At 64.6% G+C, this 90,675-nt stretch carries 75 protein-coding genes, 1 tRNA gene and 3 pseudogenes; 40 read left to right on the forward strand and 39 right to left on the reverse strand.

The genetic code is table 11. The features are described 5' to 3' along the window. Positions 1-139: 139 nt before the first annotated feature. The 5 genes from F1609_RS28165 to F1609_RS28185 all read right to left on the reverse strand — a co-directional run bounded on the left by F1609_RS28165 (position 140) and on the right by F1609_RS28185 (position 4,715). A complete protein-coding gene (locus F1609_RS28165; RefSeq protein ID WP_167080288.1) occupies positions 140-460 on the reverse strand; it encodes a DUF2288 domain-containing protein in 321 nt (106 codons plus the stop codon). 47 nt (positions 461-507) lie between these two features. Next, entirely contained in the window at positions 508-1,191 is a 684-nt protein-coding gene (locus F1609_RS28170) for an RES family NAD+ phosphorylase (protein WP_167080290.1), read from the reverse strand. Position 1,192: 1 nt separating this feature from the next. Further along, positions 1,193-1,630 carry an MbcA/ParS/Xre antitoxin family protein gene (locus tag F1609_RS28175; RefSeq protein ID WP_167080292.1) on the reverse strand — a complete coding sequence of 146 codons (438 nt, stop codon included), beginning with the start codon at positions 1,628-1,630 and terminating at the stop codon, positions 1,193-1,195. Between the two features lie 371 nt (positions 1,631-2,001). Continuing rightward, positions 2,002-3,696 carry a single-stranded-DNA-specific exonuclease RecJ gene (gene recJ / locus F1609_RS28180; protein ID WP_167080294.1) on the reverse strand — a complete coding sequence of 565 codons (1,695 nt, stop codon included), beginning with the start codon at positions 3,694-3,696 and terminating at the stop codon, positions 2,002-2,004. Further along, entirely contained in the window at positions 3,693-4,715 is a 1,023-nt protein-coding gene (locus tag F1609_RS28185) for a hypothetical protein (protein WP_167080297.1), read from the reverse strand. Before F1609_RS28185 ends, recJ begins: the two co-directional genes overlap by 4 nt. 218 nt (positions 4,716-4,933) lie before the next feature. On the opposite strand from F1609_RS28185, the gene F1609_RS28190 reads away from it, so the two are divergent. Beyond that, positions 4,934-5,329, forward strand: coding sequence for a DUF3060 domain-containing protein (locus tag F1609_RS28190; protein ID WP_167080299.1), 396 nt, complete (start codon positions 4,934-4,936; stop codon positions 5,327-5,329). 131 nt (positions 5,330-5,460) lie between these two features. Then, complete coding sequence (locus F1609_RS28195) at positions 5,461-5,847, forward strand: DUF3060 domain-containing protein (protein ID WP_167080301.1); 387 nt, start codon at positions 5,461-5,463, stop codon at positions 5,845-5,847. Between the two features lie 95 nt (positions 5,848-5,942). On the opposite strand, the gene F1609_RS28200 is transcribed toward F1609_RS28195, so the two are convergent. Together F1609_RS28200 and F1609_RS28205 are read right to left on the reverse strand one after the other, a co-directional pair. Further along, positions 5,943-6,719, reverse strand: coding sequence for a ferritin-like domain-containing protein (locus F1609_RS28200; protein ID WP_229422112.1), 777 nt, complete (start codon positions 6,717-6,719; stop codon positions 5,943-5,945). Between the two features lie 26 nt (positions 6,720-6,745). After that, positions 6,746-7,936 (reverse strand): hypothetical protein, encoded by a 1,191-nt coding sequence (locus F1609_RS28205; RefSeq protein ID WP_167080303.1) that lies wholly within the window; start codon positions 7,934-7,936, stop codon positions 6,746-6,748. 168 nt (positions 7,937-8,104) lie between these two features. Between F1609_RS28205 and F1609_RS28210 the strand changes: the two genes are divergently transcribed. Genes F1609_RS28210 through F1609_RS28220 form a run of 3 tightly spaced genes read left to right on the forward strand, consistent with a single transcriptional unit; the run spans position 8,105 to position 10,879 of the window. Beyond that, positions 8,105-9,370 carry a lipoprotein-releasing ABC transporter permease subunit gene (locus F1609_RS28210; protein ID WP_167080305.1) on the forward strand — a complete coding sequence of 422 codons (1,266 nt, stop codon included), beginning with the start codon at positions 8,105-8,107 and terminating at the stop codon, positions 9,368-9,370. After that, on the forward strand, positions 9,363-10,082 hold the full coding sequence (gene lolD / locus F1609_RS28215) for a lipoprotein-releasing ABC transporter ATP-binding protein LolD (protein WP_167080307.1): 720 nt from the start codon (positions 9,363-9,365) through the stop codon (positions 10,080-10,082). The genes F1609_RS28210 and lolD overlap by 8 nt, the downstream gene beginning before the upstream one ends. Positions 10,083-10,084: 2 nt before the next feature. Beyond that, a complete protein-coding gene (locus F1609_RS28220) occupies positions 10,085-10,879 on the forward strand; it encodes a TatD family hydrolase (protein ID WP_167080309.1) in 795 nt (264 codons plus the stop codon). A gap of 7 nt (positions 10,880-10,886) precedes the next feature. Here the strand turns inward: F1609_RS28220 and F1609_RS28225 are convergent, their stop codons facing one another. After that, positions 10,887-11,642, reverse strand: coding sequence for an SDR family NAD(P)-dependent oxidoreductase (locus F1609_RS28225; RefSeq protein ID WP_167080311.1), 756 nt, complete (start codon positions 11,640-11,642; stop codon positions 10,887-10,889). Positions 11,643-11,776: 134 nt separating this feature from the next. Between F1609_RS28225 and F1609_RS28230 the strand changes: the two genes are divergently transcribed. From F1609_RS28230 to F1609_RS28250, 5 genes and pseudogenes are all read left to right on the forward strand, one after another. Further along, the gene (locus F1609_RS28230) at positions 11,777-12,661 is read left to right on the forward strand and encodes an AraC family transcriptional regulator (RefSeq protein ID WP_167080313.1); all 885 of its coding nucleotides are present in this window, start codon (positions 11,777-11,779) and stop codon (positions 12,659-12,661) included. 60 nt (positions 12,662-12,721) lie between these two features. After that, positions 12,722-13,678, forward strand: coding sequence for an alpha/beta hydrolase family protein (locus F1609_RS28235; protein ID WP_167080315.1), 957 nt, complete (start codon positions 12,722-12,724; stop codon positions 13,676-13,678). Positions 13,679-13,744: 66 nt separating this feature from the next. Then, positions 13,745-16,102: a DNA internalization-related competence protein ComEC/Rec2 gene (locus F1609_RS28240; protein WP_167080317.1), complete on the forward strand. Its 2,358-nt coding sequence runs from the start codon at positions 13,745-13,747 to the stop codon at positions 16,100-16,102. Between the two features lie 302 nt (positions 16,103-16,404). Continuing rightward, the gene (locus F1609_RS28245) at positions 16,405-17,070 is read left to right on the forward strand and encodes a hypothetical protein (RefSeq protein ID WP_167080319.1); all 666 of its coding nucleotides are present in this window, start codon (positions 16,405-16,407) and stop codon (positions 17,068-17,070) included. A gap of 122 nt (positions 17,071-17,192) precedes the next feature. Continuing rightward, positions 17,193-17,696 (forward strand): annotated as a pseudogene (locus F1609_RS28250) (transposase); the annotation flags it as partial. 19 nt (positions 17,697-17,715) lie between these two features. Here F1609_RS28250 and F1609_RS28255 read toward each other — a convergent pair. Continuing rightward, the gene (locus F1609_RS28255) at positions 17,716-18,174 is read right to left on the reverse strand and encodes an HAD domain-containing protein (RefSeq protein WP_167080323.1); all 459 of its coding nucleotides are present in this window, start codon (positions 18,172-18,174) and stop codon (positions 17,716-17,718) included. Between the two features lie 129 nt (positions 18,175-18,303). Between F1609_RS28255 and F1609_RS28260 the strand changes: the two genes are divergently transcribed. Further along, entirely contained in the window at positions 18,304-18,810 is a 507-nt protein-coding gene (locus tag F1609_RS28260) for a hypothetical protein (protein WP_167080325.1), read from the forward strand. On the opposite strand, the gene F1609_RS28265 is transcribed toward F1609_RS28260, so the two are convergent. Then, positions 18,788-20,203, reverse strand: a complete 1,416-nt coding sequence (locus tag F1609_RS28265) for an ATP-binding protein (RefSeq protein WP_167080327.1) — start codon at positions 20,201-20,203, stop codon at positions 18,788-18,790. The genes F1609_RS28260 and F1609_RS28265 overlap by 23 nt on opposite strands. An 8-nt stretch (positions 20,204-20,211) precedes the next feature. Further along, positions 20,212-20,898, reverse strand: coding sequence for a response regulator transcription factor (locus F1609_RS28270; RefSeq protein WP_166881048.1), 687 nt, complete (start codon positions 20,896-20,898; stop codon positions 20,212-20,214). A gap of 138 nt (positions 20,899-21,036) precedes the next feature. Between F1609_RS28270 and F1609_RS28275 the strand changes: the two genes are divergently transcribed. The 3 genes from F1609_RS28275 to dcd all read left to right on the forward strand — a co-directional run bounded on the left by F1609_RS28275 (position 21,037) and on the right by dcd (position 23,057). Continuing rightward, entirely contained in the window at positions 21,037-21,504 is a 468-nt protein-coding gene (locus F1609_RS28275) for a Spy/CpxP family protein refolding chaperone (protein WP_167080329.1), read from the forward strand. A 95-nt stretch (positions 21,505-21,599) separates the two neighbouring features. Continuing rightward, positions 21,600-22,406 (forward strand): alpha/beta fold hydrolase, encoded by an 807-nt coding sequence (locus F1609_RS28280; protein ID WP_167080331.1) that lies wholly within the window; start codon positions 21,600-21,602, stop codon positions 22,404-22,406. A gap of 81 nt (positions 22,407-22,487) precedes the next feature. After that, complete coding sequence (gene dcd, locus F1609_RS28285) at positions 22,488-23,057, forward strand: dCTP deaminase (protein WP_167080333.1); 570 nt, start codon at positions 22,488-22,490, stop codon at positions 23,055-23,057. A gap of 94 nt (positions 23,058-23,151) precedes the next feature. Here dcd and F1609_RS28290 read toward each other — a convergent pair whose 3' ends face one another. Then, positions 23,152-25,404, reverse strand: a complete 2,253-nt coding sequence (locus F1609_RS28290; RefSeq protein WP_166885044.1) for an arginine/lysine/ornithine decarboxylase — start codon at positions 25,402-25,404, stop codon at positions 23,152-23,154. Here F1609_RS28290 and F1609_RS28295 point away from each other — a divergent pair. After that, positions 25,403-25,540 carry a hypothetical protein gene (locus tag F1609_RS28295; protein WP_166881041.1) on the forward strand — a complete coding sequence of 46 codons (138 nt, stop codon included), beginning with the start codon at positions 25,403-25,405 and terminating at the stop codon, positions 25,538-25,540. The genes F1609_RS28290 and F1609_RS28295 overlap by 2 nt on opposite strands. 87 nt (positions 25,541-25,627) lie before the next feature. On the opposite strand, the gene F1609_RS28300 is transcribed toward F1609_RS28295, so the two are convergent. Further along, the gene (locus tag F1609_RS28300; RefSeq protein ID WP_167080335.1) at positions 25,628-26,113 is read right to left on the reverse strand and encodes a dihydrofolate reductase; all 486 of its coding nucleotides are present in this window, start codon (positions 26,111-26,113) and stop codon (positions 25,628-25,630) included. Positions 26,114-26,481: 368 nt separating this feature from the next. On the opposite strand from F1609_RS28300, the gene carA (F1609_RS28305) reads away from it, so the two are divergent. The 7 genes from carA (F1609_RS28305) to F1609_RS28335 all read left to right on the forward strand — a co-directional run bounded on the left by carA (F1609_RS28305) (position 26,482) and on the right by F1609_RS28335 (position 41,495). Further along, positions 26,482-27,651: a glutamine-hydrolyzing carbamoyl-phosphate synthase small subunit gene (carA, locus tag F1609_RS28305; RefSeq protein WP_167080337.1), complete on the forward strand. Its 1,170-nt coding sequence runs from the start codon at positions 26,482-26,484 to the stop codon at positions 27,649-27,651. After that, positions 27,644-31,492, forward strand: a complete 3,849-nt coding sequence (gene carB / locus F1609_RS28310; RefSeq protein ID WP_167080339.1) for a carbamoyl-phosphate synthase large subunit — start codon at positions 27,644-27,646, stop codon at positions 31,490-31,492. Before carA (F1609_RS28305) ends, carB (F1609_RS28310) begins: the two co-directional genes overlap by 8 nt. Before the next feature lie 3 nt (positions 31,493-31,495). Next, the gene (locus F1609_RS28315) at positions 31,496-33,241 is read left to right on the forward strand and encodes a methyl-accepting chemotaxis protein (protein ID WP_167080341.1); all 1,746 of its coding nucleotides are present in this window, start codon (positions 31,496-31,498) and stop codon (positions 33,239-33,241) included. Between the two features lie 263 nt (positions 33,242-33,504). Next, on the forward strand, positions 33,505-34,659 hold the full coding sequence (gene carA, locus F1609_RS28320) for a glutamine-hydrolyzing carbamoyl-phosphate synthase small subunit (protein ID WP_167080343.1): 1,155 nt from the start codon (positions 33,505-33,507) through the stop codon (positions 34,657-34,659). After that, positions 34,652-38,473 carry a carbamoyl-phosphate synthase large subunit gene (gene carB, locus F1609_RS28325; protein ID WP_167080345.1) on the forward strand — a complete coding sequence of 1,274 codons (3,822 nt, stop codon included), beginning with the start codon at positions 34,652-34,654 and terminating at the stop codon, positions 38,471-38,473. Before carA (F1609_RS28320) ends, carB (F1609_RS28325) begins: the two co-directional genes overlap by 8 nt. A 75-nt stretch (positions 38,474-38,548) precedes the next feature. Beyond that, positions 38,549-40,288 (forward strand): methyl-accepting chemotaxis protein, encoded by a 1,740-nt coding sequence (locus F1609_RS35285; RefSeq protein ID WP_167080346.1) that lies wholly within the window; start codon positions 38,549-38,551, stop codon positions 40,286-40,288. Positions 40,289-40,553: 265 nt separating this feature from the next. Then, positions 40,554-41,495 carry a hypothetical protein gene (locus F1609_RS28335; RefSeq protein ID WP_167080348.1) on the forward strand — a complete coding sequence of 314 codons (942 nt, stop codon included), beginning with the start codon at positions 40,554-40,556 and terminating at the stop codon, positions 41,493-41,495. Positions 41,496-41,529: 34 nt separating this feature from the next. Here F1609_RS28335 and thyA read toward each other — a convergent pair whose 3' ends face one another. From thyA to wrbA, 9 genes are all read right to left on the reverse strand, one after another. Then, positions 41,530-42,324: a thymidylate synthase gene (gene thyA, locus F1609_RS28340; protein ID WP_167080349.1), complete on the reverse strand. Its 795-nt coding sequence runs from the start codon at positions 42,322-42,324 to the stop codon at positions 41,530-41,532. Between the two features lie 34 nt (positions 42,325-42,358). Further along, a complete protein-coding gene (locus F1609_RS28345; protein WP_167080351.1) occupies positions 42,359-43,447 on the reverse strand; it encodes a threonine aldolase family protein in 1,089 nt (362 codons plus the stop codon). 274 nt (positions 43,448-43,721) lie between these two features. Next, positions 43,722-45,572 (reverse strand): ABC transporter transmembrane domain-containing protein, encoded by a 1,851-nt coding sequence (locus tag F1609_RS28350; protein WP_167080352.1) that lies wholly within the window; start codon positions 45,570-45,572, stop codon positions 43,722-43,724. A gap of 26 nt (positions 45,573-45,598) precedes the next feature. Continuing rightward, positions 45,599-46,666, reverse strand: coding sequence for a lipocalin-like domain-containing protein (locus tag F1609_RS28355; RefSeq protein WP_167080354.1), 1,068 nt, complete (start codon positions 46,664-46,666; stop codon positions 45,599-45,601). A gap of 11 nt (positions 46,667-46,677) precedes the next feature. Then, positions 46,678-49,218 (reverse strand): FtsX-like permease family protein, encoded by a 2,541-nt coding sequence (locus F1609_RS28360; RefSeq protein WP_167080355.1) that lies wholly within the window; start codon positions 49,216-49,218, stop codon positions 46,678-46,680. A 13-nt stretch (positions 49,219-49,231) separates the two neighbouring features. Further along, the gene (locus tag F1609_RS28365; RefSeq protein ID WP_167080357.1) at positions 49,232-49,684 is read right to left on the reverse strand and encodes a DUF4124 domain-containing protein; all 453 of its coding nucleotides are present in this window, start codon (positions 49,682-49,684) and stop codon (positions 49,232-49,234) included. A 12-nt stretch (positions 49,685-49,696) separates the two neighbouring features. Beyond that, on the reverse strand, positions 49,697-51,133 hold the full coding sequence (locus tag F1609_RS28370) for an FAD-binding oxidoreductase (RefSeq protein ID WP_370661683.1): 1,437 nt from the start codon (positions 51,131-51,133) through the stop codon (positions 49,697-49,699). Then, positions 51,130-51,534, reverse strand: a complete 405-nt coding sequence (locus F1609_RS28375; RefSeq protein WP_167080358.1) for a DUF2069 domain-containing protein — start codon at positions 51,532-51,534, stop codon at positions 51,130-51,132. Before F1609_RS28375 ends, F1609_RS28370 begins: the two co-directional genes overlap by 4 nt. Further along, positions 51,535-52,146, reverse strand: a complete 612-nt coding sequence (gene wrbA / locus F1609_RS28380; RefSeq protein ID WP_167080360.1) for an NAD(P)H:quinone oxidoreductase — start codon at positions 52,144-52,146, stop codon at positions 51,535-51,537. A 119-nt stretch (positions 52,147-52,265) separates the two neighbouring features. Between wrbA and F1609_RS28385 the strand changes: the two genes are divergently transcribed. The 3 genes from F1609_RS28385 to F1609_RS28395 all read left to right on the forward strand — a co-directional run bounded on the left by F1609_RS28385 (position 52,266) and on the right by F1609_RS28395 (position 54,462). After that, complete coding sequence (locus F1609_RS28385; RefSeq protein ID WP_167080361.1) at positions 52,266-53,621, forward strand: YihY family inner membrane protein; 1,356 nt, start codon at positions 52,266-52,268, stop codon at positions 53,619-53,621. Positions 53,622-53,837: 216 nt separating this feature from the next. Further along, the gene (locus F1609_RS28390; RefSeq protein WP_167080363.1) at positions 53,838-54,122 is read left to right on the forward strand and encodes a CopG family ribbon-helix-helix protein; all 285 of its coding nucleotides are present in this window, start codon (positions 53,838-53,840) and stop codon (positions 54,120-54,122) included. 37 nt (positions 54,123-54,159) lie between these two features. Next, positions 54,160-54,462, forward strand: coding sequence for a type II toxin-antitoxin system RelE/ParE family toxin (locus F1609_RS28395; RefSeq protein WP_229422114.1), 303 nt, complete (start codon positions 54,160-54,162; stop codon positions 54,460-54,462). 19 nt (positions 54,463-54,481) lie between these two features. Here the strand turns inward: F1609_RS28395 and F1609_RS28400 are convergent, their stop codons facing one another. From F1609_RS28400 to F1609_RS28410, 3 genes are read right to left on the reverse strand one after another with little or no spacing between them, the layout of a single operon-like run. After that, positions 54,482-54,787: an Mpo1-like protein gene (locus F1609_RS28400; RefSeq protein ID WP_167080365.1), complete on the reverse strand. Its 306-nt coding sequence runs from the start codon at positions 54,785-54,787 to the stop codon at positions 54,482-54,484. A gap of 19 nt (positions 54,788-54,806) precedes the next feature. Beyond that, positions 54,807-55,622 carry an alpha/beta fold hydrolase gene (locus F1609_RS28405; RefSeq protein ID WP_167080366.1) on the reverse strand — a complete coding sequence of 272 codons (816 nt, stop codon included), beginning with the start codon at positions 55,620-55,622 and terminating at the stop codon, positions 54,807-54,809. Between the two features lies 1 nt (position 55,623). Then, positions 55,624-56,934 carry an O-acetylhomoserine aminocarboxypropyltransferase gene (locus F1609_RS28410; RefSeq protein WP_167080367.1) on the reverse strand — a complete coding sequence of 437 codons (1,311 nt, stop codon included), beginning with the start codon at positions 56,932-56,934 and terminating at the stop codon, positions 55,624-55,626. 221 nt (positions 56,935-57,155) lie between these two features. Between F1609_RS28410 and F1609_RS28415 the strand changes: the two genes are divergently transcribed. The 4 genes from F1609_RS28415 to F1609_RS28430 are packed head-to-tail and all read left to right on the forward strand — an operon-like array spanning position 57,156 to position 60,427. Then, the gene (locus tag F1609_RS28415) at positions 57,156-57,608 is read left to right on the forward strand and encodes a CBS domain-containing protein (RefSeq protein ID WP_166874557.1); all 453 of its coding nucleotides are present in this window, start codon (positions 57,156-57,158) and stop codon (positions 57,606-57,608) included. 1 nt (position 57,609) lies between these two features. Continuing rightward, on the forward strand, positions 57,610-58,500 hold the full coding sequence (locus F1609_RS28420; RefSeq protein WP_167080369.1) for a PhzF family phenazine biosynthesis protein: 891 nt from the start codon (positions 57,610-57,612) through the stop codon (positions 58,498-58,500). 3 nt (positions 58,501-58,503) lie between these two features. Further along, positions 58,504-59,562, forward strand: a complete 1,059-nt coding sequence (locus F1609_RS28425; protein ID WP_167080370.1) for a TolB family protein — start codon at positions 58,504-58,506, stop codon at positions 59,560-59,562. A gap of 37 nt (positions 59,563-59,599) precedes the next feature. Next, entirely contained in the window at positions 59,600-60,427 is an 828-nt protein-coding gene (locus F1609_RS28430) for a hypothetical protein (RefSeq protein WP_167080372.1), read from the forward strand. Here F1609_RS28430 and F1609_RS28435 read toward each other — a convergent pair. The 3 genes from F1609_RS28435 to F1609_RS28445 all read right to left on the reverse strand — a co-directional run bounded on the left by F1609_RS28435 (position 60,421) and on the right by F1609_RS28445 (position 66,281). Next, a complete protein-coding gene (locus F1609_RS28435) occupies positions 60,421-60,687 on the reverse strand; it encodes a type 1 glutamine amidotransferase family protein (RefSeq protein ID WP_167080373.1) in 267 nt (88 codons plus the stop codon). The two genes, F1609_RS28430 and F1609_RS28435, sit on opposite strands and share 7 nt — an antisense overlap. A 57-nt stretch (positions 60,688-60,744) precedes the next feature. Next, complete coding sequence (locus tag F1609_RS28440; protein ID WP_167080375.1) at positions 60,745-63,846, reverse strand: ligand-binding sensor domain-containing diguanylate cyclase; 3,102 nt, start codon at positions 63,844-63,846, stop codon at positions 60,745-60,747. 173 nt (positions 63,847-64,019) lie between these two features. Beyond that, the gene (locus F1609_RS28445; protein ID WP_167080413.1) at positions 64,020-66,281 is read right to left on the reverse strand and encodes an EAL domain-containing response regulator; all 2,262 of its coding nucleotides are present in this window, start codon (positions 66,279-66,281) and stop codon (positions 64,020-64,022) included. 300 nt (positions 66,282-66,581) lie between these two features. Here F1609_RS28445 and aroC point away from each other — a divergent pair, with 300 nt between their 5' ends. Together aroC and F1609_RS28455 are read left to right on the forward strand one after the other, a co-directional pair. Beyond that, a complete protein-coding gene (gene aroC / locus F1609_RS28450; RefSeq protein WP_167080377.1) occupies positions 66,582-67,676 on the forward strand; it encodes a chorismate synthase in 1,095 nt (364 codons plus the stop codon). A 5-nt stretch (positions 67,677-67,681) separates the two neighbouring features. After that, positions 67,682-68,860, forward strand: coding sequence for an MFS transporter (locus F1609_RS28455; RefSeq protein WP_370661684.1), 1,179 nt, complete (start codon positions 67,682-67,684; stop codon positions 68,858-68,860). A gap of 16 nt (positions 68,861-68,876) precedes the next feature. On the opposite strand, the gene F1609_RS28460 is transcribed toward F1609_RS28455, so the two are convergent. Together F1609_RS28460 and F1609_RS28465 are read right to left on the reverse strand one after the other, a co-directional pair. Then, positions 68,877-70,391 carry an HDOD domain-containing protein gene (locus F1609_RS28460; RefSeq protein WP_229422115.1) on the reverse strand — a complete coding sequence of 505 codons (1,515 nt, stop codon included), beginning with the start codon at positions 70,389-70,391 and terminating at the stop codon, positions 68,877-68,879. Next, a complete protein-coding gene (locus F1609_RS28465; RefSeq protein WP_229422116.1) occupies positions 70,388-72,103 on the reverse strand; it encodes a putative bifunctional diguanylate cyclase/phosphodiesterase in 1,716 nt (571 codons plus the stop codon). Before F1609_RS28465 ends, F1609_RS28460 begins: the two co-directional genes overlap by 4 nt. 344 nt (positions 72,104-72,447) lie before the next feature. Between F1609_RS28465 and F1609_RS28470 the strand changes: the two genes are divergently transcribed. The 4 genes from F1609_RS28470 (at position 72,448) to F1609_RS28485 (ending at position 75,821) form a co-directional block, all read left to right on the forward strand. Continuing rightward, complete coding sequence (locus tag F1609_RS28470; RefSeq protein ID WP_167080379.1) at positions 72,448-74,145, forward strand: isovaleryl-CoA dehydrogenase; 1,698 nt, start codon at positions 72,448-72,450, stop codon at positions 74,143-74,145. Positions 74,146-74,244: 99 nt separating this feature from the next. Then, positions 74,245-74,895, forward strand: coding sequence for a uracil phosphoribosyltransferase (gene upp, locus F1609_RS28475; protein ID WP_167080381.1), 651 nt, complete (start codon positions 74,245-74,247; stop codon positions 74,893-74,895). A gap of 8 nt (positions 74,896-74,903) precedes the next feature. Further along, positions 74,904-75,275: an Hpt domain-containing protein gene (locus F1609_RS28480; RefSeq protein WP_167080383.1), complete on the forward strand. Its 372-nt coding sequence runs from the start codon at positions 74,904-74,906 to the stop codon at positions 75,273-75,275. A gap of 342 nt (positions 75,276-75,617) precedes the next feature. Continuing rightward, positions 75,618-75,821, forward strand: a complete 204-nt coding sequence (locus F1609_RS28485; protein ID WP_010398811.1) for a cold-shock protein — start codon at positions 75,618-75,620, stop codon at positions 75,819-75,821. A 103-nt stretch (positions 75,822-75,924) separates the two neighbouring features. On the opposite strand, the gene F1609_RS28490 is transcribed toward F1609_RS28485, so the two are convergent. Further along, positions 75,925-76,827: a LysR family transcriptional regulator gene (locus tag F1609_RS28490; protein ID WP_167080385.1), complete on the reverse strand. Its 903-nt coding sequence runs from the start codon at positions 76,825-76,827 to the stop codon at positions 75,925-75,927. Between the two features lie 145 nt (positions 76,828-76,972). Between F1609_RS28490 and aceB the strand changes: the two genes are divergently transcribed. Continuing rightward, positions 76,973-78,562, forward strand: a complete 1,590-nt coding sequence (gene aceB / locus F1609_RS28495; protein WP_167080387.1) for a malate synthase A — start codon at positions 76,973-76,975, stop codon at positions 78,560-78,562. 113 nt (positions 78,563-78,675) lie between these two features. On the opposite strand, the gene F1609_RS28500 is transcribed toward aceB, so the two are convergent. From F1609_RS28500 to gloB, 4 genes are all read right to left on the reverse strand, one after another. Further along, positions 78,676-83,109 carry an EAL domain-containing protein gene (locus tag F1609_RS28500; protein ID WP_167080389.1) on the reverse strand — a complete coding sequence of 1,478 codons (4,434 nt, stop codon included), beginning with the start codon at positions 83,107-83,109 and terminating at the stop codon, positions 78,676-78,678. A gap of 4 nt (positions 83,110-83,113) precedes the next feature. Then, positions 83,114-84,274 carry an ABC transporter substrate binding protein gene (locus tag F1609_RS28505; protein ID WP_167080391.1) on the reverse strand — a complete coding sequence of 387 codons (1,161 nt, stop codon included), beginning with the start codon at positions 84,272-84,274 and terminating at the stop codon, positions 83,114-83,116. A 249-nt stretch (positions 84,275-84,523) separates the two neighbouring features. Next, entirely contained in the window at positions 84,524-84,922 is a 399-nt protein-coding gene (locus F1609_RS28510; protein WP_196785504.1) for a T6SS amidase immunity protein Tai4 family protein, read from the reverse strand. Positions 84,923-85,064: 142 nt separating this feature from the next. Beyond that, a complete protein-coding gene (gene gloB / locus F1609_RS28515; RefSeq protein ID WP_167080393.1) occupies positions 85,065-85,865 on the reverse strand; it encodes a hydroxyacylglutathione hydrolase in 801 nt (266 codons plus the stop codon). A gap of 27 nt (positions 85,866-85,892) precedes the next feature. Between gloB and F1609_RS28520 the strand changes: the two genes are divergently transcribed. The 4 genes from F1609_RS28520 (at position 85,893) to F1609_RS28535 (ending at position 88,017) form a co-directional block, all read left to right on the forward strand. After that, the gene (locus F1609_RS28520; RefSeq protein WP_167080395.1) at positions 85,893-86,666 is read left to right on the forward strand and encodes a class I SAM-dependent methyltransferase; all 774 of its coding nucleotides are present in this window, start codon (positions 85,893-85,895) and stop codon (positions 86,664-86,666) included. 26 nt (positions 86,667-86,692) lie between these two features. Beyond that, positions 86,693-87,130 carry a ribonuclease HI gene (gene rnhA / locus F1609_RS28525; protein ID WP_167080397.1) on the forward strand — a complete coding sequence of 146 codons (438 nt, stop codon included), beginning with the start codon at positions 86,693-86,695 and terminating at the stop codon, positions 87,128-87,130. Between the two features lie 70 nt (positions 87,131-87,200). Beyond that, positions 87,201-87,905 (forward strand): DNA polymerase III subunit epsilon, encoded by a 705-nt coding sequence (gene dnaQ / locus F1609_RS28530; protein ID WP_167080399.1) that lies wholly within the window; start codon positions 87,201-87,203, stop codon positions 87,903-87,905. Positions 87,906-87,942: 37 nt separating this feature from the next. Then, a tRNA-Val gene (locus F1609_RS28535) sits at positions 87,943-88,017 on the forward strand. A 160-nt stretch (positions 88,018-88,177) separates the two neighbouring features. On the opposite strand, the gene F1609_RS28540 is transcribed toward F1609_RS28535, so the two are convergent. From F1609_RS28540 to F1609_RS28550, 4 genes and pseudogenes are all read right to left on the reverse strand, one after another. Further along, positions 88,178-89,143 (reverse strand): tyrosine-type recombinase/integrase, encoded by a 966-nt coding sequence (locus tag F1609_RS28540; protein ID WP_229422117.1) that lies wholly within the window; start codon positions 89,141-89,143, stop codon positions 88,178-88,180. Between the two features lie 75 nt (positions 89,144-89,218). Beyond that, positions 89,219-89,392, reverse strand: a pseudogene (locus F1609_RS35440) (Arm DNA-binding domain-containing protein); the annotation flags it as partial. Beyond that, entirely contained in the window at positions 89,350-89,556 is a 207-nt protein-coding gene (gene xisR, locus F1609_RS28545; protein ID WP_167080403.1) for an excisionase family protein, read from the reverse strand. The pseudogene F1609_RS35440 and the gene xisR, both read right to left, overlap by 43 nt. 726 nt (positions 89,557-90,282) lie before the next feature. After that, positions 90,283-90,675 (reverse strand): annotated as a pseudogene (locus F1609_RS28550) (hypothetical protein); the annotation flags it as partial.

Below are 90,675 nucleotides of genomic sequence, written 5' to 3' on the forward strand. Positions count from 1 at the left end.
GGGAAAAGAACCCAATTCACACCCACTTTTGAGGTCTGTAGCCTAGCTACAGACCGAGAAATGGGTGGGAAGTGGGACTTTTCTCCACCCGTTTCGGCCGACGAGCTTCTGCCGCGCAGGCTCCTAGGCGGTCGCCAGCTTAGTGCAGCGCGCCTTTGTCCGGCTGCACCAGAATGAAGGGATGCACCACCGAGGTCCACAGCACGGCATCGGCCTCGGTCCAGGCTTGCGCCTGTTCATCCGAGACTTTGCCGAGCTTGCCGTCGCCCATCCATTGGGCAATGGTGTCCTTGTCGTCGTGCGAGATGCGCACGGCCACGTCGACCAGGTCGAGCTCGGCGCTGACGAATACCACGCTGCCCTGGGCAAAGTGGCGTTGCAGTTCGGCCCACGGCAGGCGCGCGGTTTCGAGGTTGATTTTGGCGCGCAGTTCGGTATCGTTTTCAGGCTTGGTTTTCATGCAAATACTCAATAGTTCAGGTGATATGAAGCGTGCAAGACGATCGTTCAGACGATGTCGATGACGGGTGTGGGCGAACCCGACCAGGTGAGGCGGTAGACTTGCCCCTTGCGCACATTGCCCACCAGCGCAGGCCGGAAGCAGGCCAGGCAGGTGCCGGCGGGGCGCCGCACGCTGGGATAAATCACGCCCATCGACCCACTGTCGAGCAGTTGGGTAGCCAGGGTTTGCGACTCGATGTAACTGGTCGGGTCGAGGTACTTTACAAACGCATCCACGCCGCGAATATCGTGGAACGTGCTGGTAAAATCGGCAATCAGGGCTTGATACGTCACGCTGTCGTCGAAGCGGCCGATTTCCTGGTACTCCACGGTTTTGTGGAAGGTGATCTCGGCCAGGGCGGTTTCCGCCTCGAAAGCGCAGTACCACGCGCCGCGTTCGCCATCGTTGAAGCGGCTGCCTTCCGGACGCGGATAGGTGTAGGCGGCGTTGATGATGCGAAAATTCGGCACACCGAACACCAGTTCGTCGACGCCGATGCCGGGCAGGCTGCCGTACTCGCCGCGCAGGCGTTCGTTGGTGGCGTTGTCGATATCAAACAGGTCGCGCAAGACAGCGCCATTCTCGGCCAGCGGGCCGAGTACGGAGTCTTCCACGTCGGCAAAGCGCGATGGAATCAGGCGGCAGGTATCGAACTGCCGCAAGGTGGTGAGCTTGGGAATGACCGTCAAGTCACAGGCCTCCGCGGCGCGCGTCGAGCAGCTTGCGCACCGTTTGCATCGACAGCAGGCCGCCCGCCAGCATTTGCGACAGCGGCGTGCGGCCGGCGAAGATGGGATTGCTGTTGGGGAGGGTGATCCATTCGTCGGCGAGCTTGTCGCCGTACAGGATATGCAGGGCCTTGTAGATGCCGAGCAGGTAAGAAATGCGGGTGATGCGGTCGACTTCAAGCACGCGGTCGGGGTTCTTTTTCCACTCGTAATAGGTGGAGGATGACATGCCGCCGAGCAGTTCGCGGGCATCTTCGTCGCGCAGCTTCCAGGCGGTCATGAGGGCAAAAAAACCCTTGAGCGCGGACTTCGACAAGCGTTCCCGCTCCGCGCGTGCGTTCAGGTCGATGAGCACCGCCGGCTCGAAGCGACTCTTGGGATAGGCGAAAGCAAGGTTCATAGTGGGCTCCGGTTATGGAGTATTTATACTCTATTTTCATATCGTGTGCAAGCCAATCGCCATCAAAGAATTGCTGAGCCTGCGCAAACAACCGGTTCGGGCCGTTTTGACGGGCCGCGCAACCGGGCGTCGGCCTGATGGCGGGGATGGCGCTCGCGTTCCCAGTATATGATGCTGACTTTATATCAACAATGCGCTCTGGGTCGTTTTTCTTAAATGGATCGATGGAGATAACAGGCGCGCCACAGCAACGTACGGATCTTGAAAAATTGCTCGGCATCGATGTGGCATCGCTTGCCGGGAGCAGGAACGCAGCGCCTAGCGCGGGAGCATGACCCGGCTGTGCTGAGCCGGGCGTGCGGCGCATCGCCTTATGCCGGCTCGGCGTGTTCGACCAGCAGCTGCACCCGGGTCACGCCGTTATACTCGTTGGCGTCGAGCCGGAACGCCACGCGCGCGCGGTCGCCCACCGAGGCGGTGTGGCCGAACCAGATGGCGTCGTAGCGCTGGCCGTTGCGCTCCAGTTGCAGCTTGAGATGGCGTTCCTTCAAGATGCGCTGGCTGACCACGCGGAACTCGTCGCAGAACACCGGCGGCGCAAAGCCCTGGCCCCACACCTGGCCATCCATCAGGCCGATGAATTCGGTGGTGTAGTAAGCGTCTTCCAGCGGGCCGTCGGTTTCGATGATGCGTTCGAGCTGCTGGGTATTGAGCCAGGCGCGCCCGACTTCTTCGAAGGCCTTTGAGAACGCCTCGAAATCGTCGGCGCGGATAGTCAGGCCGGCCGCCATGGCGTGGCCGCCGAATTTGTCGATCAGGCTGGGCGCGCGTTTCGACACCAGGTCGAGCGCGTCGCGCAGGTGAAAGCCGGGAATCGAGCGCCCGGAACCCTTGATCCAGCCTTCCGCGCCGGGCGCAAAGGTGATCGTCGGGCGGAAGAATTTTTCTTTCAGGCGCGAGGCGACGATCCCGATCACGCCCTGGTGCCAGGATTCGTCGAACACGCTGATGGTGTTGCTGTCGGCCGGCTGGTAGTCGTCCAGGTACAGCAGGGCGGTATCTTGCATGTCGGCTTCGATCTCGCGCCGTTTCAGGTTGATTTCGTTGAGCTGCTGGGCGATGGCCCAGGCGCGTCCTTCGTCGTCGGTGACCAGGCACTCGATCCCGAGCGACATGTCTTCCAGGCGGCCGGCGGCATTGAGGCGCGGACCGAGCGCAAAACCGAGGTCGAACGGCGAGGCAGTGCGCGCTTCGCGTCCGGCTACCCGGAACAGCGCGGCCACGCCGGCGTGCATGCGGCCGGCGCGCATGCGCTTCAAACCCTGCGCCACCAAGATGCGGTTGTTCGAGTCGAGCCGCACCACATCGGCCACGGTGCCCAGGGCCACCAGGTCGAGCAGGCTGTCGAGCTTGGGCTGGGTCTGGGCATCGAACACGCCGCGCTTGCGCAGTTCGGCGCGCAGCGCCAGCAGCACGTAGAACACCACGCCCACGCCGGCCAGGTGCTTGCTGGGAAAGCCGCACTCGGGCTGGTTCGGATTGACGATCACGCGCGCCTCGGGCAGGGTGTCGCCCGGCAGGTGATGGTCGGTGACGACCACGTCGATGCCGCGCCGTTTCGCTTCGAGCACGCCGTCGATGCTGGCGATGCCGTTGTCGACCGTGATGATGATGTCCGGCGCCTTTTCGCGCGCGGTCAGTTCGACGATTTCGGGCGTGAGGCCGTAGCCGTACTCGAAGCGGTTGGGCACGATGAAGTCGACCGTGGCGCCCATGGCGCGCAAGCCGCGCAGGGCGACCGCGCAGGCGGTGGCGCCGTCGCAGTCGTAGTCGGCCACGATGGTCATTTTCTTTTGCGCCTTGATGGCGTCGGCCAGGAACACGGCGGCGGCGTCGATGTGGAGCAGGCCGGCGGGCGCCATCAGGCTGCCCAGTTCACTCGATAGTTCGCGCGCATCGGTCAGGCCGCGCGCGGCGTACAGGCGCGCGAGCACCGGGTGCACGCCAGTCTGGCGCAGCATTTCGGAAGTGCGGAAAGAGCAGGGGCGAGTCGTAATACGGGTCATGGCAGCAGTCTGTCTAAAGTCGGGCGGCGCCAGAAGGCGCGTTGCGAAAAGCGGGTGGTGGTCAAGGCGAGATGGCGCGTGCGGTGGCTCAGTAGCAGTTGCACCTGCTTGAGGCGGCCATCGATCAGCGCGGCCAGCGCCGGCGCAAACAGCGTTTGCTCGAGCCGGTGCATGTGCTGCAGCCAGCCGGCCCAGTCGGTGGCCAGGGCCGCTTCGGTCAGCGCGTCGCACAGCACGATCGCGTCGGTGCCCAGCGCATCGACCGGCGTGACTGGCGCCGCTTGCGGGTGCCCGGCCAGCGCCGCCATCCACGGCAGCGCGTCGCTGGTGGCGAGCAGTGAGGTATTCAGGCCGGCGCTGGCCGGGGCGGCGCCCCAGGGCCAGAACGAGTTGATGGCGGCCAGGCCGCGCGCTTCGCGTTCGGTATTGACCGGGTGTTCGAACCACAGCATCTGCACTTCGTTTTGCAGCATGCGGAAGGCGCGCGACGGCGCACCCTTGGGCATCCAGTCGGTCAGGTTCAGGCCGACGGCGGAATCGGGCGTCGATGTCTCCAGCGCGGCCCAGTCGTCGGCGCGCATGAACCAGGTGCCGGCGTCGCCGTACAGGAGCGTCTTGCCCGATTCGTCGAAGTAGGGTTTGGCCAGCTCGAACAGGGCGCGGCTGTGCGCCTCGGTCAGTTGCAGGCGGCGCATGTCGGCGATTAACAGGTGGCTGCGGGCGATCTGGGTGTGCGCGGGGTGGACGATGAACCAGGTGCCGTCCTGCTGCGCCAGGCCGTAGCCGCGCATGACGGCGCCGGCCAGCGCCAGGTTGCCATCGGCCGAGGCGCCCAGCGCTTGCGCCAGCCAGGCTTCGTGGGGCAGGGCGCGGATGTGATCGTCAACCGGCAGTTGCTGGCGCAACGCGCTGCGGCTGATGAGCGTGGCCAGGGCCGGGGCCTGCAATGCGCGGATCAGATCGGGGGCGAGCTCGGGAGGGGGCAGGGCGAACGGCAGGACAAGCGAAATTTGGGTCATCCAGCATTGTAGGACAAATTGGCAAAGCCGAAAATATGCGGGAGCGCGGCGAACGGACCCGTTGCGCCGGAAAACGCGCGCCTGGATGCGTGCGCGGCACGCTGCGCAGGCCGCCGTCTGGCTGCCGCTTTACTGTCGGGCGCGTCAAGCGCGCGCAGGGGGATCCGATCCGATGCTAGAATTTCTTCAATCTTGATTTCTTGACAAGGAGTTCATGTATGCCGATTCAAACGACATTGCGCGGACTGGGCCTGGGCCTTGGCCTTGCGCTGGCGGTAACGACCGGCGCGCTGGCCCAGGACAAAGGCGTCGGCGCGATTTCCGTGCAAAAGGACACGATTGAAGTGAGCGGCAACGGTCATCATCGTACCTTCCCCTGCAACGGGCGCAAGGTGCTGATCAACGGTTCCCAACATGTGCTCACATTTACCGGGGTGTGCTCCAGCGTCGAGATCGCCGGCGCGGAAAACAAGGTGGCGGTGCAAGTGGCCCCGGCCGGTACGCTGCTGGTGTCCGGCGTCGGTCAACAGGTGAACTGGCAGTCGGCCGGCGAGCCGGCTCAGGAAGTTTCCGGTGCTGATCACAAAATCGCCAGGATCGCATTGAAACCCTGAACGACCAGCAGGTCGAGCGGCGATGGGGGCCATGGGGGCCATGCGGCCATCATCGCCCTTGCATAAAACTTGCCAAATTTTTATCCATGAAATAATATTCAGCCACTTATTCTTTTGATAAAAGGGTCGCTATGTCGTTTCGTACACTGTCTACTTTCGGTTTTGCTGTGATTGCCGCTATCGGCGCATGCGGTGCCGCGCTCGCCGATGAGGACACTTCCGGTACCACCTCGTCGGGCAAGGACAAGATTGAAGTCAGCGGCAACGGGCATCAGCGCTCGTTCGCCTGCGATGGCCGCCGCGCCATCATCGAGGGTACCGATAACGTCATCACCTTCACGGGCGTATGCTCGGGGCTGGAAATTTCCGGCACCGGCAACTCGGTCACCATTGCGCTGGTCCCGAAAGCGCCCCTGAGCGTGGAAGGCGTCAACAACAGCGTGCGCTGGCAATCGAGCGCCGAGCCGAGGAAGAACGTCTCGGGCGTGAACAACCGCATCGTGAAGATTCGGCCGTAACCGAACCAGGCCGGCCACCGGCGCCGGCCCCGGCCGCCAGCCGGGAGCGGCAACGCCTGCCGGCCAGCGCCCTCGGCGCGCCGCCACACCCCGGCTTACGGGGGTGGCTCCGATACCGGCGTCATGTCGTCGAGCTCCACATCGCCGTACGTGAGCCCGATCGCTTCTTCATACCAGGTCTGGGTCAGCGCCAGGTGCTCGCGTTCTTCGTTCAGGGCGTAGGTGAAGCGCTCGACCATGTCAGCCAGGCCGTGTTCGTCGGCCAGCGCCACCAGTGTTTCCCAGCCTGCCTTGTCGCTTAGCTCTGCGGTGACGATGGCGTGCAGCGACTGCGCGATGGTGGTGCGCGGGTCGTTCAAGACCTGCACCAGGCCCATCGACTCCACACCCACCAGGTCGGCGCTCGGCGTTTGCGAGGTCGGGTCGCCGCCCAGCGATTCGATGGCGTCGGCCACCATCAGGAAATGGCGCGCCTCGTGGGCCCGGATCTGTTCCAGGTCGTCGATCGTCATGCTGATATCGCCCGTGAGCATGACTTCGCATTTGGTGATCAGCGCGTCGTACAGGCGCGTGCCGGTGCGCTCGAACGCCAGGCGCTCGCCCAGTTTGTCGAGCAGGATCTGCGGCCTGTCGCCCGTGAGCATGGACATGCCGACCGTGAGCGCGCCAGTCAGGGTGCCCGGCAGCGGGACCGAACCGAGTGCGTCGGCATTGGCGATGTAGTCGCTGCGCAGCTCGGCCAGGGCGATGTCGCCGACGCCATCATCGGTGGTGACGCTCGGTTCGAGCTCCTGCATTGCCTTGCTGTCGATCGGCGACATCTGGATGCCGGTGCGGTTCATGCCCATGTGTTCCTGTTGAACTGTACTCATGTCGATTCTCCTGTTACCACATGCGCTCAGGGCGCGTTAACGCCGGCGGCGGCCAGCATGCCTTTGCGATTGAGCTCGGTACCGGGCATCCATACGTAGCCGGCGGCGACCATCTCGCTGGGCGAACCGTCGGCGTTGACCATGGCCCGGTAGCTGAGCGAGAGCGGGCTTTCGAGCGCCCTGGCGACGAAGCGGGCGCCGTCGGTGCGCACGTCGACTTCGTCCATGAGGACCTTGCGCACGAAGTCGCGCTGGCTGCGCAGCGCGAGCGGATTGGCAAAGTCGCTGGTGACGATTTCGGCCGGATCGCGCCGCTCGAACTGCTTGAACGCCTCGCACGCCATGTGGAAATGCCCCAGTTCATAGTCGAGAAAGCGTTCCCAGATCGCGCGCAGGTGGTGATTGGTCTCCTGCTCGACGCAGCTGTAATAGTTGTAGCACTCGGCCGCCTCGTGCAGCAGCCATTGCTCGATCCACGATTCGGCCGGGTCGAGCATGGATTCGTACTGGGTCACGTGCTGTTCTTCGACGGAAGCGATTTCGGCGTACAGCTGGCGCGCCAGCGGGTCCGAGAACAGGGGGCCGATGTTCTGGTAGTAGTCGTGCGTCTGGTATTCGCTGGACACGATGGTCAGCGCGTTGATCTTGCTTAAAAAAGCGGCAGTGCGGGCATTGTACGGCTCGCGCAGCTCGTCTTCGGGCGCGCGATGGTGCTCGGACGTGGGCCGCCCGGGCAGGATGTCGGTGTAGCTTTGCAGGATATTGTTGGCGTCCTTGCCTTCGAGCCGGTCGAGCAGGGCCGCATAGCGGTACAGGTGGTCGAAGTCCTCAAGCAGGCCGAAGCGGTAGACCTGGGCCAGGTACGGGTCGGGCTCGCTCTGGGCGATGGCCGCCGTCACCTCGATGGCCACCTGTTCGTAGGCGACCGTGGTCTCCAGCGGAGAATGGTCGGCCGCGATCAGCCAGTTGACCAGGGTGGCCTGGTGCTGCTCGGTACGGCGCACCTTGGCCAGCGGCAGGCGCAGGTCGCGGTTGAAGCGGGCTGCCAGATGGCCGAAACGCAGCGCTTCGGTCTCGAGCCCGTTGATGAGAATGACCCGGATGCGCGTGAATGCGTCGTCGTCGAGCTTGCTGATCGGTTTTTGCACCATGTCGCGCCAGGTGAACCGCTGCTTGTCGATGTCCGTGCCTTTTGAATCGAAAAGACTGAATGCCATGATTTTCCTCCGTTCTGCGGTACTGAGTTGGAGTGCGCGGCGGGCATCAGGTTCAAGGTTTTTTTGTAAAAACCACAGTGGCAACGCGTGATTCAATTGTGACAACCCTGCCCGGGACGCGCTTTGTGTGGCAAACTGCGCACTTGCAATCAATCACTGCCGGGGCACATGAGCATCATCCACAATTTACCGTACGAATGGCTGGTCGGCCTGCGCTACACGCGCGCCGGCAAGCGTAGTGGCCGCAACAGCTTTATCTCGTTCATTTCCCTCATTTCCGTCTCCGGCATCGCCCTCGGCGTGGCAGCGCTGATTGTGGTGCTGTCGGTGATGAACGGCTTCCAGAAAGAAGTCACCGACCGCATGCTGTCGGTGCTGGCCCACATCGAGGTGTTCGACCCGCGCGGCACCATGCCCAACTGGCAGGCGGCGATGCAGGACGCGCTCAAGAATCCGGCCGTCAAGGGCGCCGCGCCATTCGTCGAAACCCAGGGCATGCTGCTGCGCGACGGCGTGATGCGCCCGGCCGTCATCCGCGGCATTTTGCCGGCCGAGGAACACAAGGTGTCCGATGCGGCGCGCCAGGTGCGCCAGGGCAGCCTGGCGGCGCTGGTTCCCGGCCAGTTCAATATCGTCATGGGTTACGCGCTGGCGCGTTCGCTCGGCATCGGCATCGGCGACAAGGTCACCATGCTGCTGGCGCAGGCCCAGACCACGCCGGCCGGCATGCTGCCGCGCACGCGCACCTTTACGCTGGTCGGGATTTTCGAGGCCGGCCATTACGAATACGACGCCACCTTCGCCTTCGTGCACCTGGAAGACGCGCAGAAGATGGAGCGGCTCGACGCTCCGTCGGGCCTGCGCCTGCGCATCGCCGACATGCACGCCGCGCCGGCCGTGGCGCAGGAACTCAAGGCCAGCATGCCGGGTGCCTTGCGCATCCGCGACTGGTCGGAGCAGAATGCCACCTGGTTCGCCGCCGTGCAGACCGAGAAGAAGATGATGTTCATCGTGCTGACCCTGATCATCGCGGTGGCCGCCTTCAACCTGATCGCCACGCTGGTGATGACGGTGACCGAGAAGCAGGCCGACATTGCCATCTTGCGCACGCTCGGCTCGTCGCCGCGCTCGATCATGAAGATCTTCATGATCCAGGGCGCGCTGGTGGGCCTGCTGGGAACCATGGCCGGGGTCGGCCTGGGCGTGCTGGTGGCGCTCAACATCGACGTCATCGTCCCGTTTATTGAACGTTTATTAGGAGTACAGTTTTTGCCCAAGGATATCTACCTGATCAGCGCCTTGCCGTCCGACCTGCGCTGGCCCGACGTGGCCAAGATCGGCGGCGTGGCCGTGCTGCTGTCGTTTGTCGCCACGCTCTACCCGAGCTACAGCGCCTCGCGCGTGAAACCTGCGGAGGCGCTGCGCTATGAGTGATGTGAACAATAATGCGGTCAACATCGGCGCCACCCCGGTCCTGTCGTGCCGGGGATTGGGCAAGACCTTCACCCAGGGCGCCTACTCGGTGCCGGTGCTGGCCAATGTGGACTTCAGCATCTATCGCGGCGAACGGGTGGCGATCGTGGGCGCCTCCGGTTCGGGCAAGTCGACCCTGCTGCACCTGCTGGGCGGACTCGATACGCCGACCACCGGTTCGGTGACCTTGCTGGGCAAGGACTTCGCCAGTTTGTCGGAATCGGCGCGCGGCGACCTGCGCAACGAGGCGCTCGGCTTCGTGTACCAGTTCCACCATTTGCTGCCGGAGTTTTCGGCGCTCGACAACGTCGCCATGCCGCTCCTGATCCGCCGCGAAAAGCGCGCACTGGCCGTCGACAAGGCGCGCGCCGGGCTCGAAAGAGTGGGTCTGGCCAAGCGCGTGGTGCACGTGCCGGGCGAATTGTCCGGCGGCGAACGCCAGCGCGTGGCCCTGGCGCGCGCGCTGGTCACCCAGCCTGGCTGCGTGCTGGCCGACGAACCGACCGGCAACCTCGATCACGCCACCGCGCAGCAGATTTTTGATCTGATGCTCGAACTGTCCAGGACCCTGGGCACGGCGTTCGTGATCGTCACCCACGATATCGAACTGGCGCGCCGCTGCGACCGCGTGCTGCGCCTGACCGAACACGGACTGCAGCCGGCCGAACTGTGACCATGTGGATCGACACCCACTGCCATCTGGACGCGCACGAATTCGGCGCCGGGTCGCTCGACGTGGCGCGCCGCGCAGGCGAGGGCGGGGTGGGAATGATCGTCATTCCGGCGGTCGAACGCGGCAATTTCGAGGTGGTGCGGCAGATGGCGGCTTCCGCGCCGAACGCCAGCTACGCGCTCGGCATTCATCCGATCTACGTGCCCAAGGCGACCGAAGACGATCTTGTGGCCCTGCGCGCGGCGGTGGAGTTGGCGATGGATGACCCGAATTTTGTCGCCATCGGCGAAATCGGGCTCGATTATTTCATTCCCATGCTGTGCGAGCCGGCCATGCGCGACAAGCAGGAACACTTTTTTCGCGCGCAGTTGCGCATCGCGCGCGACTTTGGGCTGCCGGTGCTGATGCACGTGCGCCGCTCGCAGGACCAGGTGCTCAAGCATGTGCGCCAGGTGCGGCCGGCGGGCGGCATCGCCCATGCGTTCAACGGCAGCTTCCAGCAGGCGCAGGTCTACATTGATCTGGGGTTCAAACTGGGGTTCGGCGGCGCCATGACGTTTACGCGCGCCTTGCAGATCCGGCGCTTGGCCACGACCTTGCCGCTGGAGGCCATCGTACTCGAAACCGATGCGCCCGATATTGCGCCGGCCTGGATACACCCGGGCCGCAACAGCCCGGAGCAGCTGCCGGCCATTGGCGCGGTGCTGGCCGAACTGCGCGGTCTTGAGGTGGACGAGGTGCGCGCGGCCACCTGCGCCAACGCGCTGGCCGCGCTGCCACGCCTGCCGCCGGGGTAGGCGGCCGTCAGATTCCCTGGCCGCCGGAAACTTCGATGCGCTGGGCGTTGACCCAGCGGTTATTCTCCGAGAGCAGGCTGGCGATCATCGGCCCGATGTCGTCCGGCAGACCAACCCGACCCAGCGCCGTCAGCGCCGCGAGGTTCTGGTTGATCTCGGCATTGTCACGCACCGCGCCACCGCCGAAGTCGGTTTCGATCGCGCCCGGCGCCACCGTATTGACGGCGATGCCACGCCCGCCCAACTCCTTCGCCATGTACCGGCTCAAGGTCTCGACGGCCGTCTTCACCGCCGCGTATGCGGCGTAACCCGGATAGGTCATGCGCGTCAGCCCGGACGACAGGTTGACGATGCGCCCGCCGTCGGCGATCAGCGGCAGCAGCGCCTGGGTGAGAAAGAACACGCCCTTGAAGTGCACGTCGACCAGGCGGTCGAACTGCGCTTCGCTGGTCTGTTCGATGAGTGCAAAGTCGCCATGGCCGGCGTTGTTGACCAAATGGTCGAAGCGTTCGCGCTGCCAGGTCTCGCGCAAAGCGCTGCGCAGTTGGTCGGCGAAGGGCGCGAAGGCGCCGATGCTGCCCATATCGAGCTGCAAGGCGACGGCTTTGCGTCCCATCGCCTCGATCTCGGCCACCACCGCGCGCGCTTCGTCCCCGCGCGACTGGTACGTAATGATCACGTCATTGCCGCTGCGGGCAATACTCAAGGCGGTGTTGCGTCCGAGCCCGCGGCTCGCGCCGGTGACGATGGCAATCTTGGTCATGCTGAACTCCTGCTGTGTGGGGGAAGTTCATGATAGGCCTCGGGCGCGCCGCCGGCCTAACCCGAACCTCGCGCTTGTTTGCCTGATCCTCCAAGTAGGGCCGGCGGCGCCGCGCAATCGGGTACGATTGCGCCATGACCGATACCTTGCTCACTCTGGTGCTCCGCTACCTGGACACCCATGCCGATGCCGATGGCCTGGCGCAAACGCCCATTGCGGGGCTGACCACGATCCGGTCTGCCGAACCGACCGGGATCCAGCACGGGATCGCCCGGCCGCTGGTGTGCCTGGTGCTCCAGGGCGCCAAGCAAGTGGCGATCGGCGAGAGCTGCGTCACGTACGCTGCGGGCGACTCGCTGCTCATCACCGCCGACGTGCCGATCATCAGCCAGATCGTCGTGGCGCCGTATACCTCGCTGGTGCTGGACCTGGACCCGGCGGTGCTGTTCGAACTGACAGCGCAGATGAGGACTTTAGCGCAGGGCGAGGGCGCCCGGGCCGAATCGACCGATGCCGAAGTGGCCGATACGGCGCTGCGCTTGATGCGCCTGCTGGAGCGGCCGGCGTCGGTGCCGGTGCTGCATGCGCAGCTGGTGCGGGAACTGCATTACTGGCTGCTGGCCGGGCGTCACGGGGCGGCGATTCGGCGGCTCGGTGGACCGGGCGGGCATGCCCAGCGCGTGGCGCGCGCGGTGACGCTGCTGCGGGCCGAGTATGCGCGGCCGCTGCCGGTGGAGCGCCTGGCCTCGGCGGCCGGGATGAGCGCGTCGTCGTTCCACCATCACTTTCGCGCGGCGACCTCGCTCTCGCCGCTGCAGTTCCAGAAGCATTTGCGGCTGATCGAGGCGCGCCGTCTGATGATGTCCGACGGCGTCTCGGCCAGCAGCGCGGCGTTTGCGGTCGGTTACGAGAGCGTGTCGCAGTTTACGCGCGAATATGGACGCATGTTCGGCTTGCCGCCGATGAAGGATGCGGCCGGGCGCATTCACGCATCCGGGGTAGATGAAGCCGTGCTATGATGGTTTTTCAAACAACGTTGAGATGTGGATATTCCTGCATTGATTCAGAAAGGAGCCGCCATGCCAGCAATCGCGCAATGGAAGTGGAGTACCTGCCTGCTGTTCGCCGTGTGCGTCGGCGCGGCCGCAAGCGAGCAGCCGATCGAACTGCGTACCATGAGCGGCGCCATCGCCGGAACATTGTCGCTCCCGAAGGCGTCCGGACCGGTTCCGGTTGCGCTGATCATTGCAGGTTCCGGCCCGACCGACCGCGACGGCAATGGTCCCGGCATGAAAAATGACAGCCTGCGCCTGCTGGCGCAAGGGCTGGCCGACGCCGGCGTGGCCAGCGTGCGCTTCGACAAGCGTGGCGTCGCCGCCAGCTTGGCGGCGGGTCCCAAAGAGGCTGACCTGCGCTTCGACACCTATATTCATGACGCCACGGCGTGGCTGGCGATGCTCAAGGCAGACAAGCGCTTCTCGCAGGTGAGCGTGGTCGGTCACAGCGAGGGCGCCCTGATCGGCATGCTGGCGGCCAAGGCCGGTGACGCCAGGGCGTATGTGTCGATTGCTGGCGTGGCGCGCGGCGCCGCGACCGTTCTGCGCGAGCAGTTGGCGACGGCCTTGCCGGCGCCGCTGGCCAGGGAGAGCGAGCGGATCCTGGTGGAGCTGGAGGCCGGGCGCGAGACCGCCAAGGTACCGGCCGAACTGGCCATGCTGTACCGGCCCAGTGTGCAGCCCTACATGATTTCCTGGTTCCGGTATGTCCCTGCGACAGCGATCAAGGACCTGAAGATGCCGGTCCTGCTGGTTCAGGGCAGCACCGATGTGCAGGTTCCGGTCAGCGAGGCCGAACTGCTGCACAAGGCAAAAGCGGATGCGCAACTGGTCGTGGTGAAGGGCATGAATCACGTCCTGAAAGAAGCACCGCCAGATAAGGCAAGCCAGACGCCGATGTACACCGATCCCAAGTATCCACTTGCGCCAGCCCTGGTGCCGGCCGTTGCCGGGTTTCTGAACAAGGTCGCCAAAGACTGATCCGCGCCAAGGTCCGGCGCGGGGTGCAATGGCATGCTGGGGGTTTGTCCACGCCTCCGGTGAGCCATGCGCGCTGCCATCCTCGGATTTGCCTGTGGTGCCGCCGTGCTGCAAGTCCAGGCAGCGCTGCCATCGGCGTCGACCATCTTCGCCTTTGCCGTTGTCGCTTTTCTGCTTTGCTTCCTGCGCGGTGTTTTCAGGATGGCCATGGCGGGCGCGTTTGCAGGGTTCTGCTGGGCGGCGCTGCTCGCCCACCTGGCGCTGGCGCCCGAACTGGCAAGGGCGGACGAGGGGCGTGACATCACGGTCGTTGGCACCATCGACAGCCTGCCGCACCGCTTCGGGCAGGGCGTGCGTTTCAATTTCAAGGTCGAACGGGTGCTGGACGAAGCGACCCGGGTGCCGCCACGCGTGTCGCTGTCATGGTATGCCGGCTACCGCGACGCGGTGCAGCCGGTGGCAGATGTGCAGCCCGGCGAGCGCTGGCAACTGCTCGTGCGCCTGCAACGCCCGCACGGTAACGCCAATCCGCACGGCTTCGATTACGAAGCATGGCTGCTGGAGCAGGGCGTGCGCGCCACCGGCTATGTGCGGCCGGCGGGCAAGAACAACAAGCGCCTGTACAGCTTCGTCTTCGGCTTTTCCAACCTGGTCGAGCATTGCCGCGCCACGCTGCGCGAACGCATCCTGCGCGCGCTGCCGGACAAGGAATACGCGGGCGTGATCGTGGCGCTGGTGGTCGGCGACCAGCGCTCGATCGGCCAGGCCGACTGGGATGTCTTCAACCGGACCGGAGTGGGGCATCTGATTTCGATCTCCGGCCTGCACATCACGATGGTGGCCGGACTGTTTGCCTCGCTCGCGTCGTTTCTGTGGCGCCGCTCCTTCTTCACTGGCGCCCAGCTGCCGCTGCGCATGCCGGCCCAGAAGGTCGCCGCGCTGACCTGCGCCGTGGTGGCGCTGGTGTACGTGCTGCTGGCCGGCTTTGGCGTGCCGGCGCAGCGCACCCTGTACATGCTGGCGGTGGTGGCCGCAGCGCTCTGGTTCGGCCGCCTCACGCAGGTGTCGCATGTGCTGTGCATGGCCCTGGGCGTGGTGGTCCTGATCGACCCGTGGGCGATCACCTCGCCCGGCTTCTGGCTCTCGTTCGGCGCGGTGGCGGCCATTTTGTACGCCACCACCGGCCGCACCGCCGTCAGCCAGCCGCGCTGGCTTGGCGCGCTGCTGGCGGGCGCGCACACGCAGTATGTGGTCACGCTGGCGCTGGTGCCCCTGACCATGCTGCTGTTCTCGCAGGTGTCGCTGGTCAGCCCCCTGGCCAATGCGCTGGCGATCCCGGTTGTCAGCTTCATCGTCACGCCGCTTGCGCTGGCCGGCTCCATGCTGCCGGCGCCACTATCTACCTTGCTGCTGGGCGTGGCGCATTACGCCGTGCAGGCGCTGGCCTGGGTACTGACCTGGTGCGCCGGGTCGCGCCTTGCGGTATGGAGCGCGCCGACCCCGGAGCCGTGGCTGTTCGCGTTCGCCGCCATCGGCACCGTGTGGATGCTGGCGCCGCGCGGCTGGCCGCATCGCTGGACCGGCCTGGCCGCATGGCTTCCGCTGCTGACCGCCCAGCCCACCCATCCGCCGCCGGGCGAGGTGAGGGTGACCGCGTTCGATGTAGGGCAGGGTATGGCGCTGCTGATCGAAACCAGCGGGCACCGGCTGCTGTACGATACCGGTCCCGCCTACACGCCGGAGTCGAACGGCGCCAACCGGGTGATCCTGCCGTACCTGAAGGCGCGCGGCATCGGCGTTCTGGATGGCGTGATCGTCAGCCACAGCGACATCGATCACGCCGGCGGCGCGCTCACCCTGCTCGATGCGATTGGCGTGGGCTGGGTGGCGTCGTCGCTGTGGTACGACCATCCGATCGTCAAGGCCGCGCCGCGTCACGTCCGCTGCGCCGGCGGGCAGGAATGGACTTGGGATGGCGTGCGCTTCGAGATGCTGCATCCGGCCATGGCGAGCTACAACGACCCTGGGCCTAAACCGAACGCGCGCGGCTGCGTGCTGCGCGTGACCGCCGGCGACAACGCGATCCTGCTGGCGGGCGACATCGAAGCGGCGCAGGAAGCGCAGCTGGTGGCCGGCTCGGCGCCGCTGCTGCGCGCCGATGTCCTGCTGGCGCCGCACCACGGCAGCGGTACGTCGTCGACCCCGGCCTTCCTGGCGGCGGTGCAGCCACGCCTGGTGCTGTTCCAGGTGGGCTATCGGAACCGCTATCGCCATCCCAAGAGGGAGGTAGTCGAGCGCTACGAAAAGCTGGGAGTCGAGCGCTTGCGCACGGATGAATCAGGGGCGATCACGCTCGATTCAGCGCGGGATTTCATCCCTGAACAATATCGGCTTGAACGTGCACGCTACTGGCACGGGCGCTGATTTGACTGCGCCCGCAGCAGGCGCTGTGCCTCGGACAGCTTGCCAGCGTTAGCGGCCAACATGCTTCCGCCGTCGCGTGACCGCTTCCTGGAAGCCGCCGACCAGGAGGTCGAAAATCCAAGCATGTTACGTCAAAGTTACTTACTCCTACAGTTACGAGCTGGTAAAGTCTCACTCGAAGGCTTAATAGCTTGGTCAGAGGCCTTCGGGGCTGAATGCAGCAACCTTATCCATTAGACGTGTGCCGGTTTCGTCATTTCGCTGTGGTGCTCAGCGCTTGCTAATTCTCCAGGAACCCGAAGATGAGTTTCAAATTTGACCTCATGCTAGTCACTTTCCTCGACTCCAAAACCGACCGATGCCTTTTGCTTGGAGACGTTGGACATGGCAAGAAAAGTCTAACATCGTTGAAAACCACCGCCGTCCGGTTGGAGCTGGATCTAAAGGACTACAAAGTGCTGATTCTTGTCGAAGGACCCAAGAATGGCGAAATACTGCCAAGTGACGAGAAAGATTTCGCCGACTTGAAGAAGCATGGTGCCGACGTAAGAGGGTGTGAAGACAATTTATCCTTGTGCACGTTAAAAGAAATAGAGGCATTTCAGGCGATCAAGTTTGAGTTAGCGAATGGTCCTGAAAGTATTTACAACAAAGCTCACGCTAAAAATAAATACAATCTCGAAAAACGCATCCTAGATGCGAATAAATCGTGGGAAATATTAATTGCAACGGAGAAGCTTAGGTATAAGAAGATAATTTTATGCTGCGGTACAAGTCATCTTCCTGCATTCGTTGGTAATAAATTTGAAAACGAACATCCTATACATCCGGGCCTGATGAACGCACCCAGCCTAAAAGCATCCCTTTGCGCCTTTACGGTTGAAGCATCTAACGACGGCGCTGGCTGGTATCGACCGGAGAAGTTGGAGGCTCCTGGAAGTTTTGCAAAAGTTCGGACCATTGAATAATAGTGAATCAGCGACGTCTTGTTTCACTCATTACTGGTAAAAGCGCACTCAACGGCCCGACCACAACTTGGCGGGCTCCTCGCCGGCGGCTAGAACTTGCAGGCGAGGTTGTGCGTGACATTTGTGCGCGGGAGAACATCGCGCCGGATCAGGTCGTACTGCATTCTGACAACGGAAGCCCGATGAATGGCGCGACTATGCTGGCCACGCTGCAGGCCTTGGGCGTGGTGCCGTCGTTCAGCCGACCGTCCGTCAGCAATGACAACCCGTTCTCGGAGTCGCTGTTCAAGACCTTGAAATACAGGCCGGCCTATCCACGCACGGCGTTCGCGAACTTGCTGGCTGCACGGCAGTGGGTTGGTGGCTTTGTTCATTGGTACAACCATGAGCACCGGCACAGCGCGATCCAGTTCGTGATGCCAGCACAGCGCTATGCCGGCCTGGACGAGGCGTTGCTGCGCAATCGTAACGCGGTATATCAGGCAGCAAGGGCAGCGCATCCAGAACGCTGGAGCGGCGATACGAGGAACTCGTGGCCAGTCACTATCGTTCACCTCAATCCGGAAAAGACCACCAGCAGTGCCGCCAAAGTAGAGGAAGACGTGCTGCTCAAAAAAGCGGCATAACAACTGATTCAGGCGACAACTAGCTTGACATCCACCGACCCCTGTCGCGCAGGTACGATCCGCGCAAGCTTGCTCCGCTCTGGTCATCATCGAGTACAAGCACGCGGCAACCAGGTTGCAAATGATCGCTCGTCCAGTTGTGGATTTCGTCGTAGCGCGACCAACCGCTACGCTTCGGCGTGGTCCACGCCTCGTGCATATTTTTCGCGACAAACTCGAGTTGGCAACGATCGAACACTTCCCGCATCTGATCGCATGTCAGATAGTGGGACCAGGATGAACTGATCACGTACTGCGCAGCGAACTCGCCGTGCAGCGCTGCCAGGTTTCGGCGCGCTTGCGCGCATAGCAGGCCGTCCCACAGTTCCGGCCAGTTGTCCAGATCACCGGATTTAAAGATGATCATCACCTGGTAGCTTGTGAATTCCCGGCTGATCGCCAGTACGTCGTCGACGTCGAGGAAGATTATTGGTTTCATGTACGATCTGATTAATCGGCAGCCAGCGTGTGCCAAACACAGATGGGTGCATTTGCTGTGATCGACCAACATAACACACGAGAACCGGCAACTTGGAAGTCGAATGTTACAACACATGAAAGGGACTCAATGAATACGGTCGATCTGCATGCCGCTATCGTGCCTGGCGAGGGCGCTGCGGGCTTTCAATTGGGAGTGCACCTGACGCAGGCGCGCTCCATCTTTGCGCGCGCGGTCCGTTGGGACAGCGCACACGGCGCCTTGCGCGAGGCTGTTGCGCAATGCGACGGCTGGCTGCAGGCGCCGGCGGCGTCGTACGGCGATCGACAGGGAGCGTCGTTCTATTATCAACGCGGCGCAGTCGAACTGCATTTTAACGACCAGGGCATGCTGGCGACGATTGCACTTTTCAAAGGCTATGCGGGCGCCCTGTTCGGAAAAGTTCGCATTGGCGATGAACTGGCCGCCGTGACCGGGTTTTGCGACGTGATCTTCGACGAAGACGAAGACATGCATTACCCGAAAGACAGCGCCATCACGGGCCTGGCCTTCGGCGCCGAATTCGAACCGCTGGCACGGGCGCCATCGCAGCGCATTTTCGGGATCTACATCTTCAGCCAGCCAGCGGCAGCGTGATCTCGACCCGCAGCCCGCCGCCTTCACGGTTGCTGGCCTTGATGGCGCCGCGATGGGCGTCGACCACACGCTGCGCGATCGCCAGCCCCAGGCCATGCCCGTCAACGTTATTGCTGGTCGCGTTCGAGCGGAAGAATGGCTGGAAGATCGACGCCAGGTCGGCCTGTGCCACGCCCGGCCCGCGGTCGCACACCGACAATTGCACCCGGTCGGCGTCGGCACTGACGCCGATCTCGATCACGCCGCCTTCGCCGCTATGCTTGATGGCGTTGCGGATCACGTTCTCCAGCGCGCTCCATAACAGGTCGGGCGCCCCGCGCACGGTGACAATCGCCTGACCCGACAGCGCAATGCGGCGCCCGCACTGCTCGGCCTCGAAGCGGGCGTCGGCCACGATGTCGTCGACCAGTTCCATGAATGCGATATCCTCGTAGCGCGGCAGCGCGTCCGGCACTTCCAGGCGCGACAAGGCCAGCAACTCTCCCACCAGCTTATCCATGCGCACGCTCTCGCGTTCGATGCGCTCCAGGGACGCGCGGATCTTGTCCGGCTGCTGGTGCGCCAGGCCGATGGCGGCCTGCAAGCGGGCCAGCGGCGAGCGCAGTTCGTGCGAGACGTCGTGCAGCAGGCGGCGCTGGCCGTCCATCAGGGTGCGCAACTGGCCGCTCATGCGGTCGAAATCGCGCCCCAGGTCATTGAGTTCATCGCCGCGCACCCCTTTGACTTCCGCAAAGCGCGGCGACAGGTCGCCGCCGGCGGCCGCTTCGAACGCGCCGCGCAAGGCCCGGATCGGGCGCGAAAAATACCACGCCAGCAGCGCCGCGAACAGCAGGCTGGCCAGCGTCGCGCCGGTCATGGTGATATACGGCAGCAGCTCCCGGTTCGGCGGCGACCGGCGCTGCCCACCCGGACGCGGGCCCGGGCCGAAGCCCTCCGGCGCCATCTGGCGCGGCCCCGCACCACCCGGTCCGCGCTGGTCCAGCCAGCGCACGAATACCAGGAAGCGCTCGCCGTCCGGCGCCGTCAGGGTGCGCACCACGTTCAGGCGAGCCGGATGCGCCAGCATGCGTTCGGCCTGGGCGCGCAGTGCGGGCGTTACGGTCCGTCCCAGCATCTCGCGCCCGTTCGCATCGATGACGAACATGCTGTGGCGCGTGGTGCCGCCCACCAGTTCGCGCAGCGCCGCGCTGCCGCCATGTTTGAGCGTGGCGGCCGCGCTGTCGATCATGAATTCGGCCGCTGGCCCGCTATCGATGCCGGTCGCGCGCGGCGAGTCGCCCGCCGCCTGCGTGCGCGCCTGGTCGCGCAGCCAGAAGACGGTACCCACGCCGATCGTCGCCGCCAGTTGCGCCAGCAGGATCGATAGAAAGAACTTCCAGAACAGGCGGCCCATACCCGGGCCTAGTCGCGAATGAGCTGGTAACCGAGGCGGTACACGGTTTGCAGGCAGGAGCGGCCGTCGGCCAGGGTGCCGAGCTTGTGCCGAAGGCTGCTCAGGTGGACGTCGATATTGCGGTCGAAACGCGCCATCGGCCGTCCCAGGCCTTGTTCGGACAGGTCGTTTTTGCTGACCGGGCGCCCCGCGTTGCGCGCCAGGACTTCGAGCAGGTTGAATTCGGTGCTGGTCAGTTCCAGCGCGGCGCCGTCCCAGCTGGCGCGGCGCTGGGCCGGCTGCATCGACAGCTTGCCGACGTTGATGGTGACGCCGTCGCCATCGCCGCGCGGGGCGTTGGTGCGGCGCAGGATGGCGCGGATGCGCGCAGTCAGTTCGCGCGGGGTGCATGGCTTGGTCACGTAATCGTCCGCGCCCAGTTCCAGGCCGAGAATGCGGTCGGTGTCGTCGCCGCGCCCGGTCAGCATGAGCACCGGCATGTGGCTGCGGGCACGGATGCGGCGCAGCGTCTCGAGGCCATTCATATGCGGCATCATCACGTCGAGCACCGCGATGGCGCTGCTGCCGGACAGCGCCTCGCGCGCGCCGGCCTCGCCGTCATGCGCGCAGCTGACGCGAAATCCTTCCTGCTCCAGGTATTCGCGGAACATACCGACGAGTTCAACGTCGTCATCGATTAAGAGCACTTGGTTCATGCAGCCATCATAGCAAAGCGGGGCGCCACGGTCACCGGCGGGGGCAAGGCCTTTACCCGCTTTTACAAGTCCCTGACACCGTTTTACATATCGTCCTCGCACAATGGACTCCTTCGTAACCCACCGACAGGAACCACCATGAAACACCTTCATCTTCGCGCACTTGCCCTCCTGTTAAGCAGCTCCTGTCTGGGCGCGATTGCCGCACCGGGGGAGGGGCACATGCCGCCTCCGGGTCCGCCGATCGGCGCCCATGGCCCGCACCAGCACGGACCGGGCTTCGCCCACGGCGTCGACCTGAGCGACGCCCAGGAAGACAAGGTCTTCGCCATCATGCATGCACAGGAACCGAAGCGGCGCGAGTACACCCGCGCCTTGCAGGGTGCGCACGAGTCATTGCGCGCCCTGGGCGGCGCCGAGCAGTTCGACGATGCGAAGGCGGCGTCGCTGGCGCAGGCGGCCGGCACGGCGCTGACCGCACTGACCCTGCTGGAGGCGCGCACCGACGCCCAGTTGCGCGCCGTACTCACGCCGGAGCAGCGCAAGCAGTCGCTGGACAATCGTCCACGCCGCGAGCAGCGCCGGGCCGGTCGGCACGCTGATTGACGCCAGCTGGCGCCGGGGCTGCGTGGCCACGCTGACAGTAGGGGTTTCCCTCTAAAGCTGCACGGCAGGCCGGGAAATCGTCTTACAATCGAAAAATGACGACACCGATCCTGCATTTCTCACACGGTAACAGCTTCCCGGCCGGCAGCTACGCCAAGTTCCTCGACCAGCTGCGCATGGACTTCGATATCCGCGCGGTCGACATGTACGGCCACGATCCGGCCTATCCGGTCAGCGACGGCTGGCCCAAGCTGGTCGAGCACCTGATCGCCGCGCTCGAGAGCTACGGCGAGCCGGCGATCCTGGTCGGCCACTCGCTGGGCGGCATGTTGAGCATGATGGCGGCGCGCGAGCGTCCGGACCTGGTGCGCTGCGTGGTCATGCTCGATTCGCCCGTGGTGGCGGGGTGGCGCGCCATGCTGCTGCGGGTGGCGAAGAAGAAGCAGAGCTGGAGCGACTACTTCTCGCCGGCCCGCCTGTCGCGCCGGCGCCGCAATGTGTGGCCGAGCGTGCAGGCGGCCTACGACCATTTCATCTCCAAGCCGGTGTTCGCCAGCTGGGCGCCCGGCGTGCTGCACGACTACCTGGAACACGGTCTGGAGCCGCACCCGGACGGCGTGCAGCTGCGTTTTTCGCGCGAGGTGGAAACCGAAATTTACCGCGGCCTGCCGCACCACCTGGGCAGCTTGATGGACAAAGGCTACCCGGTGCCGATCGGCTTCATCGCCGGCACGGAATCGGTGGAGCTGCGCCAGGCCGGCCTGGACGCCACGCGCAAGCTGGTGGGCGATAATTTTGCCGAGATCCCCGGCGGCCATCTGTTCCCGATGGAGTCGCCCGAGCTGGCGGGGCGCCTGACGCGCGAGATGATCGCCCGCTTGCTGGCGCAGCGCCGGGGATAAGCGCTCGGCCAGGGCCGCAGCCAGGGGATTTTCGCGTAAAATCGCGGGAAATCCCCTATCCTTTCTTCTGGAACGACACGTATGAGCATTAAATCCGATAAATGGATCCGCAAGATGGCGGCCGACACGGGCATGATCGAGCCTTTTGAACCGGGCCAGATCAAGGAGCACGACGGCCAGCGCATCGTTTCGTACGGTACCTCGAGCTACGGCTACGATATCCGCTGCGCCGACGAGTTCAAGCTGTTCACCAATATTAATACCACCATCGTCGACCCGAAGAACTTCGACGAGAACAATTTCGTCGACGTCTCCGGCAAGGGCTTCTGCATCATTCCGCCCAATTCGTTCGCGCTGGCGCGCACCGTGGAGTACTTCCGCATCCCGCGCAACGTGCTTACCATCTGCCTGGGCAAGTCGACCTACGCGCGCTGCGGCATCATCGTCAACGTCACCCCGTTCGAGCCGGAATGGGAAGGCTTCGTGACGCTGGAGTTTTCCAATACCACGCCGCTGCCGGCCAAGATCTACGCCAACGAAGGCGTGGCGCAGGTGCTGTTCTTCGAGTCCGACGAAGTGTGCGAAGTGTCATACAAGGACCGTGGCGGCAAATACCAGGGCCAGGTCGGCGTGACCCTGCCGAAAGCCTGAGCATGGCGTAACAAGCCGCATGCATGAAAAAAGGAACCCGCGGGTTCCTTTTTTGTTACGGACAGGGGGCGCCGGCGCCCCCTGAAGGCGATGCTTACTGGCGCACGCAGTCGACAAAATAACCGCGCTTGCCGTCCACTTCGCGCTTGACCAGGCCGTGCACGTCGGTCTCGAAGCCGGGGAAGCGCTCGTTGAAGTCGCGCGCGAAGCGCAGGTAGTCGACGATGGTCTTGTTGAAACGCTCGCCCGGGATCAGGAGCGGAATGCCCGGCGGGTAAGGCGTCAGCAGAATCGCCGTGATGCGGCCTTCCAGTTCCTCGATCGCGACGCGGTCGATTTCGCGGTGCGCCATCTTGGCAAAGGCGTCGGACGGCTTCATCGCCGGGATCATGTCGGACAAATACATCTCGGTGGTCAGGCGCGCCACGTCGTACGTCTTGTAGAAGTCGTGGATCTGCTGGCACAGGTCGCGCAGGCCCATCGCTTCGTAGCGCGGATTGGCCGCCGCGAACTCCGGCAGGATGCGCCACATCGGCTGGTTCTTGTCGTAGTCGTCCTTGAACTGCTGCAGCGCCGTAACCAGCGTGTTCCAGCGGCCCTTGGTGATCCCGATGGTGAACATGATGAAGAACGAGTACAGCCCGCACTTCTCGATGATCACGCCGTGTTCGGCCAGGTACTTGGTGACGATCGACGCAGGAATGCCGGACTCGCCAAACACGCCGTCGAGCGACAGGCCAGGAGTGACCACGGTGGCCTTGATCGGGTCGAGCATGTTGAAGCCGGGGGCAAGGTTGCCGAAACCGTGCCAGTCGTCTTCGGCGCGGATCATCCAGTCGTCCTGGGTGCCGATGCCTTCTTCCGAGAAGGTGTCCGGGCCCCAGACCTGGAACCACCAGTCGTTGCCGAATTCGGCGTCGACTTTTTTCATGGCGCGGCGGAAGTCGAGCGCTTCGAAGATCGATTCTTCGACCAGCGCGGTGCCGCCCGGCGCTTCCATCATGGCTGCGGCGACGTCGCACGAGGCGATGATCGAATACTGGGGCGAGGTCGAGGTGTGCATCAGGTAGGCCTCGTTGAAGGCATCCTGGTCCAGCTTGACCGTTTCCGACTCGCGCACCAGTACTTGCGAAGCCTGCGACAGGCCCGCGAGCAGCTTGTGGGTCGACTGGGTCGAGAAGATCATCGACTCCTTGGCGCGCGGACGGTCCTTGCCGATCGCGTGCATGTTCTTGTAGAAGTCGTGGAAGGTCGCATGCGGCAGCCACGCTTCGTCGAAGTGCAGGGTGTCGATCTTACCGTCCAACATTTCGCGCAAGGTCTCGACGTTGTACACCACGCCGTCGTAGGTCGACTGGGTGATGGTCAGGATGCGCGGCTTCTTGTTGACGGCCTGGCGCGCGAACGGATTGGCTTCGATCTTGCGGGCGATCGATTCGGGTGTGAATTCTTCCAGCGGAATCGGGCCGATGATGCCGAGGTGGTTCCGGGTCGGCATCAGGAACACCGGAATCGCGCCGCACATGATGATCGAGTGCAGGATCGACTTGTGGCAGTTGCGGTCGACCACGACGATGTCGCCCGGGGCGACGGTCGAGTGCCACACCATCTTGTTCGAGGTCGAGGTGCCGTTGGTGACGAAGTAGCAGTGGTCGGCGTTGAAGATGCGCGCGGCGTTGCGCTCGGACTTGGCGACCGGGCCGGTGTGGTCGAGCAGCTGGCCGAGTTCTTCGACGGCGTTGCAGACGTCGGCGCGCAGCATGTTCTCGCCGAAGAACTGGTGGAACATCTGGCCGATCGGCGACTTGAGAAAAGCCACGCCGCCCGAGTGGCCGGGGCAGTGCCAGGAGTAGGAACCATCGTTGGCATAGTTGACCAGCGCGCGGAAAAACGGCGGCGCCAGGCCGTCCAGATAGGACTTGGCTTCGCGGATGATGTGGCGCGCCACGAATTCGGGCGTGTCCTCGAACATGTGGATGAAGCCGTGCAGTTCGCGCAGGATGTCGTTCGGGATGTGGCGCGAGGTGCGCGTTTCGCCGTAGATGTAGATCGGGATGTCCGAATTCTTGTGGCGGATTTCCTTGACGAAGGCGCGCAGCGCGATCAGGGCCGAATCGGTGTCTTCGATCGATCCGGTGCCGAATTCCTCGTCATCGATCGAGAGCACGAAGGCCGAGGCGCGCGACTGCTGCTGCGCGAACTGCGACAGGTCGCCGTAGCTGGTCACGCCAAGCACCTCCATGCCCTCTTTTTCCATCGCCTCGGCGAGCGCGCGGATACCGAGCCCGGAGGTGTTCTCGGAACGAAAATCCTCGTCGATAATGACGATTGGGAAACGAAATTTCATGGACAGCTCCAAAGCGAAGCGCCGTGAGGATGTCCACGCCTGTGCGGGACGCCGCTCACGGCACCGGTCAAAAAAAGAAGAAGCGGATTTTCGCAGAAATGGCGGCAATCCGGTGAAAAAACTTTTGCTAGATTAACTACAAGCGGGCCGTAGTGTCGCACACTATGGCCGCCATGGTGGCGGCGCCGCGAACGCGTGCGTACCAACGGGCCGCCAGGCCCCCTTAAACCGCTTTTGTATACGTCACGAAGGCGTAGTCGAAGCCGTTGGCATCCGAGCGGTGCGCTTCGCGCGCGCTCTCGGTCCATTCCGCCGGATCGAGTGGCGGGAAGAACGCGTCGCAATCGAAGGTGGCCGCGATCTCGGTGACGATCACGGTCTGCGCCAGCGCCAGGGTCTGCGCGTAAATCTGGGCGCCGCCGATCACGAAGGCCGGCGCAGCGTCCGCCAGCGCAATCGCGTGCGGCACCGACAAGGCGCGTTCGACGCCCTCGCGCTGCCAGTCCATATCGGTGGTGACGACGATATTGCGCCGGTTCGGCAGCGGGCGGCCGATCGAGTCGAAGGTCTTGCGGCCCATGATGATCGGGTGGCCCGTGGTCAGGCGCTTGAAGTGCGCCAGGTCTTCCGGCAGGCGCCAGGGCAGGGTGTTGTCGATGCCGATGCCGCGCGCGGCGTCCATCGCGACGATGAGAGTCAGTGTGCTCATAAAGCTTGAGTATTCCAAACAGATCAGAAGGTCGCCATTATGGTCCAAAACAGCCGATTCGCGCCATGCGGCAGCCCGGTACAGTGTGTCAGCATTGTGAACTCGCCGTTTTGAAAGTAACCAAATGTCACACATCCTCACGGTTGTGTTGCCTGTATATCCTTAATTTCAAAGGGGAAATTGACTAAGTAAAAACTAAGTGTTGGGTTAAAACGTCAAATCATCATTTCTCTGTGGCAACTTCGTTGATTGCTGTATTGTCTTCCAACGCCTGCAATAAGGCAGCTTGTATTAGCGATTTTTCTTGTCGATATCCCAAGAAAGCCTTGCTAGAGCCTGCCGCGCTTGCCTTACGTCTTGGAGAACCGATGAAGCACCCACTCAGTAACAGCAGCAGCGCAGGTCCGCGCGCCACCCTGGCCCTGGCGGACGGCACGCTGTTCGAAGGCCGCGCCATCGGCGCGACCGGCCACACCAGCGGCGAAGTGGTGTTCAACACCGCCATGACCGGCTACCAGGAAGTGCTGACCGATCCGAGCTACACGCGCCAGATCGTCACGCTCACCTATCCGCACATCGGCAATACCGGCATCAACAGCGAAGATGGCGAGTCGGCCCGGGTGCAGGCCGCCGGCCTGATTATCCGCGACCTGCCTTTGCTGGCCTCGAATTTCCGCTCGACCCAAAGCCTGTCCGATTACCTGGTACGGCAGAACGTGGTGGCCATTGCCGATATCGACACCCGCAAGCTCACCCGCAAGCTCACCCGCCTGCTGCGCGAAAAGGGCGCGCAGAACGGCGCCATTGTCGTCGGCGCTGAACCCGGCCAGGCGCTGGCGCTGGCGCGCGCCTTTCCCGGCCTCGATGGCATGGACCTGGCGCGCGTGGTCTCCACAGCGGCGCCATACGAATGGATCGAGGGCCCGTGGCAGCTCGGCGCCGGCTTTCCCGCGCAGAGCGCGCCGCACCTGCACGTAGTCGCCTACGACTACGGCGTGAAAACCAATATCCTGCGCATGCTGGCCGGGCGCGGCTGCCGCATCACGGTGCTGCCGGCGCAAGCGGGCGCGCAGGACGCGCTGGCGCTGAACCCGGACGGCATCTTCCTGTCGAATGGCCCGGGCGACCCGCAAGCCTGCGGCTACGCCATCGAGGCGGCGCGCACCCTGATCGACAGCGGCACGCCGGTGTTCGGGATCTGCCTCGGGCACCAGATCATGGCGCTGGCCTCGGGCGCGCGCACGGTCAAGATGAAATTCGGCCACCGCGGCGCCAATCACCCGGTGCAGGAACTTGCCAGCGGCAAGGTGGCGATCACGTCGCAGAACCATGGCTTCGCGGTCGATGCCGCCACCTTTCCGGCCAATTGCCGGGTTACCCATGTGTCGCTGTTCGACGGCACCCTGCAGGGTTTCGAACGCGTGGACAGGCCGGCCTTCTGCTTCCAGGGCCACCCCGAAGCTTCCCCCGGCCCGCACGACCTGGCCTACCTGTTCGACCGTTTTGTCACCCTGATGGAAAGTAGTAAACATGCCTAAGCGCTCAGATATCCGCAGCATCCTGATTATCGGCGCCGGCCCGATCGTGATCGGCCAGGCCTGCGAGTTCGATTATTCCGGGGCCCAGGCCTGCAAGGCGCTGCGCGAGGAGGGCTACCGGGTCATTCTCGTCAACAGCAACCCGGCCACCATCATGACCGATCCCGAGATGGCCGACGCCACCTACATCGAGCCGATCGCCTGGGAGGTCGTGGCGCGCATCATCGCCAAAGAGCGCCCGGACGCCATCCTGCCGACCATGGGCGGGCAGACCGCGCTCAATTGCGCGCTCGACCTGCACCGCCATGGCGTGCTGGCCGAATTCGGGGTCGAATTGATCGGCGCCACCCCCGAAGCGATCGACAAGGCCGAAGACCGTGCCAAGTTCAAGGCCGCCATGACCAGCATTGGCCTGGCTTCGGCGCGTTCCGGCGTGGCGCACAGCATGGCCGAAGCCTGGGAAGCTCAGGCGGCGCTTGGTTTCCCGGTGGTGATCCGGCCGTCGTTCACCATGGGCGGCAGCGGCGGCGGCATCGCCTGCGACGCCGCGCAGTTCCACACCATCTGCCAGCGTGGGCTGGAACTGTCGCCCACCAACGAACTGCTGATCGAAGAATCGCTGCTCGGGTGGAAGGAGTTCGAGATGGAAGTCGTGCGCGACAAGCTTGATAACTGCATCATCGTCTGCTCCATCGAAAACCTGGACCCGATGGGTGTGCACACGGGCGACTCCATCACGGTGGCGCCCGCGCAGACATTGACCGACAAGGAATACCAGATCATGCGTAACGCCTCGCTGGCGGTGCTGCGCGAAGTGGGCGTGGACACGGGCGGCTCGAACGTGCAGTTCGCGGTCAATCCGCAAGACGGGCGCCTGATCGTCATCGAAATGAATCCGCGAGTCTCGCGCTCGTCGGCCTTGGCCAGCAAGGCGACCGGGTTTCCGATCGCCCGCGTGGCGGCCAAGCTGGCGGTCGGTTTCACCTTGGACGAACTGCGCAACGAGATCACCGGCGGCGCCATGCCGGCCTCGTTCGAGCCGTCGATCGACTACGTGGTCACCAAGATCCCGCGCTTCGCCTTTGAAAAATTCCCCGGCGCCGACGAACACCTGACGACACAAATGAAGTCCGTCGGCGAAGTCATGGCGATCGGGCGCACCTTCCAGGAGTCGTTCCAGAAGGCCCTGCGCGGTCTTGACATTGGCGTCGACGGGGTGCGCCGCGACGGCATGCACACCGGGCGCGCCGTCATCGAAGAAGAACTGCGCAAACCGGGGCCGGACCGCATCTGGTACGTGGGCGAAGCCTTCGCCCGGGGTTTCACCCAGGACGAGGTGCATGCCTGCAGCGCGATCGACCCGTGGTTCCTGGCGCAAATCCAGGACCTGGTCGAGATCGAGCTGTGGATCGAACAGCAAACCCTGGCCGCGCTGGATAAACCGGTGATGTACCGCCTCAAGCAGCAGGGCTTCGGCGACCGCCGCCTGGCCGCGCTGCTGGGCGCGAGCGAGCAGGCGGTGCGCGCGGCGCGCCACGCGCTCGGCGTGCGGCCCGTGTACAAGCGGGTCGATACCTGCGCAGCCGAATTTGCCACCAGTACCGCCTATCTGTACTCGACCTACGACGAACAATGCGAAGCGGCGCCCAGCGCGCGCAGCAAGATGATGGTGCTCGGCGGTGGCCCCAACCGCATCGGCCAGGGCATCGAGTTCGACTACTGCTGCGTGCACGCGGCCATGGCCCTGCGCGAAGATGGCTACGAAACCATCATGGTCAACTGCAATCCCGAAACCGTATCGACCGACTTCGATACCTCCGACCGCCTGTACTTTGAACCGGTGACCCTGGAAGACGTGCTGGAAATCGTCGCCCTCGAACAGCCGGCCGGCGTGATCGTGCAGTACGGCGGCCAGACCCCATTGCGGCTGGCACTGGCGCTGGAGGCGGCCGGCGTGCCCGTGATCGGCACCTCGCCCGACATGATCGACGCCGCCGAAGACCGCGAGCGCTTCCAGCAATTCCTGCAACAGCTCGACCTGCGCCAGCCGCAGAACCGCACCGCGCGCACCGAGCCCGAGGCGGTGCGCCTGGCCGGCGAGATCGGCTATCCGCTGGTGGTGCGCCCCTCGTATGTGCTGGGCGGGCGCGCGATGGAGATCGTGCACGAGCAGGCCGACCTGGAACGCTACATGCGCGAGGCGGTCAAGGTCTCGCCCGATTCACCGGTGCTGCTGGACCGCTTCCTGAACGACGCCATCGAAGTCGACGTCGACTGCATCTGCGATGGCGAACGCACGCTCATCGGCGGCGTGATGGAGCATATCGAGCAGGCCGGCATTCACTCGGGCGACTCGGCCTGCTCGCTGCCGCCGCATACGCTGGGCGACGCCACGGTGCGCGAGATCAAGCGCCAGACCGCGCTGATGGCCAAGCAGCTGAACGTGGTGGGCCTGATGAACGTGCAGTTCGCGGTCCAGCAAAAACGGGTGGACGCGCGCGTGCACGATGTGGTGTATGTACTCGAAGTGAACCCGCGCGCCTCGCGCACGGTGCCGTTCGTGTCCAAGGCCACCGGCCTGCAACTGGCAAAAATCGCCGCGCGCTGCATGGCCGGGCAGTCGCTGGCCAGCCAGGGCGTGTTCGATGAGGCGGTGCCTCCGTGCTTCAGTGTCAAGGAAGCTGTATTCCCGTTCGCCAAATTCCCCGGCGTGGACACCATCCTCAGTCCCGAAATGAAGTCGACCGGGGAAGTGATGGGCGTCGGCCCGACCTTCGGCGAGGCTTACTTCAAGGCCCAGCTGGGCGCCTCGGTCAAGGTGCCGCGCGACGGCCTGGTGTACCTGCGTGTCAAGCGCGGCGACCAGGCGCGCACGGTCGCGCTGGCGCGCCGGCTTCTCGGCGCCGGCTTTACCCTGTGCGCCAGCCTGGTGACGGCAAGCGTGGTGCGGGCCGCCGGCATGGAGGTCGAAGAGATCGACGAAGCCGCCATCCTGGAACGCCTGGCCGCGCGCCGGATCGCCATGATGGTCCTCACCGTCGACGAGAAACGCAGCGCCGTGGTGGCCTCGCGGCCACTGCGCATCGCCGCGCTGGCCGCCGGCACGGTGGTCTGCACCACCATCGCCGCCGCCGAATCCATGTTCGAAGCGACCCTCCATGCCGACAGCTACGGGCTGCAATCGCTGCAGGAACTGCGCGCCAGGCCGGTCGCGGCTCCACCGGCGCCGCACGCGCGCCCGGTTCCTGGCGCGGCCGACCTGGCGGCGGCGTCCATCGCCTTGCCCGAACGGCGCGCCGGTGCGCGCGAACTGGCGGCCGGCGAAACGCCGCTCAAGCTGTTCATCCGCCAGCCGTTCACCGAATCGGACGCCGGGCAGCAGCGCCTGATCGGCGACATCATGGCCCTGATCGACAGCGCCAACGGCCTGCCGCACCCGTTCGACTACCTGACCGGCACCCGCGCCGAAAGCGCGGACACCTTCAAGAAGTCGTTCGAGCGCGATTTTCACCTGCCGTTCACGCCCAAGAACTTCCGCGACCACCGCCTTGGCCTGCTCGACCATGCCGACGCGGTCGTCAACATCCGGGTCGGGATGAGCGAGAGCAGCGCTTTCGAGCTCGGTTACCACATCTTCAAGGGCCGCTGCACACCGGTGCTGTTCCTGGTGTGGAAGCACGCGCCGATCAAGACCACCCTGATCCGCGAACTGCAGGACCTGTGCGACGTCAGCTATCTCGAGTTCGAGCATGTGGACGAACTGCGCAAAGGCATTCACGCATTTTTCAGCACCATCCGGCGCAGCACCAGCAACGCCACCCTACACAGTCACAAGGAGTAAAGCATGTTCGCCAATCTGAAAATCCGGACACTCGTCATCGGTGTCCTCGGCTTCCTCATCGTCCTGATGGTCACCATCGGCGCCATGGGCATCTACAGCGGCCGCCACGCGGTCGGCCTGGTACGCGACGTTACCGTCGAAGACCAGCGCAACATCACGGTGCAGACGGCCGTGCGTCTTGAAATGGAACTCAATCGCAGCCAGATCCTGCAGGCGCTCCAGCACAATCCGGCGCTCTCGTGGGCGCAGCTGCACGACCACCCGCTGGCGGTCCACTTCGACCAGATCGATGCGATCGCCGGCCGCACCGCCAAGCGCTGGGAAGAATACATCGCCGCGGTCAAGACGCCGGAAGAAAAGCGCCTGGCCGAAGAGTGGTACGCCAAGAGCGACGCACTGGGCATTGAGAACGTGCGCGCCGCCGCCGCCTTCATCAAGGCCGAAAAGTGGGATGACGCCGAAATGGTCCTGATCAAGAAGATCAATCCGGGCTACCGCATCGGCGACGTCACCCTGGCCAACCTCAAGGAACTGGCCGCCAAGCGCGTCAAGGCCGACGACGAGATGGTTAACGCCAGCCTGGCGCGCATCGCCTACGGCATGGCCGGCATCCTGCTGCTCGGCGTAGTCCTGGGCATCGCGGTCGGCTGGGCGCTGGTGCGCGCCATCTCGGCGCCGCTGCAGGAAGCCATGCAGATCGCCATGCGCGTCGCCGACGGCGACCTGACCGGCAACATCGTCACCCACAGCCACAACGAAATCGGTGCCTTGCTGGGCGCGATGGACAAGATGAAGTCGAACCTGGCGCGGATCGTCGCGGAAGTGCGCAGCGGGACCGACACCATTTCGAGCGCATCGAGCGAAATCGCCGCCGGTAACACCGACCTGTCGGACCGCACCAGTTCCCAGGCCAGTTCGCTGGAACAAACCGCGGCGTCGATGGAAGAACTCACCAGCACCGTGCGCCAGAACGCCGACAATGCGCGCCAGGCCAATGTGCTGGCCATGTCGGCCTCGGAGGTGGCCACCAAGGGCGGCCTGGTGGTCGCGCAAGTGGTCGAGACCATGGGGTCGATCAACGCGTCATCCAAAAAGATCGTCGACATCATCGCCGTCATCGACGGCATCGCCTTCCAGACCAACATCCTCGCGCTGAACGCGGCGGTGGAAGCGGCGCGCGCAGGCGAGCAGGGACGCGGTTTTGCTGTGGTGGCCTCGGAAGTGCGCAACCTGGCGCAGCGTTCCGCCAGCGCCGCCAAGGAAATCAAGCAGCTGATCGGCGACTCGGTCGACAAGGTCGACAGCGGCGCCAGGCTGGTCGACCAGGCCGGCCTGACGATGCAGGAAATCGTCACCAGCATCCATCGGGTCACCGACATCATGGGCGAAATCACCACCGCCAGCGCCGAGCAGACGGCCGGCATCGACCAGATCAACGAAGCGGTCGGGCAGATGGATTCGATCACCCAGCAAAACGTGGCGCTGGTCGAAGAAGCGGCGGCGGCGGCCGGCCTGCTGCAAGAGCAAGCCGGTACGCTGACGCAGGTGGTCAGTGTGTTCAAGCTCGATGGGGCGGCCGCCTCGCTGGCGGCGCCGCGTGCGGCCAAGCCGCGCAAGGCAGTCGTGGCGGCGCCGCGCGCAGCGGGCAAACCTGCGCCTGCCGTGCGCAAACTGGCCGCGCCCGCGCCCGCGCCGCAAAAGCGTGCGCTCGCCAGCACCGCCGCCGCATCGGACTGGGAAGAGTTCTGACGTTTGCGCGCAGACTGAGCGGACGGGCGCCCTGGAACGGCGCCCGTTTGTTTTTGTAACAAACTGTCATTGATCCAGATCATTGACGATGGCGCTTTCGCTGCGGGCGAACCGGCGTCACATACAAACAGTTGGTTTAAGAAGACAAGCGCCAAATCTTCGATGTAAGGCTATATTTCTTTCAGGTATCGTGTTTTTCGACAGGCAGCGTGGGCAACAAAACCCGCCACGCGCCGCGTCGATGCACCTCACTGGGAGACTGTATGAAGCACCCGCTCAGCGGCTCGGGCACTCGCCCCGGCGCCATTCTCGCGCTTGCCGATGGCACGCTATTTCATGGCAGCGCCGTCGGCGCGCCGGGCCAGACCAGCGGCGAAATCGTCTTCAACACTGCCATGACCGGGTATCAGGAAATCCTGACCGACCCCAGTTACGCGCGCCAGATCGTCACCCTCACGTATCCGCACATCGGCAACACCGGCGTCAACACGCAGGACTGCGAATCGGCGCGGGTACATGTGGCGGGGCTGGTCATCCGCGACCTGGCGCTGCTGGCGTCGAACTTCAGGAGCAGCAGCAGCCTGTCCGATTACCTTGCTGCGCATGGCGTCATTGCGATCGCCGGCATCGACACCCGCAAGCTCACACGCCTGTTGCGCGACGGCGGCGCCCAGCACGGCGCCATTGTCAGCGGCGACGATCCGCAGCCGGCGCTGGCACTGGCGCGCGCCTTCGACGGCATGGCCGGCGCCGACCTGGCGCGCCTGGTCACCACCAAGGCGGCCTACGAATGGGACAAGACGGTGTGGCGGGCGGGGTCTGGATTCGGGCGCCGGCAAGGCGCGCACCTGCACGTCGCCGTCATCGACTTCGGCATCAAATCGAACATCCTGCGCATGCTCGCCGAGCGCGGGTGCCGCATCACCGTGCTGCCCGCCACCACGAGCGCGGCGCAGGTGCTGGCACTGGGCGCCGACGGCGTGTTCCTCTCGAACGGCCCGGGCGACCCGGCCGCCTGCGATTACGCGATCGCGGCCGCGCGCACCCTGATCGACAGCGGCACGCCGGTATTCGGCATCTGCCTCGGACACCAGATCATGGCGCTCGCTTCCGGCGCGCGCACGGTCAAGATGAAGTTCGGCCATCGCGGCGCCAACCACCCGGTGCAGGAACTTGCCAGCGGCAAGGTGGCGATCACGTCGCAGAACCACGGCTTCGCGGTCGATGCCGCGAGCTTGCCTGCCAATTGCCGGGTTACCCATGTGTCGCTGTTCGACGGCACCCTGCAAGGTTTCGAGCGGCTCGACAAACCGGCCTTCTGCTTCCAGGGCCACCCCGAAGCCTCACCCGGCCCGCACGACACGGCTGGCCTGTTCGACCGGTTCGTGACCATGATGGAGGATTGCAAACATGCCTAAGCGCGCAGATATCCGCAGCATTCTGTTGATCGGCGCCGGTCCGATCGTGATCGGCCAGGCCTGCGAGTTCGATTACGCCGGCGCGCAGGCCTGCAAGGCGCTGCGCGAAGAAGGCTACCGGGTCATTCTCGTCAACAGCAACCCGGCCACCATCATGACCGACCCGGACATGGCCGACGTTACCTACATCGAACCGATCGCCTGGGAGGTCGTGGCGCGCATCATCGCCAGGGAGCGTCCGGACGCCATTTTGCCGACCATGGGCGGGCAGACCGCGCTCAATTGCGCGCTCGACCTGCACCGCCATGGCGTGCTGGCCGAATTCGGGGTCGAATTGATCGGCGCCACGCCCGAAGCGATCGACAAGGCCGAAGACCGCGCCAAGTTCAAGGCCGCCATGACCAGTATCGGCCTGGCCTCGGCCCGTTCGGGCGTGGCGCACAGCATGGCCGAAGCCTGGGAAGCGCAGGCGGCGCTTGGTTTCCCGGTGGTGATCCGGCCATCGTTCACCATGGGCGGCAGCGGCGGCGGCATCGCCTGCGACGCCGCGCAGTTCCACACGATCTGCCAGCGCGGGCTGGAACTGTCGCCCACCAGCGAACTGCTGATCGAAGAATCGCTGCTCGGGTGGAAGGAGTTCGAGATGGAAGTCGTGCGCGACAAGCGTGACAACTGCATCATCGTCTGCGCCATCGAAAACCTGGACCCGATGGGCGTGCACACGGGCGACTCGATCACGGTGGCGCCGGCGCAAACGCTGACCGACAAGGAATACCAGATCATGCGTAACGCCTCGCTGGCGGTGCTGCGCGAAGTGGGCGTGGACACGGGTGGGTCGAACGTGCAGTTCGCGGTCAACCCGCAAGACGGGCGCCTGATCGTCATCGAAATGAATCCGCGCGTCTCGCGTTCTTCAGCCCTGGCCAGCAAGGCGACCGGTTTCCCGATCGCCCGCGTGGCGGCCAAGCTGGCGGTCGGTTTCACCTTGGACGAACTGCGCAACGAGATCACCGGCGGCGCCATGCCGGCCTCGTTCGAGCCGTCGATCGACTACGTTGTCACCAAGATCCCGCGCTTCGCCTTCGAAAAATTCCCCGGCGCCGATGAACACCTGACCACCCAGATGAAGTCCGTGGGCGAAGTGATGGCGATCGGGCGCACCTTCCAGGAGTCGTTCCAGAAGGCCCTGCGTGGTCTCGATATCGGGGTCGACGGCGTGCGCCGCGACGGCATGCACACCGGCCGCGCCGTCATCGAAGAAGAACTGCGCAAACCGGGCCCGGACCGCATCTGGTACGTGGGCGCCGCCTTTGCCCAGGGCCACACGCTCGACGAAGTGCATGCCTGCAGCGCGATCGACCCCTGGTTCCTGGCGCAGATCCAGGATCTGGTCGAGATCGAGCTGTGGATCGAACAGCAGACCCTGGCCGCGCTGGATAAACCGGTGATGTACCGCCTCAAGCAGCAGGGCTTCGGCGACCGCCGCCTGGCCGCGCTGCTGGGCGCGAGCGAGCAGGCAGTGCGCACGGCGCGCCACGCGCTCGGCGTACGGCCCGTGTACAAGCGCGTGGACACCTGCGCCGGCGAATTCGCCAGCACCACCGCCTACCTGTATTCGACCTACGACGAACAGTGCGAAGCGGCGCCCAGCGAGCGACGCAAGATGATGGTGCTCGGCGGTGGCCCGAACCGCATCGGCCAAGGCATCGAATTCGACTACTGCTGCGTGCACGCGGCCGTGGCCCTGCGCGAAGATGGCTACGAAACCATCATGGTCAACTGTAATCCCGAAACCGTGTCCACCGACTTCGACACCTCCGACCGGCTCTATTTTGAACCGGTGACGCTGGAAGACGTGCTGGAGATCGTCGCCATCGAACGGCCCGAAGGCGTGATCGTGCAGTTCGGCGGCCAGACACCGCTCAAACTCGCCCTGGCGCTGGAGGCGGCCGGGGTACCCATCATCGGCACCTCGCCCGACATGATCGACGCCGCCGAAGACCGCGAACGCTTCCAGCGGATGCTGCAACAGATCGACCTGCGCCAGCCGCGCAACCGCACTGCGCGCTCGGAGCAGGAAGCGGTGCGCATGGCCGCCGACATCGGCTACCCGCTGGTGGTGCGACCTTCGTATGTGCTGGGCGGGCGCGCCATGGAAATCGTGCACGAAGCGGCCGACCTGGAACGCTACATGCGCGAAGCGGTCAAGGTCTCGCACGACTCGCCAGTGCTGCTGGACCGCTTCCTGGACGACGCCATCGAGGTCGATGTCGACTGCGTGGCGGACGGCAGGCGGGTCCTGATCGGTGGTGTGATGGAGCATGTCGAGCAGGCCGGCATTCACTCGGGCGACTCGGCTTGTTCGCTGCCGCCGCACTCGCTGAACGAGGCCACGGTGCTTGAGATCAAACGCCAGACCGCGCTCATGGCAACCCAGCTGAACGTGGTCGGCCTGATGAACGTGCAGTTCGCGGTGCAGCAGTTGCGGGTCGACGCCCGCCTGCTGGACTTTGTGTACGTGCTCGAAGTGAACCCGCGTGCTTCGCGCACCGTGCCGTTCGTGTCCAAGGCCACCGGCCTGGCGCTGGCCAAGATCGCGGCGCGCTGCATGGCCGGGCAGTCGCTCGACCAGCAGGGCGTGGAAGAAGCGCTGGCGCCACGCTTCTGCGTCAAGGAAGCGGTGTTCCCGTTCGCCAAATTCCCCGGCGTCGACACCATTCTCAGTCCCGAAATGAAGTCGACCGGTGAAGTGATGGGCATCGGCCCCACCTTCGGCGAGTCGTTCTGCAAGGCGCAACTGGGCGCATCGGTCAAGGTGCCCACCTGCGGGCGGGTCTACCTGCGCGTGCGCCGCGGCGACCAGGCGCGCGCGGTGGCGCTGGCACGGCGCCTGGCGGGCGCCGGCTTCACCCTGTGCGCGAGCCTGGTGACGGCGACCGTCATCCGCGCCGCCGAGATCGAGGTTGCCGAGATCGACGACGCGGCGGTCATGGCGGCGCTGGCGGCGCGTGAACTGGCCATGGTGGTGCTGACCGTGGACGAGCGGCGCAGCGCGGTGGTGGCCTCGCAACCGCTGCGGGTGGCGGCGCTCGCTGCCGGTACGGTGGTGTGCACCACCATCGCCGGCGCCGAAAGCATGTTCGAAGCGAGCCTGCATGCCGCCAGCTTCGGGCTGGTGTCGCTGCAAGAGCTGCACTGCGCGCCGGCCTTGGCCGCGCCATCGCCTCGCGCGCGCCCGACTCCCACGCCGGCCGATGTGCTGGCCGCTGCCGTCACGCTGCCCGAGCGGCGGCGCCAGGCGCGCCAGCGCACGGTGGGCGCGCCCCCGCTCAAGCTGTTCATCCGCCAGCCCTTTACCGAGTCGGACGCCGCCCAGCAGCATCTGATCGGCCAGGTGCTGCATCTGATCGACAGCGCCAACGGTCTGCCGCACCCGTTCGACTACCTGACCGGCACCAAGGCCGAAAGCGCCGACACCTTCAAGAAGTCGTTCGAGCGCGATACCGGCCTGCCGTTCACGCCCAGGCACTTTCGCGACCACCGGCTTGGCTTGCTCGACCAGGCCGACGCGCTGGTCAACATCCGGGTGGGCATGAGCGAGAGCAGCGCTTTCGAACTGGGCTACCACATCTTCAAGGGGCGCCGCACGCCGGTGCTGTTTTTGGTGTGGAAGGAAGCGCCGATCAAGACCACCCTGATCCGCGAACTGGAGGACCTGTGCGATGTCACCTACCTGGAGTTCGGGCAGGTGGACGAACTGCGGGCCGGCATCCAGGCGTTTTTCGCGCGCGTGACGCCCGCCGCCGCAAGTTAGTGCCGCAGCCGGCGCGCATGGAGCGCGCCGGCCTTTCAACGCATCTCTCAAGAACAGTCATTCAAGGAGTATCGAATGTTCGATAACATCAGTATCAAAAGCCTTGTCACCGGGGTTCTCGGCTTCCTGATCTTGCTGCTGGTAGCCGTTGGCGCCATGGGAATTTACGGCGCCGCTCATTCGGTCGCCCTGATTCGCGACGTCACGCTCGAAGACTATAAAAACAGCTCGGTGCAGGCGGCCAGCCGGCTCGAGATGGAACTCAATCGCAGCCAGATCCTGCAGGCGCTCCAGCACAATCCGATCCTCCCTTCGTCGCAGTTGCACGACCACGCCCTCAACGTGCACTTCGACCAGATCGAGGCGATCGCGGAGCGCGCCACCAGGCGCTGGAGCCAGTACATGGCCGCCATCAAGTCGCCGGAAGAAAAACGCCTGGCCGAGGAATGGTTCGCCAAGAGCGAAGGGCTGGGACTGGAACATATCCGCAGCACGGCGGCCCTGATCAAGGCCGGCAAATGGGTCGACGCCGAACATGTGCTGATCAAGAAGATCAACCCGACCTACCGCGTGGGCGACGCGGCGATGGAGCGCATGAAGGAAGCCATCGCCACGCGCGTCAACGCCGATGAGCTGCGCGTCAAGCAAGAACTGGCGCAGATTGCCTACGCCATGGTGGCGGTGCTGGCCGTCGGCGTGATGCTGGGGATCGCGGTGGGCTGGGCGCTGCTGCGCGCGATTTCGCTGCCGCTCAAGGAAGCGATGCGGATCGCGGTGCGCGTGGCCGGCGGCGACCTGACCGGCGCGATCGGCAAGCACGGACGCAATGAAATCGGCGCCTTGCTCGGCGCGATGGACAAGATGAAATCGAACCTGGCCGGCATCGTCCTTGAAGTACGCGGCAGCACCGACACCATTTCCAGCGCGGCGGGCGAAATCGCGGCGGGGAACACCGACCTGTCGGACCGCACCAGCTCCCAGGCCAGTTCGCTCGAACAAACCGCCGCCTCGATGGAGGAATTGACCAGCACCGTGCGCCAGAACGCCGACAATGCGCGCCAGGCCAATGTGCTGGCGCAGTCGGCCTCGGAAGTGGCCACCAAGGGCGGCGTGGTGGTGGCCCAGGTGGTCGAGACCATGGGCTCGATCAACGCCTCGTCCAAGAAGATCGTCGACATCATCGCCGTCATCGACGGCATCGCCTTCCAGACCAACATCCTGGCGCTGAACGCGGCGGTGGAAGCGGCGCGCGCCGGCGAGCAGGGACGCGGCTTTGCGGTCGTCGCCTCCGAGGTGCGCAACCTGGCGCAGCGTTCGGCCGGCGCGGCCAAGGAAATCAAGCAGCTGATCGGCGACTCGGTCGACAAGGTCGACAGCGGCGCCAAGCTGGTCGACCAGGCTGGCGTGACAATGCAGGAAATCGTCACCAGCATCGCCCGCGTGACCGACATCATGGGCGAAATCACCACGGCCAGCGCCGAGCAGACGGCCGGCATCGACCAGATCAACGAAGCGGTCGGGCAGATGGATTCGATCACCCAGCAAAACGTGGGCCTGGTCGAAGAAGCGGCGGCGGCGGCCGGGCTGCTGCGCGAACAGGCCGGCGCGCTGACGCAGGTGGTCAGCGTGTTCAAGGTCGATGGCGGCAGGCAGGCGCCGGAACCGGCTCGCCAGGCGCCGCAACGCCAGGCGCCGGCGGCGACGCCGCGCCTGGCCGGCAAAGCCGCACCGAAGGCAAAAACGCCGGCCGCGCCAAAGGCGGCCAAAAAAACGGTCGCCAGCGCCACCTCGAGCGGCGACTGGGAAGAGTTCTGAAACCTGGCGCGCAAGGCATGATGGCGCTATCGCCAGGCCTTGCGCGCCATCGGACATGTTGTATTTGGTTTAATACTGTTGCACATATGTAATTACACCCGTAGAATCGCGTGTCTATTTACTTTTGTGCAAAAAAATGAAAACGTTTCGGTCTTTCTCCCTCCTGTTCAGTGTTGTTCTGCTCACCGCGTGCGGTGGCGGTGGTAGCGGCGGTAGCGGCCCCCAAGGCAGCGGGACTGCGCCGGCGCCGGTAAATCCGGCTCCGGTGACGCCGCCGCCTGTCACATCCACGCCAGGCATCCCGGTCGCCCAGGGCGGCAACGTCCTGTTTGTCGGCGACACCAACAACCAGGTGCTTGCGGCGTTCGATACGCTCGCGCCCGTCGCAGCCAACACCGTATTGAGCGCCAAGGTCCTGAAGGTCGATTCTTACTACGGCTATGGCATGCAGTTAGACGGCGCGCGCAATCTGCTGTACATCATGGCCGGCGATAAAGCCGGCGCGCAGATCGGGGTGTTCACCGATGCGCGCAACCTCTCCGGCAGCGTCAGGCCGCAGCGCTTCATCGCGCCGGCGATCGGGGTCGACTATGTGGTCCAAAGCCTGTTCCTTGATAAAGCCAACGACCGCCTGTATGTGGGCTATCAAGAGATGGAAATGTCTGTGAGGGGCTTCATGGTGCTGGAACATGCCAGTACCCTGAGCGGCACGGTGGCGCCCTCGCGCAGGTTTCACGGGACGATGGATACCATGCATTTCGCCATCGACACTAAGCGGGGATTGTTGTATAGCAAGTACGCGCGCGGCGGCGGCCTGCCGGTCCAGGTACACGCCAATATTGACAAGGCGTCCGGCGAGTTGCCGATTGCCGGCCAATTCAATATCGACGGTAACATCAGCGGCCTGGCGATCGACGAGGAGCGCGATCGCCTGTACGTGGGCGCGAACGGGGCGGGGGTGTCGGTCTTCGTGGACGTCAGCAAGCCCGACCCGGCCAGCAGGATCAAGTTCACCGCCGTGCCCGGCATCGGCGCCGCCGCCAACACCGTGCTCGCCTTCGACCGCAACCACGACCGCCTGTATGCGGGTGTGGGAAGCACTGCCTATGTGCTGGAACAGGCGAGCAAGCTGGGCGAGGATAGCAAGCGTACGCCGCTGGGCGTCGATGCCGGCAACCGCGCCATCATCAGCGGCTTCGCATTCTGAGGCAGGCGGCGCCTGCCAAGGCGCCGGTCGCGCCTTATACCGCGACCGGAGCCTTGATGTGCGGGTGCGATTCGTAGCCGGCCACCTCGAAGTCCTCGAACTTGTAGTCGAACAGCGAATCGGGCTTGCGCTTGATGACCAGGCGCGGCAGCGCGAACGGTGCGCGCGCCAGTTGCAGGTCGACCTGCTCCATGTGGTTCGAATACAGGTGGCAGTCGCCGCCGGTCCAGACGAAGTCGCCCACTTCCAGGTTCGCCTGCTGGGCCATCATGTGGGTCAGGATCGCGTACGACGCGATATTGAACGGCACGCCGAGGAAGATGTCGGCGCTGCGCTGGTACAGCTGGCAGGACAGCTTGCCGTCGGCTACGTAGAACTGGAACAGCGCGTGGCACGGGGGCAGCTTCATGTTCGGGATATCGGCCACGTTCCAGGCCGAGACGATCATGCGGCGCGAGTCGGGATTGTTCTTGATCTGCTCCATCACCTGGGTGATCTGGTCGATATGTTCGCCGCCCGGCGCCGGCCAGCTGCGCCACTGATAGCCGTAGATGGGACCGAGGTCGCCCTTGGCGTCGGCCCAGTCGTCCCAGATACTGACGCCGTTGTCCTTGAGGTAGCCGATGTTGGTGGAGCCGGCCAGGAACCAGATCAGTTCATGGATGATGGATTTGAGATGCACCTTCTTGGTGGTCACCAGCGGGAAACCATCCTGCAGGTTGAAGCGCATCTGGTGGCCGAAGACGGAGCGCGTACCGGTACCGGTGCGGTCGGTTTTTTCGGTGCCATGGTCTTTCACATGGCGCATGAAGTCGAGGTATTGGCGCATCGCTAAAACTCCGTATTATAGTGCAAACCGAATCTTAACGGCCCGCCAGCGCCCGCGCCAGCAGTTCGACGCTGTCGCGCACGCGCTGATCGGGCAGGGCGGCGAGGTTCTCGCCGACGTACAGTTCCACCACACTGGACTCTGGCAGTGCGCCATGGGCGGCGCGGCCGAACAGCCATATCTGGTGCTCGCGCGCGATGCGGTCGCGGATCGCCAATGCCCGTTCGCGCGCCACCGGTAGGTGCAGGTGCAGCATGTTCGCCTGCGGACGCGCCGGATTGACGCCGATCGCAGGGTAGTCGCGCAGCACCTCGTACAGCCACTCGGTGCGGCGGAAGTAATGCGGCATGGCGGCCAGGCGCGCGTCGAACTGCATCGCCGCGGCCACCACGTAGGGCGAACGGTGGATCACATTGCCGCCTTCGCGCCGAAACCACTCGGCGGCGCGCTCGACGAACGCGCGGCGCCCGGCCAGCATGGCGCCACCGAGGCCGCCGATGCCCTTGTACAGCGACACATATACCGAATCGAAGCCGGCGGCGATCTCGCGCAGCGGGCGCTGGTAGCCGGCGGCCGCTTCCCACAGACGCGCGCCATCCATGTGCAGGTGCGCGTTGCGGGTGCGGCAGTGGGCCTTGATCGCTTCGAGCTCCTCCCAGGGTGGATTTTGTCCGCCGATTTCGCGCATCGGGATTTCCATGGCGACGGCGCCGAGCCGATCGGGAATGGCGCGCAGGTCCGCGCTCGACCAGGGGCGGTGCCGGTCGCCCGTCTGCAGCGCGTGGAAGTGCCCGAGCAGCTGGTAATTCGATTTTTCGTGCACGATGATGTGCGAGGTCGGATGGAGCGCGACCAGGCGGCTGAAGCTGTCCTCGCAGGCCAGGCGCAGCGCGGTCACCTGGGCCATGGTCCCGCTGATGCAGAACACGGCCGCCTCCAGGCCGAGCAGGTCGGCGATTTTCTGCTCGAACGCCTCGATCAGCGCGCCGTTGCCGTAGACATCATGGGCGACGCGGTTATCCTCGCACCACGCGGCCATGGCGGCGAACATCTGCGCCGGCGTGCGGGCCCGATGGCCCGGCAGTACCGTATGGCACTGTTGAAACAACTCCGCGTCCGTCACCACGTTCTCCAAATGGTTGCAAAACCGGGGTCTGTCCCCGGTTTTGCAACAAAAAACATCAACCGGGGTCAACATCAACCGGGGTCAGAGCTTTAACTCGAAACATTGTTAAATCGGTGACCGGCTACCTTGGCATCAACGTGCCGCAAACATCATCACTCCATGGCTGTCATCGCTCACGCGTCAGGAAGTTGTTCGTGTCATCCAAGGTCCAGGGCGGCAAAAATGTTAAAAGTTTCTGATTAAAGCTCTGACCCCGGTTGTAGGAAGGTTCTTAAGCTACTTCGTGGGCGATGTGGACGTTGTGGAATTGCAGCGCGGCGAGGTTGGCGTAGATGCCGCCCAGCGCGACCAGCGAGGCGTGCGTGCCGGTTTCGACGATGCGGCCGTCTTCCATCACGATGATGCGGTCGGCCCGCTGCACCGTCGCCAGGCGGTGCGCAATGATGACCGTGGTGCGCCCGACCATCGCCGCTTCCAGCGCACTTTGCACCAGCCGCTCCGACTCGGCGTCCAGCGCGCTGGTCGCTTCGTCGAGCAGCAGCAGCGGCGGATTTTTGAGCAGGGCGCGCGCAATCGCAATCCGTTGCCGCTGTCCGCCCGACAGCCGTACCCCGCGCTCGCCCAGGAACGATTTGTACCCCTGCGGCAGGCGTTCGATGAATTCGTGGGCGGCGGCCATGCGCGCCGCCGCTATGACTTCGGCGTCGCTCGCGCCGGCGCGACCGTAGCGGATATTTTCCATGGCGTCGGCCGAGAAGATCACCGTGTCTTGCGGGACGATGCCGATGGCGTCGCGCAGGGTGTGCAGGTCGAGCCGCTTGATGTCGACGCCGTCCAGGGTGATGGTGCCGCTTTGCGGGTCGTAGAAACGCAGGAACAGCTGGAACAGGGTGGTCTTGCCGGCTCCCGAGGGGCCGACCACGGCCACCGTTTCGCCGGGCGCAATCGACAAGGTCAGGTGCCCCAGCGCCGCCGTCTCAGGCCGCGACGGGTACGAGAAGGTAACGTCGTTCAGCGCCAGCGCGGCGCCGCTGGCGGTGCGCGCCGGCAGGGTGACCGGCTTGGCCGGGTTTTGGATCGAAGACTGGACCGACAGCAGTTCGAGCAGGCGTTCGGTGGCGCCGGCGGCGCGCTGGGCTTCGCCCATCACTTCCGAGAGCGCGCCGATCGAGCCGGCCACGATCGAGGCGTACAGGATGAACTGGCCAAGGTCGCCGCCGGTCATGGTCCCTTCCAGGACGGCGTGCGCGCCCAGCCACAGCACGAAAACGATGGTGCCGAAAACCAGCACGATGGCGAGCATGGTCAGCAGCGCGCGCGCGCGGATGCGCCGCATGGCGGTGGCAAAGGCGCCTTCGACCGACTTGCCGAAGCGCGCCGATTCGATTTTTTCGTGCGTGAAGGCTTGCACGGTCGGCATGGCGTTGAGGATTTCTCCCGCCATGGCGGAGGCGTCGGCGATGCGGTCTTGCGAGTCGCGCGAGAGCTTGCGCACGCGCCGCCCGAACAGCACGATCGGCACGATCACCGCCACCAGCAGCGCCAGGATGATGGAGGAGAGTTTGACGCTGGTCACGAACAGCATCACCAGGCCGCCCAAAAACAGCAGCACGTTACGCAGCGCCATCGAGATGCTGGTGCCGACCACCGCCTGGATCAGGGTGGTGTCGGTGGTGATGCGCGAGAGGACTTCACCGGTTTGGGTGGTCTCGAAGAACTCGGGGCTCTGGTCCACCACGTGCTTGTAGACGGCGCTGCGGATGTCGGCGGTGACGCGTTCGCCCAGCCAGCTGACGATGAAAAAGCGCGCGGCGGTGGCCACGGCCAGCAGCGAGGCCACGCCGAACAGGGCCAGGAAGGTGGCGTCGACATGGCGGATGCTTTTGGCGCCGGCCGAGGCACCGAAACCGAGGTCGATCATCTGCTTGAAGGCGGCCGGAATGGCCAGGGTGGCGCCGGCGGCGAGCACCAGCGCGATGCCGGCCAGGAAAAACTGGCGGCGGTACGGACGCAGGAAGGGGAGCAGGCCCTTGAATGCGGCCAGGCTTCCTTTGCGGCTGGCGTCGGAGGCGTTGCTGTTGGTCGGGCTGTTGCTTGCGCTGCTGGTGGAGCTGTTGGTCATCGTGTCAGTGCTTCAGTGTTCGTTTTTTAAAATTTCATCGCACGGTCGTAACCGGTCATCTCGAGGTAGCCATGACCGGCTTGCACCCCGTCGCGCTTGATCGTCACCGCGCCTTCCCAGTACACGGCGCCGGTCGAGCGCCGCGAGTCAAGCTCCTGGTCTGGCTGCAGGGGGGTGATGTGCCATTGCGTGGCGCCGGTCGTGATGGTCGTCGCCACCGGGTAGACGGCTTTGGTGCGCGGCGACGTCCAGTGGGTCTGCGGCGTAAATACCACGTCGCCCGGCGCGTATTGCGTCACCTTGCCGGCCGCATCGCGCAGCGTCGCGTGCGCCCACAGTTTACCACCTTGTTTGCCGCGTATCTGGAAAGCCATCAGCGCCGAGCCGTCATCGAGGTTGGCGCCGACCCAATTCCAGCCCTGGGTGTCGGGCGGTAGCGCTTCGGTCGACCATTCGTGATCGAGCCAGGCGCGCCCTTCGACGCTGCGCGCGGCGCCCTTGCCGGCGCTGGCGGTGCCGCGTACCTTGAGCTGCGGCTCGCTGTAGTAGTAGCTCGCGTGGCGGCCCTCGGCGCTCTTGCGCGAGTAGCCTTGGTCGCCCTGCAGCAGCACCGGCTGGGTCGGCGCCAGCGACAGGTTCAGGTTCAGGTGCGGCGAGACAATGGTCACTTGGTAGGTGCCGTCGGCGCCGCGCACCATGCGCCAGTCGTCCAGTTTGAGGTCGGTGGTGCCGGTTTTGGCATACGCCAGGCCGAAGCCTTCGCGCACGGTGCGCTGGTCGTGCGCCAGCTTGCCGAGCGCCGGATCGGACAGCGCGGCGTGGCCGATCACCAGCTGCTTCGGCGCGAACGCGCTCGGATTAGCCGCGTCATGCCCGGTGGCGCGCCGGAAGAACGTGACCTGGAAGCCCAGCGGCTTGCCATCGGCGGTATTGAGCCAGCCGGTGACGTACCACCATTCGGTCAGGTAGTCCGGGTGAGCGCCGTAATCGGCCGGGAACGACAGTGCTTTTCCGGGGGCGACCACGCCGAACACCGGCGGCGCGGCGTGGCTCGTCTGCGCCACCGCCAGCAACAGCGCAAGAATGCATTTCAATCCAACTCGTTTCACCAGTCCTCCCTGACTGCCCGAATCGGCCCGCCCGACAGGGCAAAGCGCCCCGACACCAGCGCCGTGACCACGGATGCGCCCAAGAGCACCGCGGCCACCGCGGCCACCAGCGGCCAGGGCACGTGCAGCTGCATCGACCAGTGGAACGACTGCGGGTTGACCACGTAAACCAGAATCGTGCTGATGATGAAGCCGAGGCCAAAGCCGCAGGCCACGCCCAGTGCGGTGAGGGCGCCGCCTTCCAGCGCGAGGATGCGCAGGATCTGCCCGCGCGTGACCCCGACGTGGCGCAGCATGCCGAATTCCTTGGCGCGCGCCAGGGTCTGGGCCGAAAACGTGGCGGCCACGCCGGCCAGGCCGATGGCAATCGCAATCGCTTCGAGTACGTAGGTAACCGCGAAGCTGCGGTCGAAAATGGTCATGCTGAGGGCGCGGATGTCGCCCGGCCTGGCGAAATCGAGCGCGCGGCCGAAGGGCAGGGCGCGTATCTGCTGCTCCAGCTGGTCGGCCGTGACGCCCTGCCTGACCCACATGGCGCTGTCGTTGACCTGGGCGTCGCCGGTGAGAAGCCGGTAGTCGGCCAGGCGCATCTGCACGGAGCCGGCCTGAGTTGCGTAGTCGCGCCACACGCCGGCCACGAAAAACTCGCGCAGGCGGCCACCGAGCGGCATGCGCAGCGTGCCGCCGGCTTTGAGTCCGTACAAGTCGACCATCGCTTCCGAGACCCAGACCGGCACCGCGCCGGCCGGCACGGGTGCGCTCTCGCCGCGCAGCAGGAGCATGCGGCCCGGATCGAGCACGTCGATGTGGCGCGCCATGAGCAGCACGTCGGGGCGCGCCGGGTCGAGCGAGATCTGGCGCGAACGCAAAAAGTCGACCCGCGCCGCGCCCGGCAAGGCGCTCAGCGCGGCCTGCTCCGGGGGGCCGAGGCCGCCGGCGCTGCCGCCGCTGGCGATGCGCACGTACAGGTCGGCCGGCAGCAGTTGCACCAGCCAGTCGTCGAGCGAGACGCGAAAGCTCGAGACCATGATCGCCATCGCCACCATCAGGCTGAAACTGGCCAGTACGCCGCCCAGCGCAATGGCGGCCTGGCCGGAGGCGTTGGCCAGGCGCGCCATGGTCAGCGCCAGCACCGGATGGCGCGTATTGCGGCGCATCGCCACGCGGTTGACCAGTCCGAACAGCGAGGCGGCCAGGCGCGGCATCAGGCCGATCCCGCCGATCAGCAGCAGGCCGATGGCGGCGTAGCCGAACAGCGGCAGCTCGAACACGGGCGGCGCGAACGCCAGCGCGGCAGCGAGAACGATGCACAGCGCCGAGGGCCAGACGCGCGCCAGGCGCGCCAGCGCGACTTCGTCGGTGCCCGACTTGAGCGCCACCGCCAGCACCGCGCGCGAGGCTTCGACGGCGGGCGCCAGGCAGCCGAGCAAGGCCACGCCCAGGCCCAGGGCGAAGAACACCACGGCCGCCACCGGCGTGAACTGGACCGACGGGCGCGCACCGGCAAAGTAGCCGGCCCCGAGGTCGCCGCCGAAAAAATGCAGCGCGGTGGCGGCCAGCGCGTAGCCGGCGCCGATGCCGAGCAAGGCACCGAGCACGCCCAGGCTGGCGCCTTCGAGCAGGACCTGGCGCAGCAACTGGCCGCGTTCCACGCCCAGCACGCGCAGCAGCGCGAACTGGCTGCGGCGCCGGATCACCGACAGCGCCTGGGTCGAAAACACCAGGAAGGCGCCGGTGAACAAGGCCACCAGCGCCAGCACCGTGAGGTTGACGCGGTAGGCCCGGCTCATGCCCTGGTTGCGGCTTTCGGCGTCGTCGTCATTCGGCTGGCCGACGTTGAAGCGCCCTGGAAAATCGCGTTCGAGTTCCCGCGCCAGATCGCGCTGGAACGACGGGCGGTCGACGCCGTCGCGCAGGCGCAGGTCGATGCGGGTGAGGGTGCCGATTTTGTTGAAGCGCCACTGGGCCGCGCCAATGTCCATCACGCCGATGCGCTGGCCGGGGCGCGCTTCCTGCAGGCCGCCGGCCACGCGCAGGGTGAAGTCGCGCGTGCCCGAGCGCAGCTGCACGGTGCCACCGCGCCTGATCTTGAGCCAGCTCATGGCGGCCGGCGACAGGAACACGGCGTCGTCGGCCATCATGTCGAGCATGTTCTCGCCGTCGGTGGCCGCCAGGAGGCCGGGCGAGACAAAACCGGCGCGAAAGGCGTCCAGGCCGATGATTGTCAAGCTGCCCCGGGCGCCGGGCACGCCGGCGTTGAGGCTTAGTACCGGCGAGGCCACCGCCACCGCGCGGTGCCGGGCCAGGCGCGGGTAAATCGCTTCGTCGAAGCCGGTGTCGCGCGCGGACACCTGGATATCGGCCTGGCCCGACAAGCTCTTGACCGCTGCTGAAAATTCGTTGAAGGCGGAGGCGTTGATCAGGTGGATGGCAAAGCCCATCGCCACGCCGACCGCAATGGCGGCCACCGCGAGCAGGGCCCGCACCGGGTGCGCGCGCCATTCGCCGAACAGGAGCCAGCGGGACAGTGTCTTCATCGTCGGGTCTTCATCAACTGCACGCGGCGTCGACCGCCCGGGCCATGGCCTCGGCGTCGAGGTCGCGCTCGATCTTGCCTTGTCCGCCGACCCTGGCGGCTTCGGCGGCCAGGCGTTTTTGCTCTTTTTTCTGCTGTTGCTGCACCTTGACGCAATTGGCCTGACGCGTGGCGGCGCTGCGGTTGATGCGGGCGGCGTTGTGCGCGGCCTGCGCCTGTTTGGCCTCGCTGCCGGCGCGCTCCTTCTGCAATGCCGCCAGCACGGCCTTCTGCCGCTTGAGGGTGGCGGCGGCGTCCGCATCGGCGCCCTGCGCTTGAGGCATGGATTCGAGCTCGGTGGCGCGGCCTGCGGTGCACGGCTCGCTGCTGTAGGTAATCTTGCCGCCGGCCGTGCATTTATAGATGCTGTCGGCGTGTGCGGCGACGCAGAAGACGCTCAGCGCGAGGATGGTCAGGTGTCGTAACATGATGGTCTCCGGTTAAAGGATTTTTCCAGGATTCATAATGCCGAGCGGGTCCAGCGCCGCTTTGATGGCACGCATCATGTTCAGTTCGACCTCCGGTTTATATCGCTTGAGCTCGTCTCGTTTGAGGGCGCCGATGCCGTGCTCGGCCGAAATCGAGCCGGCGTGCGCGGCCACGCTGTCGTGTACGATGCGGTTGATGGCGTCCTGGTTGGCCAGAAAATCCTCGTGCGCGGTGCCCGGCGGCGGCGCCACGTTGTAGTGCAAATTGCCGTCGCCCACATGGCCGAAGCAGACCAGCTGGCAGCCGGGGTAGGCCGCCAGCACCCTGGCGTCGGTGCTGTCGATAAACTCGGCGATGCGCGAGACCGGCAGGGAAATGTCGTGCTTGATGTTCTTGCCGGCCGCCGCCTGCGCCAGCGGAATGTGTTCGCGCAACTGCCACAGGGCCAGCGACTGGGCGACCGAGGTGGCCACCACGGCGTCGTCGGCAATATCTTGCGCAATAGCGTCGGCGATGGTCTGCTCCAGCAGGCCGACCGCGTGCTGTTCCGATTCGCTGCTCGACAGTTCCAGCAGCACGTACTGCGGATGGCGCGTGACGAACGGCTGCGCCAGGCTGGGAAAATGGGTGCCGACCAGGCGCAGGCAAAAGTCGGACATCAGCTCGAAGCCGGTCAGGCTGGCGCCGCAGCGGTCCTGGGCCAGGCTCAGGAGCTCGAGCGCCTGGCGCGGCGCGGCGATCGCCACCAGCGCCGTGATCGACGCCTTCGGCTGCGGGAACAGGCGCAGCACCGCGCCGGTGATCACGCCGAGCGTGCCTTCGGCGCCGATGAACAGGTCGCGCAGGTCGTAGCCGGTATTGTCCTTGCGCAAGCCGCGCAGGCCGTTCCAGATCTCGCCCTGGGCGGTTACCACTTCCAGTCCCAGGCACAGCTCGCGCGTGTTGCCGTAACGCAGCACTGCGGTGCCGCCGGCGTTGGTCGACAGGTTGCCGCCGATACTGCAACTGCCTTCGGCCGCCAGCGACAGGGGAAACAGGCAGTCTTCCAGCGCGGCCGCTTCCTGGATGGTTTGCAGGATGCAGCCGGCGTCGACCGTGATGGTGCGGTTGACCGCATCGAGCTCGCGCACCCGGTTCAGGCGCGCCAGCGACAGCACCACGGCGCTGCCGCTCGCGTCCGGCACGCTGCCCAGCACCAGGCCGGTCTTGCCGCCTTGCGGCACCAGCGGCACGCGGTGCGCGGCGCAGGCTTGCACCAGTTGCGCCACCTGTTCGGTGTCGGCCGGGCGCAGCACCGCCAGCGCGCGCCCGGTGAAGCGGCCGCGCCAGTCGGTGAGGAAGGGCGCCATGTCGGCCTCGCCGGTGAGCACGTGGGCCGCGCCGGCGATGGCGCGGCAGCGCTCGAGAAAGGCGGCGTTGGCCTGGGGTAATGCGTTCGAATTGCTCACTTGGTCGACTTGGTGGAGTTCACTTTCTCCAGCAATTCCTTGGCCATTTTCTTCGCGGCTTTTTTATACGGACGCAGGTACAGCAGCGCGCAGGCGAAATAGACCAGCACGAGCACGATTTCGCCCATCGCCATAAAGCGCGACACTTCCAGCTTGTCGCTCCAGGCGCGCACCACGCCTTCGGTGAAGTACAGCAAAATCACCATCGACGACCATTGCAGGGTATAAATATCGCGTTTGATCACCCCGCCCAGGGGAATGAGCAGGGGCAAGACCTTGAGCGCGAGGATCCAGCTGCCGGGGCGCAAGGGCGCGACCAGGGTTTCCCAGGCCAGCAGCCAGGCGATCAGGATCACCAGGCTGGCAATGGCGCCGATATGAAAATACTTGGGTGGCTGCATTTACATGGCTCCCTGCAGGCGCGCGGCGGTTTCGGCCAGGCGGCGGCCCATGGCGATGGCCAGGCGCTTTTCATCGTCGCTGACCGGCTTGTTGCCATCCACGCCAGCCCAGTGGGTCGGGCCATAAGGCGTGCCACCGCTGGTGGTGGTCATCAGTTCCGGATTGCTGTACGGCAGGCCCATGATCATCATGCCGTGGTGCAGCAGCGGGATCATCATCGACAGCAGGGTCGATTCCTGGCCGCCGTGCAGGCTGCCGGTGGAGGTGAAGACCACCGCCGGTTTGCCCGACAGGGTGCCGGCCAGCCATTCGGCCGCCGTGCCGTCCAGAAAATACTTGAGGGAAGACGCCATGTTGCCGAAGCGCGTGGGCGAGCCCAGCGCCAGGCCGGCGCACTCGGCCAGGTCCTGCGCTTCCACGTACGGCGCGCCGGCGGCGGGAATGGCCGGCTCGGTCGCTTCGGCCACGGTGGAGACGGCGGGCACGGTGCGCAGGCGCGCATCGACCCCGGGGACGCTCTCGATGCCCTGGGCGATGAGTTCAGCCAGCTTGCGCGTGGCGCCATGGCGCGAGTAGTACAAAACGAGAATAATCGGATTGGTTTGGTTCATCGTTGGTATTATAGGGTGCTTTACAAGCTTACATCGGCGACGCCGGCGCGTTTTTCACGCGTTTCTCAAGATACATGCTTTCAAAAACAGTCCATTCGATTTCCCGGTCCACCAGTGACATGATCAATACCAGCGTCGACATGGTGCGCGGCCTGACCTGGGGCGAAGCGCGCGACCTGCTGCGTTTTGCCCGGCGCCGCCTGAACGAAGAAAAATTGCCGCAGGTGGCAGGCAGCCTCACGTTCACCAGCACCCTGGCGCTGGTGCCGCTCTTGACCATCGTGCTGGCGATTTTCACGACCTTTCCCGTCTTTAGCAGTTTCAGGGTGGCGCTGGAAGCGTACTTCGTCCAGACCCTGATGCCCAAGGCCATCGCCAATACCATTACCGGCAACCTGACCCAGTTCGCCAGCAAGGCCAAGAGCCTGTCGGCGGTGGGCGCGGTGGCGCTGGTGATGACCTCGGCGGCCATGATGAACATGATCGAGCGCGCCTTCAACCAGATCTGGCGGGTGCGCGAAGTGCGCCCGATCGCCCAGCGCGTGACCATTTACTGGGCGCTGGTCACGCTCGGCCCGCTGCTGTTCGGCCTGTCGCTAACCGCCACCTCGCAACTGTTCATGGCCACCAGCGCGCTGACCAGCGCTTCGCCCTTCTTCAGCGCACTGTTCTACACGGCCGCCTCGGTCGGGCTGACCACCGGCGCTTATACGCTGTTATATATGACGGTGCCGAACCGCTTCGTCGACTGGCGCGACGCGGTCTGGGGCGGCCTGGTGGCGGCGGTCGCCTTCGAGGTCGCCAAGCGCTTGTTCGCCATGTTCGTCAGCCAGTTTCCGACCTACGCGATCATTTATGGCGCGCTGGCGGCGCTGCCGCTGTTTTTGCTGTGGATTTACCTGTCGTGGATGATCACCCTGGTCGGCGCGATCATCACCGCGGCGCTGCCGGTCGTCAAGTATGAGCGCTGGTGGTACGAGCCGGCGCCGGGCGGGGAGTTCGTGGACGCCATGGCGATCCTCAAAGTCTTGTATGGACGCGCCCGGACGAGCGACACGGCGCTGGTGTCGAGCGCGGCGATCCGCGCCCACACCCGCATCGGCTACGATGAAATGACCACCTTGCTCGAGCAGATGCTGGCCGTGGGCTGGGTCGGCCGGGTGCAGGCGAATGTGACCACGCGTTCGCGCTGGGGCAAGCGCGCCATCGAAAGCGCCGAAAACTGGGTATTGCTGGTCAATGTGGACAAGCTCAAGCTGGCCGACGTGTACCGCCTGTTCGTGTTCGGACGCACCGCGATCGACGCGGCGGTGGCCATCGACCTCGATAAAGAATCTGAGCTCGACAAGAACTCGCCGCTGACGCTCGACGGCAGCGCGCTGGCGCGCCAGGTCGAGGTGGCGGTCGAGGAAGGCCTGGGGCAGAGCCTGGCGCAGCATTTTGCCGCGCCGCGTTTGCCTGCGGCGCGGGCGTGAGCAGGCCCGGGCTTGGTTTGTGCCGAGAGCGAATGGAGCTGGCTATGTGATGAGAGGGGGCGTAGGCAAGCAGCCAAAATTCGCGCCGTTCAGGGAACTTGTTGAGTAGCTGGGGCTCTAAATGGTTAGCTTTTGCTGACCATGCACGCCGGATCTAATGGAGACGTCGTGAGATAATTGATCCCATACTGAAACACTTTATTTCTGGAGTTCGCCATGTCCGACCTCACTTCGCTGGCGCTTGAACTTGATCGGGAAACACAGCGTCGGCTCAATCGCCTGGCTGAAGCGCGCCAACTATCGCCGCATTTGATGATGAATGAGGCGATTGCGCAGTATCTTGAACGCGAGGAAAAGACCGAAGTATTTCGGCAAGAAACGCTTGACTCATGGAATGAGTATCAGGCAACCGGGTTACACGTTACTGGTGAGGAAGTCATAGCATGGCTTGAGACGTGGGGCGATGAGAACGAGCTACCCGCACCCGAGTGCCACAAGTGACGACGATTGCTGATGTCCTCGGGCACACAAAACGGGTTTGCGCGCTCCTGTGCCGCAATTGCGCTTTTCCACGCGGGCACTTCTCGACCTGAAAAGGTTGCGGGAGTTTTTGCAGCCGAAAAGTCCTGCGGCAGCCAAGCGCGCTACGCAGGCGATCGTGAAGTCGTTGCGCGTCTTGAGCCAGCGTCCACGACTTGGGCGTCCAATACCTAATTTGCCTTTTGGCAACTACGAGTTCGTGATTTCTTATGGAAATGCAGGCTACATCGCCCGTTACCGTTTCACTGACGGCGTGGTCACAATTTTGTCGGTGAGGCATCAAAAAGAAGCGTCGCCGTAGAGGTGAGAAAGGTGAAGGCCTACCAGCTCAGCTTCCCCGTCAGCATCTGCCAGTACATCACCCAATCGCCCATGAACGAATGCAGCGGCCGCGCAAACGACGCGGGCCGGTTCTTTTCATAGAAAAAATGCCCGATCCAGGCGCCGCCGTAGCCGGACACCAGCGCCGCCAGGATCCACCAGCCATTTATGCTCACCACATACTGCGCGAGCGCCCCAAGCGCCGATGAGCTGCCGATGAAATGCGCGCGCCGGCACAGCAGGTTCGCATGCTGGCTCAGGTAGTAAGGATAAAACTCGGCAAAGCTGGCGTGACGGGGCGGCATGCGGCTCTCCTGGCGTACTCTACACGGGTGCGGGCGCGGTGGCGAAGCCGAACAGCGCATCGAGCACGGCGTCCGGCTGCTCGGCCATCAGCTGGTGGCCGGCATCGACCTGCACGATCTTGCCGTGCTTGATTGCGGACGTCAGTACTTTGGTCGAGCGCGGCGGCGTCATCATGTCCTTGCCGCCGAAAATGAACAGGGTCGGGCAGCTTACCGCTTCGGCCGCGACCTGGCCGTTGGCGTAGGCATTGCAAGCGTAAAAATCGGTGTAGAACAGCTGCTCCGGATTGATGGCCGACATGCGCTGCATCAGGCGCCGCGCGCCGCCCATCGTATAAAACCCCGGCCCGGGGCACGATGGTTTTTGCGCCATCGACGAATGCGAGAAGATGTTGACCATGTCGATCGCGGCCTGCTCGTTGTTTTTGGCCGTGTCGAGCAGCGCGTCGGACACCTTCATCGGATACGTGGTGCCCAGCAGCGCCAGGTGCGTGACCCGGCGCGGCGCCTGGAACGCCGCTTCGAGCGCGACCAGGGAGCCCATGCTGTGGCCCGCCAGGATGGCGCGTTCGACGCCGGCGGCGCCGATCAGCGCCAGCAGCCAGGCAGCCATCTCTTCGACGCTGTGCAGCGCCGCGCCCTTGCTGCGGCCGTGGCCGGGCAGGTCGACCGCCAGCACGTTGAAACCGTGGTGCGCAAAATAGCGCGACTGCAAAGCCCACACCGAATGGTCGTTCTGGGCGCCGTGGATGAAGACGATGGTCGGCAGGTCCCCGTTAAAGGCTTTGCCGCCGGTGTAGCAGTAGGCGTCGAAGCCGGGCAGGTGGTACATCATGTCAGGCTCCCTTCTGCGACAATTTGAGGCCGCGCGCCAGATCCTCGATCAGGTCGTCCACGTCTTCCAGGCCGATCGACAGGCGCATCGTGCCTTCCTTGATGCCGGATGCCGCCAGTTGTGCGGTCGGCACGCGGAAGTGGGTGGTCGACGCCGGATGGATTACCAGCGACTTGGCGTCGCCCACGTTGGCCAGGTGCGAGAAGATCTTGAGCGCATCGACAAAACGGCGTCCGGCGGCGCGGTCGCCTTTGAGGCTGAACGAGAACACCGCGCCGCAGCCCTTCGGCAGCAGGCGCTTGGCCAGCGCATAGTCGGGATGCGATGCGAGTTCCGGATACGACACCGACTCCACCGCGGGATTGGCCAGCAGGAACTCGACCACCTTGCGCGTGTTGGCCACGTGGCGGTCCATGCGCAGGCTGAGCGTTTCGATCCCCTGCAGGATCGCGAACGCATTGTGAGGGCTCATCACCGCGCCGAAATCGCGCAGGCCTTCGCGCCGTGCGCGCAGCGAAAACGGCGCCACGGTCGATTCCTCGGCGAACACCATGCCGTGGAAGCCTTCGTACGGCTCGCATAATTCGGCAAAGCGCCCGGTCTTGTCGTAGGCGGCTTGCCAGTCGAAGGTGCCGCCGTCGACCAGCAGGCCGCCGATGGCGGTGCCGTGCCCGCACAGGAACTTGGTGGCCGAGTGGAATACCAGGTCGGCGCCATGGTCGAACGGGCGCAGCAAATATGGCGTGGTGAAGGTCGAATCCATCATCAGCGGCAGATGGTGGTCGTGGGCGATGGCCGAGACGGTGGCGATATCGAGCACGTCGAGCCCCGGATTGCCCAGCGTTTCGGCGAACAGCACCTTGGTGTTGGGGCGGATCGCGGCGCGCCAGGCGTCGGGGTCGCGCGGATCGACAAAGGTGGTCTCGATGCCGAAGCGCTTGAGCGTGTAAGCGAGCAGGTTTTGCGAGCCGCCGTACAGCGCGCGCGAGGCGACGATGTGCGACCCGGCGCCGGCGATCGTCACCAGGCCGAGGTGCATCGCGGCCTGGCCGCTGGCGGTGGCAATGCCGGCCACGCCGCCTTCGAGGGCGGCGATGCGTTCTTCCAGCACCGCGTTGGTCGGGTTGGAGATGCGCGAGTACACATGGCCGGCGCGCTCCATGTTGAACAGCGAGGCCGCATGGTCCGAGTCCTTGAACGCGAACGAGGAAGTGAAATAGACGGGCGTGGCGCGCGCGCCGGTGGCCGGGTCGGGGGCAGCGCCGGCGTGCAGCGACAGGGTGTCGAAGCCGGGATATCGAGGTCCGCTCATGGTGGGCTCATCTCATGGAAAAAGGATGGGCCGAATCGTAGCACGCAAGCGTTGCACAAAAGCGTGGTTTGCTCGTTAAAATGGTGCAAATGCCAATCGGGCGCTGTCACCAGTGTCATGATCGATCGCAATGCTGGATTTTTTGCCAAGCTTACGCTACAGTCGGAGCTAGGGTTTATAGAAAACATCCACTTATAACCTCACCACAGAAGGCGGCCACCATGAAAGTCTCAGAAATCCTTCAAGTGAAGGGCAACATCCTCTATACCGCAACGCCCGAGATGCTGCTCGTCGATGCCGTCAACACCATGGCCGAAAAGGACATCGGTTCGCTGGTGGTCATGGAATTCGGCGACCTGGTCGGCATGCTGACGTTCCGCGAAGTGATCAAGGTGCTGCACAAAAATAACGGCGCGGTCGGCGCGGGCACGGTGCGCAAGCACATGGACGACCATCCGATCACCGTCACGCCGGACACCGAAGTGAACGAGGTGCGCCGCATGATGCTCGAAAAGCACGCGCGCTACCTGCCGGTGATGAACGCCAAGACCCTGCTCGGCGTCATTTCGTTCTACGACGTCGCGCGCGCGGTGCTGGAAGCGCAAAGCTTCGAAAACCGCATGCTCAAGGCCTACATCCGCGACTGGCCGGCCGAAACCGCGCAGGAAGACTGATGTGACCCTCGCTCCGGGCGCGGCGCGCCGCTTCAGGCAGGTGGATGTATTCACCAGCGTCGCCTTCAAGGGCAATCCGCTGGCCGTGGTGTTAGACGCCGACGGCCTGTCCGACGCGCAGATGCAATCGATGGCGCGCTGGACCAACCTGTCCGAAACCACCTTTGTGCTCACGCCGCACGATGCGCAGGCCGATTACCGGGTTCGCATTTTCTCGCCCGATACCGAGTTTCCCTTCGCCGGACATCCCACCCTGGGCACGGCGCATGCCTTGCTGGAGGCGGGCCTGGTGCCGCGCCGCCCCGGCGCGCTGGTGCAGGAGTGCGGCGTGGGGCTGGTGCCGATCGAGCTTGGCAGCGATGGCATGCTGGCCTTTCGCGCACCGCCGGCCAGCCTGGCGCCGCTCGCGCACCAGCACCAGCGCTTGCTGGCGCGGGTGTTGCCAGGCACCGTGCTTGATGCGCACTGCACGCCGCTGATCGCCAACATGGGCATCGCCTGGCTGGTGGTGCGGCTCCAGACTGCGCAAGCCTGCGTCGATGCGCGCGTCGACGGCGCCGCGCTGCGGGAACTGACCCGCCTCGGCGTGACCGGCGTGGCGCTCTACGGCCCGCATGACGCCGACGGGCCGGCCGATTACGAGGTCAGGGCGCTGTTTACCAAACACGGTTCGCTGGTCGAAGATCCGGTCACCGGCAGCGCCAATGCCTGCATCGCCCGCGTGCTGCAGGCGCAGGGCTTTCCCGATGGCGGCGAGAGTAGCCGCGGCTACAGCGCGCGCCAGGGCACCTGCCTGGACTGCGACGGCCGCATCGCGGTCAGCTGGGTCGATGGCGAGCCGTGGATCGGCGGCCACTCGGTCACGGTGATCGATGGCGTAGTGCGGGTTTAAGCGATGGGGTATCGCCACGCCATCGTGATTGTGGCGGCAAGCCTGGCCGGCCACGCGCTGGCATCAGCCAGCAGCGCCGATGCCGCTTGTGGCCAGCATGCATCGGGTGTCGTTCGCAAGGTGGCACTGGCGTCGATGCGCAGCAAAACGCCGCTGTACGTGATCGACCATGCCGGCCGACTGGTCAAGCTCGACCTCGCTTCCGGCAAGACCACGACCCTGTCCGACCACCGCTTTGACTCCATGCCAACCCTGCGCGCCTCGGCCGACGGCCGATGGCTCAGTTACAGCGGCGTGCTCGAAAGCGGCGGCAAAACCCAGTATTGGCTATACGACCGCCGCAGCGGTTCGGAACGACTGGTCTATGAGCATCCCGCATGGGGAGGGGATACTCCCGGATTTTCGCCGGACAGCCGTTATCTTGCCATCAGTGCCAACTACGACAGGCGCTGGGAAAGTACCAGCGGTGCTGGCCTGTTCCTGTTTGATACCGCAACGGCCCGCTTGCTAACCGTGACATTGCCCGCAAAAATTCCCGTGCGCGATGCATGGACAGCGACCGAGTGGTCGCAAGATGGCAAGCTGCTGTTAATCCTCGTGCGCGGGAAGTTGCCTGAAAGTCAATTCAGCTATGTTGGTTATGCTCCCGCGAGCGGGAGAGTCGAAACACTGTCGGGTCATTACGATTCGCAGACGCATCGCCACCACTTCAAGCGCGGCGCGCAGCGCATTCCCGCAGCCGAAGAACGCCGGCCGAAATCGGACGAGGCGCCGTCATCGGCCCGCTCCCCGGGCGGGACGTGGCGCGCCTATTTCGAGCGGCGGCAGGACAGCCGGCCTTATCAACTGATCGTCGCAAACAAGGCAGGCGTGAGCAAGCCCGTCGCGGTCGGGTCCTATCATCAGTGCGAAGGGTACACGCTCCACATCAGCGGCTGGCTTGACGAGCGCCACCTCGTGTACCGCAATGGCATGATGAAGTTCCTGATCTTCGATGCGGAAACGGGGAACACGGCCGACCTGTCAGGCGACGATAACGGGCCGTTGTCGTTCACATGGTAAATCAAGGTCAGCCTGCTCCGGCGCAGGAGCGGCAGGGATGAACGCATACGCCCGCGTCTACGAACTGCTCGCCTTGCCCAGCGCACTGCGCGCCTGCGCCCTTGGTGCGATCGCACTGCCTGTCGTTGGCGCGGAGGCGCCGGCTTACTGGTATGGCTTCCCGCCCGCGCTCGTCCCGCTCTGGAGCGAGCCGTCGGGCCCGCTCTATTACGGCTGCTGGAAGCACTGGTTTATCGAGCGCGAAGCGACGTTTGTGAAGGCGTACGTGGAGTGCCCCTGGACCATGCTGGAGGTGGCCCGCACGCCCGCCCAGCTGTTTGCGCTCGCGGCAATCAGCAGCATCGTCGATGGCGACGCGGTCACGCCGCAGGTCGAGGCATTCGCAAGAAAGGTCGGCATCGACAACCTCGCCCAGATCGACAGTGTGTCGCTCGACACGGGTGACGACGCGGCAGGCCTGGTCCGGCTCGACCAGTTCGCGGCCGCTGTGCCGCTGGCGTGCTGTCCCGACCCGTCCGCGTATGGCGGCAGCTTTCCGCTGTCCACACAGCCGCCGCCTGCGCACGCGCTTGCGCGCACCTGCCAGTTCGAACTCGATATCGATGCGCTGACAGGATGGCTTGCGGACCCGGCCTGTCCGCCCTGGCTGGCCACGCGGGTGCAGTCGAAGCTGGCGCTGTGCCGCGGCTACATCGCGCAGGGCGCATTCGGACTGGCCTGGCTGACCATCAACGCGCGCGGCTGGACCATTGGCGATGCGCGTACCGCCGTCGCCGAACTGGCGGCGGCGGCGGCCGATCCGCAGTTCGACCTGCTCGCCTCGGCGTGGCTGGCGGTTGCCAGCGACAGCGCCGGCGGCTACTGATCGTTTGACCGCGTTCGCTCCAGCGCCGTGGCCGTGTTCTCGCCAGAGTGAACTGCGCCTGCCGACGTGATCCGTTTATCCTGCTCGACGTCCAGGGCATTCATATCGCGATTCACGCGCGGAAAACGTGCGCTGAAATCGCTATCGGCCGTCCAGTGCGGCGAGGCGCTTTTGCCGTCGAGCAGGCCGGCATCGGCGAGGGCGTACGCGCCATAGCACAGTCCGACTAAGCAGCACGGCATCGGCGAGCGCGTGCGCATTCCCGCCGATGGCGAGATCCTCAAGTTCTGATCGCTGGCCGCAGGCGCCAGCGAGGCTCACGCGGGGTCGTTCGACTCCGCCAGCGCCGCGTGCGCGGCCGTGAGCTGGTCGCCTGAACTGATCAGGGTAGCGCGCCCGGTATCGATCATCGCCTGCGCGCCCAGATGCAGCTTTTCAATCAGCTCGGCGTTGTCCGCCCCCGGCTTGGGCCGCAGCGCGCTCCAGCCGTTGCGGCCATTCGCCTTGATCCAGTACAGGGCGGCGTCGGCCAGTTCGACCAGGTGTTCCCAGCCCACGCGCTTGCTGTCGTCGAGGTACAAGCCGCTTTCGGCCAGCCCCACCGAGCAGGTCAGCGCAACCGTGATGCCGTCGCCCAGGTCGAACACATGGTTGGCCACCGCGCGCCGGATGCGCTCTCCCAGCACCGGCACGAACTGGCGCGTGCTGGGCCGGCACACCAGCAGGAATTCTTCGCCGCCCCAGCGCACGATGTAGTCGCCCACCCGCACCTGTGCGCGCAACACGTCGGAGACCTGTTGCAGCACCCGGTCGCCGGCGCGGTGGCCATAGGTGTCGTTGATGCGCTTGAAGTGGTCGATGTCGACCAGCGCGAACAGCAGCGTATTCTCGCCCGAGCCGGTGCGCTTGTTCTCGCGCTCGTAAAACGCCAGGTCGGCCGGAATCTGGTTGCTCAGGTAGCGCCGGTTGTGCAGCCCGGTCAAGGGGTCGGTCTGGCTGGCCAGTTCCAGCGCGCGGTTGGCCACGTGCAGCTGTTCGGTGCGCTCGGCCACCTGCAGTTCCAGCGCGGCGCGCTGCTTTTCGTGCGCGCGCCGCTGCAGCCGGTAGCCGCCATACACGGTGCCGCCCAGGAGCGCCAGCAGCAGGCCGTAAAACCAGCTGGTTTCATAAAAATGCGGGGCGATCGTGAAGTCGAGGCGCGCCGGCAGTCTGTTCCACACGTCGGCATTGTTGCTGGCCTTGACCTCGAAAGTGTAGGCGCCGGCCGGCAGGTTGGTGTAGTTGACCGAGCGCGGCGCGCCGGCGGCCAGTTCGCGCCAGTCCTTGTCGTAGCCGTGCAGGCGGTAGCGCAGCACCACGCTGGCCGGGTCCTGGAAGGAGAGGGCGGTAAATTCGAAGGCCATGTCGCGCGCATCCTCGCGCACGCGCAGGCTGCCGGCCTGGCCCTGGCGGATGTCTTGCCAGGTGTCGAGCACGCGCACCCGCTCGATCACGGCCGTCGGCGCCGTCATGTTCTTGGCCAGGCCCATGGTGTCGAGCGTGACCACGCCGTCGCGGCTGGGCAGCCACAGGGTGCCGGCCGGGTCCATGAAGCCCTTGGCGGTGCCGGCGCCGTTGCAGCAGTAACCCTGCTCGCCGCTGCGCCGGTCGCCGCGTTCGTTGAGGATCATCTCGGCGTTGACGCTGCGCGACTGGCCGTTCTGCACCTGGCGCATGTCGGCCACCGGCACGCGCAGGATGCCGCGCAGCCCGGCCGACCACAGGTAGCCGGCCGCGTCTTCGGTCAGGAAGAAGGGCGCGTTCGGCGGCAAGCCTTCGGCGGCGGCGAACTTGTGCCAGCGCCGTCCGTTGAACAGGTACAGCTCCTCGGTCAGCGAGCCAAGCACCAGCGAGCCGTCGCGCAGCTCGGTGATGGCGGTGATGTCCATGCCCGGCTGCAGGCCGCTGTCGAGCCCGATCTGCTCCAGGCGCTCGCCGCGCAGTTCGTACAGCCCGTCCTGGGTGGTCACCAGGAGGCGGCCGTCTTTCAGTTCGCGCACCTGGCGCGCGCGCACGTCGTGCAGCCCCTCGTTCTTGCCGAATTTGGTGAGCGTGCCGGCGGCCAGGCGGAATACGCCTTCGCTGGTCGGGAACCAGATCACGCCGTTGCGGTCGCGCACTACGCCGTTGATCTGCGCCGAGGCCATTGGCGCGAACAGGGCCGGTGCTTCGAGTTTGCCATCGCGCCAGATCACCAGCCCGCGCCGGGTGCCGATCCAGATGCGGTCGGCGTCGGCCAGCAGGTTGTAGGCGTGCGGATGGGGCAACTGGCTGCCGCCCAGGACCTGGCGAAAGCGCCCGTCGCTGTACACGCTCAGGCCATCGCTGGTGCCGACCCAGGTGCGGCCGTCCGGCGCGCGCGCCACCGACCAGACGATCGGTTCGGTCAAGCCTTCGGCTGCGGCCAGGCGCCGGGTCGAGCCGTTCCACAGGCGCACCAGGCCTTGCCACTGGCTGCCCAGCCACAGGTTGCGCTCGCGGTCTTCGAAGGCCGCCAGCACGCCCTTGAACGCGGCCGGGTTCTTTTCGGAGATGACCTCGGTCGCCTTGCCGTCGCGGATGCGCGCCATGCCGGCGTTGCTGGCCACCCACAGGTTGCGGTCGCTGTCCTGGTAAAGCATGGTTGTGGGCGAACTTTGCAGCACCGGTTCGGCGGTGGCGGCGATCAGCTGCGCGCCGTCGCGTACATACAGGCCGACGCTGGTGCCGACCCAGATTTTTCCTTGCGCTTCGGCCAGCCGGCTGACCACGCTGCGGCGCAGGCCGGCCGGCAGGGCGATCAGTTCGGTGTCCTTGCCGCGGCTGTGGAAAATGCCGCCGGCGCCGCCGATATACACGCCGTCGGCGCTTTTCAGCAGGGCGGTGGCGGGGGCCGGGCTGCCGGGACGGTGCACCAGTTGACTGCCGTCGTAGTCGAATACGCCGCTGCTGGTGGCCACCACCAGCCGGCCCTGGTCCTCGACCATGGCGTGGATGTCGAGCACGGGAAACTGCAGCTGATCAGCCGGCGCAATGGCGCGGAACACGCCGTTCTCGACCACCGTCAAGCCCTTGTAGGTGCCGACCCAGACGCGCCCGGCGCTGTCGGCCAGCAGGCTGCGGATCCACACACCGGCCAAGGCCGGCTGGTTTTCAGGCGAATAATTGGTGAAGCGCACGCCGTCGAAGCGCGCCAGCCCGGCCTGGGTGGCGATCCACAGGTAGCCTTGCTGGTCCTGGGTGATCGCCTGCACGCTGATCTGCGGCAGGCCGCTCTGGATCGACCAGCTGGTGCGCACGAAATGATGGAAGGCCTTGTCGGGGTCGAGCGCGGCCGCAGGCTGGCACACTGCCAGGCCCGCCAGCAGCAACGCGCACAGCCGCGAAATAATGGTACTCATGCATTCATTCAAGTTGGCGCCCGTCCATTGCAAAGCATGAAGACGATAGTACGTGAAGGCGGGCGCGCACGGTGCGAATACAGCGGCGGGATGGACTGCTGTTGCCGATGTGCAACGATTGCTTGCTGATAGGATATTTTAGCGGGGACCGTCGCGCAGGCCGGCCATGGGAATCAGATCGCGCCGGTCCCGCTTTCGTCGTTGAGCCATTCGTACAGCGCCGCCGTGGCCATGGGGCGCGCGAACAGGAAGCCTTGCGCCAGCGGGCAGCCGAGCGACTGCAGGATGGCGGCCTGGCGTTCGTCTTCGACCCCTTCGGCGATCACCGACAGGCCCAGGTTGCGCCCGAGCTGGATGACCATTTCGGCAATGCTGCTGCCGCGCGCCGAATGCGTGATTTCGGTCACGAACGCGCGGTCGATCTTGAGCCGGTCGACCTGCAGCCGCTGCAAATACGATAGCGACGAGAAACCGGTCCCGAAATCGTCGATCGCGATCGACACCCCGGTGTGCTTGACCTGGGCCAGCATCTTGATCAGCAAATCGGGTTCTTCCATCGCCATCGATTCGGTGATTTCGAGTTCGATGAATTCGGGCGGGGCGCCGGTTTCTTCAAGCGCCGAGCGCAGCATGTCAAGAAAATAGGGGTGGCGGAACTGCACCTGCGAGACGTTGACCGACATGGTGAACTGGCGGTGCCCGGCGTCGCGCAGGCGCACCAGTTCGTGGCAGGCGCTGCGCAGCACCCATTCGCCGATGTCGATGATCAGGCCCGAATATTCGGCGATCGGGATGAAGCGGTCCGGCGAAATGTAGGTGCCGTCGGGCGTCTGCCAGCGCAGCAGCGCTTCGGCGCCGACCGGGCAGCGCGCCGTCAGGTCCATCTGCGGCTGGTACACCACGAACAGCTCGCCCTTGGCAAAACCGGTGCGCAGCGCATGCATCATGCGCACCCGCTCGCGGATTTCCACGCCCATGCTGCGCGAAAAATAGAAGTGGCCGGCGCGCTGCTGGGTCTTGGCGCGCTTGAGCGCGATGTCGGCGTCCTTGAGCGCGTCGGCGCCGCTGCCGTCGTGTTCCGACAGGCGCACCAGGCCCAGGGTGGCCGACAGCTGCACATCCTGGCCGTCGATCGAGAACGGGGTTTCGAACAGCGCCAGGATGCGCACCGGGTTGACCGCGGCGGCGTCGCCCAGCACGCAGAAAATATCGCCGCCGATGCGCGCTACCGTCAGTTGCTGGCCGAGGCGCTGCTGCAGGCGGCTGGCCACGGCCACCAGCAGCTGGTCGCCGAACTGGTGGCCGAGGGCGTCGTTGGTCTCGGCGAAGTGGTCGAGGTCGACCAGCGACAGGGTGGCGTCGTCGCGCGCGGGACCGGCCAGGGCGGCGTCGAGGATTTCGACCAGGCGCGTGCGGTTGGGCAGCTTGGAGAGCTGGTCGTAGAAGGCGGCGTTGTGCAGGTGGCTGACCAGCTCCACGTTGTCCAGCCCTACCGCCACGTTGCTGCAAAATACTTCCAGCAGGCGCTGGTCGATCTCGCCCAGCATGCGCCCAGGCGCCAGGAAGGCGACGAAATCGCGGCTCGATTTGCCGGCGAAGAACAGGGTCACGGCGCCCGCTTCATAGATGTTGCGGCGCTGGGCCAGGGTGCGCTCCATGGCCGCGGCGACGGCGCTGTCTTCGCTCGTGGTCAGCTTGCCGCTGCCGAGGCGGCGGTAGACGCCGGCCGTGGCCATGATGAGCAGCTCGCGGCAGCGAGCGTCCGGACACTCCTGCACGCACAGCACCCCGTTCGGTGGGACCCCGAGGATGTCGGCGACCTGCGCCAGCACGCCGGCGGCGAAATTCTGCACGCCGTGCAGCGCCATCAGCTCGGTGCTGGCGCGCACCACCCGGTCGAGCCCGCGCCGGTTGGCGCTGATCGCGCAGATTTGCTCGTACGAGCGGATCGCCGCCGTCACCGTGGTAAACAGCTTGATGCGGGTCAGTTCGGACTTGGTCTTGTAGTCGTTGATGTCGAAATCGCGGATGGCGTCGATTTCGGGCGCGTAGCCGGGCTGCCCGGTGCGCAGGATGATGCGCACATCGGCCAGCTTGAGCGTTTCGCGGATGTAGCGCACCAGGTGCAGGCCGGCGTCGTCCTGTTCCATCACCACGTCGAGCAGGATGACGGCGATGTCGTGTTCGTGCTTGAGCATCTCGCGCGCCTGGCCGGCCGAGTAGGCGTGCACGAATTCGAGCGGGCGCTGTTGCATGTCCAGGTTGCCGAGCGCGAAGGTGGTGGTCGAGTGCACGTCTTCGTCGTCGTCGATGATCATCACGCGCCATACACCGCCCGCCACCGCACTGACGGGCGCACCGGGGTGTTCCTCCAAAAATACCAGGTCGTCGTGGTCGTCCTCAAGGTCGTCCAAGGGCGTGCTCGATGGGGGCATGTGTCGCTTCTCCAGGCGTTTCTCGGTAATGGCGCTGCGTCCGATGGTGGCATTGAACGCACAACCGTGCAGGCGCGCCGGCACAGCTTGCAGCGAACCGCCACTGCTTTTCCATAGCATGCCACGAATTCGGTTCACTGTATCTATTGACAGTAAGAAAAAGAAATTGCACAACAAGTCAAGGGAGTTGACAAAATAATCAGTGGCGCGCGGGCGCCGCCGCGGCCGGTCCGGGCCGCCGCCGCCAGCAAATGCGCGCGGGCTGGTAGAATTGGCTTTTCCGCCACTCACTTTCCTATCATGTCCGGCAATTCTTTTGGCAAGCTGTTTACCGTTACAACGTTTGGCGAGTCGCACGGCCCGGCCATCGGCTGCGTGATCGATGGCTGCCCGCCGGGCCTGGTGTTGTCCGAAGCCGACATCCAGCCCGACCTCGACCGCCGCAAACCGGGCACCTCGCGCCACGTCACCCAGCGCCAGGAAGCCGACACGGTCGAGATCCTGTCGGGCGTGTACGAAGGCAAGACCACCGGCACACCGATCATGCTGATCATCCGCAACCAGGACCAGCGCAGCAAGGATTACGGCAACATTGTCGAGAGCTTCCGTCCCGGCCACGCCGACTACACCTACTGGCACAAGTATGGCGTGCGCGATCCGCGCGGCGGCGGGCGCTCCTCGGCGCGCCTGACCGCCCCGGTGGTGGGCGCGGCGGCGGTGGCCAAGAAATGGCTGCACCAGCAGTACGGCACCGTGTTCATGGGCTGCATGAGCCAGCTGGGCGACATTGCGGTGCCGTTCGAGGCCTGGGAGCACGTGCCGAACAACCCGTTTTTTGCCGCCAGCGGCGACGCGGATTTGATCGCGCGCATGGAAGCGGCCATGGACCAACTGCGGCGCGACGGCGACTCGATCGGCGCGCGCATCGATGTGGTGGCCAAAAATATCCCGGTGGGCCTGGGCCAGCCGATCTACGACAAGCTCGATGCCGATATCGCCTACGCCATGATGGGCATTAACGCCGTCAAGGGCGTGGAAATCGGCGCCGGTTTCCGTTCGGTGGCGCAGCGCGGCTCCGAGCATGGCGACGAACTGACGCTCGATGGCTTTGTCGGCAACAACGCCGGCGGGGTGCTGGGCGGGATTTCGACCGGCCAGGACATCACGGTGTCGATCGCGATCAAGCCGACCTCCTCGATCCGCACGCCGCGCCGCTCGATCGACAAGGCGGGAGCGCCGGTGATGGTTGAAACCTTCGGGCGCCACGATCCGTGCGTGGGCATCCGCGCCACCCCGATCGCCGAAGCCATGCTGGCGCTGGTGCTGATCGACCACGCCCTGATGCACCGCGCCCAGTGCGGCGATGTGCGGGTCGACACGCCCAAGATTGCCTGACACCGGTGCCCGACGCCGTTGCGGCACCCGCGCCTGAAGGCGTGGCCGCACTGAGGCCGTTCGCGCTGTTCCTGTTCGCGTACTACGCGCAGGTCGGCGCGTTTGCCATTTACGCCACCCTGTTCTTCGCCGCGCGCGGCATGAGCGCGCCCCAGATCGGCGTGCTGATGTCGCTGATCCAGGTCATGCGCATCATCGGGCCCAACCTGTGGGGGGCGCTGGCCGACCATAGCGGCCGGCGCGTGGCTGTGCTGCGCCTGACCAACGCCTGCGCGCTGCTCGCCTTTGGCGGCATCTTCTTCGCCGACACCTACTTCCAGTTCATCGCCGTGATGGTCGCCTTCAACCTGTTTTCGAGCGCGCAGGCGCCCCTGGCCGAAGCGCTGCTGCTGGCCGCCCTGCGCGGCGACGCCACCAACTACGGGCGGGTGCGCATGTGGGGCTCGGTCGGCTTCATCGTGGCGGTGCTGGCGGCTGGCTGGCTGCTCGAGGCGCTCGGCGTGCAGGCCTTGCCGTCGATCGCGCTGTTCCTGCTGGTGTGCGTGGGCGCATCGGGTCTTCTGATCCGCCAGGCGCCGCTGGTGGCGCACGCCGCGGGCGCGCCGGGCTTGTGGAGCGTGCTGCGGCGGCGCGAGGTGATCGCGTTTTTCGTCTCCGCCGCGCTGATGGCGGGCGTACACATGTCGCTCAATGCCTTCTATTCGCTGTACCTGGAGCGGGCCGGCTACAGTAAACCCGTGATCGGCATGATGTGGGCGCTCGGCGTGCTGGCCGAGGTGGCGTTCTTCTATTTCCAGGCGCCGCTGCTGCGCCGCTTCGGTGCGCGCAAGGTGATGATGTGCGCCTTCGCGGCGGCCGCCGTGCGCTTTCCGGTCATCGGCGCCGCCGGCCAGCTGCTGGCGCTGCTGGCGCTGGCCCAGCTGCTGCACGCGGCCACGTTTGCGGCGCATCTGTCAAGTTCGGTGATGGTCATGCAGCGCTGGTTCGCCGGTCCCCTGCAGGCGCGCGGGCAGGCGCTGTACATGAGCCTTGCCTACGGCATCGGCGGCACCGGCGGCGCTCTGGCAATGTCGCTGTGCTGGGACAAGATCGGCCCGCAGGCGGTGTTTTACCTGGCCGGCGCGCTGGCGCTGGCGGCGGCGGGCAGCGCGGCGCTGTCGTTCCGCTGGCAGCGCCAGGGGTGATCAGCGCCAGGGTTGATCAACGCGGCTTGGCGGCGGCCAGCTCGACCTGCTGGCGTCGCACCACGGTCTTGACGATCAGCGAGCGCAGGTCGTTGAGCAGCGCGAATTCGGTCTGGCTCAGGTGAATCGCCGGGAAGCTGTCGTCCCAGTCGCCATAGATGAAGCCGACCGGCTGGCCGTTCGACGACAGCGGCAGGATCACGAAACTGCGCGCGTCCGACAGGCAGTCCTTCCACCACTGCGGCAGCTTGGCCGCGAACTTGGCGTCCTGCGCGTTTTCAACGAAAATCACGCGGTCGCTCCCGAGCGAGGCGTGGAACACGTTGGCGCTGTAGGCGTCGTCGAAGCTGAGCGCGCCGATCAGTTCCCTGGTGCCGTCGCCCAGGCCGATCTTGGCGATGTATTTGTTTTCGCGCCGGTTGCGCAAGAAGGCCACCGCGCGCGAGAAGGTCAATCCCTGGAACACGGTTTCCAGCGCCATCGACATCATCTGGCCCGGGTTGGCCGTGGCGACGACGTCGCGCATGTCCGAAACGCCCGAGAGCAGCACCTTGTTGCCTTCGGCGCGCATGCGGCGCGTGGCCATGTCGGCGGCGCGTTTTTCGGCCGGCTTGGCCAGCGGCGCGATCGTCAGGTCGGTCGCCGCGGTCTCCTTGGCCTTGTCGATCGCGCTCAGGATATGATCCGGCGCGACCCCGAGCATCGACGAAAAACTGCTGGCCAGCTCGCGCACCTGGGCGGCGCCGGCTTCGTCGTCGTTCCACAGCGAGCTGGCGCATTGGGACGACATGGTCGATACCGCCGCCAGCCAGTCTTCGTGGGTGAATATCTCGCCGCGCGGGGCCGGTTCGACCCGGCGCATGCCGACGATCAGGTTCTTCGGCAAGCCCCAGTGCTCGGCGGCGGCGCGTCCGATCGCTTCCATCGACAGGCCGAGCAGCGGCGGCGCGGCGGCGTCTTCGCCACCGGCGCCCCCAAGCGCCTGCAGCGCGCTCCAGCGCTCGGGCATGTAGAAGGTGATCATCATGCGCCCCAGCGTGTGCAGCATCGAGCACACCACGGCTTCCTCGGCGTCGCGCGGGCTGGCGCTGGCGCTTGAGGTGACCTGCTGCGCCACCATCCCGGCCAGCACCGCTTTTTCCATCTCCACGTGGGCCACGGCCGAATCGGCCGAGGCGCGCGTGAGTTCCTCGATCAGCTTCAGGCCCAGCGCCAGGTGGCCGATGGCTTCCGTGCCGAGCACCAGTACCGCCTTGGTGACGGTGTTGATGCGCTGGCCGAACGCCGAGTACATGCCGCTGTTGGCCAGGCGCAGTACCTTTTGCGTCAGGACCGGGTCCGACAGCACCGTTTGCGTCATGCTGAACTGGTGCTCGTCCTCGCCGCGCATGGCGCCGAGGATGGCGCTGATGGCCTTGGCGAAGCCGGGCATGTCGCCGCGCCGGCGCACCCGTTCCCACAACTGGTTCAGGGTGGCGTCGGCGCTGGCCGGGCCGGGCGGCGCCGGCTGCAGCAGGGTGCCCGTGATCATCGCGGCCCCGCTTGCGGTTCGATCGGCATCAGCGACGCGTACAGGTCTTCTTTCAGGGCCGCCATGGCGGCGTGGGCCGGCATGGGTTTGCCGGTCAGGTAGCCCTGGATGTACTGGCAGCCGCGCTGGTCGAGGTAATCGAGCTGCGCCTCGGTTTCGACGCCTTCGGCCACCACCGACAGGCCGAGGTGCTTGGCCAGGTCCAGCACCGCGTTGCAGATCGCGCCATCCTTGGGCGCGTCGGGCAGGTCCTTGATGAAGGCGCGGTCGATTTTCAGCACCGAGATCGGGAAGCGCTTGAGGTAGGCCAGCGAGGAGTAGCCGGTGCCGAAATCGTCGATGGCGATGCGCGCCTGCCGCTCGGCCATCTTGACGAGGATGGATTCCGCGTGCACGGGGTCGATCATCAGGGTTCCTTCGGTGATTTCGAGTACCAGCTGGCTGCCGCTCATGCCGGAAAAGGCGAGCGCGTGGTCCAGCACCTCGAGGAATTTATCGTTGCGGAACTGGCGCGGGCTGATATTGACCGAAATGTACAGCGATCGCTTGGCCGCTTCCTCGAAGTGCTTGAGCTGGACGCAGGCCGCTTTCAGGGCCCAGGCGCCCAGCAAATTGATCAGGCCATTGGTTTCGGCGATGGGAATGAAGCGCACCGGCGGCACCATGCCGAGGGTCGGATGCTTCCAGCGCATCAGGGTCTCGAAGCCCTGGATGCGGCGCGTGGCGGCGTCCACGATCGGCTGGTAGTAAAGTAAAAATTCGCCTTCGCGCACGGCCTGGAACATGGCCGCTTCGAGCGAGATATCGTGTTCCGGCGGGCCGCTGGTGCGCGGGCTGTAGACCAGGCAGCGCGCCTTGCCGGTTTCCTTGGCGCGCGACATGGCGGCATCGGCCAGCGCGACCAGCTGGACTTCATCCTCGGCGTGCTCGGGAAACAGCGCCAGGCCGATCGAGGCGCCGATGTAGATGGTGTGCTTGTCGACTTCGAACGGGGCCTGCAGGGCCGCCAGCAGGCGCCCGGTGACCAGCTTGATCTGGGCCTCGGTGCAGGTGCCCGGCAGGACCGCGACGAATTCGTCGCCGCCGATGCGCGCCAGGGTGTCGCTGTCGCGCAGGGTGGTGCGCAGGCGCGCCGCGGCGATGCGCAGCACGGCGTCGCCGACCGGGTGGCCCAAGCCGTCGTTGACCTTTTTAAAGCCATCGAGGCCGATGGTGGCGACCGAAAAGTTCTGGCCCGAGCGGCGCGCGTGGGCGATCACCATGCGGATCCGGTCCGACAGCAGCAGGCGGTTGGGCAGTTCGGTCAGGCTGTCGTGGGTGGCCAGGTGGCGCAGCCGGTCTTCGGTCTCGCGCTGGGCCGAGATGTCGCGCCCGACCGCCAGCAGGACCGTGTCGCCGCTTTGCTGGACGCGGCACAGGCGCAGTTCGAACCAGAGTTCCTTGTGCGGGGCCTTCATGCGCAGTTCGATGCGCGCCGGGGCGCCGGCGGCGTCCTGCAGCGCCGCGCCCAGGCCGGCCTGGTCGGGGTCGGCCACCAGGGTGGCCAGAAAGGTCCCGGCCTCGAAGGAAAACAGGGCGCCGGTGCGCTTGCTGGCGGCCTTGATGCGGCCGCCCGCATCGAGGCGGAGCACGATATCGCCGGCCGCTTCCATGAACTGGTCGAGCTCGGTGAGGGTGTCGCCGTCGGGCACGGATGGGGCACTGGTGCGCATTGTAAAAATTATTACCTTCGTAGTGTGGCTGGCTGCTGGCCGCTGGTGCCCTAGTTTAGCAAATCGGCATCCACCGTGGCACGGAAAGATTCCAGAATGCATCAAAATCAGCCGGTGCGGTGCGTCATTCGATGTTGCTTGACCGAACGCAAAAAACGGCAGCCCGGACGGGCGGGAAAGCAACTCTTGCCCTGTTTTCGTCTTTCGGCTAGGCTGTAGCGCGGCACGCCGCAACGCCACCGGATGGTTTGCTATTGTCGCTTACCGGCGCTGTTCAGGGGCGCACGCGACCTGGAAATGCTGCTTTTGCGCAATATTTTTTGGAGTTTGAGACGATTCGCACCATGAACCCATTCGATACGCATACAATTTTCAACCAGGCCATTCAATTTGGGAATAGCAACCTGTTCGCGTGCGATCCGGCGCTGCGCGAGGCGGTCGCGCGCGAGGGCGCGCCGTGGGCGGTCGATGGCTTGCTGGCGCTTGGGGCGTCGCTCGGCCGGGCCGAGGTGCTCGAGCTGGCGCGCCTGGCCAATGTCAACAAACCCATTCTGCATAACTTTGACCGCAACGGACGGCGCATCGACGAAGTCGAGTTCCATCCGGCCTGGCACCAGTTGATGGCGCTGATGATCGGCGCGGGCGTGCACGCCTCGCCGTGGGAGTCGGGCCAGGGCGGTGGCCAAGGTGGTGCGCAGGTGGCGCGGGCGGCCCAATACCTGCTCTTCGGGCAGGTGGAAAACGGCGCCCAGTGTCCGGTCACGATGACCTACGCCTCGGTGCCGGCGCTGCGCCTGGCCGGCGCGATCGGGGCCAAATGGCTGCCCAGGATCCTGTCGCGCCAATACGATCCGCGCTCGCTGCCGATTGAGCAGAAGACCGGTGCCCTGATCGGCATGGGCATGACCGAAAAGCAGGGCGGCAGCGACGTGCGCGCCAACACCACCCGCGCCACGGCGCTTGACCCTGGCGAGGCGCGCGCGCGCTTCGGCGAGGAGGGAGCGCACGCGTGGCGCATCGTCGGCCACAAATGGTTCTTCTCGGCGCCGCAGTCGGACGCACACCTGATCCTGGCGCAGACCGAGGATGAAGGCAGCGCCGGCTTGAGCTGCTTCCTGGTGCCGCGCTACCTGCCCGACGGCAGCCGCAATGCGATCCGCGTGCAGCGCCTCAAGGATAAACTGGGCAACCGCTCGAACGCCTCGTCCGAGGTGGAGTTTTGCGACGCCGTCGGCTGGCTGGTGGGCAAAGTCGGGCGCGGCATCCCCACCATATTGGAAATGGGTGGGCATACCCGGCTCGATTGCGTGCTGGGCAGCGCCGGCATCATGCGCGCCGCGCTCACGCACGCGCTGCACCACGCGCGCCAACGGGCCGCCTTTGGCCGCACCTTGGCCGAGCAGCCGCTGATGCAAAACGTGCTGGCCGACCTGGCGCTGGAATCGGAAGCGGCCACCGTCTTCGCGCTGCGCCTGGCGCGCTGCTTCGACCAGGGCGCCGACCCGGCCCAGGCACTGCTTGGGCGCATCCTCACGCCGGCCGGCAAATACTGGCTGTGCAAGCGCGGCCCGGCGTTCGGGGCCGAAGCGATGGAAGTCATGGGCGGCAACGGCTATGTGGAAGACGGTCCGCTGGCGCGCCTGTACCGCGAGTTTCCGGTCAATTCGATCTGGGAGGGGTCGGGCAATGTGATGTGCCTGGACCTGCTGCGCGCCTTCGGCAAGACCCCGGCCGCGCGCGATGCCCTGGCGGGCGAACTGGCGCTGGCCGGTGGCGCCAGTGCGGATTTCAACGCCTATAGCGCGCGCCTGCTGGCCGACCTGGAAGGGCAGCAGGGCGACGAGTACGGCGCGCGCCGGCTGGCCGAACGGATCGTGATCGCAGTGCAGGCGGCGCTGCTGCTGCGCCATGCGCCAAGCTATGTCAGCGCCGCCTTCATCGCCGCGCGCGTGGCGGTGGACGTGGGCGGGGCCTTCGGACGTCTGCCGGCCGGCGTTGATTGCGCGGCGATCCTGGCGCGCGCGCTGCCAGCGGACGCTTGAGCCGCATCTGTACTGACTTAATTGCCGCGAAATGCGGACAAGCGCTCGGTTTGCGGGATAATACGGGTACAAGCCATCACAATAAATGAATCGAACTCCATGAACCAAGATCCACGCTTCCCCAACCTGTTCATCCTCAACCACCCGCTGATCCAGCACAAGTTGAGCCACATGCGCGAGCGCGACACGTCCACGCGCACCTTCCGCGAGCTGCTCAAGGAAATCACGCTGCTGATGGGTTATGAAATCACGCGTGACCTGCCGCTCACCACGCGCAAGATCGAGACCCCGCTGGTGACCATCGACGCACCCGTCATTGCCGGTAAAAAACTGGCGATCGTGCCGATCCTGCGCGCCGGTATCGGCATGAGCGACGGCCTGCTGGAACTGGTGCCGTCGGCGCGCGTGGGCCACGTTGGCGTGTTCCGCGACCCGGAAACCCACAAGCCGGTCGAGTACCTGGTGCGCCTGCCCGACACCACCGACCGCATCTTCATCCTGTGCGACCCGATGGTCGCCACCGGCAACTCGGCGGTGCACGCCATCGACGTGCTCAAAAAGCGCGGCGTGACCGATGAACAGATCATCTTCCTGGCCCTGGTGGCCGCGCCCGAAGGCGTGCAGGTAGTGCAGGACGCGCATCCGAACGTCAAGCTCTACGTGGCCTCGCTCGATTCGCACCTGAACGAACACGCCTACATCGTGCCGGGCCTGGGCGACGCGGGCGACCGCATCTTCGGCACCAAGTAAGCGGCGCGATGGCCACGCTGATCGACCAGGAGTTTTTCGCGCGCCTGCACGCGCTGAACGAGAAGTTCGCGGCCAGTGTGCCGGCCACCCTGGCGCGCCTGGAAGCGCTGCGCGCGCAGTTCGATCCGGCGGCCGCCGACGCGGCCCTGGTCAAGGAACTGCACCAGAGCCTGCATACCATCGCCGGCTCGGCGGCGACCTTCGGCTTTCGCGTGTTCGGGGCCCAGGCGCGCCAGCTGGAACAGCGCCTGCGGGTGCTGATGGCGTTCGAGCTGATCGCCCCCAAGGACTGGAACGACTGGCTGGTCGCCCTCGACGAGTACATCGTGTGGGCGCGGCAAGATCCCAAGGCGGCCACCTATCCCGGCCAGCCTGGATGAATACCGCAATAAAACCACATACCACGTACTTTTTTGCCAATTGTGCGCGCATGCAAGGTGAAGTGGGCGTATCGTTTGATCTAGCGCAAACTTCAGCGGTCTCGATGTTCTATATTTGTCGGACTGCCGCTGCAAACCGGCGTTGTAAAAGTTGATATTCTGAATTTTTACAGCAAGCGGGAAGTTTATTTTGCAGAGAACGTGTTTTTTGTGTTTTATTCGGTATAATGCGGGATCGTTGTGATTCGAGGTAGTTGTGCAGTCTGTCTGTCATTTCTTTCTTGCTTCGTCAAACGATCTAAAACGGGCGTAAGCCCAACTTAACTGAAATAGGAAATTGTAATGGCAACTGGCATCGTAAAATGGTTCAATGATTCGAAGGGTTTTGGCTTTATCACTCCTGATGAAGGCGGCGAAGATCTGTTCGCTCACTTCTCGGCGATTCAGTCGAACGGCTTCAAATCTTTGCAAGAGAACCAGCGCGTCTCTTTCGAAGTAACCGCTGGCCCTAAAGGCAAGCAAGCTTCGAACATTCAGCCAATCTAATCGCTGAATCAACGACAAAAAATCCTCGGTTTCCGGGGATTTTTTTTGTCGTGCTTTTCGTCGGCCCGCCTCGCGCGGGCCGATGGCGTTGAAGCGTCACGCTTCAAGAGCGCCAGTAATCCGGCTGCGCGTAGGTGCGGCGCAGGAAGTCGACAAACGCGCGAATCCGCAGCGGCAGGTGGCGGCGCTGCGCGAACACCGCGTGGATGTCGTTGCCGGGCGCCGCAAACGCATCGAGCACCGTGCACAGTTTTCCCGCTTCGATCTCGGTTCCCACTTCCCACATCGAGCGCCACGCCAGGCCTTTGCCGGCCAGCGCCCAATCGTGCAGCACTTCGCCATCGTTGCAGACCATGTTGCCCGCCACTTTTACTGTCACCAGCTTGCCGTTATCGCGGAAGGTCCAGCCGCGCTGGCTGCCTTCGCTGCTGATCGCCAGGCAGTTGTGGCGCGCCAGGTCGGCCAGGGTCTCGGGCACGCCGTGGCGTTTCAGGTAGGCGGGGGAGGCGACCAGCACGCGCTGGTTGTCGGCCAGCTTGACCCCCACCAGGCTCGAATCGGACAGGCTGGCGATGCGGATCGCCACATCGACCCCTTCACCGACGACGTCGACCACGCGGTCGTTCAGGTTCAGGTTGACCGTCACATCCTGGTGCTCGGCCAGGAACGACGGCAGCAGGGGCGCGACGTGCTGGCGTCCGAAGCCGGCCGGCGCCGATACCAGCAGGTGGCCGCTGGCGCGCGCGCTGCGTTCGGCGACGGCCGATTCGGCTTCTTCGAGTTCGCCCAGGATGCGCTGGCAGTCTTCCAGGAAGGCCGCGCCTTCGTCGGTGAGGGCGAGTTTGCGCGTGGTGCGCTGCAGGAGCTTGACCCCGAGGCGCGCTTCGAGCGCATCGAGCCGGCGCCCGATCATGGCCGGCGCAATGCCTTCGGCGCGCGCCGCCGCCGACAGGCTGCCGCGCGCGACCACGTCGACGAAAGTGGATAGTTGGCGGAACTGCCCCACGTGCTACTCCTCTGATGTTGTCACCCAGCTGTGATAAAAACGCACAGATGAATGTATTTTTTGTCTCGTTTAGCTACCAGTTAGTGAATATACTAGATGGCAGATGAAACGCCAATTTGCATTTTTACCTTCTACAGGAGCACGCATGACTATCAATATCCCCGCTGGCATGGAAATCACCGCCGAGATCAAGCCTGGCTACGAGCAGATTCTCACTTCCGAGGCGCTGGCGCTGGTGGCACGCCTGACGCGCGCGTTTGAACCGCGCCGCCAGGAGCTGCTGGCCGCGCGCGTGGAACGCGCCAGGCGTCTCGATTGCGGCGAGCGTCCCGACTTTTTGCCGGAAACCGCGCAGATTCGCGCTGGCGACTGGAAGATCGCCCCGATTCCGCCCGCGCTGGAGTGCCGCCGCGTCGAAATCACCGGCCCGGTCGAGCGCAAGATGGTCATCAACGCCTTCAATTCTGGCGCCGACAGCTACATGACCGACTTCGAAGACTCGAACACGCCGAACTGGGACAACCAGATCACGGGCCAGATCAATATGCGCGACGCCGTGCGCCGCACGATTTCGCTCGAACAGAACGGCAAGGTGTACAAGCTCAATGAGAAGATCGCGACCCTGGTGGTGCGTCCGCGCGGCTGGCACCTCGACGAAAAGCATGTGCTGGTCGATGGCAAGCGCGTCTCGGGCGGGATTTTCGACTTCGCGCTGTTCATGATCCATAACGCGAAAGAGCAGCTTGCGCGCGGCGCGGGTCCGTATTTTTACCTGCCGAAGATGGAATCGCACCTCGAAGCACGCCTGTGGAACGATATTTTCGTCATGACGCAGCAGGAACTGGGCCTGCCGCAGGGGACCATCAAGGCGACCGTGCTGATCGAAACGATCCTGGCCGCCTTCGAGATGGATGAAATCCTGTACGAACTGCGCGAACACAGTGCCGGCTTGAACGCGGGCCGTTGGGACTACATCTTCTCGTGCATCAAAAAATTCAAGCTCGATAAAGACTTCTGCCTGGCCGACCGTCCGAAAGTGACGATGACGTCGCCGTTCATGCGCGCGTATGCCTTGCTGCTGCTGAAAACCTGCCACAAGCGCGGCGCGCCGGCCATCGGCGGCATGGCGGCGCTGATCCCGATCAAGAACGATCCCGAGAAAAACGAGATTGCCATGGGCGGCGTACGCAATGACAAGGCGCGCGATGCGACCGACGGCTACGACGGCGGCTGGGTTGCGCATCCGGGCCTGGTGGAACTGGCGATGGGCGAATTCAAGAAGGTGCTGGGCGATAAGCCGAACCAGATCGACAAGCAGCGTCCCGACATCGAGGTGACGGCGGCCGAACTGCTGGACTTCAAGCCGGAAGCGCCGATCACGGAAGCGGGCCTGCGCTACAACATCAACGTGGGGATTCATTACCTGGGCAGCTGGCTGGCGGGGAACGGCTGCGTGCCGATTCATAACCTGATGGAAGACGCGGCCACGGCGGAGATCAGCCGTTCGCAGGTGTGGCAGTGGATTCGCTCGACCAAGGGCGTGCTCGATGACGGCCGCAAGGTCAGCGCCGAGATGGTGCGCGCGATGATTCCGGAAGAACTGGCCAAGGTCAAGGAAGTCGCGCCGAACGGGGATAACCCGACCTACGCGCGCGCTGCGGTGATTTTTGAAGAGATGTCGACGTCGGAATCGTTCGCGGAGTTTTTGACCTTGCCGCTGTACGAGGAAATTTAATAAGCCGTTAGTCCAGTTAGAACCACCGCCCTTCGAACCGTCGTTCCCGCCTGCGCGGGAACGACGGTTTTTGGGTTGGCGGTTAGTATTGGAGAAAACGGTCAGGTCGGGCTTCAAACCCGCAGCGCCATCGCTTCGCGCTTGATGATCATCTCCGCAAACTGGTCGGCCGGCATGGCCGGCGCCAGGTACCACCCTTGCAGCAAATCGCAATGCTGCGCGCGCAGGTAGTCGAGCTGCGCTTCGGTCTCGACCCCTTCCGCCACCACCTCCAGCCGTAAGCTGTGCGCCAGCGCGATAATGCCGGCGATGATGGCCGCGTCGTCCGCATCGTGCGGCACATCGGCCACGAACGAGCGGTCGATCTTGATGATATCGACCGGGAAGCGCTTCAGGTACGACAGCGACGAGTAGCCGGTGCCGAAATCGTCGATCGACAAGCGCACGCCCAGCCCGCGCAAACGGTGCAGCGCCTTGAGCGTATCCTGCGCGTGCTCCATCAGGGTGCTCTCGGTGATTTCCAGTTCCAGCAGATCGGGCGCCAGGCCGGTTTCGACCAGCACCGCTTCCACCGAATCGGCAAAATTCTTTTGCAGCAGCTGGCGCACCGACAAGTTCACCGCCACCCGCATCGGCGGCAAACCCTGGTCGATCCAGGCCTTGAGCTGGGCGCAGGCGGTGCGCAGCACGAATTCGCCGAGTGGATTGATCAAGCCCGTTTCTTCGGCCAGCGGAATGAATTCGACCGGCGGCACCATGCCGCGGGTCGGATGCTTCCAGCGTACCAGCGCCTCCATGCCGATGATGCGCTGGTCGTCCAGGCGCGCCTGCGGCTGGTAAAACACTTCGAGCTCGTTGCGCTCGAGCGCGCGCCGCAAGTCGCTCTCTAAGCGCACATGCTCCGAAATCGCCTGTTCCATCGACGCTTCGTAGAACTGGAAGCCGGTGTTGGTCTTCTTGGCGCGGTACATGGCGCTGTCGGCGCGCTTGACCAGGGTCGGCACATCGAGTCCGTCGAACGGATACATGGCGATGCCGACGCTGCTGGTGACAAAAATATCGTGGCCGTCGATCTGGAACGGCGCGGCCAGCACCCTGCAGATGGTCTGCGCGGCGGCCGCCGCCGGCGCCGGGCCGTCGACGTCGCCCAGCACCACCGTGAATTCGTCGCCGCCCAGGCGCGCCACCATGTCGATGCTGCGCACCGCGCGCCGGATGCGCTGCGCCACCGCCACCAGCAGGCGGTCGCCGACGTCGTGCCCGAGGTTGTCGTTGACGTACTTGAAGCGGTCCAGGTCGAGGAACAGCACCGCCAGCTGCGTCTTGCCCACGCGCGCCTGGTCCACCGCTTGCCCGAGCAGGTCGAAGAACAGGGTGCGGTTCGGCAGCCCGGTCAGGAGGTCGTTGAAGGCCAGGTGGCGGATGCGCTTCTCGGCGCGGTTGGCCTCGATGATGCGGCGCACCCGCTGCGACAGGACCGCATAGTGAATCGGCTTCGGAATGTAGTCGCTGGCGCCGGCCGCGAAGGCCCGCTCGACCGAGGAATTGTCTTCCAGGGCGGTGATCATCAGTACCGGAATGCTGCTGCCGCCGGGCAGCTCCTGCATGCGCGCGCAGGCGGTAAAGCCGTCCATCACCGGCATTACCGCGTCCATCAGCACCACGTCGGGCTGGAAGCGCTTGAGCATCGTCAAGGCCTGGGCGCCGTCGGCCGCTTCTTCGACCTTGAAGCCGTCGCGCTGCAAGGTGTAGCGCAGAGTGCTGCGGGTGCTGCGGTCGTCATCGACGATGAGCACTTGCGGCACGTCGTCGGCGCTGCCCTGGCCGGCCGTGTCGTCGCCCGTGACTTCCAGCGCAAGGGCGCTGGCGACCGCATTGTAGGCCACGCGCAGGCGCGAGAGCAGCGGCACGATCAGTTCGGGACGGCCGGCGATGCCGTGCTCTTCGGCCTCCTTGGCCAGTTGCGCCAGGTGGGTCGCGCCCAGGTTGCCCGAGGAGCCTTTGATGGCGTGCGCCTTGGCGCGCGCGGTGTCGGAGTCGCCGCCATGCGCGGCCGCTTCCAGGTCGAGCAGGTACTGCGGCGTGTCTTCGAGGAAGGGGCTGATCGCCTGGGCCAGCGAAGGCCCCATGATCTCGCGCAGCTTGACGAACATGGCCTGGTCGATCGGGCCCTCGCCGCTCTCAAGCGCGTAGTCCGCGTGCTCGCCGCCGCGCGCGACGCTGCGCTGCTCGTCGCCGCGCGGCAGCCAGCGATCGAGCTTCTGGCGCAGGTCGAACAGGGTGATCGGTTTGGCGAGGTAGTCGTCCATGCCGGCGGCCAGGCACTTTTCGGCGTCGCCGCGCTGGGTGTTGGCGGTCATGGCGACGATCGGCGTGCGCCGTCCGCTGCCTTGTTCAAAGGCGCGGATGTGCGCGGTCGCTTCATAGCCGTCCATCTCGGGCATGCTGCAATCCATCAGGATCAGGTCGAAATTGCCGCTGCGTGCCGCTTCCAGCGCTTCGCGCCCGTTGGCGGCGAATTCGCAGGCGCAGCCGTTCATGGCCAGCATGCCGGCGGCGACCATCTGGTTGGTGCGGTTGTCTTCGGCCACCAGGATGCGGTACGAGGTGCGCGGCGGCGCGGCCAGGGCGGTGGCGATCGCCATGGCCGGCGCCCTGGCTCCGGCCAGCAAGTCCTTGAGGGCCTGCAGCAGGCGCTCTTCGCGCAATGGTTTGCCGAGCGACGGATGGCCGTCGACCAGGGTGCCGCCGGAGAGCGGGCCGAAACGGTCGAGTATCAGCATCAGGGTATCGGGCGACTCGCTGGCGATTTTGCCGGCCAGGTCGTTGCCGTCGTCATCGAGGGCGCCGATGTCGAGCATGACGATGCTGTACGGGCGCGCTTCGCTGGCGCCGACCTTGAGCTGCAACAGCGCTTCGCCGCCCCAGCGCGTGCCGTGGCAGTCGATGCCGTGGCGCTGCATCGTTTGCGTGACAAAGCTGCGCACGATCTGGCTGTCGTCGACCACGATCACGCGCAGGCCCGCAAGTTCAAGGTGGGTCGGCTCGGGCGGCTCTTGCAGCGCGGCCTTGCAGATGATGTTGAAGGTGAAGGCGGTGCCTTCGCCGAGCGCGCTGTCGACCGTGATGGCGCCTCCCATCAGCTCGACCAGCTGCTTGCAGATCGCCAGACCCAGGCCGGTGCCGCCGTATTTGCGGGTGGTCGACGGGTCGGCCTGGGCGAAGGACTGGAACAGGTGCTGCTGCTGGCCGGCGCTCATGCCGATGCCGGTGTCGCGCACGTCGAAGCGCAGCCCGTAGCCGGGGCCGTCGGCCAGCGCGATCGACACCGCCACTTCGCCATGCTCGGTGAACTTGACGGCGTTCCCCAACAGGTTGATGAGCACCTGGCGCAGGCGCAGCGAGTCGCCGTTGACGCATTGCGGCACGCCCGGGGCCAGCAGGTAGCCCAGTTCGACGTCGCGCACCTGCGCCTGCTTGGCCACCAGTTCGATCACTTCTTCGAGCAGCTTGCGCAGGTCGAAGTCAACTTCTTCGAGCGAGAGCTTGCCCGCTTCCATCTTGGAGAAGTCGAGGATATTGTTAATCAGTTCGATCAGGGTGCGCGAGGAATTCCAGGCCACGTCGACGCACTCGGCCTGGCGCTTGTTCAGGCTCATTTCCTTGAGCATGTCGAGCATGCCGACCACGCCGTTGAGCGGGGTGCGCACTTCATGGCTGACGGTGGCGGCAAACTGCGCCTTCACCAGCGCCATGCTCACTGCCGCGTCGCGCGAGTCTTTCAGCTCCGCTTCGCGCTGTTCGAGCACGTTCATCATCTTGTTGAAGGCGAGCGCCATGTCGATCAGGTCGCGCGGGCCGGCCGGTTCGGCGCGCATGCCCGATTCGCCCGCCTCGGCGCGCCGCATCAGGCGCGACAGCGCATTGAGCGGGTTGATCATGTGGCGCGTGAGCAGGCGCACCACGGCCAGCAAGATGGCGGCGAACGACAAGGTGACGACCAGGTTCCCGACCAGCAGCGACAGGGTCAGGCGGTTCAGGGTGTCCTTGGCGATGGCCACGTGCACGTGGCCGAGCAGCTGCCTGGGCGGCTCTTGCAGGTCGAACGGCGAAGCGATGCCCTGGCCGCCGAACACCGGCGCGGTGAAGCGCCAGGCCTGGCCGGTTTCGCTGGCCAGGCGCGCTTGCGGGCTTGCGGGCACCGGCCCGATGCCGGCGGCGGGCGCCGCGCCGGGCTGGCTTTTCGAGAGCAGCACGGCGCCGCGCGTGTCGCTGATCTGCACGCTCAGCACATCGGGGAAGGTGAGGGTGGTGGCGACGACGTCCTGGGCGTTGTCGGGCGAGTGGTACAGCAGCGCCAGGGTGCTCTGGCGCGCCAGGTTTTCGGCGATGCGTTCGCCCTGTTCCAGAAAATAGTCGCGCATGCGGGTGCGCGCTTCCCAGGAATTCATCAGCGAGGAAAACAGGGCCAGCCCGAGAATGGCGGCGGAGACGATGACGGTCAGTTGACGGCGGAACCCGGTGCGGCGAAGGAAATCATGGAACATCTACTCAGGGCTCCGGATAGATAAGGTCGAAAGTGCGCTGCTGCTGGTGGCCGATGGTCAGGCCCATGTGGCTGGCGGTACGCAGGTTGATGGCGGTGTGCAGTTCGCGCAGCGGCTGCACGCCTTTTTTGAGTTCGCCTGCGATCGCGCCCTCGGCCGAACTGGCCAGCGAGCGGCCCAGCTCCACGTTGTTGGGGCTCATGGCGAACAGCGCGCCTTTTTTCACATGCAGTACATTGCTGGAAAAGATAGGCACGCCGCTGTCCCAGGCTTGCTTGAGGATCAGCGGCAGCAGGGTGCCTTCTTCGACGGTAGTGGTGTCGTGCGGCAGCCAAACGGCGTCGCGCCGGCTGTCGGCCGCCGCGAACTGCGCGCTGTAGACCTGGGCCGCCTGGGCCAGGTCGCGCGCCTCGAACGAGGCCAGTTCCAGCCCCTGTTCGCGCGCCGCCTCGCGCGCGATGCGCAGCAGCCATTCGGTTTTTTTGGGGTCGTAGACCACGATCACGCGTTTGATCTCGGGCAGCAGCGCGCGCAGGCGGGCAAACAGCAGCGCCGGATCGGGAGTGAGGCTGATGCCGTTCAGGTTGACGATTTCGGCGTCCGACAGCAGCAGGGCGCCGCCCACCAGCACCACGATGCTGCGGTCGAGCGAGGCGGCCACGTTCAGGCCCTGGCGTCCGAGCGCGATGACGACCCTGGTGCCGCTGCGCTTGAGCTGCGCGTTCAGCTCAAGCGCGTCAACCCGGGCGTCGACCGCATAGCTGCGCACACGCAGGTGGGTGCGTTCTTCGATCCCCTGGATCATGCCGATGAAGGCGCTGCGAAACGGCTCCGACACCTTCGGATAGAGCACCGCGATGCTGCCCTTGCCGGCCGAGGCTTGCAGCTCCGGGCGGCGCAGCTGGTCTTCGAGCTGGGACACCGTGATCGGTTTCATGTCGTATTGATCGCCGCTGTCGTAGCGCTCGAACAAAGCGCCCGCCGCCGCCGATTCGGCCCCCATGCCCGGTGCGCCAGCGCCGGCCAAAGCGCGCGGCGGCGCTGCGGCCAGCAGCAGGAAGGACAGGACGCACCACAGCAGGCACGAGCGCGTGGACGGCGCCAGCGCAGGTGCGCAACGGAGCGCGCGCGGCCAGGCGTCAGCGAGAAGAAAGAGAGTAGTCATTGCGTACAGCGGGGACGCGTGGTCCGGTTAAATTGTAAGCAGCCACGCACGTGGACACACACCAGCATGCAGTATACGTTACTGAAGTAGCTCGAAAGAAAGAATTTTGCCATGACGATGTTTCGGCATGCCGACCATCCGGCTCTGGTTTTCCATGGGCGTGTGCAGGGCACGGCGTTGCGCATCCTCTGGCGGCAGCTGGAAAGCTCTCGCCCATGAAACAGAGGCAACTTATGTATGGGCGAATCCTTACCGACTCTGTCGAGGGCGATCCGGCTTTGTCAGTTGAGTGACTAACCGGTCCAGCTCGCTACTATGGAACAGGTCAATGCATTTCATCGTATTGAACTCGGAGGGGACGGCGCCACTATAGCTCAGGCTTGCATACTTCCGTGCCAACTTTCTCAGTGCGTCGTATGCTTCGATGCGCTGCCGGCCAAACTCCATGTAAGCGCTCGCGGTTGCGTTGGCATCGGCTTTGGTGGCGGCATCGTTGGCGTTCATCGCCAGGCAGGCGCTTAAGGTCCAGTTCTTGAGCAGGTTTTTTTGGGAATAGCTGTGCGTCATCGGTGTTAATTGCCGCCCTTGCGCGCCGATATGGGCGGGCAGGGCCAGTGCCAATGTGAGAGCGACGGCGCTTGCCTTCATTGCAGAATCCATATCGAGAGGGTATCCGGCACGAACGACCCGTTGTCTGGGTTGCTCATGAGAGGGCAGCTGTCGGCACACTGGGTTCCGTCCACATAGTGAATTGGCATTTTGCATTGCCCCATCGTTGATCCAGGCTGTCTCAAAACGTGTTTTTCCAGGCGCGCAGGGCGGCGAAGGCGGCACCCGGCGCGGAGTGCGGGTCGAGCTTGCCGAGGGCAATCAGATTGGCGACGATGCCGGGCTGCTCGTCGCGCAGGAAAGGATTGGTGGCCTTTTCCAGCCCAATGGTTGTCGGGACGGTGGGAATGCCGTGTTCGCGTTTGGTGGTTTCGGTGCCGATGCGCTCGGAGATGAGCGCGTTGCCCGGTTCGGCGGCGGCGGCGAAGCGCAGGTTGGCGAGGGTGTATTCGTGCGCGCAGTACACGGCGGTGTTGTCGGGCAAGACCAGAAAGCGGGCCAGCGAGGCGCCCATTTGCTCGGGCGTGCCTTCGAACAGGCGGCCGCAGCCGCCGGCAAACAGCGTGTCGCCGCAGAACAGCCAGTGTTCGTCGGCCTGTTCGCGCAGGAATGCGATGTGGCCGAGGGTGTGGCCGGGCACCAGCAGTACGCGCAGGGCCAGGGCCAGGCCGGGCACCTCGACCAGGTCGCCGTCGCCGAGCGGCACGGTGACCGTGGCGATGGCTTCGGTGCGCGGACCAAACACCGGCACCGAAGCGTGCGCGAGCAGGCCCGGTACGCCGCCAATGTGGTCAGCATGGTGATGGGTGAGTAAAATGGCGGTGAGCGTGAGATGATGCGCGGCCAGGGCCGCGATGACGGGCGCGGCGTCGCCGGGGTCGACCACGGCGGCGTGCACGCCATCGTGGATCAGCCACAGGTAATTGTCCTTGAACGCGGGGACGGCGAGCACGCTCAAGGGGCGGTGCGTCGGATTGGTCATAGTGAAGGTGTCGGCATAGGGGGTGACATGGATAGCGCGGCATCCGAAAGGTCCATTATAGCGCTCGACGGCTGGCTGCAAACGCCGGCCGGCGCTTACGTGCGCGCGTGGGAGCAGGCTTGTCTGGACGAGCTGACGGCCGATATCTTCGGTTATAACGCGCTGCAGATCGGCCTGCCGCAGATCGACGCGCTGGCCGCCAACCGCATGCCCAACAAGTGGCAGGCCGCCACGCGCACGTCGTCGCGCGAGCAGGTGGCGCTGGGCGCGGGCAAGCGCCAGATTGCCGTGGCGCTCGATTTTGCCGAGTTGCCGTTCGCTTCGCAAAGCCTGGATCTGGTGGTGATGCCGCATGTGCTCGAATTCGCGGCCGAGCCGCACCAGGTGCTGCGCGAGGTCGAGCGAGTACTCATTCCCGAGGGCCAGTTGATCATCTGCGGCTTCAATCCCGCCAGTTTGTGGGGCATGCGCCAGGGTTTGCGGCGGGTGACGCGTTCGCCCTACCTGCCGGTGGCGGGGGAATTCATTTCTATGCCGCGTATGAAAGACTGGTTAAAATTGCTGAATCTGGGCGTGAGCCGCAGCCATTTCGGCTGTTATGCGCCGCCTTGCCGCACCGCGCAATGGCTTGAGCGCTATGCGTTCATGGAGCCGGCCGGGCAGCGCTGGTGGCCGTATCTGGGCGCGGTGTACATGGTGCACGCGATCAAGCGGGTCAAGGGCATGACCATGATCGGTCCGGCCTGGAATAAAAAATCGGCGTCGGCGCCGCAAGCGGTGCCTGCCACCAATCGGAAGTAAAGACAGCGAAAGCAGAGAAAGCCAGGATGAGTAAAGTAGAGATTTATACCGACGGTGCGTGCAAGGGCAATCCGGGCACCGGCGGCTGGGGCGCCTTGCTGGTGGCCGATGGCCACGAGAAGGAAATCTGCGGCGGCGAATTAAATACCACCAATAACCGCATGGAGTTGCGCGCCGTAATCGAGGCGCTCTCCATCCTCACGCGGCCGTGCGAAGTGGTGCTGCACACCGACAGTCAGTATGTACAGAAGGGCATTTCCGAATGGATCCACGGCTGGAAGGCGCGCGGCTGGAAAACCGCGGCCAAGGAGCCGGTCAAGAACGAAGACCTGTGGAAGGCGCTCGACCTGGCCCAGGCGCAGCATGCGGTGGAGTGGAAATGGGTGCGCGGGCACAATGGGCATCCGGGCAACGAGCGCGCCGATGTGCTGGCCAACCGCGGCGTGGAAACGGTGCGCCGCTGAGCGGCTCCGGCGGAGGCGCGTACGCTTTTGCTATACTGCGCGCCTTGTTTCATTTCATTTTCAGACTGCCATGCGCCAAATTGTCCTCGATACCGAAACCACCGGCCTGAATCCTCGCACGGGCGACCGCGTCATCGAGGTGGGCTGCGTCGAACTGCATAATCGTATGTTGACGGGGAATAATTTCCACCGATACATCAACCCGGAGCGCGATTCGGAAGAGGGCGCGCTGGCGGTGCACGGCCTGACCACGGAATTCTTGCGCGACAAGCCTAAGTTCGCCGAAATCGCCCAGGAGTTGCGCGAGTACATCCAGGGCGCCGAAGTCATCATCCATAACGCGCCCTTCGATCTGGGGTTCCTGAACAACGAATTCAAGCTGCTGGGGCTGCCGACGTTTACCGAGCATTGCAGCGGGGTGATCGACACTCTGGTCAACGCCAAGGAAATGCATCCCGGTAAGCGCAACTCGCTCGATGCGCTGTGCGACCGTTATGGCGTGTCGAACGCGCACCGCAAGCTGCACGGCGCGCTGCTCGATGCCGAGTTGCTGGCCGATGTGTATCTGTCGATGACACGCGGACAGAACAGCTTGTCGATGGATGTGGAGGAAGAATCCGGCGGCGGTGGCGGCTTGCTGGAAGCGGTGGCGCTGGCGGAAGTGATCGTGCTGGCGGCCAGTGCCGACGAGCTGGCCGAGCATGAAGGCGTGCTGGGCGGCCTGGACAAGGCGGTCAAGGGAAACTGTATTTGGAGAAATTACGCAGAAGCGTGACCTTTTACGAAACGTATGTCATAATACGCCCCGCTTCGGGAGGTTAGCTCAGGGGTAGAGCACTGCATTCACACTGCAGGGGTCGCAAGTTCGAAACTTGCACTTCCCACCATTAGATTTCACTAAAAATCAGGGCCTTACAACAGGTTCATCTGATTTCTGCACGGAGATGGGGCAAATTTGGGGCTGTGTCCAGATTTGATCCAACTGCACAGTTCTATCTGTCGTGCCGCTCGTCAAGTCAAAAATCATCTTGCCTCCTTCGTTTGTTGTTACTGTCCGGTACGGGCATACATCTTCAACAGTCGTTCCCTTTTGCCATCGTCCAGTCCTGACCTGATCCATTTTCCGTAGGTTCTGGTGATCATTGTGGTGATCATTGTGGTGTCCGTGTGCCCCATTTGTGATGCGACGTAGAGCGGCAGCTCCCCAAGCATGAGCAAGCTTGAAGCAAACGTGTGCCGGGTTTGATATGGATTCCGGTAGTGCACACTCGCCTGCTTGAGGATGCGACGCCAGCGCCGATGAATTGGTTTGTCTCCCTCCCACTGCGCGCCATAAGTCGGATTGTGAAAAACCAGTTCCTGGCCGTTTCCAGTGAACGATGTTTGCGCTTGCAGCGCAGTCAAGGCGCCATTGCGCAGGTCGATCTGTCTCAGCCCCGCATCTGTCTTGGCTGTATCTTTCGCTTCTCCATCCACGAAAGCTGCCTCCACCGATACTCTCATCTCCCGAAAACTGACTGCACGCCAGGTCAGGGCGATGTATTCGGACGGGCGCATGCCAGTCGAAAAAGCCAACTGGAACATATTGCGTTCCTGAGGGCGGTCGCACGCATCAAGTATCGCTTCGATTTCATCGATATCAAAGGGGGCGGCCTTGAACTCGCTCTTTAGCTGTGTCCGCGCAAGTATCTTGTTGAGCCTGATGACATCGAAGGGGTTAGCATCAATCAGCTGATCATCCAGGGCTTGTTCAAAAGTGTTCCGGAAGGGCGTAAGGATGAGCTGTAAGGTTTTGCGCTTGCAGGTGAACGCTTTGATCCATGATCTGAGCTCCCTCACCGTTACTTCGGTGACGGGCGTGCTTTCCCAGCGTGGCAGCAAATGAAGCTTGGTATTGGCGTCGTAGCAGTTGAACGTCGACAGCGCCAAATTACGTTTGGCTAAGTTCAAGTAGTCATGCAGGAGCTCGCCGACCGTAGGGATGGAGACCGGCAGTTTGTCGGTCTGTTCCATGAAAATTTTGCAGTTCGGCGAATCCGGGAAATAGTTGGCATAGGAAAACGAGCCCCGACCGATAGCGTTGAGGATTTCTCCGCGCAATCGGACAGCATATGCAATATTGGTCTTAGTATGCGCGAGCGCGAGTGCTTCGCGACATCGCATGCCTCTGTAGTGGAAAACGATTCGAATCGATTCCGTCTTCGATCCCTTCCTCAACTCTACGCCTGTGCCCGCGATGGGCTTCCCCACATCTCTATCCATTTTTCAGCCGCTCCCAGATTTATCCAAAGCATGTCGTCGACGACTTTGCACTGCGTGCCGTCGAGCCATTTCCCCGCGCGTCTACGCGCGTGAACTGATGCAGCGCTATCGCCGGTCAGTTCAACGTATTTTTTCAATTTCACCCACTGGACGGGATAACTCATCGGTCCTCCACTTGCGATTGATGATCTTTTTGTTTTGCGCAAACCTCGCTTCCACGAGTTTTGTATACTTATATTCATACAAAATTATCCGTGCCTATGCCATGTACGGTTTGACCAGTCTCAAAGGTGTGGGAAAACCTGTGTAATCGGTTTATGAAAAAGTGCTCGAACGAACGCTTGCCTAAGTCGTTACGGCGTAACGAGGTGTGCAGGCCACGACCGTGACCTGCCGGTCGAGCGTCTCAACATCCAGTAGAAGCAGAGGTGGCGATCCCGTGCTCGATGATGGGCGTACGTAAAAGCACTTTTGCGCGCTGCGTGGAGCAAGGGTCGTACTAAAGTATCTAGTCGCGCTGGTGGGGGAGGTGAACGAAGAAGGAAAGCATAGGTCTAATAGTTACGCAGTAACGATTTTTGATTGAAGGAGACGATGATGTCAAAGAGCTCAGCTGAACGGCAGGCGGAGTACCGGGCGCGCCGGGACACAGCGGCACAGGGGAACGGTGAGCGCCGGCTAAATACCTGGATGAGCACTGCAGCGCATCTTGCACTGAAGCGTATCGCCGGTCGTTACGGCGTAACACAGCGGGGAATGCTGGAGCGGCTAGTCCTTGCAGAGGACGAAAAGATAGTGGCAGCGTTGGATATCGATACCCCTGAGTGGGACGGGTACTTCCGCATCGGCACCGTTAGGCGGTAACGCGAGGTTTGCACAAGTGTTGGCTCTTAGAGAAGCGGCCAAACGAATGCGATCCCCAAGGCTGCCAGCAAGAGGCTGCGCAAGACCATATCCAACCGGCGGTGCAGTTTGATTTCGCATCGAGCGTGCCAAATGCCGGCAATGGCGAAGGTAATGCCAAGAATCAACGCAAGCCAGCCTGCCGGGGTGCGTCCTACTGTCGCGAACAGGAGTGCGGCAAAGCCGTGGTTGCCGGAAGGACGTGCCCAGTACGGCATATGGCCGCTTCCCAGGATGAAGCCCATCACTGTACTGCTGTGGTCTAATTTGCTCGGACACCTCAATAGGTGGAAAATCCACCATCTGAGGAGTAATACATGGCAACAAGAAAGCGGAAGACATTCGATCCCAGCCTGAAGCTGGAAGTGGTTCGAATGATC

It is taken from the genome of Massilia aquatica (assembly GCF_011682045.1).
Lineage (GTDB): Bacteria > Pseudomonadota > Gammaproteobacteria > Burkholderiales > Burkholderiaceae_D > Telluria_A > Telluria_A aquatica.

Excerpts from the sequence above, each read along its gene's own strand:
- F1609_RS28295 (WP_166881041.1), top strand. The coding sequence starts at position 25,403 with ATGGACAGCTCCAAAGCGAAGCGCCGTGAGGATGTCCACGCCTGTGCG.
- F1609_RS28205 (WP_167080303.1), bottom strand. The coding sequence starts at position 7,936 with ATGGCATTCAGTCTTTTCGATTCAAAAGGCACGGACATCGACAAGCAG.
- F1609_RS28230 (WP_167080313.1), top strand. The coding sequence starts at position 11,777 with ATGACCGATACCTTGCTCACTCTGGTGCTCCGCTACCTGGACACCCAT.
- carB (WP_167080345.1), top strand. The coding sequence starts at position 34,652 with ATGCCTAAGCGCGCAGATATCCGCAGCATTCTGTTGATCGGCGCCGGT.
- rnhA (WP_167080397.1), top strand. The coding sequence starts at position 86,693 with ATGAGTAAAGTAGAGATTTATACCGACGGTGCGTGCAAGGGCAATCCG.
- F1609_RS35285 (WP_167080346.1), top strand. The coding sequence starts at position 38,549 with ATGTTCGATAACATCAGTATCAAAAGCCTTGTCACCGGGGTTCTCGGC.
- wrbA (WP_167080360.1), bottom strand. The coding sequence starts at position 52,146 with ATGAACCAAACCAATCCGATTATTCTCGTTTTGTACTACTCGCGCCAT.
- xisR (WP_167080403.1), bottom strand. The coding sequence starts at position 89,556 with ATGAGTTATCCCGTCCAGTGGGTGAAATTGAAAAAATACGTTGAACTG.
- F1609_RS28290 (WP_166885044.1), bottom strand. The coding sequence starts at position 25,404 with ATGAAATTTCGTTTCCCAATCGTCATTATCGACGAGGATTTTCGTTCC.
- F1609_RS28445 (WP_167080413.1), bottom strand. The coding sequence starts at position 66,281 with ATGCCCCCATCGAGCACGCCCTTGGACGACCTTGAGGACGACCACGAC.
- F1609_RS28375 (WP_167080358.1), bottom strand. The coding sequence starts at position 51,534 with ATGCAGCCACCCAAGTATTTTCATATCGGCGCCATTGCCAGCCTGGTG.
- thyA (WP_167080349.1), bottom strand. The coding sequence starts at position 42,324 with ATGCGCCAATACCTCGACTTCATGCGCCATGTGAAAGACCATGGCACC.
- F1609_RS28210 (WP_167080305.1), top strand. The coding sequence starts at position 8,105 with ATGAGCATCATCCACAATTTACCGTACGAATGGCTGGTCGGCCTGCGC.
- lolD (WP_167080307.1), top strand. The coding sequence starts at position 9,363 with ATGAGTGATGTGAACAATAATGCGGTCAACATCGGCGCCACCCCGGTC.
- F1609_RS28165 (WP_167080288.1), bottom strand. The coding sequence starts at position 460 with ATGAAAACCAAGCCTGAAAACGATACCGAACTGCGCGCCAAAATCAAC.
- F1609_RS28300 (WP_167080335.1), bottom strand. The coding sequence starts at position 26,113 with ATGAGCACACTGACTCTCATCGTCGCGATGGACGCCGCGCGCGGCATC.
- dcd (WP_167080333.1), top strand. The coding sequence starts at position 22,488 with ATGAGCATTAAATCCGATAAATGGATCCGCAAGATGGCGGCCGACACG.
- F1609_RS28430 (WP_167080372.1), top strand. The coding sequence starts at position 59,600 with ATGAACGCATACGCCCGCGTCTACGAACTGCTCGCCTTGCCCAGCGCA.
- F1609_RS28220 (WP_167080309.1), top strand. The coding sequence starts at position 10,085 with ATGTGGATCGACACCCACTGCCATCTGGACGCGCACGAATTCGGCGCC.
- gloB (WP_167080393.1), bottom strand. The coding sequence starts at position 85,865 with ATGACCAATCCGACGCACCGCCCCTTGAGCGTGCTCGCCGTCCCCGCG.
- F1609_RS28350 (WP_167080352.1), bottom strand. The coding sequence starts at position 45,572 with ATGACCAACAGCTCCACCAGCAGCGCAAGCAACAGCCCGACCAACAGC.
- F1609_RS28360 (WP_167080355.1), bottom strand. The coding sequence starts at position 49,218 with ATGAAGACACTGTCCCGCTGGCTCCTGTTCGGCGAATGGCGCGCGCAC.
- F1609_RS28275 (WP_167080329.1), top strand. The coding sequence starts at position 21,037 with ATGAAACACCTTCATCTTCGCGCACTTGCCCTCCTGTTAAGCAGCTCC.
- upp (WP_167080381.1), top strand. The coding sequence starts at position 74,245 with ATGAACCAAGATCCACGCTTCCCCAACCTGTTCATCCTCAACCACCCG.
- F1609_RS28405 (WP_167080366.1), bottom strand. The coding sequence starts at position 55,622 with ATGATGTACCACCTGCCCGGCTTCGACGCCTACTGCTACACCGGCGGC.
- carA (WP_167080337.1), top strand. The coding sequence starts at position 26,482 with ATGAAGCACCCACTCAGTAACAGCAGCAGCGCAGGTCCGCGCGCCACC.
- F1609_RS28270 (WP_166881048.1), bottom strand. The coding sequence starts at position 20,898 with ATGAACCAAGTGCTCTTAATCGATGACGACGTTGAACTCGTCGGTATG.
- F1609_RS28235 (WP_167080315.1), top strand. The coding sequence starts at position 12,722 with ATGCCAGCAATCGCGCAATGGAAGTGGAGTACCTGCCTGCTGTTCGCC.
- F1609_RS28365 (WP_167080357.1), bottom strand. The coding sequence starts at position 49,684 with ATGTTACGACACCTGACCATCCTCGCGCTGAGCGTCTTCTGCGTCGCC.
- F1609_RS28280 (WP_167080331.1), top strand. The coding sequence starts at position 21,600 with ATGACGACACCGATCCTGCATTTCTCACACGGTAACAGCTTCCCGGCC.
- F1609_RS28465 (WP_229422116.1), bottom strand. The coding sequence starts at position 72,103 with ATGCGCACCAGTGCCCCATCCGTGCCCGACGGCGACACCCTCACCGAG.
- aroC (WP_167080377.1), top strand. The coding sequence starts at position 66,582 with ATGTCCGGCAATTCTTTTGGCAAGCTGTTTACCGTTACAACGTTTGGC.
- F1609_RS28185 (WP_167080297.1), bottom strand. The coding sequence starts at position 4,715 with ATGACCCAAATTTCGCTTGTCCTGCCGTTCGCCCTGCCCCCTCCCGAG.
- F1609_RS28485 (WP_010398811.1), top strand. The coding sequence starts at position 75,618 with ATGGCAACTGGCATCGTAAAATGGTTCAATGATTCGAAGGGTTTTGGC.
- F1609_RS28540 (WP_229422117.1), bottom strand. The coding sequence starts at position 89,143 with ATGGAACAGACCGACAAACTGCCGGTCTCCATCCCTACGGTCGGCGAG.
- F1609_RS28260 (WP_167080325.1), top strand. The coding sequence starts at position 18,304 with ATGAATACGGTCGATCTGCATGCCGCTATCGTGCCTGGCGAGGGCGCT.
- F1609_RS28435 (WP_167080373.1), bottom strand. The coding sequence starts at position 60,687 with ATGCGCACGCGCTCGCCGATGCCGTGCTGCTTAGTCGGACTGTGCTAT.
- dnaQ (WP_167080399.1), top strand. The coding sequence starts at position 87,201 with ATGCGCCAAATTGTCCTCGATACCGAAACCACCGGCCTGAATCCTCGC.
- F1609_RS28425 (WP_167080370.1), top strand. The coding sequence starts at position 58,504 with ATGGGGTATCGCCACGCCATCGTGATTGTGGCGGCAAGCCTGGCCGGC.
- F1609_RS28265 (WP_167080327.1), bottom strand. The coding sequence starts at position 20,203 with ATGGGCCGCCTGTTCTGGAAGTTCTTTCTATCGATCCTGCTGGCGCAA.
- F1609_RS28195 (WP_167080301.1), top strand. The coding sequence starts at position 5,461 with ATGTCGTTTCGTACACTGTCTACTTTCGGTTTTGCTGTGATTGCCGCT.
- F1609_RS28200 (WP_229422112.1), bottom strand. The coding sequence starts at position 6,719 with ATGAGTACAGTTCAACAGGAACACATGGGCATGAACCGCACCGGCATC.
- F1609_RS28385 (WP_167080361.1), top strand. The coding sequence starts at position 52,266 with ATGATCAATACCAGCGTCGACATGGTGCGCGGCCTGACCTGGGGCGAA.
- F1609_RS28480 (WP_167080383.1), top strand. The coding sequence starts at position 74,904 with ATGGCCACGCTGATCGACCAGGAGTTTTTCGCGCGCCTGCACGCGCTG.
- F1609_RS28245 (WP_167080319.1), top strand. The coding sequence starts at position 16,405 with ATGAGTTTCAAATTTGACCTCATGCTAGTCACTTTCCTCGACTCCAAA.
- F1609_RS28460 (WP_229422115.1), bottom strand. The coding sequence starts at position 70,391 with ATGATCACGGGCACCCTGCTGCAGCCGGCGCCGCCCGGCCCGGCCAGC.
- aceB (WP_167080387.1), top strand. The coding sequence starts at position 76,973 with ATGACTATCAATATCCCCGCTGGCATGGAAATCACCGCCGAGATCAAG.
- F1609_RS28315 (WP_167080341.1), top strand. The coding sequence starts at position 31,496 with ATGTTCGCCAATCTGAAAATCCGGACACTCGTCATCGGTGTCCTCGGC.
- carA (WP_167080343.1), top strand. The coding sequence starts at position 33,505 with ATGAAGCACCCGCTCAGCGGCTCGGGCACTCGCCCCGGCGCCATTCTC.
- F1609_RS28520 (WP_167080395.1), top strand. The coding sequence starts at position 85,893 with ATGGATAGCGCGGCATCCGAAAGGTCCATTATAGCGCTCGACGGCTGG.
- F1609_RS28225 (WP_167080311.1), bottom strand. The coding sequence starts at position 11,642 with ATGACCAAGATTGCCATCGTCACCGGCGCGAGCCGCGGGCTCGGACGC.
- F1609_RS28400 (WP_167080365.1), bottom strand. The coding sequence starts at position 54,787 with ATGCCGCCCCGTCACGCCAGCTTTGCCGAGTTTTATCCTTACTACCTG.
- F1609_RS28510 (WP_196785504.1), bottom strand. The coding sequence starts at position 84,922 with ATGAAGGCAAGCGCCGTCGCTCTCACATTGGCACTGGCCCTGCCCGCC.
- F1609_RS28390 (WP_167080363.1), top strand. The coding sequence starts at position 53,838 with ATGTCCGACCTCACTTCGCTGGCGCTTGAACTTGATCGGGAAACACAG.
- F1609_RS28440 (WP_167080375.1), bottom strand. The coding sequence starts at position 63,846 with ATGAGTACCATTATTTCGCGGCTGTGCGCGTTGCTGCTGGCGGGCCTG.
- F1609_RS28500 (WP_167080389.1), bottom strand. The coding sequence starts at position 83,109 with ATGTTCCATGATTTCCTTCGCCGCACCGGGTTCCGCCGTCAACTGACC.
- F1609_RS28415 (WP_166874557.1), top strand. The coding sequence starts at position 57,156 with ATGAAAGTCTCAGAAATCCTTCAAGTGAAGGGCAACATCCTCTATACC.
- F1609_RS28190 (WP_167080299.1), top strand. The coding sequence starts at position 4,934 with ATGCCGATTCAAACGACATTGCGCGGACTGGGCCTGGGCCTTGGCCTT.
- F1609_RS28505 (WP_167080391.1), bottom strand. The coding sequence starts at position 84,274 with ATGACTACTCTCTTTCTTCTCGCTGACGCCTGGCCGCGCGCGCTCCGT.
- F1609_RS28410 (WP_167080367.1), bottom strand. The coding sequence starts at position 56,934 with ATGAGCGGACCTCGATATCCCGGCTTCGACACCCTGTCGCTGCACGCC.
- F1609_RS28240 (WP_167080317.1), top strand. The coding sequence starts at position 13,745 with ATGCGCGCTGCCATCCTCGGATTTGCCTGTGGTGCCGCCGTGCTGCAA.
- F1609_RS28255 (WP_167080323.1), bottom strand. The coding sequence starts at position 18,174 with ATGAAACCAATAATCTTCCTCGACGTCGACGACGTACTGGCGATCAGC.
- carB (WP_167080339.1), top strand. The coding sequence starts at position 27,644 with ATGCCTAAGCGCTCAGATATCCGCAGCATCCTGATTATCGGCGCCGGC.
- F1609_RS28175 (WP_167080292.1), bottom strand. The coding sequence starts at position 1,630 with ATGAACCTTGCTTTCGCCTATCCCAAGAGTCGCTTCGAGCCGGCGGTG.
- recJ (WP_167080294.1), bottom strand. The coding sequence starts at position 3,696 with ATGACCCGTATTACGACTCGCCCCTGCTCTTTCCGCACTTCCGAAATG.
- F1609_RS28470 (WP_167080379.1), top strand. The coding sequence starts at position 72,448 with ATGAACCCATTCGATACGCATACAATTTTCAACCAGGCCATTCAATTT.